The organism is Collinsella sp. LCP19S3_H3 (assembly GCF_052119145.1).
Taxonomy (GTDB): Bacteria; Actinomycetota; Coriobacteriia; order Coriobacteriales; family Coriobacteriaceae; genus Collinsella.
The window spans coordinates 1-115,343 of the sequence record NZ_JBQKFW010000006.1 but is presented as its reverse complement, the minus strand read 5'-3'; the positions used below and the strand labels follow the sequence as shown (position 1 = coordinate 115,343).

General features: G+C 59.3%; 99 protein-coding genes, 7 tRNA genes and 1 pseudogene (1 of these 107 running past the window's edge). 24 read left to right on the top strand and 83 right to left on the bottom strand.

Going from position 1 to position 115,343, the window contains the following annotated elements:
• The 7 genes and pseudogenes from ACTQZF_RS04925 to ACTQZF_RS04895 form a co-directional block, all read right to left on the bottom strand.
• Positions 1 to 1,391: the 5' portion of a DEAD/DEAH box helicase gene (locus ACTQZF_RS04925; protein ID WP_441554690.1), read on the bottom strand. It extends 394 nt beyond the left edge of the window; 1,391 of the gene's 1,785 nt are visible here — the first part of the coding sequence; the start codon lies at positions 1,389 to 1,391; its stop codon lies beyond the left edge, outside the window.
• A gap of 148 nt (positions 1,392 to 1,539) precedes the next feature.
• On the bottom strand, positions 1,540 to 2,751 hold the full coding sequence (locus ACTQZF_RS04920; RefSeq protein ID WP_441554689.1) for a hypothetical protein: 1,212 nt from the start codon (positions 2,749 to 2,751) through the stop codon (positions 1,540 to 1,542).
• Positions 2,738 to 4,051: a hypothetical protein gene (locus ACTQZF_RS04915; RefSeq protein ID WP_441554688.1), complete on the bottom strand. Its 1,314-nt coding sequence runs from the start codon at positions 4,049 to 4,051 to the stop codon at positions 2,738 to 2,740. Before ACTQZF_RS04915 ends, ACTQZF_RS04920 begins: the two co-directional genes overlap by 14 nt.
• A gap of 3 nt (positions 4,052 to 4,054) precedes the next feature.
• Positions 4,055 to 7,435 (bottom strand): DEAD/DEAH box helicase family protein, encoded by a 3,381-nt coding sequence (locus tag ACTQZF_RS04910; protein WP_441554687.1) that lies wholly within the window; start codon positions 7,433 to 7,435, stop codon positions 4,055 to 4,057.
• A 2-nt stretch (positions 7,436 to 7,437) separates the two neighbouring features.
• Positions 7,438 to 8,403 (bottom strand): annotated as a pseudogene (locus tag ACTQZF_RS04905) (hypothetical protein); the annotation flags it as partial.
• 24 nt (positions 8,404 to 8,427) lie between these two features.
• Positions 8,428 to 9,579, bottom strand: a complete 1,152-nt coding sequence (locus ACTQZF_RS04900; protein WP_441554686.1) for a hypothetical protein — start codon at positions 9,577 to 9,579, stop codon at positions 8,428 to 8,430.
• A 276-nt stretch (positions 9,580 to 9,855) separates the two neighbouring features.
• A complete protein-coding gene (locus ACTQZF_RS04895) occupies positions 9,856 to 10,569 on the bottom strand; it encodes a CBS domain-containing protein (RefSeq protein ID WP_441554685.1) in 714 nt (237 codons plus the stop codon).
• Positions 10,570 to 10,837: 268 nt separating this feature from the next.
• Between ACTQZF_RS04895 and ACTQZF_RS04890 the strand changes: the two genes are divergently transcribed.
• Positions 10,838 to 12,073 carry a hypothetical protein gene (locus ACTQZF_RS04890; RefSeq protein ID WP_441554684.1) on the top strand — a complete coding sequence of 412 codons (1,236 nt, stop codon included), beginning with the start codon at positions 10,838 to 10,840 and terminating at the stop codon, positions 12,071 to 12,073.
• A gap of 42 nt (positions 12,074 to 12,115) precedes the next feature.
• Here the strand turns inward: ACTQZF_RS04890 and ACTQZF_RS04885 are convergent, their stop codons facing one another.
• Positions 12,116 to 12,850 carry an exonuclease domain-containing protein gene (locus ACTQZF_RS04885; RefSeq protein WP_441554683.1) on the bottom strand — a complete coding sequence of 245 codons (735 nt, stop codon included), beginning with the start codon at positions 12,848 to 12,850 and terminating at the stop codon, positions 12,116 to 12,118.
• 258 nt (positions 12,851 to 13,108) lie between these two features.
• On the opposite strand from ACTQZF_RS04885, the gene ACTQZF_RS04880 reads away from it, so the two are divergent.
• Positions 13,109 to 13,234 carry a hypothetical protein gene (locus tag ACTQZF_RS04880; RefSeq protein WP_427796015.1) on the top strand — a complete coding sequence of 42 codons (126 nt, stop codon included), beginning with the start codon at positions 13,109 to 13,111 and terminating at the stop codon, positions 13,232 to 13,234.
• Between the two features lie 644 nt (positions 13,235 to 13,878).
• Here the strand turns inward: ACTQZF_RS04880 and ACTQZF_RS04875 are convergent.
• Positions 13,879 to 15,273: a uracil-xanthine permease family protein gene (locus ACTQZF_RS04875; RefSeq protein WP_441044594.1), complete on the bottom strand. Its 1,395-nt coding sequence runs from the start codon at positions 15,271 to 15,273 to the stop codon at positions 13,879 to 13,881.
• A 351-nt stretch (positions 15,274 to 15,624) separates the two neighbouring features.
• Here ACTQZF_RS04875 and ACTQZF_RS04870 point away from each other — a divergent pair, with 351 nt between their 5' ends.
• Positions 15,625 to 16,281 (top strand): helix-turn-helix transcriptional regulator, encoded by a 657-nt coding sequence (locus tag ACTQZF_RS04870; protein WP_441554682.1) that lies wholly within the window; start codon positions 15,625 to 15,627, stop codon positions 16,279 to 16,281.
• A 243-nt stretch (positions 16,282 to 16,524) separates the two neighbouring features.
• Here the strand turns inward: ACTQZF_RS04870 and ACTQZF_RS04865 are convergent, their stop codons facing one another.
• Complete coding sequence (locus ACTQZF_RS04865) at positions 16,525 to 16,902, bottom strand: RidA family protein (RefSeq protein ID WP_441554681.1); 378 nt, start codon at positions 16,900 to 16,902, stop codon at positions 16,525 to 16,527.
• A gap of 299 nt (positions 16,903 to 17,201) precedes the next feature.
• Here ACTQZF_RS04865 and ACTQZF_RS04860 point away from each other — a divergent pair, with 299 nt between their 5' ends.
• Both ACTQZF_RS04860 and ACTQZF_RS04855 read left to right on the top strand, forming a co-directional pair.
• A complete protein-coding gene (locus ACTQZF_RS04860; RefSeq protein WP_441554680.1) occupies positions 17,202 to 19,697 on the top strand; it encodes a DUF3656 domain-containing U32 family peptidase in 2,496 nt (831 codons plus the stop codon).
• 15 nt (positions 19,698 to 19,712) lie between these two features.
• A complete protein-coding gene (locus tag ACTQZF_RS04855; RefSeq protein ID WP_233502584.1) occupies positions 19,713 to 20,372 on the top strand; it encodes an RluA family pseudouridine synthase in 660 nt (219 codons plus the stop codon).
• A 444-nt stretch (positions 20,373 to 20,816) separates the two neighbouring features.
• Here the strand turns inward: ACTQZF_RS04855 and ACTQZF_RS04850 are convergent, their stop codons facing one another.
• From ACTQZF_RS04850 to ACTQZF_RS04725, 26 genes are all read right to left on the bottom strand, one after another.
• Complete coding sequence (locus tag ACTQZF_RS04850) at positions 20,817 to 21,563, bottom strand: DeoR/GlpR family DNA-binding transcription regulator (protein WP_427717633.1); 747 nt, start codon at positions 21,561 to 21,563, stop codon at positions 20,817 to 20,819.
• Positions 21,564 to 21,566: 3 nt separating this feature from the next.
• The gene (locus ACTQZF_RS04845) at positions 21,567 to 22,646 is read right to left on the bottom strand and encodes a Gfo/Idh/MocA family protein (protein ID WP_441554679.1); all 1,080 of its coding nucleotides are present in this window, start codon (positions 22,644 to 22,646) and stop codon (positions 21,567 to 21,569) included.
• A 611-nt stretch (positions 22,647 to 23,257) separates the two neighbouring features.
• Positions 23,258 to 23,563, bottom strand: coding sequence for a 50S ribosomal protein L24 (gene rplX, locus ACTQZF_RS04840; RefSeq protein ID WP_006235043.1), 306 nt, complete (start codon positions 23,561 to 23,563; stop codon positions 23,258 to 23,260).
• A gap of 13 nt (positions 23,564 to 23,576) precedes the next feature.
• Complete coding sequence (gene rplN / locus ACTQZF_RS04835) at positions 23,577 to 23,945, bottom strand: 50S ribosomal protein L14 (protein WP_117734331.1); 369 nt, start codon at positions 23,943 to 23,945, stop codon at positions 23,577 to 23,579.
• A gap of 118 nt (positions 23,946 to 24,063) precedes the next feature.
• The gene (rpsQ, locus tag ACTQZF_RS04830; protein ID WP_006235040.1) at positions 24,064 to 24,324 is read right to left on the bottom strand and encodes a 30S ribosomal protein S17; all 261 of its coding nucleotides are present in this window, start codon (positions 24,322 to 24,324) and stop codon (positions 24,064 to 24,066) included.
• A gap of 16 nt (positions 24,325 to 24,340) precedes the next feature.
• A complete protein-coding gene (gene rpmC, locus ACTQZF_RS04825; protein ID WP_006235039.1) occupies positions 24,341 to 24,556 on the bottom strand; it encodes a 50S ribosomal protein L29 in 216 nt (71 codons plus the stop codon).
• A complete protein-coding gene (gene rplP / locus ACTQZF_RS04820) occupies positions 24,556 to 24,993 on the bottom strand; it encodes a 50S ribosomal protein L16 (RefSeq protein WP_370450531.1) in 438 nt (145 codons plus the stop codon). Before rplP ends, rpmC begins: the two co-directional genes overlap by 1 nt.
• A complete protein-coding gene (gene rpsC / locus ACTQZF_RS04815; RefSeq protein ID WP_154514689.1) occupies positions 24,993 to 25,703 on the bottom strand; it encodes a 30S ribosomal protein S3 in 711 nt (236 codons plus the stop codon). The genes rplP and rpsC overlap by 1 nt, the downstream gene beginning before the upstream one ends.
• Positions 25,704 to 25,709: 6 nt before the next feature.
• Complete coding sequence (rplV, locus tag ACTQZF_RS04810; protein ID WP_006235036.1) at positions 25,710 to 26,081, bottom strand: 50S ribosomal protein L22; 372 nt, start codon at positions 26,079 to 26,081, stop codon at positions 25,710 to 25,712.
• 14 nt (positions 26,082 to 26,095) lie between these two features.
• Positions 26,096 to 26,356: a 30S ribosomal protein S19 gene (gene rpsS, locus ACTQZF_RS04805; RefSeq protein WP_006235035.1), complete on the bottom strand. Its 261-nt coding sequence runs from the start codon at positions 26,354 to 26,356 to the stop codon at positions 26,096 to 26,098.
• A gap of 32 nt (positions 26,357 to 26,388) precedes the next feature.
• Positions 26,389 to 27,219 (bottom strand): 50S ribosomal protein L2, encoded by an 831-nt coding sequence (gene rplB / locus ACTQZF_RS04800; protein ID WP_117583062.1) that lies wholly within the window; start codon positions 27,217 to 27,219, stop codon positions 26,389 to 26,391.
• Between the two features lie 179 nt (positions 27,220 to 27,398).
• Positions 27,399 to 27,686 (bottom strand): 50S ribosomal protein L23, encoded by a 288-nt coding sequence (gene rplW, locus ACTQZF_RS04795; protein WP_006235033.1) that lies wholly within the window; start codon positions 27,684 to 27,686, stop codon positions 27,399 to 27,401.
• The gene (gene rplD, locus ACTQZF_RS04790; protein ID WP_006235032.1) at positions 27,687 to 28,313 is read right to left on the bottom strand and encodes a 50S ribosomal protein L4; all 627 of its coding nucleotides are present in this window, start codon (positions 28,311 to 28,313) and stop codon (positions 27,687 to 27,689) included.
• A 46-nt stretch (positions 28,314 to 28,359) separates the two neighbouring features.
• Complete coding sequence (gene rplC / locus ACTQZF_RS04785) at positions 28,360 to 28,980, bottom strand: 50S ribosomal protein L3 (protein WP_089572481.1); 621 nt, start codon at positions 28,978 to 28,980, stop codon at positions 28,360 to 28,362.
• A 448-nt stretch (positions 28,981 to 29,428) separates the two neighbouring features.
• Positions 29,429 to 30,049 (bottom strand): histidine phosphatase family protein, encoded by a 621-nt coding sequence (locus tag ACTQZF_RS04780; RefSeq protein WP_441554678.1) that lies wholly within the window; start codon positions 30,047 to 30,049, stop codon positions 29,429 to 29,431.
• Positions 30,050 to 30,088: 39 nt separating this feature from the next.
• Positions 30,089 to 31,243 carry a cation diffusion facilitator family transporter gene (locus tag ACTQZF_RS04775; RefSeq protein ID WP_441554677.1) on the bottom strand — a complete coding sequence of 385 codons (1,155 nt, stop codon included), beginning with the start codon at positions 31,241 to 31,243 and terminating at the stop codon, positions 30,089 to 30,091.
• Between the two features lie 141 nt (positions 31,244 to 31,384).
• Complete coding sequence (rpsJ, locus tag ACTQZF_RS04770; protein ID WP_427717612.1) at positions 31,385 to 31,693, bottom strand: 30S ribosomal protein S10; 309 nt, start codon at positions 31,691 to 31,693, stop codon at positions 31,385 to 31,387.
• 60 nt (positions 31,694 to 31,753) lie between these two features.
• Positions 31,754 to 33,853, bottom strand: a complete 2,100-nt coding sequence (gene fusA / locus ACTQZF_RS04765; protein WP_154514697.1) for an elongation factor G — start codon at positions 33,851 to 33,853, stop codon at positions 31,754 to 31,756.
• 19 nt (positions 33,854 to 33,872) lie between these two features.
• Positions 33,873 to 34,346: a 30S ribosomal protein S7 gene (gene rpsG, locus ACTQZF_RS04760; protein ID WP_006235013.1), complete on the bottom strand. Its 474-nt coding sequence runs from the start codon at positions 34,344 to 34,346 to the stop codon at positions 33,873 to 33,875.
• Between the two features lie 73 nt (positions 34,347 to 34,419).
• A complete protein-coding gene (gene rpsL, locus ACTQZF_RS04755; RefSeq protein WP_154514699.1) occupies positions 34,420 to 34,797 on the bottom strand; it encodes a 30S ribosomal protein S12 in 378 nt (125 codons plus the stop codon).
• 438 nt (positions 34,798 to 35,235) lie between these two features.
• Positions 35,236 to 39,711 (bottom strand): DNA-directed RNA polymerase subunit beta', encoded by a 4,476-nt coding sequence (locus ACTQZF_RS04750; protein ID WP_370450532.1) that lies wholly within the window; start codon positions 39,709 to 39,711, stop codon positions 35,236 to 35,238.
• Positions 39,712 to 39,717: 6 nt separating this feature from the next.
• The gene (rpoB, locus tag ACTQZF_RS04745) at positions 39,718 to 43,146 is read right to left on the bottom strand and encodes a DNA-directed RNA polymerase subunit beta (protein WP_229770619.1); all 3,429 of its coding nucleotides are present in this window, start codon (positions 43,144 to 43,146) and stop codon (positions 39,718 to 39,720) included.
• 559 nt (positions 43,147 to 43,705) lie between these two features.
• Positions 43,706 to 44,614: a UTP--glucose-1-phosphate uridylyltransferase gene (locus tag ACTQZF_RS04740; protein ID WP_368136490.1), complete on the bottom strand. Its 909-nt coding sequence runs from the start codon at positions 44,612 to 44,614 to the stop codon at positions 43,706 to 43,708.
• A gap of 311 nt (positions 44,615 to 44,925) precedes the next feature.
• Entirely contained in the window at positions 44,926 to 45,303 is a 378-nt protein-coding gene (gene rplL / locus ACTQZF_RS04735) for a 50S ribosomal protein L7/L12 (RefSeq protein ID WP_154514707.1), read from the bottom strand.
• 102 nt (positions 45,304 to 45,405) lie between these two features.
• Positions 45,406 to 45,927, bottom strand: a complete 522-nt coding sequence (gene rplJ / locus ACTQZF_RS04730; protein ID WP_117646079.1) for a 50S ribosomal protein L10 — start codon at positions 45,925 to 45,927, stop codon at positions 45,406 to 45,408.
• A 507-nt stretch (positions 45,928 to 46,434) separates the two neighbouring features.
• On the bottom strand, positions 46,435 to 47,571 hold the full coding sequence (locus tag ACTQZF_RS04725) for a pyridoxal phosphate-dependent aminotransferase (protein ID WP_441554676.1): 1,137 nt from the start codon (positions 47,569 to 47,571) through the stop codon (positions 46,435 to 46,437).
• 93 nt (positions 47,572 to 47,664) lie between these two features.
• Here ACTQZF_RS04725 and ACTQZF_RS04720 point away from each other — a divergent pair, with 93 nt between their 5' ends.
• The gene (locus ACTQZF_RS04720; protein ID WP_441554675.1) at positions 47,665 to 48,315 is read left to right on the top strand and encodes a hypothetical protein; all 651 of its coding nucleotides are present in this window, start codon (positions 47,665 to 47,667) and stop codon (positions 48,313 to 48,315) included.
• Between the two features lie 10 nt (positions 48,316 to 48,325).
• On the opposite strand, the gene ACTQZF_RS04715 is transcribed toward ACTQZF_RS04720, so the two are convergent.
• The 5 genes from ACTQZF_RS04715 to ACTQZF_RS04695 form a co-directional block, all read right to left on the bottom strand.
• On the bottom strand, positions 48,326 to 48,889 hold the full coding sequence (locus ACTQZF_RS04715; RefSeq protein WP_441554674.1) for a uracil-DNA glycosylase family protein: 564 nt from the start codon (positions 48,887 to 48,889) through the stop codon (positions 48,326 to 48,328).
• A 3-nt stretch (positions 48,890 to 48,892) separates the two neighbouring features.
• Positions 48,893 to 50,269 (bottom strand): alpha-amylase family glycosyl hydrolase, encoded by a 1,377-nt coding sequence (locus ACTQZF_RS04710; protein ID WP_441554673.1) that lies wholly within the window; start codon positions 50,267 to 50,269, stop codon positions 48,893 to 48,895.
• A 153-nt stretch (positions 50,270 to 50,422) separates the two neighbouring features.
• Positions 50,423 to 51,619, bottom strand: a complete 1,197-nt coding sequence (locus ACTQZF_RS04705; RefSeq protein WP_441554672.1) for an MFS transporter — start codon at positions 51,617 to 51,619, stop codon at positions 50,423 to 50,425.
• A gap of 173 nt (positions 51,620 to 51,792) precedes the next feature.
• Positions 51,793 to 52,518, bottom strand: coding sequence for a hypothetical protein (locus ACTQZF_RS04700; protein WP_441554671.1), 726 nt, complete (start codon positions 52,516 to 52,518; stop codon positions 51,793 to 51,795).
• A 192-nt stretch (positions 52,519 to 52,710) separates the two neighbouring features.
• Positions 52,711 to 54,084, bottom strand: coding sequence for a family 4 glycosyl hydrolase (locus tag ACTQZF_RS04695; RefSeq protein WP_441063319.1), 1,374 nt, complete (start codon positions 54,082 to 54,084; stop codon positions 52,711 to 52,713).
• A gap of 174 nt (positions 54,085 to 54,258) precedes the next feature.
• Between ACTQZF_RS04695 and ACTQZF_RS04690 the strand changes: the two genes are divergently transcribed.
• Positions 54,259 to 55,011, top strand: a complete 753-nt coding sequence (locus ACTQZF_RS04690; RefSeq protein WP_441083195.1) for a MurR/RpiR family transcriptional regulator — start codon at positions 54,259 to 54,261, stop codon at positions 55,009 to 55,011.
• Between the two features lie 62 nt (positions 55,012 to 55,073).
• On the opposite strand, the gene ACTQZF_RS04685 is transcribed toward ACTQZF_RS04690, so the two are convergent.
• The 4 genes from ACTQZF_RS04685 to ACTQZF_RS04670 all read right to left on the bottom strand — a co-directional run bounded on the left by ACTQZF_RS04685 (position 55,074) and on the right by ACTQZF_RS04670 (position 62,515).
• Complete coding sequence (locus ACTQZF_RS04685; protein WP_427727089.1) at positions 55,074 to 56,738, bottom strand: PTS transporter subunit EIIC; 1,665 nt, start codon at positions 56,736 to 56,738, stop codon at positions 55,074 to 55,076.
• Between the two features lie 314 nt (positions 56,739 to 57,052).
• The gene (gene feoB, locus ACTQZF_RS04680) at positions 57,053 to 59,464 is read right to left on the bottom strand and encodes a ferrous iron transport protein B (RefSeq protein WP_441554670.1); all 2,412 of its coding nucleotides are present in this window, start codon (positions 59,462 to 59,464) and stop codon (positions 57,053 to 57,055) included.
• Positions 59,465 to 60,165: 701 nt separating this feature from the next.
• On the bottom strand, positions 60,166 to 61,629 hold the full coding sequence (locus ACTQZF_RS04675; protein ID WP_441554669.1) for a basic amino acid/polyamine antiporter: 1,464 nt from the start codon (positions 61,627 to 61,629) through the stop codon (positions 60,166 to 60,168).
• 109 nt (positions 61,630 to 61,738) lie between these two features.
• Entirely contained in the window at positions 61,739 to 62,515 is a 777-nt protein-coding gene (locus ACTQZF_RS04670) for a dimethylarginine dimethylaminohydrolase family protein (protein ID WP_117583089.1), read from the bottom strand.
• Between the two features lie 276 nt (positions 62,516 to 62,791).
• On the opposite strand from ACTQZF_RS04670, the gene ACTQZF_RS04665 reads away from it, so the two are divergent.
• Positions 62,792 to 63,421, top strand: a complete 630-nt coding sequence (locus ACTQZF_RS04665) for a GntR family transcriptional regulator (RefSeq protein ID WP_441056789.1) — start codon at positions 62,792 to 62,794, stop codon at positions 63,419 to 63,421.
• 530 nt (positions 63,422 to 63,951) lie between these two features.
• Here the strand turns inward: ACTQZF_RS04665 and ACTQZF_RS04660 are convergent.
• Complete coding sequence (locus ACTQZF_RS04660; protein WP_427793558.1) at positions 63,952 to 64,851, bottom strand: alpha/beta hydrolase; 900 nt, start codon at positions 64,849 to 64,851, stop codon at positions 63,952 to 63,954.
• A gap of 247 nt (positions 64,852 to 65,098) precedes the next feature.
• Here ACTQZF_RS04660 and ACTQZF_RS04655 point away from each other — a divergent pair, with 247 nt between their 5' ends.
• The 9 genes from ACTQZF_RS04655 (at position 65,099) to ACTQZF_RS04615 (ending at position 75,180) form a co-directional block, all read left to right on the top strand.
• Complete coding sequence (locus tag ACTQZF_RS04655; protein WP_154514730.1) at positions 65,099 to 65,662, top strand: PTS sugar transporter subunit IIA; 564 nt, start codon at positions 65,099 to 65,101, stop codon at positions 65,660 to 65,662.
• 179 nt (positions 65,663 to 65,841) lie between these two features.
• Positions 65,842 to 67,245 carry an asparagine--tRNA ligase gene (gene asnS, locus ACTQZF_RS04650; protein ID WP_441554668.1) on the top strand — a complete coding sequence of 468 codons (1,404 nt, stop codon included), beginning with the start codon at positions 65,842 to 65,844 and terminating at the stop codon, positions 67,243 to 67,245.
• A gap of 250 nt (positions 67,246 to 67,495) precedes the next feature.
• On the top strand, positions 67,496 to 68,284 hold the full coding sequence (locus tag ACTQZF_RS04645; protein WP_441048859.1) for a hypothetical protein: 789 nt from the start codon (positions 67,496 to 67,498) through the stop codon (positions 68,282 to 68,284).
• A gap of 158 nt (positions 68,285 to 68,442) precedes the next feature.
• A complete protein-coding gene (locus tag ACTQZF_RS04640; RefSeq protein WP_441554667.1) occupies positions 68,443 to 69,423 on the top strand; it encodes an ABC transporter substrate-binding protein in 981 nt (326 codons plus the stop codon).
• Between the two features lie 204 nt (positions 69,424 to 69,627).
• On the top strand, positions 69,628 to 70,551 hold the full coding sequence (locus ACTQZF_RS04635) for an ABC transporter permease (protein WP_427718394.1): 924 nt from the start codon (positions 69,628 to 69,630) through the stop codon (positions 70,549 to 70,551).
• A complete protein-coding gene (locus ACTQZF_RS04630) occupies positions 70,544 to 71,338 on the top strand; it encodes an ABC transporter ATP-binding protein (RefSeq protein ID WP_117839998.1) in 795 nt (264 codons plus the stop codon). Before ACTQZF_RS04635 ends, ACTQZF_RS04630 begins: the two co-directional genes overlap by 8 nt.
• 334 nt (positions 71,339 to 71,672) lie before the next feature.
• The gene (locus ACTQZF_RS04625; protein ID WP_441554666.1) at positions 71,673 to 72,440 is read left to right on the top strand and encodes a mechanosensitive ion channel family protein; all 768 of its coding nucleotides are present in this window, start codon (positions 71,673 to 71,675) and stop codon (positions 72,438 to 72,440) included.
• A 116-nt stretch (positions 72,441 to 72,556) separates the two neighbouring features.
• On the top strand, positions 72,557 to 74,473 hold the full coding sequence (locus tag ACTQZF_RS04620) for a BMP family ABC transporter substrate-binding protein (RefSeq protein WP_441554665.1): 1,917 nt from the start codon (positions 72,557 to 72,559) through the stop codon (positions 74,471 to 74,473).
• On the top strand, positions 74,470 to 75,180 hold the full coding sequence (locus ACTQZF_RS04615; RefSeq protein ID WP_427747697.1) for a metallophosphoesterase family protein: 711 nt from the start codon (positions 74,470 to 74,472) through the stop codon (positions 75,178 to 75,180). The genes ACTQZF_RS04620 and ACTQZF_RS04615 overlap by 4 nt, the downstream gene beginning before the upstream one ends.
• A gap of 50 nt (positions 75,181 to 75,230) precedes the next feature.
• Here the strand turns inward: ACTQZF_RS04615 and leuB are convergent, their stop codons facing one another.
• The 15 genes from leuB to ACTQZF_RS04540 form a co-directional block, all read right to left on the bottom strand.
• Positions 75,231 to 76,403 (bottom strand): 3-isopropylmalate dehydrogenase, encoded by a 1,173-nt coding sequence (gene leuB / locus ACTQZF_RS04610; RefSeq protein ID WP_441554664.1) that lies wholly within the window; start codon positions 76,401 to 76,403, stop codon positions 75,231 to 75,233.
• 6 nt (positions 76,404 to 76,409) lie between these two features.
• On the bottom strand, positions 76,410 to 76,922 hold the full coding sequence (locus ACTQZF_RS04605; protein WP_427793572.1) for a 3-isopropylmalate dehydratase small subunit: 513 nt from the start codon (positions 76,920 to 76,922) through the stop codon (positions 76,410 to 76,412).
• Between the two features lie 251 nt (positions 76,923 to 77,173).
• A complete protein-coding gene (leuC, locus tag ACTQZF_RS04600; RefSeq protein WP_441554663.1) occupies positions 77,174 to 78,439 on the bottom strand; it encodes a 3-isopropylmalate dehydratase large subunit in 1,266 nt (421 codons plus the stop codon).
• Positions 78,440 to 78,480: 41 nt separating this feature from the next.
• The gene (locus ACTQZF_RS04595; RefSeq protein WP_441056811.1) at positions 78,481 to 80,016 is read right to left on the bottom strand and encodes a 2-isopropylmalate synthase; all 1,536 of its coding nucleotides are present in this window, start codon (positions 80,014 to 80,016) and stop codon (positions 78,481 to 78,483) included.
• Positions 80,017 to 80,442: 426 nt separating this feature from the next.
• Positions 80,443 to 81,150: a 50S ribosomal protein L1 gene (gene rplA, locus ACTQZF_RS04590; RefSeq protein WP_154514750.1), complete on the bottom strand. Its 708-nt coding sequence runs from the start codon at positions 81,148 to 81,150 to the stop codon at positions 80,443 to 80,445.
• A 116-nt stretch (positions 81,151 to 81,266) separates the two neighbouring features.
• Positions 81,267 to 81,695, bottom strand: a complete 429-nt coding sequence (gene rplK / locus ACTQZF_RS04585) for a 50S ribosomal protein L11 (protein WP_022093893.1) — start codon at positions 81,693 to 81,695, stop codon at positions 81,267 to 81,269.
• Positions 81,696 to 81,815: 120 nt separating this feature from the next.
• Positions 81,816 to 82,352 (bottom strand): transcription termination/antitermination protein NusG, encoded by a 537-nt coding sequence (nusG, locus tag ACTQZF_RS04580; RefSeq protein WP_427718370.1) that lies wholly within the window; start codon positions 82,350 to 82,352, stop codon positions 81,816 to 81,818.
• Positions 82,353 to 82,355: 3 nt separating this feature from the next.
• A complete protein-coding gene (secE, locus tag ACTQZF_RS04575) occupies positions 82,356 to 82,694 on the bottom strand; it encodes a preprotein translocase subunit SecE (protein WP_154514754.1) in 339 nt (112 codons plus the stop codon).
• 76 nt (positions 82,695 to 82,770) lie between these two features.
• A tRNA-Trp gene (locus tag ACTQZF_RS04570) sits at positions 82,771 to 82,846 on the bottom strand.
• 13 nt (positions 82,847 to 82,859) lie between these two features.
• Positions 82,860 to 83,009: a 50S ribosomal protein L33 gene (gene rpmG / locus ACTQZF_RS04565; protein ID WP_102372646.1), complete on the bottom strand. Its 150-nt coding sequence runs from the start codon at positions 83,007 to 83,009 to the stop codon at positions 82,860 to 82,862.
• A gap of 278 nt (positions 83,010 to 83,287) precedes the next feature.
• Positions 83,288 to 84,478 carry an elongation factor Tu gene (gene tuf / locus ACTQZF_RS04560; protein ID WP_154514756.1) on the bottom strand — a complete coding sequence of 397 codons (1,191 nt, stop codon included), beginning with the start codon at positions 84,476 to 84,478 and terminating at the stop codon, positions 83,288 to 83,290.
• A gap of 96 nt (positions 84,479 to 84,574) precedes the next feature.
• Positions 84,575 to 84,651: transfer RNA gene (locus tag ACTQZF_RS04555), tRNA-Met, on the bottom strand.
• Between the two features lie 3 nt (positions 84,652 to 84,654).
• Positions 84,655 to 84,730: transfer RNA gene (locus ACTQZF_RS04550), tRNA-Thr, on the bottom strand.
• A 10-nt stretch (positions 84,731 to 84,740) separates the two neighbouring features.
• Positions 84,741 to 84,822 (bottom strand) — tRNA-Tyr (locus tag ACTQZF_RS04545).
• Positions 84,823 to 85,528: 706 nt separating this feature from the next.
• Positions 85,529 to 85,603 (bottom strand) — tRNA-Thr (locus ACTQZF_RS04540).
• 274 nt (positions 85,604 to 85,877) lie between these two features.
• On the opposite strand from ACTQZF_RS04540, the gene ACTQZF_RS04535 reads away from it, so the two are divergent.
• The 3 genes from ACTQZF_RS04535 to ACTQZF_RS04525 all read left to right on the top strand — a co-directional run bounded on the left by ACTQZF_RS04535 (position 85,878) and on the right by ACTQZF_RS04525 (position 88,661).
• Positions 85,878 to 86,384: a hypothetical protein gene (locus tag ACTQZF_RS04535; protein WP_441055518.1), complete on the top strand. Its 507-nt coding sequence runs from the start codon at positions 85,878 to 85,880 to the stop codon at positions 86,382 to 86,384.
• A gap of 15 nt (positions 86,385 to 86,399) precedes the next feature.
• Positions 86,400 to 86,987, top strand: a complete 588-nt coding sequence (locus ACTQZF_RS04530) for a hypothetical protein (RefSeq protein WP_154514760.1) — start codon at positions 86,400 to 86,402, stop codon at positions 86,985 to 86,987.
• A gap of 333 nt (positions 86,988 to 87,320) precedes the next feature.
• A complete protein-coding gene (locus ACTQZF_RS04525; RefSeq protein ID WP_441554662.1) occupies positions 87,321 to 88,661 on the top strand; it encodes a DNA-binding protein in 1,341 nt (446 codons plus the stop codon).
• Positions 88,662 to 88,688: 27 nt separating this feature from the next.
• On the opposite strand, the gene ACTQZF_RS04520 is transcribed toward ACTQZF_RS04525, so the two are convergent.
• From ACTQZF_RS04520 to disA, 6 genes are all read right to left on the bottom strand, one after another.
• Positions 88,689 to 89,366, bottom strand: a complete 678-nt coding sequence (locus ACTQZF_RS04520) for an NYN domain-containing protein (RefSeq protein WP_154514764.1) — start codon at positions 89,364 to 89,366, stop codon at positions 88,689 to 88,691.
• A gap of 3 nt (positions 89,367 to 89,369) precedes the next feature.
• Positions 89,370 to 90,284, bottom strand: coding sequence for a 23S rRNA (guanosine(2251)-2'-O)-methyltransferase RlmB (rlmB, locus tag ACTQZF_RS04515; protein WP_441554661.1), 915 nt, complete (start codon positions 90,282 to 90,284; stop codon positions 89,370 to 89,372).
• A gap of 167 nt (positions 90,285 to 90,451) precedes the next feature.
• Positions 90,452 to 91,918 (bottom strand): cysteine--tRNA ligase, encoded by a 1,467-nt coding sequence (gene cysS / locus ACTQZF_RS04510; RefSeq protein WP_441554660.1) that lies wholly within the window; start codon positions 91,916 to 91,918, stop codon positions 90,452 to 90,454.
• Positions 91,919 to 91,921: 3 nt separating this feature from the next.
• Positions 91,922 to 92,416, bottom strand: a complete 495-nt coding sequence (gene ispF / locus ACTQZF_RS04505; protein WP_441554659.1) for a 2-C-methyl-D-erythritol 2,4-cyclodiphosphate synthase — start codon at positions 92,414 to 92,416, stop codon at positions 91,922 to 91,924.
• Positions 92,406 to 93,134, bottom strand: coding sequence for a 2-C-methyl-D-erythritol 4-phosphate cytidylyltransferase (gene ispD / locus ACTQZF_RS04500; RefSeq protein ID WP_441554658.1), 729 nt, complete (start codon positions 93,132 to 93,134; stop codon positions 92,406 to 92,408). The genes ispF and ispD overlap by 11 nt, the downstream gene beginning before the upstream one ends.
• The gene (gene disA / locus ACTQZF_RS04495) at positions 93,134 to 94,174 is read right to left on the bottom strand and encodes a DNA integrity scanning diadenylate cyclase DisA (protein ID WP_441554696.1); all 1,041 of its coding nucleotides are present in this window, start codon (positions 94,172 to 94,174) and stop codon (positions 93,134 to 93,136) included. Before disA ends, ispD begins: the two co-directional genes overlap by 1 nt.
• A 248-nt stretch (positions 94,175 to 94,422) precedes the next feature.
• Between disA and ACTQZF_RS04490 the strand changes: the two genes are divergently transcribed.
• On the top strand, positions 94,423 to 95,007 hold the full coding sequence (locus ACTQZF_RS04490; RefSeq protein ID WP_441554657.1) for a manganese efflux pump MntP: 585 nt from the start codon (positions 94,423 to 94,425) through the stop codon (positions 95,005 to 95,007).
• An 80-nt stretch (positions 95,008 to 95,087) separates the two neighbouring features.
• Here the strand turns inward: ACTQZF_RS04490 and ACTQZF_RS04485 are convergent, their stop codons facing one another.
• From ACTQZF_RS04485 to ACTQZF_RS04410, 16 genes are all read right to left on the bottom strand, one after another.
• Positions 95,088 to 96,545, bottom strand: coding sequence for an aminoacyl-histidine dipeptidase (locus ACTQZF_RS04485; RefSeq protein WP_427796172.1), 1,458 nt, complete (start codon positions 96,543 to 96,545; stop codon positions 95,088 to 95,090).
• Between the two features lie 324 nt (positions 96,546 to 96,869).
• Positions 96,870 to 99,512, bottom strand: coding sequence for an ATP-dependent Clp protease ATP-binding subunit (locus ACTQZF_RS04480; RefSeq protein WP_427718343.1), 2,643 nt, complete (start codon positions 99,510 to 99,512; stop codon positions 96,870 to 96,872).
• A gap of 185 nt (positions 99,513 to 99,697) precedes the next feature.
• Positions 99,698 to 100,291 carry a DUF2798 domain-containing protein gene (locus ACTQZF_RS04475; protein ID WP_441554656.1) on the bottom strand — a complete coding sequence of 198 codons (594 nt, stop codon included), beginning with the start codon at positions 100,289 to 100,291 and terminating at the stop codon, positions 99,698 to 99,700.
• Between the two features lie 311 nt (positions 100,292 to 100,602).
• Positions 100,603 to 102,171 (bottom strand): threonine/serine ThrE exporter family protein, encoded by a 1,569-nt coding sequence (locus ACTQZF_RS04470; RefSeq protein WP_441554655.1) that lies wholly within the window; start codon positions 102,169 to 102,171, stop codon positions 100,603 to 100,605.
• A gap of 314 nt (positions 102,172 to 102,485) precedes the next feature.
• On the bottom strand, positions 102,486 to 104,450 hold the full coding sequence (lysS, locus tag ACTQZF_RS04465) for a lysine--tRNA ligase (protein ID WP_441554654.1): 1,965 nt from the start codon (positions 104,448 to 104,450) through the stop codon (positions 102,486 to 102,488).
• 79 nt (positions 104,451 to 104,529) lie between these two features.
• The gene (gene greA / locus ACTQZF_RS04460) at positions 104,530 to 105,000 is read right to left on the bottom strand and encodes a transcription elongation factor GreA (RefSeq protein WP_006234960.1); all 471 of its coding nucleotides are present in this window, start codon (positions 104,998 to 105,000) and stop codon (positions 104,530 to 104,532) included.
• Positions 105,001 to 105,106: 106 nt separating this feature from the next.
• Entirely contained in the window at positions 105,107 to 105,382 is a 276-nt protein-coding gene (tatA, locus tag ACTQZF_RS04455; RefSeq protein WP_195838497.1) for a twin-arginine translocase TatA/TatE family subunit, read from the bottom strand.
• 112 nt (positions 105,383 to 105,494) lie between these two features.
• Positions 105,495 to 105,571, bottom strand: a tRNA-Pro gene (locus tag ACTQZF_RS04450).
• A 49-nt stretch (positions 105,572 to 105,620) separates the two neighbouring features.
• Positions 105,621 to 106,517: a 4-(cytidine 5'-diphospho)-2-C-methyl-D-erythritol kinase gene (gene ispE, locus ACTQZF_RS04445; RefSeq protein WP_441554653.1), complete on the bottom strand. Its 897-nt coding sequence runs from the start codon at positions 106,515 to 106,517 to the stop codon at positions 105,621 to 105,623.
• A gap of 2 nt (positions 106,518 to 106,519) precedes the next feature.
• A complete protein-coding gene (locus ACTQZF_RS04440) occupies positions 106,520 to 106,816 on the bottom strand; it encodes a Veg family protein (RefSeq protein ID WP_118206416.1) in 297 nt (98 codons plus the stop codon).
• A gap of 114 nt (positions 106,817 to 106,930) precedes the next feature.
• Positions 106,931 to 107,377, bottom strand: coding sequence for a D-aminoacyl-tRNA deacylase (dtd, locus tag ACTQZF_RS04435; protein ID WP_117797049.1), 447 nt, complete (start codon positions 107,375 to 107,377; stop codon positions 106,931 to 106,933).
• A gap of 3 nt (positions 107,378 to 107,380) precedes the next feature.
• Positions 107,381 to 108,022: an RdgB/HAM1 family non-canonical purine NTP pyrophosphatase gene (gene rdgB, locus ACTQZF_RS04430; RefSeq protein WP_118206636.1), complete on the bottom strand. Its 642-nt coding sequence runs from the start codon at positions 108,020 to 108,022 to the stop codon at positions 107,381 to 107,383.
• Between the two features lie 142 nt (positions 108,023 to 108,164).
• Positions 108,165 to 108,890 carry a ribonuclease PH gene (gene rph / locus ACTQZF_RS04425; RefSeq protein WP_117799672.1) on the bottom strand — a complete coding sequence of 242 codons (726 nt, stop codon included), beginning with the start codon at positions 108,888 to 108,890 and terminating at the stop codon, positions 108,165 to 108,167.
• A gap of 52 nt (positions 108,891 to 108,942) precedes the next feature.
• Positions 108,943 to 109,827, bottom strand: coding sequence for a glutamate racemase (gene murI / locus ACTQZF_RS04420; protein WP_117769301.1), 885 nt, complete (start codon positions 109,825 to 109,827; stop codon positions 108,943 to 108,945).
• Positions 109,828 to 109,880: 53 nt separating this feature from the next.
• A complete protein-coding gene (locus tag ACTQZF_RS04415) occupies positions 109,881 to 110,792 on the bottom strand; it encodes an HAD family hydrolase (protein ID WP_441554652.1) in 912 nt (303 codons plus the stop codon).
• A gap of 130 nt (positions 110,793 to 110,922) precedes the next feature.
• The gene (locus tag ACTQZF_RS04410) at positions 110,923 to 112,440 is read right to left on the bottom strand and encodes a Mur ligase family protein (protein ID WP_441554651.1); all 1,518 of its coding nucleotides are present in this window, start codon (positions 112,438 to 112,440) and stop codon (positions 110,923 to 110,925) included.
• Positions 112,441 to 112,642: 202 nt separating this feature from the next.
• Here ACTQZF_RS04410 and ACTQZF_RS04405 point away from each other — a divergent pair, with 202 nt between their 5' ends.
• The 3 genes from ACTQZF_RS04405 to ACTQZF_RS04395 all read left to right on the top strand — a co-directional run bounded on the left by ACTQZF_RS04405 (position 112,643) and on the right by ACTQZF_RS04395 (position 115,063).
• Positions 112,643 to 112,858 (top strand): hypothetical protein, encoded by a 216-nt coding sequence (locus tag ACTQZF_RS04405; RefSeq protein WP_441033411.1) that lies wholly within the window; start codon positions 112,643 to 112,645, stop codon positions 112,856 to 112,858.
• A gap of 203 nt (positions 112,859 to 113,061) precedes the next feature.
• On the top strand, positions 113,062 to 114,930 hold the full coding sequence (asnB, locus tag ACTQZF_RS04400; protein ID WP_441554650.1) for an asparagine synthase (glutamine-hydrolyzing): 1,869 nt from the start codon (positions 113,062 to 113,064) through the stop codon (positions 114,928 to 114,930).
• Between the two features lie 57 nt (positions 114,931 to 114,987).
• A tRNA-Val gene (locus ACTQZF_RS04395) sits at positions 114,988 to 115,063 on the top strand.
• Positions 115,064 to 115,343 lie beyond the last annotated feature (280 nt).

Sequence of the window (115,343 nt, the reverse complement as noted above, 5' to 3'; positions counted from 1 at the left end):
TCCAATATCGCGCGTCGATCCTCTTGTGGCGTTCCGCCGTAAATCGCCCGTGCGTCAATCCCCTTTTCGGCAAGCCCGCTCCGTAAGTTGCTAATGCTGCGAACGAACAGACACCACACCACAACGGGACGCCCCTGAGCAACAATACGTTCAATTAGCTGCTCGCACGACAAGAACTTTGAAGTCGGCCGAGCTCGATCAATGGACTCGTAAAATGTTTGCGAGAAGTCAACATAGTCGATATCGGAGAACTCCTCCCCAACCTGATCGAGCACATACTCCAAATCTTCTTGGTCGATAGCCTGCTCGAGCATGACAGGGTCGCTCTCGAGCTGCAACGTACGGATGATACGCGAAAATGGGCTAGAACACGCACTGGACAAGATATGCAGAAGCGAGTTTTCGTCAGCAGTCGCTTCGACTTCCACAATTTCGTCGGGCTCAGGCGCAGGCACACCAAGCTCATTCTTATTTGTGCGGCAGAAGAAAGGCGCAAGGCTTTTGTTTAGCTGCTCAATCTCATCCGTCCCGGGAGACTTAAGCTCACCCGGCTCATAGCCAAAAAAGGTGTCATAGTCCTCGGGATAGAGAATGTGCAGCAGGTTGTAAATATCCTGGTAGGTATTAGGTATAGGCGTACCCGTAAGTGCAATCACGTACTTCGCGCCCTCATTTGCCTCAAGTGCCGAGGTCGCGCGCCTGCCCTTAATCGCCTTGATGCGATGAACCTCATCAAATACAACGAGTGTTTGGTTGGAAACGATAGGATGCAGTTCCCTCACATAGCCGGCAAGGGCTTCGTAGTTAAACGTAAACAGATTGCACGAACCGCTATCCAGCGAAAGCGCGCTCCGGCGCCGCTCGGTGGACATTGCTGCTATATGCGGGTCCCCCAGCGAAAAACAATGCAGGGGCAATTTGCTCCCAAAGGTCGCAACCCACTCTTTTTCCCATGCTTCAAAGCCGTTTTTTGGACAGACGACTACGATGCGCTTCGCAAGCCCCAAATGCCTTAAATATGCAAATACGCCGAGCACCGTGGCCGTCTTACCTGCGCCAGGCACCGAGAAGTCGGCGGCGCGGCCGACGGCGGCCATAAAGAACGCATCGAGCATCTGCCGGTCGCGCAAGGGACGCACCATCGAGGCATTCACTATGTCGCGAAACTCCCGGAAACGCGGCCCCAACTGGGGGTCGTCGGCTATGCTCTGAGCAGTCTGGGCCTTAATGGCAAGACCCACTTCCGAGCGCTCTCGGATGTACGTCTCCGTAGCACTTGCATACGCCTCGAAGCTCCGGTCAACCGCAACCTCAACGCCATGCTCAGTGGCCTCCTGCACCGCCTCGAGCATCTCCTGGCACTCGCGCAAGCCCATGGTGTCATCGAGCAAAATGCAGTCGCCCTCGGTACCCACCACGGCACTTGCGGGATAGTAAAGCCAGGCGCGCCATACCGTCGAAGCCATGAAATCCGCAACGCTCTGCCCCTCGATACGCAAGAACATGCCTGGACGGGCATCGTCGTAGCCGACGATAATCCTAGGAGCGGTCATCGATTTCACCAATCAGCTCATCGACCCTATTCCTCACGGCAACAAGGTTAGCGCGCACTTTCGAAAGTTCGATTGCATTCAGTACGTCGAGCATCTCGGGAAGGATCTTATTAAGATCGGAGAGGCACTCGGCAGACTTCTTAGCCGGAGTATCCATAAGCTTGGAGCGGCGCACAACCTCTCGAGCCTTATCGCCCGCACGCGAGAAGCTATCGACCAGATCTCGGTCCGCGCGAAGCTCACTCACCTTTTCGCGAGTAAGGGGGTCAGGCCCCATCTTCTCGAGCAGCTCAGACATCGCCTGCTGCTCGGCGGCCTTAAAATCCGCCTCGGCAGGAGTGCCCGCCACGTTTCCAAAATCTCTGACATAGCGAGTGATATCGCCCTCGGGCTGCACGACCATATTCGAGAACATCGCGCGCTTAACAAATTGCTGGTCGCGCTTGTTGCCATACTTCTTCAGAACACGGCTGAATTCGCCCAAGGGGCCATCGACCTTAAGGGCGCGGGCGAGATGGTATTGCTCGGGAGCTTGGCAGAACTCGAGAAACTCCTCCATGAACTGAGCGCGGTCGACGAGCTTCTTGACCTCGGCTTCGGTCATGCCCGTCGCGGTTCCGTACTCGGCCGGAGTGATCAGGTGGTTCTTAACCACGTCGCGGTACACGCCGACAAGACGATCGACGGGATCATAGGCGACCTTTTCCTCCTCGCCAATCTGAATGGCGAGCTCCAGCAGTTTGATACGCTTGGGGTCGCTGCCGGTGGCATCGTCGATGATGGCCGCCTCGAACCAGCCGGCCTCGTTGTTTTGGCGCGCAAGGCGGCGAATACACGTCAAACGGCGGTTGCCGTCAATGACGCGGCCGTCGTTAAGTACGATGCCCGGCCTCAGCTGGCCGCGGAGCGCAATGCTCTTCTCGGTCTTCTTAAGCGCCCCGGGGTTGCTCTCGACGATAAAGCCCTCGATGGCCCCGTTATACTCTTCGCGACCAAGCGCAAGCAGATCCGCATCCTGCGCGGCGTTGTACTCGCTTACCCACGTTGCGATGCGATCGTTTTGGTCGTTGTAAAACAGCAAGTCGCACTTGATGCGATAGACGTCAAAGACACGTGTCACGTTCTCAATGGAGTGTTTTTCTTTGCGCCCCGTCGGCAGAACGTTACCGGTAGCAATCCCATCGTCAAGCAAGCTCATTGCGTGCCTCCCTTTTCCATGCTTCCATGGATGAATAGTATGCGTCTCCAATGTCGTCGTAGTAGACATCGGAATTATGAACGGTCGTCGCCAGGAGCGGCGCCGGACAGGCTATGCCAAAGTCGCTCGCAAGCAGACGCGGCAAATCATCACGTTCGATTCCCTCATGGCGAGCAACAACCCACTCAATAAGGTCAGTGGCAGAGAAGCGTCCCTCGCCGCCGACAACAAACACTTTAATGCCAGCAAGCGTGCAGCTCCGAAATAGTCCAGCCACGTCGAGCAGCCCTTCGTAAAAGTCATCGGGCATATCTAACCCGTACAACGGGTGCACAGTCGCGCCACTCGTACGCAAGCTCGCTATGGTGAAGGGCTCTCCCTCGCGCGCATCAATACAAACCGTGGACGCGTACGACTCGACGTCGGCCATGCGCAGGCCCAACACGTCGTGCAGTCGCGTGAACGAAATGTAGCTGTCGTCTTCGTAGGCAAGCACGCGATGGTCCGAAAGCGCCTGGCGCAGCACGTGACGGAAGGCGGGATGTTGCCACACGGCATTCTCAAACCCGGCCTCGCCTTTCGCAAAGGACGGATGCGCCGCCAATAGCCGCGTGAAGTGGCCGTTCGGGGCATCCCCTTCTTGGAAGAGCAGGTCGTGGTCCTCATAGTAGCCCGCGGCATCGATACCGCGATCGAGCGTCTCGGGCTGCTCGCCGGGATACTCGAAAGCAAAACGTCGACGCACAAGACCCGCGTCACAAATCTGGTCGGCAAGCTCCCGGGCGAGGAAGTCCTCAAGGGTGAGCGCCTTGCATTCGGCGTTGTCCCTCCCAGGCGCCTCCGGGCAAGAGACTGGCACGTCCGTCGGGCGCTCAATAGACTTGAAACCAAGCCACTCCGAGACGCTCACGTCCGCGGGCTCGGCGAACAGGTCGAGCCATATCGCGGCGACACCGGCGCTAAAGCCGTATTCGCGCTCGTAGGCCTTCGCTAGAACGTTTTTTGGTTCACCCGCATGACGCTCGGCAAAGGTGCGCACCTGGCGACGGCGATCAACCATGCCAAATCCGACAGAAAGGTGGTCTCCCAGAGTGACGCCTTCGTCGGCATTCCAAAAGACTTGCTTTAGCTCGTCATAGAGCACGGCGGGCGTGGTGATCCCCGCGCGCCTTAGCTCATTACGCGAGACGCGAAAGACTAGACGGGCGCACAGTTCGGTATCCTCACGCCGTGCCGCACTCACCGCCGCTCGCGCAGCCTCTGCACGCCCATCCTGTTTGCTGTCGACTACTTCCGCCACGCGCTACGCCTCGCCCAGCTTGGGCCCGAAGACGCGCTCGACGTATGCCTCCAGCGTGCCCTCCTTGGCGAGCTCCGCGGCGTCCGCGAGCTCGAAGTTAGAGTCGCATCCTTGGCCGACCTCGTCGTGGAAACCCAGGATGAAGTGGGTGGCAATCTCGTAGATAATCTTGGTGGGCGCGATGCCGAACACCTGATGCTCCAGGATGTGGTCCAAACGCTCGCGGTCGTCCGGGAAGGCGGCCTTCATGCCCTCGCTTCGGTACAGGCGCTTGATGATCTCGGTGATGTAGAGGCCAGACTTCATGTACAGGTCGGCGAAGGTGTGGCTCGGGTCATCGAAGCAGCCCGGGTTCTCCTTCTCGAAGAGGTCCACCATCTGAACCACGACGTTGCGCGGCGTGAAGATCTGATTGGTCTTCTGGGGCGGCACGTAGTCGAAGATGTCCTCTGTCTGGGACTCGTCGAAGTAATTGGCCAGGCGCTCGCGCAGCTTGATGAACTCGCTCACGGAGTCGTTGAATACGACCTCGTCGAAGAGGTGCCCAACGAAGCGCTTTACCTCGCCGGTCTCGCCATCGGTGTAGTCGCCGCCATCACGCAAAAAGCGGAACTCATCAACGGTGATGCTCGTGACGTCCTGGAAGACGTCAGCGGGGATCACGGTGTCGAAGTTCGCAAGCGTCGTGCCCTGCTCGCCGTAGGCCATGAGGAACGACGGGATGGTACGCGAGAAGCCGCGCAGATGAGCGCGCACCTTGTCCTCGATGCCCTGCTTCTCCTCTTCCTTCTTCGCCGTCTCCACCTCGCGCACTACGGTCTCGCCGGCGCTCTGCACGAGCTCCTCGCGGGAGTCCTCGAGCTTCTGGGCGAGCGCCCGGAACGCCTCTGCCTTCTGCTCGTCATGGCGCTGGTTCACCTCGGCGCGTTCGGTCTCGCTTGTCGCCGCCTTGAGCTCGTCCTTGCGCGACTGCTCGATGCGGCGCGCCTGGATCTGGTAGTCGCCGACCTGGCGGTTGAGTTGGATGTCGGCATCTGCCTGGACCTTGCGCTCGATCTGCTGCTGGCGCGGTTTGAGCTCGCTGCCGTAGCTCTCCTTGGCGGCCTGAACCAAAGGCGCGGTCACGCTCTGCTTGAAGGCCTCCTTGAGGTTGTCGAGCATCGCCCTGTCGTCGTCATCGGCCTCGTGCGCCTTCGCGATATCTTGGACCTGGCCCGAGAACTCAACGACGACATCGCCGTAGACCTTCGGCCCGAAGATGTCCGCCGCCTTGCCTACGACCTGCTCGTCGGGAATCTCCACCTCGCCCTCGTCGTTGATGGAGAGATCGCGTGCCGTGCCTTCGTCGATCTCGACCTTGTTCTTCTCGGCGTTCTGCGCCTTGCCCTGCTCGTAGGGGTCGAAGCGCTGGATGATCTCCACGACCTCTGCCGGCGCGCGGAAGACGCTCGCGATGTTCTGGAATAGGAAGTTGCTCATGAAGCCGCGCTTGACCACCTCGCGGGCGTGGATGCGCCTCGGCACGCTGAGCACCTGCTCGGCATCGAGCTCGACCATCTGGCCCTCATCGTCTTCGCCATAGACGGGGAAGAAGTTCAGCAGCTGACGGATATGGCGCTCGCGCGTCTCCACGTCGCCGCCGCCGCGCGCGGTCTCGCCGTACAGGTCGTTGGCGAACTGCTCAAAGATAGTAAGCGTGCGCGCCGGGTCGAAGTCGAAGACGTAGGCGTTCTCCTTGCGCGCGTAGTTGCCGCCGCCCAGGTCGAACAGGCACGGGTTCTGGCTGCGGAAGGCCGCCTGCATGTACAGTGCGGGGCTCGCCATGTTCGAGAGCATGAGCACGGCGGTCCACTCCGGCACGGTCACGCCCGTGGTCAGCTGGCCGACCGAAAGGGTGATGGTCCTGTCGTGGTCCTTGATCGCGCGGCGTACCTTGTCGAGCGACTTCTCGTTCTCGTCGCCGGCGTCGATCTTGCCGTCGCCAGCAGCGAGTACCACCTCGTAATCCTTGAAGACGGGGTGCGCCTGCAGCTTCTTGGCGAGGGCGCGGGCGGAGTCGACGCGGTTGAGCATCCAGAACGTGTGACGCAGCTCGTCGCGCAGCCCGGGTGTCGAGAACGGGAACTTCTCCTGCGTGGTGAGCGCGTCGAGGAACTTATCCACGTCGGCGTCATGCACGAAGCCGCCGTTGTGCTTGGTCGAGAAGAACTCGTTGAGGTCGAAGGCGAACTCGGTCTGCTCGCCATCAATCTCCATGCCGCCGCGGGCCTCCTGCTCGACGATGTCGCTCATCTGGTAGGTGAGCAGGTTGAGCTTGGGGAGGTTGGCGTAGGGGTTCGGCTGCTCGGAGTCGGCAGGCCAGTCGCGCTTGGCCTGTTGCTCGTCGGCGTATGTCCAGTTGTAGATGGCGTCGTCGGCGAACTTCTCGTTTGCGATGGCCTTGAAGGGCGTACCGGAGAGGTGCAGCGTGAAGCGGCGTTTGATGTGGTCGAACGCCACGTCGGTCTTGAAGGTGTCCACGCCCTCGTGCGCCTCGTCGATGATGAGCACGTCCCAGGTGAGGTCGGCCACCTCGTCGAGCTTTTGGTAGATGCCGCCGAAGCGGATGGAGCCCTTGAGGTCCTGAAGGCTCACAAACTCGATGAATCCTTTTGGGCCATCCGGATGGTTGCGGATGGCGCGCAGGTACTCCTCGCGGCTGAGGCAGTAGGGCTTGCCGGCCAGGGCGTCCACGCCGCTGATGAAGCGGTAGCCGCCCTCTACCCCAACGAACTTCACGTAGTCGTCGTACCAAGAATTGGCAATGGCGGGGCGGTTGGTGACAATGAGCACCTTCTGCGCGCCGATGCTGCGGCACAGGTCGTACGCGGTGAGCGTCTTGCCGAAGCGCGGCTTGGCGTTCCACAGGAACTCGCCGCCGTGCGCGCCGCCCTCGTCCCAATGGGCGCGGGCGAAGGCTCCCGTCTGCTCCACTGCGCGCTGCTGCTCGGCGCGCAGGGTGTAGGAGGCAGCGCCGGGTGCGTCCAACACGCCGTCGGTGTCGCGGAATCGGTAGAACTGCTGGTGAGACTCCTCGCCGCTGATCTTGAACCATTCCTTCTTGGGTTCGCGCTCGACGCCCTGCTTCTCGAGATATGCGTGGAAGTCGGTGTCACGGAAGGTGCCCGCGCGGTGCTCCCACGTGGCGTTGCCGCTCCACTCCAGGTGCCACTGCACGTCGGCGGTATACGTCTGCTGTTTGATGCGCTCGCGCACATCCTGCTCGGTGTAGCCGATCTTGGTCCAGCCGTTGTGGCGGGCAATCTCGGGCGTGGTGTAGGCGTAGATCTGCGGCACCGCGGGAGCGGTGGTCTCGATGATCTGGGAGATGTCGATGCTCGCCATGGCTAGCCCATCTCCTTCACGTGGGATTCGATAAAGGAGATCTCATCGTCATCGAGGCCGTACTTCGCGTAGAGTTGACGATCGATGTCGGCCACGGACTGCGTCCAGTCAATGTCGGAATCAGAGGTAAAGTCCTGGAGGGGAACGTAAGCCCACTTTTCGGGAGGATTATGTTGCGTAGCTTTTAGAACGCCGAGCATGCAGCGAGTAAATTTCGTCTTAACGTACCTGATTGCAGCTTCAGATTCATCCTCTGTGTCAAAGCTTCCAATACTGATAAATGATTCCGTATGCCCCATTAAGGGCCGCCCTATTAAGGGGGTGGAGAGGGCTTCGCCCAATGCGCCACTCCCGTTTGCAGCCGGCACAATAACCTTCCACTTCTTTAAGTTGCCAGGCTGATTAACGTATTCCGATCTTATGTGTTTGCTGATGCGTTGATTGTTTTGCCGACCTAGGATTTGAATATATTCAAATCCGTCATCCGGCCTTTTGTCGAAGAATATGTCGGGGAGTCTATCGAATATATTCGTTGACATATCGTAAGGGTGCCCTTGGCTCAACCTGCTGATGGCTTCAGGATGTTCTTCATGCATTTTGTCGGTAAGTCTGTAAGCCGTCCTCGTAATAACTATCTGCGAAAACGGACTAAAATGCGCGTCATGCGCCACTTTTTTTAATATTGAATTTAACTCGTCATAGGCTGTAAATATACCAATTGCGCCATAACTCTGTTCTTTGTTTCTTAAAGTAATGGCTACGCCACCTTTAATGTCCACGTTGCTGAACATTTTAGAGCTATCCGCCTCGTAGGCCAGAACCTTGAAATGTGGATCATCGAGCATTTTGCGGTTCCATGCTTTGGGTGTTGCGCCGGCATTAAACAGGAAACGCGCTGGATGCACCAGCTCAACAATATTGCCAACATCATAGGCTCCCTCCATGAATGCAGGGTAAATTGGAGCCGCTGAGTTTTTGTTATCGCCTTGGACCTACTCCTGATAGGGTGGGTTTCCGATCACGGCATAAAATTTCTTCTCCATGGGACACGCCTTGCCTTTCAACGCAATGAACTCAAAGGGTTCGTCGCCAATCCAGTCGTATAGAACACATAGAGGGACTGACTTAGTCAGCTCCTCTTCTTCTTTCTGTTCTTCCTCTTCAACCTCAATCGGAGAAAGATCGAAAAGCGCAGGCTGAACGAAGTCGTTTTCTGGCCTCTCGGTAATATCAGATTGCGAATCAGTCGGAGCAAACAAAGGAGAATGAACGGCGATGCCCATCTTTGCAGTGGGCACAGCATCGTTAAAACCATCCATTTGCCAGAAGTTCCAAGAAACAATCTCGGCCGCTTCATCCATCTCGGCTTCAGTGGGCCTCGCTCCCCAGCAATCCATATGGTGTTCGCAAAACGTCTCAAAAGCGTTGATGCGTGCAATCAGAAGGTTGTCGCCCTGGTACTCAAAGCCATAGCATGCCCTAAGCGCACGGAAGGCCCATTTCATCCAGCCCTCGCGGCTCTTGGTTTTCTCCGCAACAACACGCAGTTTGCGGTCCAGAAAGCCAATTCTGTCAGCCACGGGAATGGAGTGACCAGTCACGCTGTCGTAGCGCGAACAAACGAACGGCCCCTCGCCACATGAAATTTCAAGCCAAGTAGCTTCAATGTATGCATGCCAGCCATGACCCTTTTTCTTGGGAAATTTCAACTCTTCCAAGTTGGTGGACCAGGAGCGCTCATGCTCTTCGTTAAAAATAGCTCGATGCCCAAACCAAACAGCATCAAGGTCATTGTTCATCTGGTTGCACAACCATGCCGGCGAGAAAACCTCGGCACGACTTTTGGTTCGCAACGACTGCTGCTCAGCAGCCTTCGCAATGCGTGGTTTGATGATATGAACGTTTGGGCCCGTGATTTTCTCGACGGTTATCTCGTCGTCGCCCATGTAGCCGTCACCCAGAGCTTCGTACTCGTTGTCGGCCCATATGATGTTGCAACCTGTTGTGCGATCGCATAGCAAAGTCTCAAGGATGGTTAGCGAGTAACGATGGACGAAAGCTTCCATGAAACCCGAGCCCGGGAAACTGACCGCGGCGCATGTGGACTCCTCAGCGGTTACGGTTTCCGAATCGGCTTCCGTCATGTCGTGACACGTCCTTTTCTGGGCAGGCCCTTCACCGGCATACCCCTCATAATAAAAAGAGGATTAACATCTAGATTGCATGCATTTTATCAAAGATGCCATTTTGAGCGTAGCTGGGTGGAGGCTAGCCCTGATAGGTTTCCCTATGCCATGCGCCACACAGCTGGAACCTGCGTGCAACGTCGAATGCGCGCTGCCGCCGCAACTGTCGACGCGATCTCATCGTCCGCCAACGCTGTCAAGACGACAAATGGATTGCCAGGCATGCCGCGACCGCTACAGATAGGCCGCAACATCCCAAGCAGTGATAATCCCAAGAACCTTCTCGCTGGGCTTACCGCTATGCGTGATAAACACCATGCCAATGCGATCAGCACGGCGCATCGCCACCGTGAACATCTCCGCAACCTCTGCGAGCGTTATCGTACGTGGCACGAACCTAAACGATTCAGAGACATGAGCGTCCACTGGGAGCAGCTCGGCAAGCGAAGAGAATGTCGTCTCGTCGTCAATGCAGATAATCTCTTCACCGTATAGGTAGGAGAGCAGCGTGTTCTCGCTGAACACGCCGCGAACGATGCCGTCCTCCAGGATAGGTACGTGGGTGTAGCATTTTTCCGCCATCTCGCGCAGGACGGGTCTCACGCAGTCCTCCACAGTTGCCGAAAACACATTCTGCATGGACACGGCATGGTCGATTGCCTTGGGAGGATTCTCGACCGCCGCAAGCGTATTGCGCAGGAGTGTCAGCATCGAGTCGCTCGGCTCGACGGCGTAATCGCCATCGACACTCTCCTGGTGCGAGAGCAGGTTGCGAACTTCTGCGCAATATTTGAGAGCCCCGGCAACGTTCTTGAATGCCCTGCCGGGGTTTCTGCCAAGCCAAGCCACAGGACCGTGTTTTTCCGGCACGTCATAATGCTCACGAATACACCCCTCGAGCTTTCTATAGAGATCAAGGAACTCGCTTGCATTGTCCCTTTTGCCCATACCGAAACCTCCTGCAAAAATAGCTTCGGAACGCATTCACGCAGCTAAACAAGCGCAATTATACGTGTGATATCAAGCGCCCTGTGCTCGGCCTCGACAAGCGGCATCGAACGCAGGCTTACCGGCATGGGCGCCCGTAGGAAAGCCATACGGCTGACGTACCTCGACCGTCAATCGGCCTCGTACTACCGCTAATCCGTCCCGCTCCAGCAGGCCACCCAACGGTGAGATAATGCCCACGACTATTAACGTAAGCAAGGAGCACGCCATGGCAGACAACGAGATCGAATCCTCGACGGACGACGGCCGAGAGGGACTCGTGGCAAAACAGCTCGCATCCACCAAAATCCACCTCGCACTCACTCAGGAGCGGGCGGACGTCTCCGGTGCCATCAAGCTCCCACTCGAACGAGTCCCCCAGCTCGGCATAGCGCTCGCCTCACTCCCCTCGACATTTCGCACCGTCACCAATACGGTGAGCGTGCCTATGCTGCTCCAGCCAACCGACAAGTTTGGCAATCCGCTTGACCCGTCGATACTCCAATCGTTCAAGGACGGCAGTGGCCTCATGGGGTCCTACCGCGACACAGCCAATGGCTTTGGGCAGGCTCGCTTCCACGTAGTCGAGGGCGACATCGCCACAAGTGTCACGCAAGTGCCCTACGACCCGACGTCGTTGTTCATGGCAGCCGCAATCGCGCAGATAAACCAAAAGCTCGACTCCATCCAGGAGTCCGTCGACGAAATGTTCGACTATATGCGCCAGCGCGACAAGGCCAACATGCGCGGCAACCTCAAGACACTTGTAGACATCCTCAACGGCTACGGTCTCTACTGCGACAACGCCATCGAAATGACCAGCGCCCATATGAAGGTAATCGACATCAAGCATGCCTCCGAGCAGGACATAGAGCACTTCCGCTCACTGGCGCAGTCGGACCTGAAAAAGAAAGGGCTCGTCGAGGTGCGAGACGGCTTGAGCAAACGCCTCGACAAGGTGCTCGACTACCTCAAAGACTGCCAGCTCGCCACCTACATCCACGCGTTCTCGCTGTTCCTCGAGCCCATGCTCACCCAGAACTTCAAACCTGCAAAGCTCGCAGACGCTGCCGCAAAAATCGAGGCGGACTCGCTTGCATACCGCGAGCTTTACACCGAATGTTACGACGCACTCGAGGCGAGCACTGCCGACACTATCGATGTGGCACTTCTGGGCGGCATCGCCTCCGCAGGCAAGATGCTCGGTCGCGCCATCGCGGCGACGCCCATCGGCGAGCTCACGCCCATAGACGAGGCACTTGAAGGTGCAGGAGAGGACATCGGCAGGTTCAACGACGAGCAATCCGAGAAGCTCATCGAGAAGCTCCACCAGGCAAAGACGCCCGACGTCGCGCCGTTCAGGCAGAGCATAATGGAGATCGACACCCTCTACAACCGCCCCACGCAGATCGCCGTGGACGCCGAGAACGTCTACATCCTGCCTGGCAAGCAGCGGGAAGAGTAGCGATACGCGACAGGCACGCGCCATGCAGACAGTTAACGCCCCCTACCTCCCCTCCGCCTTCAGCTTCAGCAGCAGGTCTCCCAGCTCGGGGCACTTGCTAGAGAGGCACGTCTGGACTCGCTCGCCCATCCCCCACCGCTGGCGGACTTCCTGAGCGCGCGGGCTCACGTGGTAGCCCCCGTCCATCACCTGCTTGAGCAGCTTGGCGGTCACGCGCGCATCGGCAAGGGCGCTGTGGGCATGGCCCGTCGACTCGTCGAACTCAATGCCAAACCACATCGCCGCGTCACCCAACGAAACGCGCCCATGGCTGCCCACATCCATGATCGAGGTGTAAAACGCCTGCAGGTCGGCCCAGTCCGTAGGAAATGCGGAAAGGTCGATGCGCTTTGCCTGGCACTCGGTCAAAAGCTGTCGACGGTCCGTCCCGCTCCAGCAAACCACCTGGGCGGAGTAGCGACCGATCCAATCGCCAAGCCTTTTGATCACTATGTAGAGCGGATCGGCCATCGCGGTGTCCACGGCCGATATCCCCGTAAGCTCGCGGACGGGATACGCAACGCCTTCGGTAAATTCCGTCTGCACAAACTGCGAGAACTCGCCCATAACGTTGCCGTGGTAATCGAGCTTAACGGCGCCGACCTCGATAATCTCATTGCGCAGCCCACGGCGCTGGCGCTGCTTTGGCACCGGCGCAAACTCAAAGTCCAGCACAATCTGGCGCGCAAAGTTCGTCGTATCGATAGCCGAGATACCCGGCGTCTTTTCAGCTGACACGGTTAGGGCCTTTCTCCGTTGCCTGCCGCTTGCTACATAGGCGGCTACATTGCCGTAAGGATAGGCGCTCGTGCGGACATGAAAGCGCCCAGCGCGGCCACCCGGCACCCTTGCGTAAAGCCGCGCTTTGAGATGGCCACGTCGCTGTTATGAGCGAACATATATTCGTATTTATGACTGCAGTTTGATAGACTGGTTATTGTTGACGGCAGTTCCATGTGCCGGGCAGCGCCCTCCATGCGACGGGAGGTGATGCCCATGACCGATCTGATTGATTTCGTAAAGCTCCTGACCTCTTTGGTCTCGCTCCTCACGGCGCTTATCGGACTTACCGAGGCACTCAAGCAGTGTTCGAAGCACAAAAAGAGGGGTCGACGCCGTTAAGGCATTGACCCCTTGATCAAAGCAACGGCGCTGCCCAGCTATCACCCTTGGGCTGCCGTCGACTTTATTCTACCCACGGTTGCCAGGTTTAACAAATGAATTTTCAGTAATGGAGCCTCGGAGCCCGCTCCTGCGTTCGCTCAACTCGTCGCTCTACTCCAGCCACCACTCAACATCCACGGAGCACTCAACCGAAAATGCTAAAGACCACGCGATCGGGCAAAGCCCCGTCCCCAACAACACAGGACGGACCCTCAGCTTCCTTTACGTTATAGCTAGCTATATTATGTCTTCCTATAATATAGCTAGCTATAACGTAATTCGACAAGCGGCGCACGCAGAAGGGGCGGCACGCCACCGCACGTGAACCGTTCCGGAAGCTCCTGACCGCTCTGGTCTCGCTCCTCACAGCGCTCATCGGACTTTCCGAGGCACTCAAGCAGCGTCCGAAGCATAAAAAGAGGGGTCGACGCCGTTAAGGCATCGACCCCTTAATCTAAACAACGACACTGCCCAGCTCTTCACCACTTGGGCTGCCGTCAGCCTTATTTTACCCACGGGACAAACCCTTTGAAGTGCGGCTTGGCGCCGCATGACGTCGGCGGACGGGGCGATGTGTCCGCCGACGAATAGCACCAAATTGGTTACTTCTTGCTCTCGGGCAAGACCAGATCCACGGCAGCGTCCTTGGCGGCATCGATGTGCTGAGCCACGACCGGCGTCTGCGGAAGAATCAGGTTGAGCACGATGGCCATGATGGCGGTGGGGGTTACGGCATTGGAGCCGATGACGGTGGACACCCAGGTGGGCATACCCTCGCCGGCAAGGCAACCGCTGGCCATCCAGATACCCAGGCCAAAGACGACGGAGGTACCGACGATGGTGGTAGTGCGCTGCGTAAGGCCCTCGCGGGTGAACATGCGCACGCCGTTCATGGTGATGGTGCCAAAGACGCCGACGGTCGCGCCGCCGATGACGGGCTGCGGGATAGCGGAAAGGACGGCAGAAAGCTGCGGGAACAGGCCGGCGATGGCAAAGACGGACGCGATGATCACAAAGACCCACTTGTTGACGACCTTGTTGGAACAGATGATGCCCACGTTCTGGCCAAGGGCGCTGGTGGGAAGACCGCCCAGCAGGCCGCCGGCCATAGAAGTGAGGCCCTGAGACACGATAGCGCCGGAGAGCTCGCGCTCGGTGGGCATGCGGTCGATGGAGCCCAGGCAGGCGGCGGAGACATCGCCGATAACCTGGATGGCAACCATGGGGAACACGACGGCGAGGGTAATGCAGACCTCGGGATCAAACTCGAGCGCGTAGGGCATGAGCTTGGGAAGGGCGAAGACCTGAGCGGTGGCGACGCTGGAGAAGTCGATCATGCCAAAGGGAATGGAGACGATCATGCCAACGATCATGCCAAAGAACACGGATCCCAGCTTGAACGTACCCTTGCCAAAGTTGGCGAGCGCGAAGACCACGGCGAAGGTGATAAGAGCGACGCACCAGGCCTGCGGGGTGCCCCACAGCGGCGTGCCCATACCGCCGGCCATATACTTGACGGCCGTGGGATACAGCGAGACGCCGATGGAGAAGATGACCGTACCAGTCACGACGGGCGGGAACAGCCACTTAATCTTGCTGTAGGCCAGACCAAAGAGGACCGCGACGGCACCGCCGACAATCTCGCCGCCCAGCAGCGCACCAAAGCTAAAGCCCGAGGCACCCATAGCCTGCAGGGCCGGCAGGAACGCGAACGAGACGCCCATGACGATGGGCAGGCCGCCGCCGATGCGGCGGAAGGGAGCGAAGGCCTGAAGGGCCGTGTCGATTGCCGAAAGAATGAGCGCAACCTGAATAATGTCGGTGCTCTGCTGGCTGTTAAAGCCGTAGACGCCGGCCATGATGACCGCCGGGGTAATGATGCCGGCAAACGATGCCAGCACGTGCTGAAGGGCACACGGAATCATTTCCTTAACGGGCGGCATGCCTTCGCGAGTGAACAGGGCTTCAGTGCCGTTCGTAACCGTCTCCTGGGCCATTTGACCACCAATCCTCGAAGTAGTTGTTTTCGCATCTAGCGCTCTATTGTGACGCAGTGCGGGGTTGAGGTTGTGCCTTCGGTGAATATCGTATTAAAGAATTTTCTCATTCTCAATAATAATTTTTTGTTATCAGACTATTTTTCAGCTGAGACAACGCATTTCCGCAGGTCAGGAAAGTGTCTGGTCAAAATAACATCTAACTTTTCTTTTGGTCGACCGCTTACCGCCAAAATCCTACCGTTCGTCTGTATTACGCAATGTACCTGCGAATATACGAGTCAATAGACACCGTGTTACCATGAGAAAAAATTGTTATGAAACTTCCGATTTCATCCAAAGGAGTTGCCCGTGAACGAGACTGTACGTCGCTTTTTGCCGATGGTCGATTTCCTGGAGCAGATACTCGGCAAAAACAGCGAAATCGTGCTGCACGATTTCTCGGATCCCGACCACGCCATCGTCGATATCCGCAACGGCATCGTGAGCGGCCGCAAGGTCGGCGGTCCCGCCACCGATCTGGCACTCAAGATCATGCACGATCCCAAGTATCGCGACCTGCCGTTTATTACGGGCTACGAGGGGCGCGGTGCCGGTGGCAAGGCGTTGGAATCCGCATCGTACTTTATTCGCGAGGATAACGAGATCGTCGGCATGCTCTGCGTCAACACCGATCTTTCCACGGTACGCTCCATCAACGCCATGGCTCAGCAGCTCATGGCCTGCTTCGACCCTGTGCCAAGGCAGGCGGAGCCCGCGTCTATCGAGGTCGAAATTCTTTCGGAGTCTACACAGGAGCTCATCGACCACAGCATTTCCGAGTTGCTCGAAAGCCGCGGCCAGGATGTCGCCTCACTTGGGCAGGCCGATCGCGTGGACGTTATTCGCCACCTTAACGGCAACGGCGTATTTATGCTCAAGGGCGCTGTTGCCTGCGCTGCCACCGCGCTGGGCATCTCGGAGCCTAGCGTCTACCGCTACCTGCAAAAAGTTCGCAAGGAAGGCTAACGAGCAAAATGGAGCGCGGGCAGTCTTTTTGGGACGGGGCTATTTTAGCTACCCTCCTCTGCCCGCGACTTCGATGAGCCGCAAGTAAAAGCAATCCTGCATATAGGGGTAGCTAAAAAGGCCCCGTCCCAAAAAGACTACCCTTGGTGGCCCCACGAGCGATTCGTCACGTGACAAAAGACCCTGCAGTTCACACGCGCTGCAGGGTCTTTTTGCATGTCATGTTTAGTTGTTGCCAACGCCTTAGAGAGCGGCGACGACCTCGATCTCGACCAGACCGCCAGCCGGAAGAGCGGCAACCTGGAAAGCGCTGCGCGCGGGGAACGGGGCCTCAAACTTGGAGGAATAAATCTCGTTCACGGCGGCAAAGTCGGCGATGTCGGCCAGGTAGACCGTGGTCTTGACGACATCGGCAAACGTAGCGCCGGCAGCGGTCAGTAGGGCTTCTACGTTGGCGAGGGACTGCTTGGCCTGGGCCTCGATGCCCTCGGGCAGCTTGCCGGTCGCGGGATCGATGCCCAGCTGGCCGGACAGGAACACCATGTTGCCGGTCTGGATACCGGGGGAATACGGGCCGATGGCTGCGGGCGCGTTATCGGAAGACACGACGGTCTTGATCATGTTTTTCTCCTTACGATCAAATAGACAGCGTGAGCGCGGCGTTCGCACCGGGAGGCACAGTTCGGTCTGAACACCGCGCTTGATTGGGATAGTAGGGGATGATTTCGCCCGCTGCAAGATAATTATCAGATTGCGAGAATATTTTATCGCCCAACGCTTTCCCCGAACCGCTGAACGGTTCTCCACGGGGTCAGCCAGCCCAGGCTGCTGAAGACTTTGTCCTGCTTAGACTGCGGGCATCGTCCATCGCGACGCCGCCACTATACTTTTGAATATCTGAGCATTTTGAAAGGCAGGATATGACCGCAACCGCCAGCCGAACCACCAACCGCAGGCCCGAGCTTCTGGCCCCCGCCGGAGGCCCGGAGCCCTTTGCCGCCGCGCTCGCCGCCGGGGCAGACGCCATCTACTGTGGCATGGGCAGCTTCAACGCCCGCCGCAAGGCCACCAACTTTACCGATGAGGCCTTTGAACAGGCCTGCCGTGCCGCACACCTGGCCGGCTCGCGCGTCTACGTCACGGTCAACATCGTCATCAAGCAGTCCGAGATGGACGATGCACTGCAGCTCATCCACCGCTGCTCCACGCTGGGCGCCGATGCCTTCATTATCCAGGACTGGGGCCTGTTCTTTGAGGTCAAGCGCACCATGCCCGGCATCGAGACCCATATCTCGACCCAGGCGAACATCCACGATGACCGCGGAACCATCTGGTGCCACGAGCAGGGCGCCGACCGCGTGACCCTCTCGCGCGAGCTTTCCATCGACGAGATCGCCGCCATCCACGACGCCGCGCCCGACGTTGACCTGGAGGTCTTTAGCCACGGCGCCATCTGCTTTTGCTACTCGGGCCTGTGCCTGCTCTCGAGCTTTGCCATGGCGGGCCGCTCGGCCAACCGCGGCATGTGCGCTCAGCCCTGCCGTCTGCCCTACGAGCTGATCGACGAGAACGGCCGCACGCTCTCCCCCGCCGGTCGCGAGCGCGCGCTATGCCCGCGCGACACTAACACTTCACAGCTTGTTCGCCGCCTGTATGACGCCGGCGCCGCATCGCTCAAGCTCGAGGGCCGCATGAAGGCGCCCGATTACGTGTACTCCATCGTCGATGTGTATCGTCATCAGATCGATGACATGCTGGCCGGGGCCGTCGTAGATAAGGACGAGGACGCCGCTCGCCAGCGCCAACTCAAGCGCTGCTTTAACCGCGACTTTACGCACGCCTATCAGGACGGCACCTCGGGCGACGAGATGATGAGCTACGAGCGCTCCAACAACCGCGGCCAGATCGTGGGCACGGTGCTGGGCAGCCGTCTGGCCAACCGCGACGTGCGCGGGCTCAAACCCGACGACCGTCGTCGCCGCGCCGCCATCGCCCGCATTGAGCTGTTTGAGCCTGTAGGCAAGGGCGACCTGTTGGAGCTTCGTCACGACGATGAGTTCGACCAATTCCTGACCACTATCGCTACCGATGATGCCGCCGCCGGCGACATCATCGAGTGCCGCGTTCCCCGTAGTATGCCCGAGGGCTGCCGCGTGCGTGTGATTCGCAGCCAGCGCGCCATTGACGCTGCCGGCGCCGCGCTCAAGCGCGACGTGCTACGCCGCCGCGCCGTAGACGTGTCCGTCGTGGCGCGTCTGGGCGAGCCGTTTACCGTCACGCTCACCTGCTGCGACGACCCCACGCTCACCGCCACCGCCACCGGCTTTACCGTCGAGGCCGCCAAGACCCGCGCCGTCGAGGCGTCCGATCTGGTGGAGCACGTGGGCCGCATGGGCTCCTCTCCCTTTGAGGCCGCGAGCTTTGACGTGGCGCTCGATGAGGGCTGTGGCATGGGTTTCTCCGCTGTGCACAAGGTGCGCGCCGCCGCTTGCAAGGCGCTCGAGGAGGCCATTCTGGCGCCGTATGACGAGCGCGCCCACACGCTCGAGCTGCCGGCGATTGTCACCAGTGATTCCCGCCCCGCGCCCGAGCACTACCGCGATGAGCCGCAGATCTGCGCCACCGTCACCTCGCTCGAGGCCGCCGAGGCCGCTCGTACTGAGGGAGCCGTGCGCATCTATATGACCACCGACGCGCTCGATGCGGCCGAGCTTTCCCCCGCCGATGCGTTTGAGCAGGGTATTGTTCCCGTGCTCGATGAGGTCTGCCGCGCCGTCGACCACGCGCGCGTCGACCCGTGGGTTGTTGCCGGTGCCACGGTCGCTATTGGCAACATCTCTGAGCTTGCCCTGGCCGCCCAGGTTGGTGCCACGGCCGAGATTCGCTCTTGCCTGCCCGTGCACAACACGCCTTGCATGGAGGCACTCGCCGAGCGCGGAGCCGGGGCGTTTTGGCTCTCGCCCGAGATCACGCTCGACGAGATTATCTCGCTTGGCACCTCCGCGCCCGCAGCCCTGGGCATCACCGTTTTCGGCCGCCCGCGCGTTATGACGAGCGAGCACTGTATCCTGCAGGTGGCCAATGGCTGCATCCACGATTGCACCCACTGCCGCCTGCGCGCCCGCAAGCTGTCGCTCAAGAATATCGACGGCAAGGTCATGCCGGTGCGTACCGACATCCACGGCCGCTCGCGCCTGTACGACGCCTACCCCATCGACCTCACACCGCAGGTTCCACAGCTGCTCGACGCCGGCGTGCGCCGTCTCATGGTCGACGGGACCCTGCTCGAGGCCGATGAGATTGGTCGCGCCGTCGCACGCGTCCGTCGCGCCGTCGAGGCCGCGCAGGCCGGCCGTAAGCCCGCCGCCCGCCTGCGCGGCGCCACTTCGGGCTGCATGTTTGTGGGAATTAGCTAACCGAAAGGCTTACACGTGAACGAAGAACCTCAAGTCCTCTACTGCGACGCCTGGCTCATGGCCATCGATAAGCCCGCCGGCATGATCGTCCACGGCGACGGCACCGGCGAGCGCACGCTTACCGACTATGCCAGCGACCTTTTGCTGGCGATGGGCGACGGCTTTGCCGCGACCGACATGCAGCCGCTCAACCGCTTGGACCGCGACACTACCGGCGTGGTGTTGTTCTCGCTCGACAAGCAGACGCAGCCCGCCTTTGACCAGATGGTCATCGACCACGCCTTCGAAAAGCACTATCTGGCGCTCGCCGAGGGCAAGATCGACTGGAACGAAAAGCTCATCGACAAGCCCATCGCCCGCGACCGCCACGATAGCCGCAAGATGCGCGTCGGCGCCAGCGGCAAGCCGTCGCAGACGCGCGTGAAGGTGCTCAAGCGCCTTAAGAGCCGCCGAGGCCTGCCCACCCGTTCGTATATCGATGTTGAGCTGCTCACGGGCCGCAAACACCAGATCCGCGTGCACCTGGCAAGCGAACATCATCCCCTGGTTGGCGACGACCTGTACGGAACGCCGCGCCCCTGTGGCCTCATGCTCCACGCCCACAGCGTATCCTTTACCCATCCCGTAACCGGCGAGCACATCCACATCGAAGCCCCCTGCCCCTGGGAGCCCTAAAACCTGCCAAAAAGGGACAGGTTTATTTTGGCAGGTTTTATCTGGGTAAACGTCAAGCCGCCACGAGGACTCAGCCGCGGCGCCAAAACGTCTCGATCTGTAACAGTTAGAACCCATTTTCCGGTCTCTCTGTTACAGATCGAGACATTCAAATCCCCCTCAAGGGAAAATCTCGATCTGTAACAATAACTCGGCAAAATCGGTCCCAGATGTTACAGATTGAGACAAAGGGATGGCGCGGTTCGGAAGTATCTCAATCTGTAACATCTAACCCACTTTTAACGGTCCAGTTGTTACAGACTTAGACAAACCGGCGGACAACGAAAGCGGCAACGCCTGTGATGGACGTTGCCGCTTTTCTATTGAGAAAACTACTCGGTTTTCGTTACTAACCACCACAATGGGGACAGGCACCTTTGTGATGGTTTTGGCTTTGTCCCGTCGCTAGACCGTGATGACGTTGTCCATTGCCCGGTACTTGGCGGGCACCTCGCCTGCGGTAATAATCGTTGCGTCGCGAAAATCTGCGAACTTGACGGGCGCCACCATGCCAAATTTACTGGCATCCGAGATTACAAAGCGCTTGGCCGTATGGCGCATCGAGATGCGCTTAACCTGCGCCTCCTCGATATCGGGCGCCGTGAAGCCCTGCTCGGCGGCAATGCCGTTAGAACCCCAAAAGCCACAGTTGAAGTTGTAGCGGTCTAAGGTTGCCAAGGCATCGGGGCCAACGAGTGCTTCGGTCTCGGGCTTGAGCTCGCCGCCCAGCACCACGGTACGCATGCCGCGCAAAGCGAGGTGCTGAGCATGGAGCACGGAATCGGTCACATAGGTGACATCTTCAAGGTGTGGAAGATGCTCGATGAGCTTGAGCGTCGTCGAGCCCGAGTCGATGTATACAAAGCTCTCGGGCTCCACCAGCGCCGCGGCGCGGGCGCAGATACGCTCCTTATCGTCGTTATGGAGGTCGCTGCGCTCATTGAGCGTTAGGTCGCGCGTCACGTGTGCGCGCTCAAGACTTGTCGCTCCGCCGTGGACCTTGGCGATACGGTGTGCTCGATCGAGCGTCTGCAGATCGCGCCGAATGGTAGACGCCGTCACGCCCAGGGTATCGGCAAGCTCTTGCACAGTAACCGAGCCAGCCTGCTGGACCATCGACACGATCGCATTGAGCCTATCCTCCGCAAGCATCGCTTACTCCTCCTCGGGGTACACGACTCCCCAGTCGGCGCGGAGCTTGGTCATAAGCTCCATAACATCAGAAGCGTAATCCAGAAGCTCGCGCTTCGAATCATCGCCGGCAACGGCCTTCTCCAGGTCGGCCATCTCGTAGCACAGAGCGTATGCCTCGGTGCCGGTGTGGACCTCCTCACGGTGCCCGTCCGCAGTCCACACGATGGTCGCGTGATCGGCGCGGGGATACTCGTTGACCTCGATATAGCACTTGTCAAAGCTGATGACCGAGCGCTTGGGTTGCTTGGAGTGGAGCGTAAGGCTCACCACGCCCAGCTGCTGCTCGGCATTACGGCAGACAATGCCGCCCGCAACGTCAACGCCGGTCTCACAGGTGTTGCCGAGCGAAACGACCTCAAGAGGCTGGCTTGCCATAAAGAGGCGCATGACGGACAGGGCATACACGCCAATATCGAGCATGGCACCGCCAGCAAGGTTGCGATTGTAGAAACGGTTGGTCAGGTCGCCGTATTCCTTGTAGCTGCCAAAGTTGAGCTGAGCGAGGTTCATGCGGCCAAACTCGCCGGCATCCATGCGGCGACGCAGCTCCCGATACAAGGGCATGTGGAGCACCGTGGTGGCGTCCATAAGGACCACGTTATGCTCGTCGGCAATGGCACGCGCTTCGTCGAGCTCGGCGGAGTTGAGGGTGATGGCCTTCTCGCAAAGCACGTGCTTGCCAGCTGCCAGAGCGGCGCGCAGGTAGGTAATATGCGTGTTATGCGGCGTGGTGATATAAACGGCGTCGATGTCGGGATCGGCGTAGAGGTCCTCAACCGTCTCGTACACCTTCTCGACGCCATACTGCTCGGCAAAAGCCTGAGCCTTGGAGAGCGTACGGTTGGCGACGCCCGCAAGCTTGCGGCCGGCAAGGGCGAGAGACTGGGCCATCTGGTTGGCGATAACGCCGCAGCCGATCACAGCCCAGCGAAGCTCGGGAGCCGTAAAGATGTCGTTAGGGAACGGCTGATCCTGGACCGAGGCAAACGCCGCCTTAGCGGCGGCTTCGGCGTCGAGCGGAGCCTGTTTGGAATCTGTCATCATGTGCCTCCTGAGTCACCGGAAGTTCTTCATTTCCAACAGCCTTATATTCGCACAAATTTGCGCGCATTTGCTTGTATTTGCGTGTTTATTTGTTTATCGGTTATTATTAAACCATAATTAGCAGATATTTGCGCGGCTATGCGCATTATCGCGCAAGACTCTGTGCGTAAATACGCATGCATCGATCGTTATGATGCATAAAAAAGCGGGGCACCAAAACCCCTGAAGGGAAGCAGGCTGTCTTACTCTGCCCCCTAGGGGCATCAGACATCAAAAGATCATCCCTAACTGCCGGCACATAAGGACTGTCCCAGGCTGCCGAAACCTGGGGGCGTTCCCCGTACGACGCTTTCGTGGCAAGACTGTCCCCATCAACTAGCCGTTAAAGAACGTCCCCAACGACTAGTCATTTATGTCTGTCCCCAATGAGTATAGCCACTCATTTATGTCTGTCCCCAATGAGTATGTCAGAAGTAGCCACTCATTTAAGTCTGTCCCCAATGAGTATAGCCACTCATTTAAGTCTGTCCCCAATGAGTAGGGATAGAAAAAGGCCCGGGTGCCGTGGCATCCGGGCCTTTGCTAGCAACTTAGATGTTGCGGGCAGCTTAGAACTTGTGGCCGCACTTCTTGCAGACGCGCAGCTTGTTCTTGCCGTCCTTCTCGTGACCGACGCGGGTAACCTTACCGCACTCGGGGCAAACGAGATTGACGTTGGAGGCATCGATGGGAGCCTCCTGCGAAACGATGCCGCCCTGCTGGTTGGCAGCGTTGGGCTTGACGGCCTTCTTGACGACCGAAACGCCCTCGACAACGACCTTGTTCTCGGCGGGGAGAGCACGCAGGACAACGCCCTGCTTGCCACGATCCTTACCAGAGAGAACCTGGACCTTATCGCCCTTCTTGATATACATATATCTCCCCTAACTACAGGGTCTCGGGAGCGAGCGAGACGATCTTCATGTACTTCTTGTCACGAAGCTCGCGAGCGACGGGCCCGAAGATACGGGTGCCGACGGGCGAACCATCGTTGTTGATGACAACGCAGGCGTTATCATCAAAGCGAATGTAGGAGCCATCCTTGCGGCGGATCTCCTTAACGGTGCGAACGACGACGCAACGGACAACGTCCTTCTTCTTGACGTTGGCGCCAGGGGTAGCCTCCTGGACAGCACCGATGAACACATCGCCGATGCCTGCATAACGACGCTTGGAACCGCCAAGCACCTTGATGCAGCGAATCTTGCGAGCGCCGGAGTTGTCGGCGACGTTCAGCATGGTTTGCATCTGAATCATGGTAGATGTTCCTCCGAACTAAGAACCGAAGAGAGGTGCGCAGCCTTTATGCGGCCCGTGGTATGCAAGCCAGGCATACGCACATCTTCGGAAACGTACAAGTCGTAAGAGCGACTGCTTATTTAGCGCGCTCGACGACCTCGATGAGGCGCCAACGCTTCATCTTGGACATAGGACGGGTCTCCATAACGCGGACGGTGTCGCCCACGCCAGCCGTGCACTCCTCGTCGTGAGCGTGCAGCTTCTTGGAGCTGGTCATCATCTTGCCGTACTTGGGGTGACGCTTGCGCTCGGTGATGGTGACAACGATGGTCTTGGCACCGGAGACGGAGGTAACGACACCCGTACGGACCTTACGCGAGTTACGCGAATCAGTCATATTCTCTCCTTAGGTCCTACTCGGCGACAGCGGACTTCTCCGCTGCGATCTCGCGGGCGCGCTGCTCCGTGAGGACGCGAGCGATGTCCTTCTTCACGGTGTTGACGCGAGCGGTGTTGTCCAGCTGGCTGGTGGCCATCTGGAAACGAAGGTTAAAGAGCTCGGCGCGCATTTCCTTCAGCTTCTCAACGAGCTGAGCGTCCGAGAGCTCACGAATCTCTGCGGGCTTCATTAGTTCTCCTCCTCGGCCGTCTCTGTAGCGGCAGGCTTAGCGACGATCTTGGTCTTGATGGGGAGCTTGTGCTGCGCCAGACGCAGAGCCTCGCGAGCGACCTCCTCGGGCACGCCCTTGACCTCGAACATGATGCGGCCGGGCTTGACGACGGCCACCCACTCCTCGGGGTTACCCTTACCAGAACCCATGCGAGTCTCGGCAGGCTTCTTAGTGATGGGCTTATCGGGGAAGATCGTGATGTAGACACGACCGCCACGCTTCATGTAGCGGGTCATGGCAATACGAGCGGCCTCGATCTGACGGTTGGTGATCCAATGGGCCTCGAGAGCCTGGATACCAAACTCGCCGAAATGCAGCTCGGTATTACCCTTGGCCTGGCCCTTCATGGAGCCACGCTGCACCTTGCGGTGAAGAATACGCTTAGGGGCAAGCACTACTGACCCCTCCTCTCGGAGTTACGACGACGAGGACGGGAAGAGCCCTCGAGTGCAGGGTTGGGAACAGGCTGGCCCGGGAGCTTCTCGCCCAGGTAGATCCAGACCTTCACGCCGCAGGCACCCATGGTGGTGCTGGCGACAGCCGTGCCGTAGTCGATCTTGGCACGGAGGGTGTGCAGAGGCACGCGACCCTCACGGTACCACTCACGACGGCCCATCTCGGCACCGCCGAGACGACCGGAGCACTGGATACGGATGCCCTTGGCGCCGGCCTTGCGGGCGGACTGGACAGCCTTGCGCATGGCGCGACGGAAGGCAACGCGGCCCTCGAGCTGCTCAGCGATAGACTGAGCAACGAGGTTGGCGTCGAGCTCGGGGCGCTTGATCTCGACAACGTCGACGGAGAGCTGGCCCTTGGAGACGCCAGCGACCTTCTCGAGCTCGGTGCGGAGGGTATCGATCTCGGCACCCTTCTTACCGATGACAACGCCGGGGCGAGCGGTGAAGATAATGACCTTCACCTTGTCGCCAGCGCGCTCGATCTCGACGCGGGAGACAGCTGCGCGGGAAAGACGCTTCTCGAGGTACTTGCGGATCTCGAGATCGTTACCGAGGGTCTTAGCGTAATCCTTCTCTGCGAACCAGCGGGAGCGCCAGTTCTCGGTGATGCCAAGACGGAAGCCGGTGGGGTAGACTTTCTGACCCATACAGCTTTACGCCTCCTTTCGAGGAGCAACGACGACGGTGATGTGGGAAGTACGCTTCAGAATGCGAGAAGCGGAACCCTTGGCGCGGGGACGGATGCGCTTAAGCGTAGGACCCTCGTCAACATAGGCAGCAGCGACAACCAGGTTGTCGGCACGCAGACCGTTATTGTTCTCGGCGTTCGCAACGGCGGAACGGAGAACCTTCTCGACATCCACGGCGACGGCGCGGTCGCAGAAGTGGAGGATGTCGAAGGCCTGAGCGACAGGCTTGCGGCGGATCAGATCGACCACCAGGCGGGCCTTGCTGGGGGAAACACGCACGTACTTAGCGACGGCGCGAACCTCGGTGGCCTCAGTTTCAATAGACTTAGTTGCCATTTACGGTTAACCCCCTATTTGGCCTTGTGGCCACGGAACGTACGAGTCGGCGCAAACTCGCCGAGCTTGTGACCAACCATGGACTCGGTAACATACACGGGCACATGCTTGCGGCCGTCGTGGACGGCGATGGTGTGACCAACCATCTCGGGGAAGATGGTGGACGCGCGGGACCAGGTCTTCACGACGTCCTTCTTGCCAGCCTCGTTCATCGCGGTGATACGCGAGAGAAGGCGAGTCTCCACGAACGGGCCCTTTTTGAGACTTCTGCTCATAAGTGCTTTCTCCTAAAACTCGGTATCCGAAATTACTTCTTACGGCGACGAATGATGTGCTGGTTCGAGACCTTCTTCTTCTTGCGCGTACGAAGGCCCTTCGTCGGCTTACCCCAGGGGGTAACAGAGGGACGACCAGAGGTGTGGTTCTTGCCCTCGCCACCGCCGTGCGGGTGGTCGACAGGGTTCATAACGGTACCGCGGACGGTCGGGCGCACGTTCATGTGACGCTTACGGCCGGCCTTGCCGATGACGATGTTGGCGTGATCGGCGTTGCCGACCTCACCGACGGTGGCGCGGCAGGTAACGAGGATGCGGCGCATCTCGGAGGAAGGCATACGGACGATGGCGTACTTGCCCTCCTTACCCATCAGCTGGCAGGAGTTACCGGCGGAACGGGCGATAGCGGCGCCCTTGCCCGGCTGGAACTCGACGGCGTGGATGAGCGTACCGACAGGGATGTCGGCGAGGGGCAGAGCGTTGCCCGGCTTGATGTCGGCGTCAGAACCGGACATGACGGTCTGACCGACCTCGAGGCCCTTGGGGGCCAGGATGTAGCGCTTCTCACCGTCAGCATAGTGCAGCAGAGCGATGCGAGCGGAACGGTTCGGATCGTACTCGATCGTGGCAACCTTGGCGGGCACGCCGTCCTTGTTGCGCTTGAAGTCGATCACGCGGTAACGACGCTTCACGCCGCCGCCCTGGTGGCGGGTGGTGATGCGGCCGTTGTTGTTACGACCGGCCTTCTTGGGCAGGGGCTCGAGAAGAGACTTCTCGGGCTTGGTGCAGGTGATCTCGGAGAAGTCGGAGATCGTCTGCCAACGCCTACCAGCGGAGGTCGGCTTAAGGTGCTTTACAGCCATTACAATCCCTTTCAATAGGTATCCGTTAGCCATCGCAGACAGGGATTCGAGGTTCTGCCTCGGGTGCGATGACACCGGACGTATACACGGTTCCGGGCGTGTCCATTTTATACGCCCAAAACCTTGAGCTCTCGCCTCCCCTATTTGGGAGGCATGAGCTCACTCAACAGCAGCGAGTCTTAGGCCTGGTTGCCAAAGACCTCGATGGTGTCGCCCTCGGCCAGCGTAACGATGGCCTTCTTCCAAGAACGGGTCTTGCCGGCGACATAGCGCACGCGCTTGGTCTTGGGCTTGACCGTCAGGGTGTTCACGCGAACGACCTTGACGCCGAAGATCTCCTCGACAGCGTCCTTGATCTGATACTTGTTAGCATCCTTGGCGACCTCGAACGTGTACTTGTTCTGCTCCATGCCGGAGAAGGAACGCTCGGACACGATCGGACGGATGATGATCTCGTGGGCGGTCATTTATGCAAGCACCTCCCCGAAGTGAGCGGCGATGTCGGCGGGCATCAGCACAGCGTTGTTGTTGACGAGATCATAGGTGTTGGCCTCGTCGGCAGTGATGATGAACGTCTTGGGAATGTTGCGGAACGACAGGTAGGCGTTGACGTCCTCATCGCGAACGATGATGGTCAGACGCTTGCCCTCAAGGCCAAGAGCCTTGAGCATGGCAACGGCAGCCTTGGTGGAAGGCTTCTCGAAGCCGTAGTCGTCGACGAGCACGAGCTCGCCATCGGCCAGCTTGGCGGACAGCGCAGAGCGCATAGCCAGCTTGACCTCCTTGTTGTTCATACGCTTAGCGTAGGAACGGGGCTTGGGGGCGAAGACAACGCCACCGTGACGCCACTGGGCAGCACGGATAGAACCCTGGCGGGCACGACCGGTGCCCTTCTGACGCCAAGGCTTCTTGCCGCCACCGGAAACCTCAGAGCGGCCCTTAGCGGACTGGGTGCCCTGACGCCAAGAGGCCATCTGGCACTTGACGATGTGGTGCATAACGTGGATGTTCGGCTCGATGCCGTACACCTCAGCGGCGAGCTCGGCCTCGGCGACCTTCTTGCCCTCGCTGTTCTTTACTTCAAACTTTGCCATTTAAGTGTTCTCCTTGGTATGACGCTGGGCTAAATGGGCTGGGCCCTTAGGCCATACGGATGGCGACGAGACCATTCTTGGCACCCGGGACAGCGCCCTTGACCAAGATGAGGTTCTGCTCGGCATCGATGCGGACAACGGAAAGGTTCTTGACGGTAACGCGCTCGTTACCCATGTGGCCGGCCATCTTGACGCCCTTGAGGACGCGCGCAGGATAGGCGCACTGACCGATAGAACCGGGGTGACGCTGGAAGTGAGAACCATGCGTCATAGGACCGCGGCGCTGACCCCAGCGCTTGATGCGACCCTGGAAGCCCTTACCCTTGGAGGTACCGATGACGTCGACCTTCTCGACATCAGCGAAATCAGCGACGGTGACGACCTCGCCGACCTTGTGCTCCTCGCCGTTCTCGACGCGGACCTCACGAAGGAAGCGGACAGGCTCGACGCCGGCCTTGGCGAAGTGACCAGCCATGGGCTTGTTCACGTTCTTGGCCTTGATGTCGCCGAAACCGATCTGGACGGCGTCATAGCCGTCGGTTGCCTGAGTTTTAACCTGCGAGACAGCGCAGGGGCCAGCCTGGATGACCGTGACGGGAACGACGTTGTCGTTCTCGTCCCAAACCTGGGTCATGCCAATCTTGCGGCCGAGAATCATGCTGATCAAGATATGATCCCAACTCTCGCGTGGTCTTGGGACAATGCGTACACCACCGAGCGTACGCCCCTAGAGGACCACTACTTACACGACGTGCTCCCCAGCCTTGTATTGCGTCCGGACTACCTGACAACCCTATTAAGCAGGCATTTTGTCCAGCCAGAATACTCCCCTGGTTTCACACAGCTGTTTAGTATACACGGCTGCGGGCGTATCCATCGAGATTCATATTTCACTCACATTGTTTACGCAGGTAAAGTGCGTGAAGTCGCCTGGGCTTGGCAGAGGGGCGGCGAAATATATTAAATTTGCTGCTCTACAGTCCTGCGCAAGACGGAAAGCACATTAAGTGCTTTCCTTTGCGTGCGGAACTCGCGACAAACTTAATATATTTCGCCGCCCCTCTGCCAAGCTCGGGAGACGACACGTTGATGTCTGCTTAACTCTGCTCGCTCAGCTAATGACTATGTTGGGGATCCACAATTTGCTGCAAGGTGAACTTGCATTGGGGCGTATCCTCCTCTTCTCGCGCATCATCGAAATCGAAGATCATGATGGCGCAGTTGGGGAGTTTTGCTGGGAGCTCGAAGCCCTCTGGAGCTGCAGCCTTGATGAATTGGCGGCTGGCGCTGCCGTGGCTTACTGCTAGGAGGGTTTCGATGCCCTCGGCGCCCATGAGATTGGTGAGGGTGTCTACCATGCGTTCTTGCAGCGCGCGGCTTCCTTCTCCTCCGAAGGGGACCAAATCCTCGCCCGGATCCCAAACGTCGGTAGGCAATGCGTCGTGCGGGCCTTCCTCGAAGGTCCCATAGCCGCGCTCGATGATGCCTTCGCAGGGCTCGACAGTAGCATCCGGACCGAGGATCTCGCATGCGACGAGACTTGCCGTGTCCATAGCTCGGCCTAAAGGCGAAGAGACCACTTTGTCGGGGACGACGCCGTGGGCTTTGAGCCATTCGGCTGCCGCTTGGGCCTGTTGACAGCCCAAATCGGTAAGCGGTGAATCACAGCGACCCTGGACGAGCTTTTTTACGTTGAATTCCGTCTGGCCGTGGCGGAGCAGATACAGCCTCTTCATATTCTCCCCTTCTGTATAACGTGCTTTGCCGGCGCAGACCTACTCGTGGGTATGCCCTACGTAGTCATCGTCGATCGTAATCTTGGCAATCGACTTGGGAAATTCCGATTCGACCCTCTGGGCCAACGCGTGCTTGAGCTCATCGGACCCCATGCCCAAATCCGAGGGACGCACGCAGTCAAAGATCACGTTGGTGTGCGTAGGACCCGGCACACAGCGCAGGTCATGAATCGAAAGGCGGCTATCGATCTGTTGGGCCATGGCGTGAATGCGCAAACGCATGCTCGCCACCTTGGGGTCATCGGTCACGATGGGATCGTAGTGAAGCGTGACAATCATGTCGTCTTCGTCCCTAAATGCCTGTTCAATGTTATCGAGCGTGTCATGACTTTCCAGCGGGCTGGCCTCGGCCGCCATCTCGGCGTGAGCGCTTGCGAACTTCCTGCCCGGGCCGTAGTCGTGAACCATTAGGTCATGAACGCCCAAAACGCCAGGGTAGCTCATGATCTTGCCGCGAATATGTTCGACCAGCTTGGGATCGGGCGCCTGACCCAAAAGCGGGCTCACCGTATCCTGGATGAGCTCAAAACCGCTCCAGCCAATATAGGCGCCAACGGCAAGGCCGACCCAAGCATCAAGATTGATATGCGTCACCTGCGAAACAATTGCGCACGCTAACACGGCGCCTGTGGCAAGGACATCGTTCTTGGAATCCTGCGCGGTCGCATGCAGCGTCTCAGACTCAATACGGTCACCGAGCTTTTGGTTGAGGGCCGCCATCCACAGTTTAACAACCATCGAAAGCGCCAAGACTGCCACCAGGGCAAGCGAGAACTCGACGGGTTCGGGGTGGACGATACGCTCAAACGAGGACTTCACCAGTTCGAGGCCGATGAGCAGCACGAGCGCCGCCACGACCAGACCCGAGAGATACTCGTAGCGGCCATGGCCGTAAGGGTGCTCGGGGTCTGCCGGCTTGCCCGCCAGCTTAAAGCCAAGCACGCTCACGATGTTTGAGCTGGCATCGGACAGGTTGTTCATGGCGTCCGCCACAATCGAAACCGATCCCGACAGCACGCCAATTGCACCCTTCGCAGCGCATAGCGCCACATTGGCGAGAATACACACCACGCCCGCCAACGTGCCCACGCGCGCACGGTCGCCCTGCGCACGACGAACGATCCACTCGACCATCTATATCTGCCCCCAACAGTTTTACACATACACTCGTTTGTCGAATAGCTCAGTAGTGTAGACCCTTTACCCCATCGATACAAAAAAAGGCCGCAACCCTTAGGGCTGCGGCCTTACAAATCGCACTATCGAGCAAAAAGCTTAGAGCTTGATGTCGATGTCGACGCCAGCGGGGAGATCGAGACGCATGAGCGAATCAACGGTGCCCGAGGTGGGGTCGAGGATGTCGATGAGGCGCTTGTGGGTGCGCATCTCGAACTGCTCACGGGAGTCCTTGTCCTTGTGCGGCGAGCGGATAACCGTGTACAGGTTGCGCTCGGTGGGCAGGGGGACAGGACCGGAAACGCGAGCGCCGGTCTTCTGAGCGGTCTCGACAATGAGCTTCGCGGACTGATCGACGACCTCGTGATCATAGCCCTTGAGGCGAATGCGGATCTTCTGGGTAGCCAACTTAAACCTCCAAAGAGTGCGAGAGATGTTCTCGCGGATTACGTAACAGGGAGCTCGAACTTAGGCGTTCTTGCTCATGACCTCGTCCACGATGGACTTGGGCGCAGGCTCATAAGAGTCAAACTGCATCGTGTAGGATGCACGGCCCTGGGTCTGGGAGCGAAGGTCGGTAGCGTAACCGAACATCTCGCCCAGCGGCACCTTGGCACGGATGAGCTTGGTGTTCTTGCGATCCTCCATGCCCTCGATCTTGCCGCGGCGACCGGAGAGGTTGCCCATAACGTCGCCCATGTACTGCTCGGGGGTCTCGACCTCGACAGCCATGATCGGCTCGAGCAGCTGCGGATCGGACTTCTTGAGGGCGTCCTTGATAGCCATGGAACCGGCGATCTTGAAGGCGGCCTCGGAGGAGTCGACCTCGTGGTAAGAACCGTCGAACAGGGTGACCTTAACGTCGAGGACCGGGAAGCCGGCGATAACACCGGTGTTCAGGGCCTCCTGGATGCCCTTGTCGATGGACGGGATGTACTCCTTGGGCACGACGCCGCCGACGATAGCGTTGACGAACTCGTAGCCGAAGCCCTCCTCCATCTTCTCGAGCTTGATGACGGCGTGGCCGTACTGACCGCGACCGCCGGACTGACGGACGAACTTGCCCTCAGCCCTCTCGACGTCGTGACCAGCGGTCTCGCGGTAGGCAACCTGGGGCTTACCGACGTTAGCGTCAACCTTGAACTCACGGAGCAGACGGTCAACGATGATCTCGAGGTGCAGTTCGCCCATGCCGGCGATGATGGTCTGGCCGGTCTCGTGGTTGGTGGACACCGTGAAGGTCGGGTCCTCCTCGGCGAGCTTGGTCAGAGCCAGGGACATCTTGTCCTGCTCGGCCTTGGTCTTGGGCTCGATAGCAACGTCGATAACGGGCTTGGCGAACTCGATCTTCTCGAGGACGATCTCCTTGCCCTCGGCGCACAGGGTGTCACCGGTGGTGGAGTTCTTGAAGCCAACGCAAGCGACGATGTCACCGGCGCAAGCGTCGTCACGGTCGATACGCTCGGCGGCGTTCATCTCGAGGATGCGGCCGAGGCGCTCGCGCTGACCGTTGGAGGCGTTGACCACGTAGGAGCCGGACTCGGCGCGACCGGAATAAACGCGGACGTAGGTGAGCTTACCGACGAACGGGTCGGTCATGATCTTGAAGACCAGGCCGGAGAAGGGCTCGTCGAAGGAGGGATGACGCACGATCTCCTCGCCGGTTTCCGGATCGGTACCGGTGACGGCCTCAACGTCGAGGGGGCTGGGCAGGTAGTCGACGACAGCGTCGAGCAGCTCCTGAACGCCCTTGTTCTTGTAGGCGGAGCCCACAAAGACGAGGTTGAGCTCGTTGGCCAGAACGCCCTTGCGCAGAGCAGCCTTGAGCTCCTCGACGGTGAAGTCCTCCTCCATGAGGATCTTCTCCATGAGCTCGTCGTCAAAGCTGGCAGCGGCGTCGAGGAGCTCCTCGCGCTTGGTGGCAGCGATGTCGGCGAACTCAGCCGGGATCTCGTCCATCGGCTCGGGGTAGGTCATGCCCTTCTCGTCGGCCTTGAAGTCCCATGCAGTCATGGTGACCAGGTCGATGACGCCCCAGAAGTTGTCCTCGGCGCCCATCGGGACCTGAGCGGCCACGGCGTTGGCGTCGAGACGATCCTTCATGGTCTCGATAGCGTTGAAGAAGTCAGCGCCCACGCGGTCATACTTGTTGATGAAGGCGATGCGGGGAACGTTGAAGGTAGAAGCCTGACGCCAAACGGTCTCAGACTGGGGCTGGACGCCGGCAACGGCGTCGAAGACGGCGACAGCGCCATCGAGGACGCGCAGGCAGCGCTCGACCTCGGCGGTGAAGTCAACGTGGCCCGGGGTGTCGATGATCTGGATGCGGTAGTCCTTACCGTCCTTGTTCCAGAAGCACGTGGTAGCAGCGGAGGTAATGGTTACGCCGCGCTCCTGCTCCTGAACCATCCAGTCCATGGTGGCAGCGCCCTCATGGACCTCACCGATCTTGTGGGTCTTACCGGTGTAGTAAAGAATACGCTCGGTCGTGGTGGTCTTACCGGCATCGATGTGGGCCATGATGCCGATGTTACGGGTATCGGAAAGCTTGTGCTTAGCCTTAGCCATGTTAGTTCCTTACCTTAACTTACCAACGATAGTGAGAGAACGCGCGGTTGGCCTCGGCCATCTTGAAGACGTCCTCACGCTTCTTGACGGAAGCGCCCAGGCCGTTGGAAGCGTCCAGAATCTCGTTTGCGAGACGCTCAGCCATGGTCTTCTCCTTGCGAGCGCGGGAGAAGTTGACGATCCAGCGGATGCCCAGAGCGGTGGAACGACGGGAGTTGACCTCCATCGGGACCTGATAGGTAGCGCCACCGACACGCTTGGGCTTAACCTCGAGCGTGGGCTTGACGTTGTCCATAGCCTTCTTGAAGGTAGCGAGAGCGTCGCCACCCTCGGACTTCTCGGCAACGATCTCGAAAGCGGTGTAAACGATGCGCTCAGCGGTGGCCTTCTTGCCGTCAAGAAGGACCTTGTTGATGAGCTGAGTCACCAGGCGGTTGTTGTAAACGGCGTCAGGCTGAACCTCACGACGATTAGCTGCTGCACGACGCGGCATGTGAAATCTCCTTAAGTGTCTACCGTGCGGCGCTTAGGCGGCACACGGCGAAAGTATCAAAACGTTATCTGGCTTATTTGGCCTTGGGGCGCTTAGCACCGTACTTGGAACGGGCCTGCATACGGTTCTGGACCGGAGCAGCATCGTAGGCGCCACGGATGACGTGATAACGGACACCAGGGAGGTCGCGAACACGACCGCCGCGGACGAGCACGATGGAGTGCTCCTGCAGGTTGTGGCCCTCACCCGGAATGTAAGCAGTAACTTCGATGCCGTTGACGAGGCGAACACGGGCAACCTTACGAAGCGCCGAGTTCGGCTTCTTGGGGCTCGTGGTGAAGACGCGGGTGCACACGCCGCGCTTCTGGGAGTTGTGCTGCAGAGCAGCGTTCTTGGACTTCTTGGGCGCGGAACGACGGCCCTGGCGAACCAGCTGGTTAATAGTAGGCAAAGCGTACTCCTTCTCGAATGATTCCAGCTTTCTGTAAAGTGCAACGGCTTGAATCGAGGGGTCAGCATCCCCCTACGAAACACGCAGTTCGATAGGATACGTGCCGTTAGCTGTGTCGTCAACAGACCACGCCGCCGGGCGTATCCTAAAATAGCCACATTTCCGCAAAGCCTACACAAAAGGAATCCCCTCCTGTGCGCGAGGGCGGATTCCCGGTCCGGGCGGCCCAGGGGTTAAGTTTGCTGCTCTACAGTCCTGCGCAAGACGGAAAGCACATTAAGTGCTTTCCCTTGCGTGCGGAACTCGCGACAAACTTAACCCCTATGCCGCCCGTCCCGGAAATCCTACGTGCTCGTCAGGGCAACGTTCCTCAACAAAAAAGACCCGCTTCCCTGTTGGGGAGCGGGTCTTTGGAAGGGCGGTTAACGTACTAGGAAATTACTCCCCGTCGTTGTCCTTGGCCTCTTCGGCGTCGTCGGTGTCCACGAGCTGGTTGAGCAGCTCGTCGAGGGAAGCCATGTCCTCGTTGATGGCACCGTTGGCGGAAGCCTTCTTGTCGTCGATCGGGGCGCCCAGGAGCTCCTCGTCGGCATCGGCGTGATGCGTCGGAGCGGAGGTGCCCAGCAGGATGTCGTCCGGACCGTCGGGGCTAAAGACCATCTGCAGCAGCTGCGAGAGGTCTTCCTCGTCGGCAACGTCGTCGTTGTTCTCGAGGATGTAGAGCAGGTCGTGGGCCTCGAGGCCGTCACGGAGCTCCTCGATCGCCTTGGCACCGATGCCATCGATGCGCAGCAGATCCTCCTCGGACTTGCCAACCAGGTCGCCGACCGTCTCGATGCCGACCTCGCTGAACTTGTTGGTCCAGCGCTGCGACACACCCAGGTCGTCGAACAGGTACAGGCGAGCCTTCTCGGCGGAGATGGTGTGGCCGTTGCGGGTGAACGAGCCGTCAGCACCGCCAAACTCGTCGTAGCCGGCCCAGTCGAGCTGCTGTGGGAGCCGCTCGTCCAGGTCCTTGAGCTCCACGGGAGCCCACTCGGGCAGCGACTTGGCGTTGGGCGAAGCCGGACCATCGATGTCCACGTAGCCGTCGGCCGTGCGATACGTCAGCTTGGCGTTAGCGTACGGCTTGAGGCCGGTACCAGCCGGGATCTTCTTACCGACGATGACGTTGGACTTAAGGTCGAGCAGGTGGTCGACCTTGCCCTCAATAGCAGCCTCGGTAAGGACGCCGGCGGTACGGATGAACGAAGCGCTCGACAGCCAGGAGTCGATGTTGGACGCAACCTTGAGCGTACCCAAGATGACGGGCTCAGCCACGGGAGCCTGACCGCCCAGACGGGCAACGCGCTCGACCTCGTCGGCGAACTCGTAGCGGTCGACGTACTGACCAAGCAGGTACTTGGAGTCGCCGGGGTTGGTGATCTGAACGCGACGCAGCATCTGACGTGCGAGCACCTCGATGTGCTTGTCGTTCAGGTCGACGCCCTGGCTGGTGTAGACGTCCTTGACGCTCTCGACGAAGGTGTGCATCGTCGACTCGATGTCGGTCAGCTTGCGCAGGTTGCGGAAGTTGACGAAGCCCTTGGTGATCTGGTCGCCGGCGCGAACCTCGCAGCCGTCCTCGATCTCGGGCATAAAGCGCACCGAAGCGGGGACGCGACGCTCGTCGAGGACACGGGTGTGATCCTCGGAGTCGGTGAGCGTCAGCACGTACTCGGACTTCTCGGGCTTAATCGAGAGGTGGCCGGAGTACGGAGCCAGCTCGGCCTCGCGACCCAGGATCTTCTCGTTGACGTTGCCGACGATATCGAACATACGGCTGACCGTAGGCAGACCCTGCGTAATATCGTCGACGCCAGCGACGCCGCCGGAGTGAATGGTACGCATCGTAAGCTGCGTACCGGGCTCGCCGATGGACTGGGCGGCAATAATGCCGACTGCGGTACCGATGGCGACCGGACGACGGGTGGAAAGATCCCAGCCGTAGCACTTCTGGCACACGCCGTACTTGGAGCGGCAGGTGAGCAGCGCGCGAAGCTTGACCTTCTTAAGGCCCGCATCGACCATCTTCTGGATGTCGGCGACCTTCTCGATATAGCCGTCCTGCTCAAAGAGCACGGTGCCATCGGGAGCCACGACGTCCTCAATAAAGCAACGGCCGACAAGATCGGTGTTGAGGTCGGTGGTGCCGGGAATGATGAGGTTGTAGGTGACGCCCTCGTGCGTACCGCAGTCCTCCTCGCGGACGATGACGTCCTGGGCCACGTCGACCAGACGACGGGTCAGGTAGCCAGAGTCCGAGGTGTGGGATGCGGTATCGACCAGGCCCTTACGGGCGCCGTAGGTCGAAATGAAGTACTCGAGCGGCAGCAGGCCCTCGCGGAAGTTCGCCTTAATGGGAAGGTCGATCGTCTCGCCGGACATATCTGCCATCAGGCCACGCATGCCGCCGAGCTGACGCAGCTGGGTCTTAGAACCACGGGCGCCGGAGTCGGCCATCATGTACAGCGGGTTCTCCTCGTCGAACATGTCGAGCATGAGCGCTGCGACCTTATCGGTACAAGCGGTCCACTCGTTAACGACTTCGATGTGGCGCTCCGTCTCGTTGATGAAGCCCTCCTCGAAGTACTCGTTGATCTGGTCGACGTTGGCCTGGGCGCGGTCGAGCAGCTCCTGCTTCTCGGCAGGGATGAGAGCGTCCCACACCGAGATGGTGAGGCCGGCGCGGGTAGCGTAGTGGAAGCCGGAGTACTTGATAGAGTCGAGGATCGGGCCGACCTTGGCCTCGGGGTAACGATCGCAGCAGTCGGCAACCAGCTTGGCCACATCGCCCTTGACCATCTTGTAGTTCATGAACTCGTAGTCTTCGGGCAGGCACTGGCGGTTGAAGATGATGCGGCCGATAGACGTCTCGAAGCGTGCGGTCTTGTTACCGGTGACATCGTAGTCGACGAACTCGTTCTTGCCGTTCTTGACGCGGAAGATACGAGTGCCGTCCTCGTTGATGACGTTGGCGTTCTCGGCGGACACGCGGACCTGAATCTTGGCCTGCATGTCGACCTCGGAGCGGCAGTCATAGGCGTGCAGCGCGTCGTCGAAACTCGAGAACACGTGGTTCTCGCCCGGCAGACCGTCGCGGACCTGGGTCAGGTAGTACACACCAATGATCATGTCCTGCGAGGGGATGTTGACCGGCTTGCCGGATGCCGGCGAGCGCAGGTTGTTCGCAGAGAGCATGAGCACGCGGGCCTCGGCCTGAGCCTGGCTGGACAGCGGCACGTGGACAGACATCTGGTCGCCGTCGAAGTCGGCGTTGAAGGGCGCGCAGACCAGCGGGTGCAGGTGGATAGCCTTGCCCTCGACCAGCACCGGCTCAAAGGCCTGGATGGACAGACGGTGCAGGGTCGGTGCACGGTTGAGCAGCACGACACGACCGTCGATGACCTCTTCGAGGATGTCCCACACAAAGGTGGCACCGCGGTCGATAGCGCGCTTGGCGCCCTTGATGTTCTCGACCTTGCCAAGCTCGACCAGGCGCTTCATGACGAAGGGCTTGAAGAGCTCCAGCGCCATGGTCTTGGGCAGACCGCACTGGTGCAGCAGCAGCTTGGGGTCGGTAACGATTACCGAACGGCCAGAGTAGTCGACACGCTTGCCCAGCAGGTTCTGGCGGAAACGACCCTGCTTGCCCTTGAGGGCCTCGGCGAGCGACTTGAGCGGGCGACCACCACGGCCAGAGACCGGGCGCCCACGGCGGCCGTTGTCGAACAGGGCGTCCACGGACTCCTGGAGCATGCGCTTCTCGTTGTTCACGATAATCGCAGGGGCGTCCAGGTCGAGCAGGCGCTTGAGTCGGTTGTTACGGTTGATCACGCGACGATACAGGTCGTTGAGGTCGGACGCGGCGAAGCGGCCGCCGTCGAGCTGGACCATCGGGCGCAGATCGGGCGGAATGACCGGGATGACATCCAGAATCATATTCGCGGGGCTGTTGCCGCCCTTCAGGAAGGCGTCAACGACCTCGAGGCGCTTGACGGCCTTCTCGCGCTTCTGCTTCTGGGAGTCCTCGTCGGCGATGATGGCCTTGAGCTTCTCGGCCTCGGAGGGGAGGTCGATGGCAGCGAGCAGGTCGCGGACGGCCTCGGCACCCATGCCACCCTTGAAGTACATGGAGTAGTAACGGGTCATCTCGCGGAACAGCGGCTCATCGGAGATGAGGTCGCGCTCGGTGAGCTTCATGAAGGCGTTGAAGGCGTCCGTGCGGAGCTGCTTCTCGTCCTTGCACTCTTCCTCGATGTCGACGATGCCGGAGGCGATCTCCTCGGGGGTCAGCGGCTCCTCGTCGGAGAACTCGTCAAAGTTCTCGGGGTTGCCCTGCTCCTTGAGGGACTCGATCTGGCGGGCGCACTCGGCGTCGATCTCTTCCAGATCGGCGGCGAGCTCCTCACGCAGGTCGTCAGCGTCGGCCTCGCGAGCCTCGTAGTCGACCTCGGTGATGATGTAGCTGGCAAAGTACAGAACCTTCTCGAGGTCCTTGGACTTGATGTCGAGCATACGGCTCATCGGGAAGCTCGTGGGGCTCTTGAAGTACCAGATGTGGGACACGGGAGCGGCGAGCTCGATATGGCCCATGCGGTCGCGACGCACCTTGGCCGAGGTGACCTCGACGCCGCAGCGCTCGCAGACGATGCCCTTAAAGCGGATGCCCTTGTACTTGCCGCAGGAGCACTCCCAGTCCTTGGCGGGACCGAAGATCTTCTCGCAGAACAGGCCGTCCTTCTCGGGCTTGAGGGTACGGTAATTGATGGTCTCCGGCTTCTTGACCTCACCGTGCGACCAGGAACGGATCTGGTCGGCGGAGGCAAGGGAGATCTTTACCGAGTCAAATTCAGTAGCTTCGAAATCTGCCACAGTCAACTACTCCTTATCAGTGGTCGTGGCGGCGACAGCCTCGGGTGCCTCGGCGGTCTCGGCATCCTGGGCCTCGACGTCGGCGTCAACGCCGGCGAGCGCAGCCAGGTCATCGAGGGCAGAGGTCTCCTCGGCGGTCACAGGGGCGGAGGCGTCCTCGTCGGCATCGCGCATGGGCTCGATGTCCAGTGCGAGGGAACGGATCTCCTTGACGAGAACCTTGAAGGACTCGGGGATACCCGGAACCGGGACGTTCTCGCCCTTGACGATGGACTCGTAGGTCTTGACGCGGCCCACGGTATCGTCGGACTTGACGGTCAGGATCTCCTGCAGGACGTTGGAAGCACCGTATGCGTACAGTGCCCAAACTTCCATCTCGCCGAAGCGCTGGCCGCCGAACTGGGCCTTGCCGCCCAGCGGCTGCTGGGTAACCAGGCTGTAAGGGCCAGTCGAACGGGCGTGGATCTTGTCGTCGACCATGTGACCGAGCTTGAGGATGTAGGACGTACCCACGGTAATGGGCTCGCGGAACTCCTCGCCGGTACGGCCGTCAAACAGGCGGGTCTTTCCGCGCTCGTCAAGCTGGGTGACAAACTCGGGGCGCATGTGATCGCCAAAGGCAGCGGTGGCCTTGTTGAGCATATTCTTGTTGGCACGACGGATGACCTCGGCGATCTCGTCCTCCTTGGCGCCGTCGAAGACGGGCGTCGCGGTAAAGAACGGACCGGGGACGTACTTGTCGGAATCGGCATCCTCGGTATCCCAACCGCAGGCAGCAGCCCAGCCAAGGTGGCACTCGAGCAGCTGGCCGACGTTCATACGCGAAGGAACGCCCAGCGGGTTGAGGATAACGTCGATCGGGGTACCGTCAGCCATGTAGGGCATGTCCTCGACCGGCAGAACGTTACAGATAACACCCTTGTTACCGTGGCGGCCGGCAATCTTATCGCCCTGCTGGATCTTACGGCGCTGGGCGACGTAGACGCGCACCTGCTCGTTGACGCCGGGGGCCAGGTCGTCGCCGTTCTCGCGGCTAAAGCGGACGACGTCGATGACGCGGCCGTAAGCGCCGTGAGGCATCTTAAGGGAAGTGTCGCGAACGTCGTGAGCCTTGGCACCGAAGATGGCGCGCAGCAGGCGCTCCTCGGCAGTCAGAGCGCTCTCGCCCTTAGGGGTAACCTTGCCGACCAGGATGTCGCCGGGGCCGACCTCAGCGCCGATGCGGATGATGCCGTCCTCATCGAGGTTGGCAAGCATGTCCTCGGAGAGGTTCGGGATCTCGCGAGTGATCTCCTCGGGGCCGAGCTTGGTATCGCGGGCGTCGATCTCGTGACGGGTGATGTTGATGGTCGTCAGCAGGTCCTCGGCCACCAGGCGCTCGGACACGACGATACCGTCCTCGTAGTTGAAGCCTTCCCACGGCATGTAGGCCACGGTAAGGTTCTGGCCCAGTGCGAGCTCGCCGTGATCGGTCGAAGGACCGTCGGCCAGAGGCTCACCCTGCTCAACGGTGTCGCCGACGCGCACGAGCGGGCGGTGGTTGATGCAGGTGGACTGGTTGGAGCGCTGGTACTTGGCCAGGTGATACTCGTCCATGCCGCCGGCATGCTTGACGATAATCTTGGAGGCGTCGGCAAAGATGACCTCGCCGGCGTTCTTGGCCAGGGTGACCTCGCCAGAGTCCAGGGCGGCGCGACGCTCCATGCCGGTACCGACATAGGGAGCGGCGGGGTGAACCAGCGGCACGGCCTGACGCTGCATGTTGGCGCCCATGAGCGTACGCTTAGCGTCGTCGTGCTCGAGGAACGGGATCAGCGTGGCTGCGACGGAGAGCATCTGGCGCGGCGAGACGTCCATGTAGTCGACGTCCTCGACAGGCACGTCGGCGGGAGCGCCGAAGGAGCCGTCGAAGTCGCGGGTACGGGCGATCACGGAATGCGGACGGACGATCTTGCCCTCGGCATCGGTCGTGATGAACTCGTTGGTCTTGGGATCGAGCGGCGTGTTGGCCGGCGCGATAACGTGCTTCTCTTCCTCGTCAGCGGTCATCCAGTCGATCTGGTCGGTGGCAACGCCGTTCTCGACGCGGCGGAACGGGGCCTCGATGAAGCCATACTCGTTGACGCGGGCGTAGAGGGCAAGCGAGCCGATCAGGCCGATGTTGGGGCCTTCGGGGGTCTCGATCGGGCACATGCGGCTGTAGTGCGAGTTGTGAACGTCGCGGACGGCCGTCGGCACGTTGGTGCGGCGGCTGGAGCCCGACTTGTGGCCGGCAAGACCGCCAGGGCCGAGTGCGGACAGACGGCGCTTGTGGGTCAGACCGGTCAGGGGGTTCGCCTGATCCATGAACTGCGAGAGCTGCGAGGAACCGAAGAACTCCTTGATGGAGGCCACGATCGGGCGGATGTTGATGAGCGACTGCGGGGTAATCTCGTCGATGTCCTGGGAGCTCATGCGCTCACGGACGACGCGCTCCATACGGCTCATGCCGATACGGAACTGGTTGGCGACGAGCTCGCCGACGGTGCGGATACGGCGGTTGCCAAAGTGGTCGATGTCGTCAACCTTGAAGCCCTGCTCGCCGGCAGCGAGGGACAGAAGGTAGCGCAGCGTAGCGACGATATCCTCGTCGGTGAGCACCGTGACCTCTTCCTCGGTGGTGAGGTTGAGCTTCTTGTTGACCTTGTAGCGACCGACGCGGGCCAGGTCGTAGCGCTGCGGGTTGAAGAGCAGGCCCTCGAGCAGGCTGCGGGAAGCATCCACGGTGGGAGGCTCGCCCGGGCGCAGGCGACGGTAGATCTCGATAAGAGCATCCTCGCGGGTAAGGGCGGTATCGCGCTCGAGGGTGCGCTTGATCACATCGGAGTTGCCGAGCAGCTCGATGATGTCGTCGTTGGTGACGGCGATGCCAAGGGCGCGCAGGAACATCGTGGCGCTCTGCTTGCGCTTACGGTCGATGGAAACCATGAGCTGGTCGCGCTTATCGACCTCAAACTCAAGCCAGGCACCGCGGGACGGGATGATCTGAGCCTTGTAGATCTGCTTGCCCGAATCCATCTCGGAGCTAAAGTACACGCCCGGGGAACGGACGAGCTGCGAGACGACGATACGCTCGGTACCGTTGATGATGAAGGTGCCCTGATCGGTCATCATGGGGAAGTCGCCCATAAAGACGAGCTGCTCCTTGATCTCGCCGGTCTCCTTGTTGGTGAGACGGACGTCGGTCAGAAGCGGAGCCTGATAGGTCATATCCTTCTCGCGGCACTCCTCGACGGTGTGCGCGGGGTCGCCAAACTGATGCTCGCCGAAGGTAACCTCGAGAACATGGTTCTGGCTCTGGATGGGGCTGGATTCCTTAAACGCCTCACGAAGGCCCTCGTCCTTAAAACGCTCAAAGGATTCCCTTTGAACAGAGATAAGGTTGGGGAGCTCCATGGCCTCCGGGATTTTCCCGAAGCTGACGCGCTTGCGCTCAGTGGCAGTGTATGCGTAGGTCACCAGGTTTTTCCTCCTTCACGGAAATGCTCGGTGGGTTGGCGAGGCATAGCTTCGCCAGTTATCGCAACCTAATAGTTTATCAGGTACCGACCGTTGGGCAAGAAAAGCCTTGACGCGATTGAGTTTTTGGAGTAGCAAAGTTTTTCGACAGAAAATGCGCAGGTAGATTGGTATGCATCGAACACCTGTTCATATATTTTCTGTGAACAGAGTTGCTGATGCGCGTCGCTGAATGGCGGAATGGCGGCGAAGGCTGATCGGGCGGAAACTGCGTCCCGTTTTGAGGCCTCAAACTGGGTCGTAGTTTCCGATTGAGCCCCGCTTGGGAAACTGTATCCCGTCCTGAGCCGATATTCTGGGATGCGCTTTCCGCTAGGGTCCTCAGCCGGAAAGCGCATCCCAGAATTCGATCAAATTGTGGGTCGCACTTTCCGGAGCTAAGCGGCACTTCGCAAAAAAACGGGTGCAGACCGAAGTCCGCACCCGTAAGCGCTGTTTACTTGCGCATCAAGCCGCCGCGCTCGTCGATGGCATCCCAGAAGGCATCGGCAAAGCGAGGATCGCTTGCGGCCATAAGGGCGTTGGTGGCCATCCAGCCAGACGGGGTACCGGTGTCGTAGCCCGAGAGCGGGTCGATGACGACAGCGTACATAGCCTCGCGGTCGAGCGAGCGGGCCATGGCGTCAGTGAGCTGAATCTCGCCGCCCTTGCCGGCCTGCTGGTCGGCAAGCAGCTCCATGACCAGCGGGCTCAGCAGATAGCGTCCGACGATGTAAAGGTTAGAAGGCGCAGCCTCGGGAGCAGGCTTCTCCACCAAGCCGCCGATACGCCACACGGCGCCAGGCTCGGCATCGCCAACGCCCTCAGCGCCCTCGAGGGAGCCCACGCGCTCGCCGGCGATAACGCCATAGCGGCTGACCTCCTCGGGAGCACACGCGGCAACAGCGATAACCGAAGCGCCGCCATGCTCCTTGGAGACGGCAAGCATCTTGTCGCAAATGTCATGGTTGGGCACAACATAGTCGCCCAGAAGAACCAGGAAGTTCTCCCCCGCCACAGCATCGGCCGCCGAGCGAATGGCATGGCCGAGACCCTTGGGCTCGTACTGATAGCGGAAGTCGACCGGCATACCGCCAGCGTGGGCGACGGCATCGGCATAGGCGTTCTTGCCGCGCTCGCGCAGCAGGTTCTCGAGCGAACGGTCGGGCTGGAAGTAGCTCAGCAGCTCGGGCTTACCGGGAGAGGTAACGATGATGGCGTCGTCGACCTCCTCGGGGTCGAGTGCCTCCTCAACGACATACTGGATAACCGGCTTGTCGAGAACCGGCAGCATCTCTTTGGGCGTGCACTTAGTGCCAGGCAGAAAACGCGTGCCTAGACCGGCGGCGGGGATGATTGCCTTCATATTATTCAAGGATCCTTTCGCAGGCGCAAAGCGCCCCAAGCGTGCGACACGGCGGCCGCAGACCAAATTGCGATACCGAAGTATCTTACCGCCGGAGACATACGTCGCCGTAAGGCAAACGCAATTCTTCAGCAGGTCAACGCAAATTATTGCTCGAATGGTGCAATTTTATGCCCCAGCGGTAACGGGATTGGCACGGCGAAGACAGCGGTGTTCTGCGTGCCGAGCAATGGGAATGAGGGGCCAAAACAAAAAAGACGGGGCTCGCAATGCGAACCCCGTCTGCAAAGAAATCTGGCGAGAAAGCCTGATTACTTGAGGGTGACAGCAGCGCCAGCAGCCTCGAGCTTCTCCTTGGCAGCCTCGGCGTCCTCCTTCTTGGCGCCCTCGAGAACAGCCTTGGGAGCGCTCTCGACGACCTCCTTGGCCTCCTTCAGGCCAAGGTTGGTGAGCTCACGGACGGCCTTGATGACCTGGATCTTGTTGTCGCCGAAGCCCTCGAGCACGACGTCAAACTCGGTCTTCTCCTCGGCCTCAGCAGCGCCAGCAGCGGGAGCGGCGACAACAGCGGCAGGAGCAGCGGCGGAAACGCCGAAGGTGTCCTCGATAGCCTTAACGAGCTCGGAAGCCTCGAGAAGGGTCATTTCCTTAAGAGCATCGATGATCTCATCGGTGGTAAGCTTAGCCATTTCTAAGTCCTTTCGGTTTCCGTGTCTGTGCACGGAGATCAGTTAAAACACGGCGCGAATGCGCCAGGGGTGCGGCGTTGCCGCCGCGGGTGAAAACAGCGACTAGGCTGCCTTCTGCTCGGAGACCTGCTGGATCGAACGAGCGAGACCAGAGGAAACGCCGTTGACGCAGACAGCGATGTCGCGAGCGAAACCGGAGATGAGACCGGCGATCTGGCCGAGAAGCTGGTCCTTGGTGGGCAGCTCGGCGATAGCCTTAACATCATCAGCGGAAACGGCCTTGCCGTCGGAGATACCGCCCTTGATCTCAAGGACGCCCTTGGACTTAGCGGAGAAGTCCTTAAGGGTCTTAGCGGCCTCGACCGGCTCGGTCTCGTAGAACACATAAGCGACGGGGCCGGCGAGGATCTCGTCGAGCTCGGGCTGCTCCTGGTTCTTGAGAGCGATCTTGACCAGGTTGTTCTTGTAGACCTTCATCTCGGCGCCGCACTCGCGAAGCTGATGACGCAGCTCCTGAGCCTGCTTAACCGTCAGACCGTTGTAGTTGACGACGAACAGACCGGCATTCTCGGCGATACGGGACTCGATCTCTGCAACCTTGTCGATTTTGTACTGCTGGGGCATGAATTACACCTCCTCGAATTCTTTCCGGGCACGGTCCGCCACAAGGACGTGACGGGGGCATGTCCAAAAAGAAAGCCCCCGCGCTGCATGAGCGACGGGGGCGAGAAGACATATCTACTCGACCACCTCGGCTGGCGGGATGTCCCATTAAGCTCGCGGGCAATGCCCGTTTGCACCGGCTGTCTCTGGCAGCGGATTCGTGCGTGAACCGAAAGTATTATGGCGGGGACCCCGGCGTCGGTCAACGGAAAACCGGGCTGCACACAATTCCACCATCTCGGTCGCGCCGCCAAAGGCCAGGCGCAAGCTTTTCGCTCGGTCAGGTCCTGGGCTCGCACGAAGAGCACATTTAGTGCTCTTCGGCTCGTGCGGAATCTACGAAAAGCTTGCGCCTGGCCTTTGGCGGCGCGACCTGTGTTGACTTTGGGGCAGCCAGGGTTGCCGTTGGCCGACGCGCCCCACTCACAATCCTTATGTCGGTGGGCTGATGTGTTGCGTCCCTGATGGTTATAGGGTTGAGACGAAGGTGGACAGGCGGCGGAGGCCTTCGTCCAGATCTTGGTCGGAGACGCAGTAGCTTAAGCGGACGTGGCCTTCGGTGCCGAAGCAGTCTCCGGGGACTAGGGCTACGTTGGCTTCTTTGATGGCTTTGATGCAGAAGTCTTCGCTTGTTAGGCCGAATTGTTTGATGCTGGGGAAAGCGTAGAAGGCGCCGGCTGGTTCCACTACGTCGAGGCCCATGGTGTCTAAGGCTGCGAGCACGCGTTCGCGGCGAGCTCGGTAGACTTTGAGCATGGGGGTTGGGTCGACGGTCAGGGCTCGGGCTGCGGCGTCCATCTCAAAGGAGACGGCGCTTGATACTAGGTATTGGTGAGCTTTTGCGATCTCGGCGATGACGGGGGCTGCAGCTGCGAGCCAGCCCAAGCGCCAGCCGGTCATAGCCCATGGCTTGGAGAAGCTCTCGATGACCACCGTCTGCTCGCGTAGCTCCGGGTGGCGCTGGGCAAAGCGCTCATAGCCATCCACATAGACCAGGCGGTTATATACGTCGTCGCAGATTACGTAGATGCCCGCTTGCTCTGCCACGTGTGCCACGGCGTCGAGCGATGCCGCGTCGAGGATACAGCCCGTGGGATTGTTGGGCGTGCAGATGACGATGGCCTTAGTCGCCGGCGTCACGCAGGCGCGAAGCGCGTCCTCGTCAATCTGGAATTGCACGGGCTCCGTATCCAAGAAGACCGCCTTGGCATGGTTGGCCACGACGATGCTCTCGTACAGACCAAAGGCTGGCGTGGGGATAATAACCTCGTCGCCGGGGTTGAGCATGGCCATAAATGTTGCCGACAGGGCCTCGGTCGCGCCGTCGGTTAGGATGACCTCGTCGGCCGAAAACGTAAGGCCCGCGTCTCCCATGTAGGTAGACAGCGCCTCGCGCAGGGCGGGACGGCCGTTGTTGGGTGGATAGTGCGTGTCACCGCGGCCCAGCGCGGCGGTCGCCTCGGCGCTAATCACATCGGGCGTGGGAAAATCGGGCTCGCCAAGCGCGAGCGCGATGCACCCCGGGTGCTGGGCGGCGAGCGCGTTGATCCGGCGAATGCCGGAGGGCTTGAGCGTGGCAAGCGAGGTGTTCATGGGCAGTCGCATGGCATTCCTTTCGTAAGGGTTGCACTAGGATAGCGCGCCCGCGCGCCACCAGACGGTGTAACCTAAACGGAAACCAACCGGAAAGGAGGCGGCATGGAGACAACTGCGCGCGGCGATGTACCAAAAACGTTGCAAACCATTGCATATATCAGTATTCCCGAGAGCGCCGATCTTGAGTTTTTGCTTTGGGACCTGCAGGATGCCATCGCCGCCTATGCTCAGCTTTCCGGCACCGCGCTCCCCCGTTCGGTCGACTTGGAGGCGGATGATGCCGGTGTTATCGATGGCATGGTGTTCGCTGTTGATGATGCATTTGATGATGAGGCGATGATCGCTGTCGAGCAGATACTCGATCGCTTCGGGGATACAGAGACACGCGTCTACGCCGTCGTTCTTGCTGGGTCCGAGGACGCCGAACGGGCACGCGAAACCGCCATGCGGCTGCGCCGGGCCTGTCGTCTACGCGACCTGCCATGGTGCGGTGGCGTTGTCATCTGCGCCGGCAGCGGTATTGCGGCGCTTCGCCACTCCCCGCGTATGGGCCTCTTACGCCGGCCATTTTCCGAAGCGATGGATAAGCTTGTAGGCGCCGTGCGCATGGGCTGCTCCATAGAGCATGCGCAGCTGCTTGGCGGCGGCGAGGCCGATAGCGTCGATGTCGACGGCATGGTGCGCGTCAAGCCCGCCGTGCCCGCACCAATCTGGCATGCCATCATCAAACGCCTCGGCGCCCATGCTCAATAAAGGATCTAGATTACCGTGCGGTCCAGTCAACCGCCTCGCGCCAGCGCTCGACAAGCCGCTCCAGGCGCCAGGCCGCGTTAGCGGGACTAGTTGACGGCAACACGACAGCGGACAGACCCGTCCGCTCCTGTAGATAGCGCTTATAGAGGCGCCCCGCCGTACCTCCGTTGCATACCACCCGCTCGATGGGCGCAGCTCCAGTGATGCGTTCGATATATGCCGGCACAACGTTTTTGATGCTCGCGTCGCTCGACCCCTTAACGTCGCAGCTCTCGACCACATCCCACAGGGCCAAGCCACCGTTCAACAGCATGGATCGCTTGGCGGCAATAGAGGCGTCGAGCGTCGCGGGCTCGCCGCCCACCAAAGGGTCGCCCTCGTTGGGTGGTACAGGCACACCAAGGCACGCGGCCATCACGCGCCAAAAGCGGTTCTGAGGGTTGCCGTAATAAAAGGCATTGGCGCGCGAAAGCACCGAGGGAAACGACCCGAGCACCAAAACGCGCGAGTGCTGGTCAAACACGGGCTCAAACCCATGCTCAATATGTTGATAGCCCTCGTCTGACGCCGCCATGGCCTAGGCCCTCAACAGATAGCGCACCTCGTAGGGCGCAAGTTCAAGCGCACCCGTCAGCTCGACCGTGGGTGCTTCGTCGGCAAGTAGGTCGACGAAGGAGCCGTTGAGTTCGCCGGCTCCAAAGGTATAAGGCTCGTTCACGGCATTGACCGCCACGAGCACCGTCGCGTCGTCGCAGGCGCGCTCGAACAGCAGCTGTTTGTTCTGAATCGCCACGTTGCGGTACGCGCCGTAGCTGAGAGCGCGTGCCGCCGCGTCGTCGGCCAAGCGCAGGTGCGCAAGCTGTGTGATGAAGGCCGTCAGCTCGTTGGGCGCAGGCTCATCGAGCGCAGGGCGCAGCGCCCAGTCGCCATCGGGGCCGCCCTTTTCGCCAGCAATTCCCCACTCGCTGCCATAGTAGATGCACGGGATGCCCGGCATACCAAAGAGCATGCCATAGGCGGGACGCAGGCACGACTTGTCGGTGAGGATGCTCGCCAGGCGTGGCACGTCGTGGTTGTCGACAAACGACAGCAGGTGCTTGCCGCGGTAGATGCACCACGGGTCGCCGCCAAACTGACGGTGCAGCGAGTGGGCGATCTCGAACATGTTGATCGAGTTAAAGCTGGAGTACAGTCCCTTGTAACACTCGTAGTTGGTGCAGGAGTCGAGCATCTCGTCGTTGACGATCTGGTTGTAGTCACCGTGGAGCGTCTCGCCGATCAGCACAAAGTCGGGCTTGAGCTCACGGGCAAAGGCGTGCAGGCGGCGCATAAAGTCGCGGTCGAGCATATAGGCGACGTCCAGGCGCAGACCGTCGACGCCAAAGACATCGGCCCAACGGCGCACGGACTCGAGCAGGTAATCGACCACGGCGGGGTTTTGCAGGTTGAGCTTCACGAGCTCAAAATGGCCTTCCCAGCCCTCGTACCAAAAGCCGTCGCCGTAGCACGAGTCGCCGTCAAAGCTGATGTGGAACCAGTCCTTGTAGGGCGAGTCCCACTTGCGCTCCTGCACATCGCGGAAGGCCCAAAAGCCGCGACCGACGTGGTTGAAGACGGCGTCGAGCACCACGCGGATGCCGTGGGCATGCAGCGTCTCGCACACGGCGGCAAAGTCGGCATCCCCACCCAGGCGACGGTCGATGTGGCGCAGGCTGCGCGTGTCGTAGCCATGGCTATCGGACTCGAGCGGTGGGTTGATGAGCACAGCGCCAATACCGAGTTTTCGCAGGTAGTCGGCCCATTGGGCGATTTTCATGATGGGGGCATCGGGGTTGGGCGCGTCGTTGGCAGCCTGGGCAAGCGCATCCTCGGCAACGGGCGCGGCGTTTTCGCGCGGAGCTCCACAAAAGCCCAGCGGATAGATCTGATAGAACGTCGTCTCGTATGCCCACATAGCAACCTCCCGGTAAGCTCAACACAACGACATCCATTGTATGCCCGGCTTGCATCCTCTTCCCCAAAATAAGTTGCGGTGGAATAGTTCCTGCTTGGGCCTTCAGAGGCCTTAAACAGGAACTATTCCACCGCAACTGATGAGGGGACGTGATTAGGCGACGGGCTTTGCGCGGCGTATGGCCGGGAACATCACCGTGATGGCGAGGATGACGCCCACGACGGTAATCGCCCCGCCCACGAAGCCGATCCAGGCGATACCGGGGCCCGAAACCACGGCGCCGCCGATCGCGGTGCCCGTGCCGATACCCAGATTAAACAGGCCCGAGAAGATCGACATGGCGACAGCCGACGAATCCGCGGGCGTGTACTTGATAAGCTCGGCCTGGAATGCCACGTTAAAGGCCGTGGCGCAGCAGCCCCACAGCACGCAGACGGCAAGCACTGCTGCGAGCGACGATGCGGCCGAACCTATGAGCAGCAGGGCCGCTGGCACGCCGGAGAGCGTGATAGCCAAAAACGGGAAGCGGTGCCCGTCGAACAGGCGGCCAAACAGCCAGCTGCCCACCAGACCGGAGCAGCCAAACGCCGTCAGCGTCATGGTAATGGCGCCCGCGTCGACGTGCGCGACCTGCGCCAGGAAGGGCTCGATATAGCTGTAGCCTGTGTAATAGCCGGTCGCCATAAAAACCGTGACCGCGTAGAGCGCGATGAGGAACGGGCTCTTGAGCAGCTCGGGCAGCTGTTTGACGGCAAAGCGCTCTCCCGCCGGCATGGCCGGGAACACCGCGGCCTGGTACACCACCGCGGCGGCAGAAAAGGCCCCGACCACGGCAAACGTCATGCGCCAGCCCACGGCCAGGCCGATGGCGCGGCCGATCGGCAGGCCAAAGATCTGTGCGATGGACGAGCCCGTGGCGATCATGCTGATGGCGAGCGCCCCGTGACGGGCGTCGACCAGGCGCGAGGCCATAATCGAGGCGACCGACCAGAACACGGCATGTGCGCAAGCGACCACCAGGCGTGCGCAGACCAAAATAGGATAGGTGGGCGCCACGGCGGACAGGAACTGACCCAGAGAGAACACGGCGAGCACGCCGAGCAGCATACGCTTGAACTCAAAGCGCGAGGCAAACACCATAAGCGGCAGCGACAGCAGCATGACGCCCCAGGCGTAGACCGAAATCATGATGCCTGCCTGGGCCTCGGTGAGCGAGAACGATACGGCAATATCAGTCAGAAGGCCGATGGGCATGAACTCCGATGTGTTGAACACGAACGCGCAGCAGGCGAGCCCGATAAGCGGGAGCCACTGCTTGAGCGAGATGCCATCTTGTCTTGCCTGAGTCATGTAGGAAACCTCTCCGATTGTCTTGGGCGGTGGGCGATTATAGCAATGAGAAGTCTATAAATGCGCAATAAAAGAATTCTTGGAAAACGATCGTTAACAGACGGCGCGCCAATTCCGCTTAGAAAGTAAGGTGTGCAGGAACTCAATGTCGAAAACGCGGCTTCATCTTCGGGCTATCGCGCCTGCTCGGATACGCACAAGGACACCCCCATGAGCACGTCAATTTCGAGCCAACTCGCAACCGCACAATGAACTAGCAAAAGCAGCATATAAGCAAACGCCCCATAATAAAGTCCCTCATGTACAAGCGACGTCACTGAAAGTGCCGACGGCAGCGCCGCACTCGAAACTACCCATCCGACAAGAACAGGGATAGCGCAACTTGCAACCAGATTCCATGTCACCAGCAGCATTGCGGGACGCGCGATTTCTCTGCAGGAGGAACGAAGCGCCGTGACCGAACGCATGATGTAGCGTGGTGCAAACCGAATGCCTCGTAGTCCCCTCTGCCCCACGTCCGCATCTTCAATTAACACGAATACGAACGACGCGGAAAGAAGCGTCACGATTACTGCCACCACAAGCGAGCACAACACCCCGAGCTGACTGCTCGCAAGCGAGGCAAAGACTACAATTGCCGATAAAATCAAGTGAACCAAATAAATTAGCAGCGCCCCAGAAATCTGGAGGGGAACCGTCGAGGCCAAAAGGTAAACCGAAGGGGTTCGAGCCGGTTGCAGCGTCTTTTTGGACCGGTCGACGGCAAAAAACGAAAAAGCCACATTCGATAGAAGCAGGTTTAAAAAGGCTGCGACCACAGTGCAAATAAGCGTAATGGACGGATCGATATAGGCGAGCTCAGTTGCAACGTTTGATACACCAAGTTGAAGCACGCTCATAACAAACAAGGGGATATATAACGCCATCGTGCAACCACTCCGGCATCCCTTCGCCCGATCGCCCGATTCCAGAAAGACATTGAAGTTCTCTCGCAAGTTCACTCTATACCCGTTTTCTTACTAGGCAGGGCGAACGGGCGCCAATATAAACGCCGGTCCGCCCATCCAAAATTTCTAGTTTTAACGTCCAGACTAGTCTGTCCAGCCGTCGATGTAGTCGCGGTTAAGCTCAAAGTACTGCGCGGCGATATCTTTCGCCAAGGAGTACGAATTAACGAGCGGGTGCATCGCGAGGCCCTCGACAATGTCGCGCTTCGATCGGTTAACGATGCCACGCGCCACGGTGCGCTCGTAGTACTTGACGCGACGAATCAATTCGAGGTTTCCCGCGGGCACAGAATCGGCTTCGACGCGATGCGGTACGCAGCCATCGGTGGAGATATCGCACGTTGACTCAATGACATCTGTATCGAGAAGACCGGGGATGGCGCCATTGTTGGGGGTGCACAGGATCATCTGCTGCGTCTTGCCAGAGCGGGCAATATCCATGAAACGGAGCGCGACACCTGCGTATCCGCCAGCATCTTTGCCGTACACGTCAAACGTCCACGGCTTGTCGCGATGAATACCTGTCTCGGCCGCCATGTAGTTGTTTTCTCGCATTCCATACCACTTCTCAAAGCACGCGAGGCCTTTTTCGAAGTCGTTCTCAATATCGATAGATGCAAGCTCGCTCGTCATTTCTCGATTAATTTCTTCGATTAGTTCGCCGCGCGTCTGGGGCGAAGAGAGAACGTTGGCAACGGCGCGCTCGCGATAGTAGAAATAGTATAAGTACTCATTTGGCACGCTTTCGCGATTTAGGACGAGGTCCTTCTCGAAGAACCTAAGATCTGTATGAGCATATGCCCCGTCGTCGTGGATCAAGTCGGGCATGATGTCCTCGCCGTCAACCGTCACATTGCGGAAGAACGAGAGGTGATTGAGTCCATAGCACTCGCCCTGAACCGATGCAGGATCAACGCCTTTATACTCGGCAAACTGATGCAACATGCCCGAGGGGGCATCGCAAATGCCATATGTAAAATCATAGCCCATATCACGTAGGGCCTGAGATACGACGCCAGCGGGATTAGTAAAGTTAAACACCTTGACGTCCGGCTTTGCGTACTTCTTGATCAACTCGCAATACGAAGCAAGCGCAGGGATGGAACGCATGGCAAAAGACACGCCGGCTGCGCCAGTCGTCTCTTGGCCAAGAACCCCATGTGAAAGGGCAATGCGCTCATCGCGAACGCGCATATGGTCCCCTCCGACGCGAATCGTCGTGATCACGTAATCGGCGTCCTTAACGGCCTCGACTGCATCGCCCGTCAGTGAAAAATTAAGCGCGGGGCAAAGCATGCCCGAGACATGGGCGGCAAGGCCACCGTAGATGCGCAGCTTCTCGGGATCATTGTCCATAAACACAAGTTCGTCGATTCCAAGCGATGACGCCTGCTGGGCTATGCTCTTTGCCAAAAACATGGAGCGGACGCCACCGCCGCCTATGACCGTAAGTTTCATATCGAAACCCCCAATTAGCACATTCAATATTGCATGGTTCGCCTGTGTTTGGATATTGTATCCAGCATGGAGGGCCGCTTCCCGCCCCGGCTGCAAGGCGGGAAAGGAATTCCCCAAGGAGTTATTATTTACGCAACGGAAGCGGCCACACACGTCCGGCGGGAAGGGGCACCGATGGTTGATAAAAAGCAGATTTCCAAGCTCTACTCAGCCGCAAAGCTATCCGAAACCGAGCAAAGCGTACTCGAATACCTGCTCAACAATATCGACACCCTCGATGATATTGGTATAAAACCCGTCGCTATGGCATGCTTTACCAGCATGACGACAGTCATCAGGCTTTCGAAAAAGCTCGGCTACCGTGGCTACCGCGAAATGATGTACGATCTCAAGCACCTTCATCATGTCTCCCGCGAAATGAATCAATCACTCAAAGACAGTAGCGTCCACTTCGTATGCCACACCGGAGATGTAGACGTATTCATCGCCGCCCTGCATCGCAACAGAATGATCGGAGTAAACGGAGAGGGCTTCTCACGCATCGTTGCGCAGTACATGGCGACCAAGCTCGTTGGACTTGGCTTTTTGGCCGTCATACAGGACTTCCTAGAAACCGATCAGTTTGTCGAATCCAACCGAAATACGCTCAGCTGCATGATGCTCATATCCAAATCGGGCCAGACAGAAGCCATCCTGGAAACCGCAAGGGCATGCCACGACGCGGGCATTACGACCCTCGCGTTTACCGGCAACGAAGACAGCGAGCTCGCCAAGACGGCAGACGCGATCTTTACGATACACGACGATCACCCAATGGACCTTAAGAACGTTAAGCCTAACTGCTTTACCGGAAGTTGTATTCTCGCATTCGAAGAACTATTGAGTATCTGCCTTGACAATCTAAAACAAGAAGGCTTGGCCCCCTAAATCATGCGATAGGAAGCCAAGCCCTGGAATTGCGCTATGCAATTGCAAACCACTTGCGCGTTTTACTCGTCACCGAGAACGTCGTGCACCTCAGAAGCGACTTCGCCGACACGAGGACCGTAAATGACCTGGATTGCCTTGTCGCTCAGGCGGATAACGCCCATAGCTTCAAGATTCTTGGTGAACACCTCGTCGTCTGCAACCTTAGAACCATCCTTGACAATCACGCGAAGACGTGAGATGCAGTTGTCAAGATCATCAATGTTGTCGGCTCCACCAAGCGCTTCGACAATGCCAACAGCAAGCGCGCTGTCCTTGGTCGCATGGCCCTGGACTGCCTTCTTGGGAGTGCTACCAGACTCGCCCTTTGCCTCAGCGGCCTTTGCCTCGAACTCGGCTCTGCTGTTGATCAACTCAATATCGTCACCATCATCTCGACCGGGCGTCTTGATATCGAACTTAGTAATAAAGAACCGGAAGAGGAAGAAAGCTGCCAGGAAAAAGGCGGGAAGCAGAATAAGGTACGGAAGCAGATTAAGCTTCTCGGGGCGGAATAAGAATGGGATCAGGTCCTTGATATTTCCCTGGTACACCGAAACGCCCATTGCCTCCGAGAGAACTTCACCCAGTCCAGAAAGCGGAGCATAAACGCCAAAGTAGAGCCAGGGGGCGGCAAACAGGAACGTAAAGAGAATCGGCTCCGTAACGCCAAAGAAAACAGTCGAAATCACTGTGGGGATTAAAAGACCGGCAACCTTCTTACGGTTCTGGGGCTTGGCACAAGACCACATAGCAAGAGCGATACCCGGGAACAATGCGTAATCGTTAATGCCATAGCCAGCCATGAAAGCCCTAACCAAGAGCTTGTCGCTGCTGGGAGAAGCGAGCTGTGCAAGCTGAATGGCGCTATTGCCCACCACGCGCGTTCCATCGACGACCATGGAGCCGCCAAGCTCAGTCCAATACATGGGCGTCTCGAGCAGCGGATGCAAGCCAAACGGCACAAGGCTCTCGAGCACCCAGCGATAGACAAACGTACCGAACAGACCGGAGCCTTTCACGAACGTCGCAATACCCGAAAAGCATCCACCGATGACGGGCCAGACGAAGTACATGATGCCGCCCAGGATGCCACCGGCGATCAGCGATACAATGGGGACCGTTCGACTACCCGCAAAAAACGCTAGCGCCGTTGGAAGCTTGGTCTTGTAAAAACGGCCGGTGATCCAGGCGACCAGGCAGCCCACGATAATGCCGCCAAAGACACCAGAGCTGTAGCCAAAAAAGCCGAGCGAGGTAGTGTAGAGTGCGGACTGCTCACTCGCCTGAATGGACGTAAGGCCGACGGCCTGAAGAGCTTCCACCGTTGTATTGTCGGCAGCCAAGCCAGCTGCTCCAAGCAGAATCTCAACCGTCTTGAGCATGGTGAGATAACAAACAAGGGCAGAAAAGGCAGCCCAGCCCTTCTCTTTGCGAGACAAGGAGAAGGCGCAGCCGACGGCAAACAAAACACCGAGGTTTCCAATGATTACCTCGCCGAGACCCTTAAATACCGAGAAGAACGTAAAGAGCGGCGAAGCGGCATACCAATCCCAATTAACGCCAAGGGACACAAGGGTCAGTTCGGTCGTAAAAACGCTACCGATACCCAAAAAGAGACCGGAAATGGCAATGAGCGTAATCGGAACGAGCATTGCCTTTCCGAACGATTGGAATTTTTCTTTCATCAATTCCCTCCTCAATGATCCTCTATAAACGACTATCGCGCCCCACGTCCCCACACAGGCGAAACGGAAGACATGTTCGGCAATAGAAGCAAGGTGATTGTAGAAAGGGGTACACAAAATGCGCATCGACATCGCGCAATACGGTTAAATCGACCGACGATTGCAAGTATTTACGAATCCGTAAACGGCAGCAAATCGGCAGCGAACGGCAATCTGCAGCGTAGGACAGTCCCCGCGGGCCGACAATTGCCGGAATTTTGGCTCATATTTATTGAATTGTTGCTCGCCCAAAAGCGCGGAGCATCAACGCACCCCTAAGCCAACCCCAGCAATATGCCCGCCGAATGCACGACAAACGCCACGATCCAGGCGACCGTCACCTGAAACGCGAACACGGCAACGGCATAGCGCGCGCCCAACTCGCTCTTGACGGCACCGATTGCCGCCACGCAGGGCGGGTACAGCAGCGTAAAGACCAAGAACACGTAGGCGGTAAACGGCGAAAACATGGTCGACAGCGCCGCGGGTGACGTTGCATCCAAAAGCACGGTGAGGGTCGAGATGACGCTCTCCTTGGCGATAAGTCCGGTGACGAGCGCCGTGGATGCACGCCAGTCGCCAAAGCCAAGCGGCGCCAACGCCGGCGCGATGATGCTACCCAGACCGGCAAGTAGACTCTGCGACTGATCGGCGACCACATTAAAGCGGATGTCAAACGTCTGGAGGAACCAGATGACCACGGTGGCGGCAAAGATGATGGTAAAGGCCTTGGTAATAAAGTCCTTGGCCTTATCCCACGCCAGCATCACCGTCGTCTTGATGCTCGGCAGGCGGTAATTGGGAAGCTCCATGATAAACGGCACCGGGTCGCCCTTAAATGCCGTGCGGTTGAGCACCAAAGCCGCGATGCAACCGACCGCAATGCCAATCAGATAGAGCGAGACCATGGCTGGGACCGTCGCCTGCGGGAAGAATGCTCCGCACAGCAAGCCGTAAACCGGCAACTTGGCCGAGCAGCTCATGAACGGTGTGAGCATGACCGTCATCTTGCGATCATGCTCGGATGGGAGTGTACGGGTCGACATGATAGCCGGCACGGTGCAGCCAAAACCGACGAGCATGGGCACAAAGCTGCGGCCCGACAGGCCAAAGCGACGCAGCACCTTATCCATGACAAAGGCCACGCGCGCCATGTAGCCGGAGTCTTCCAGAATGGAGAGGAACAAGAAGAGCACGACGATAATCGGCAGGAAGGTCAGCACGCTGCCCACGCCCGTAAGCACGCCGTCGACAGCCAGCGAGCGCACCACGTCGTTGGTTCCGAACGCCTTGAGACCCGCATCGGCCGAGGCGATGATGACAGCGATGCCGTCCTCCATAAGTCCCTGCAACGCCGCGCCGATCACGCCAAACGTCAGCCAAAAGACGAGGCCCATGATCACCAGAAACGCCGGGATGGCCGTGTAGCGACCCGTCAGGATGCGGTCGATCTTAACGGAGCGCACGTGCTCGCGGCTCTCGTGCGGCTTCACCACGCAGCGCCCGCACACGTCGCCGATAAAGCTAAAGCGCATATCGGCCAGCGCGGACAGGCGGTCGGTGCCAGCCTCGCCCTCCATCTGGGTAATGATGTGCTCGATAGCGTCAAGTTCGTTGCGATCCAGGTGAAGTGCCTCGGTCACCAGCTCGTCGCCCTCAACCAGCTTGGTCGCCGCAAAACGCACCGGAATGCGGGCCGTCACGGCATGGTCCTCGATCAGGTTGGCAATGCCGTGGATGCAGCGATGCAGCGCACCGCCGTCCGGGCCATCGGGCACGCAGAAGTCCAGGCGACCCGGGCGCTCGCGGAACCGCGCCACATGCAGAGCGTGATCCACCAGCTCGCCGATACCCTCGTTGCGGGCAGCGCTAATGGGGACAACAGGCACGCCCAACAGGCTCTCGAGCAGGTTGACGTCCACGGCGCCGCCGTTGGCCGTCACCTCGTCCATCATGTTGAGCGCGATGACCATGGGGCAGTCGAGCTCCATAAGCTGCAGCGTCAGGTAGAGGTTGCGCTCGATATTGGTGGCATCGATGATGTCGATGATGGCGTCGGGATGCTCGTCAAGGATGAATTGACGGCTGACAATCTCCTCGCCCGTGTACGGCGACAACGAATAGATGCCGGGCAGGTCGGTAACGCTCGCCTCGGGGTGGTTACGGACAGTACCGTCCTTGCGGTCGACCGTCACGCCGGGAAAGTTACCAACATGTTGGTTGGAACCCGTCAGCTGGTTGAACAGCGTGGTCTTGCCGCAATTTTGGTTGCCGGCGAGGGCAAAGTGCAGCGGCGCGCCCTCGGGCACGGCCGTTTTTGCCGCGCGGGGCGAATACGTCCCCTCACCGAGCGCCGGGTGCTCCGTCGTGCCGATTGCGGCGTTAACGCGCGGGCTCGTATCGGTGTCGTGAATACCCACGAGCTCAATGCGAGCAGCATCGTCTTTGCGCAGCGTCAACTCGTAGCCACGCAGGCGAATCTCGAGCGGGTCGCCCATGGGGGCGTACTTCATCATGGTGACTTCGGTGCCCGGCGTTAAGCCCATGTCCAAAATATGCTGTCGGAGTGCCTGATCGTCCGATGCCACCGATGCGACAACGGCGTCCTTTCCAATCTCGAGTGTATCGAGCTTCACGTCCGTGTTCCTCCCCCGACGCCCACAGGGCGTTGCATTTATGTTCACCATTGCTAACCGTTTGCCATGGCTAACCAATTTTAACCATGCATGATAGCGCGAACATGCAGCGACGTTCAATCAACAGATTGTTGCAATGGGGACAGATCGCTTTGCCCAATAGATGCGATGCGGAACAACCAGGCGCGGGAGGGGATTCCGGGACACGGTTTCCCAGACGGCACCCTTTCGGAAACCGCACCCCACTATTCAGGCGAATTCCGGGATGCAGTTTCCCGATGGGGGCTCCTGGGGAAACTGCATCCCACTCCGAAACGCTAAAACGGGATGGGCTTTCCGACTGAGGTCTCTAGCGGAAACTGCGTCCCGGAATAGGCGCTCAGACTGGGACGTATTTTCCCGATCGAGCCCCTCGGGGAAACTGCGACCCGGAATCTGTGCCCGAAACGGGACGTGGTTTCCCCGAGGACCGAAACAGCCGCCCGCCCCTCGTCAAAATCATCCGCTTTCCTCCGTTGTATGCGGAACATCCAAGGAGTGTCCCAGAGTGCCGGCAATAGGAACGTCCCCAGCTGCCGGCAGCATTTCACCGCAACTGCAAAAACCCGCGCAGGCAACCGTAGTCACCTGCGCGGGTTTAGTGGGCGCTCACAAAGGTGCGTTACAGAGGCCCACGTCAGTTATGGATTACCGAACGGCACCGGCACGCGATGCCTCAGTCGGCTTACCAAGCGATGAAGCTTGCCGCAGTCCTAGACAATCGGCGCAATGCCGGCAAAGTGCAGATACAGCGAAATAATTGCCACGACAATGACCACCGCTGCGATCAGCTTGTCGTGCAGATGCGGAAGCACCGGCTTACCGCGACCTCGCTCGCCCAGCATATAGACGGGAATGGCCGGAGCAAAAAGAATCGTCGTGATCATAACGCCCTGAAGACCCGTCGACCACACCAGGAACAATGTGTAGATAAAGCCGAGCGTACCGAAGAAGCGGGCTTTGCCGACGCTGGGCGCATGCGGCCCGTCCAGATGCTCGTTCTTCCAGCCAATCACCATGTAATAGGCAGCCGAGCAGACATACGGAACCAGAATCGTGTTGACTGCGCAGCTATAGAAGAACTGGTAGGTGCTCGCCGCCACATACGACACGATCAAGAAGAGCTGCGTGATGCCGGAGCTCACAAGAACCGTTACCACCGGGGCGTCGTGCTTGTTCGTCTTGGCAAACGCCAGAGGGAAGGATCCCTGGCGCGCCGCCTCGAACGGCGTCTCGGACGCAATGATGACATAGCCCAGCAGCGCGCCGACCAGCGAAAGGATAACGCCAAGGTTTACGATGGCAGCGCCAACCGGACCGATTGCACACTCGAGAATTCCCGCCATGGAGGGCGTTGCGAGCTGCGCCATCTCCTCGCGCGGCATAATGCCGAGTGACAGCATCGAGATGATCAGATACAGCGTAAATACAGCCGCAAATCCGAGCGCCGTCGAGCGGCCGACGTCACGCACGTACTTTGCACGGCCCGAGATAACGACAGCGCCCTCGATGCCCGTGAAGACCCAGACAAGGGCGATCATGGTCGAGACAACCTGCTCGCCAAAGCCAGGACCAGCCGGCTCTCCCCAGAAGTTGTCCATAAAGATATCGACGTTGAACTTACCCAGGAGCACGATGCTCAGCACAAAGAGCCCCAGCGGCACCAGCTTCGCCAACGTGACGATAGTGTTAATGCCCGCAGCCTCCTTAACGCCACGAAGCACAAGGACGGTAAGGAACCACAAAAACGCGCTGGCGCAGACGATGGAAAGCAGGTTGTTACCCGCACCAAACGCAGGGAAGAAATAGCCCAGCGCGCTAAACAGCAAGAGCGCAAAGCTCACGTTGGAAAGACATGCGCTGATCCAGTAGCCCCAGGCGGAGTTGAATCCAATGTAATCGCCAAAACCGGCCGCAGCGTATGCATAGATGCCGCCGGTCAGGTCGGGACGGGCCTGAGACAAACCGTTGAACACCATCATCAGCGCAAAGACGCCAATAAAACAAATTCCCCACGAGACGATAACCGCACCGGTATTTGCCCCGCCTGCCGCCATATCACCGGCAAGCGAAAAGATACCGCCACAAATACTGGCGGTAATGACCATCATGGTCAGACGAAAGAGATCGAGGCCATTAGGGTCGATAATCTCGTCGTTTTGAGCTTTAGAGGCCATTGTATGTGCACCCCCTTCATCATGTGATCGAACGAAAGATGGCCCGGACGTCCCGAATCGGGTGCCGGGCCATCGGTCAAGCGATCATCAGACTGTTACAGCTATCGCGTTAGAAGCGCAGCGACAGGCAAGAAAGGCCGCCGTCGACCTTGCGATACTCGGAGGTATCGACGACGAGCGTCTTGTAGCCCAGATCCTGCACGGCCTTGAGCACGGTCGGATAGCCCTCGGCGACGATGACCGTACCGTTGACCCAGATGCAGTTGGCGCCGTAAGCCTCGTCCTCGGGCACGACGATCTTGTTGTACTGGGCAAAGTCGGGCTTATCGATGAATTCACCAGAGACGAGCATGTTGTTGTCCTCGATGTAGTTGACGCCCGTCTTGAGGTGTAGGACCTCCTCCAGCGGAACCTCGGAACCCTCGAGGCCCCAGCCCTCGAGAATCTCACAGAACTGGCGGATGCCCTCTTCGTTGGTGCGAGCGGAGCGACCGACGTAGAAATGGTCGCCGACCATCATGACGTCGCCGCCGTCGAGCGTACCCGGAGAAACGATGTGCTTGACATGCTCGTCGTCAAAGAAGCGACGGACGGCCGGTTCGATCTCGTCCTTCTCGCCGTTGCGGCTGTCGGCACCGGGGTTGGTAATGATGGCGCCGCAGCGAGTGATGACGGCCGGATCCTCGACAAAGCAGCTGTCGGGATACTGCTCGAGCGCCGGCAGCACCGACACGTCAACGCCGCACTGCTCGAGCGCATGCTCGTAATCGTAATGCTCCTCGATGGCGCGCTCGTAGATGGGCTGGCCAAGCTCGGGGGCACTCGTGATGCCATTGCTCAGGGACTTGCCGGGACGACGGATGATGACGTGGCTGAACTTGGTCATGGTGATCCTCCTTGGATCTCTTAGCAGAGAGCGGGACTTCTTTGCGCCCGCCTTCCTTTCGATAGCTTTATCTTAGGGCGGTTTTCCTATTTTGTATATTGTATACAATCCCGAACGGTAGGTATTCATCGGTAAGCGTATTCTCACCTATCGGTGCAAATTAGCGCGATTTAGCTGGTCGTTCTATAATTCAACTGAGCTATTCAAGCGAAACGTATTTAATTTTGAAAATATACAGTTAAGGAACACAAGCTCATGGAAACGCTCAGAAGACCCTTGAAGGATCATGTATACGACTATATTTCGAGCCGCATAGATGCCGGCGAGCTTTCGGCTGGCGACCGCGTGAGCGAGCAAGCGATCTGCGATGCCATGGGCGTGTCGCGCACGCCGGTTCGCGAGGCGCTCATTCAGCTGGCAAGCGATGGCTACCTGGACAATCTCCCCCGTCGCGGATTCCGTGTCCGTGGGTTCGATCAACAAAACGCCGTTGAAGTCTTTGAGATTATGGGGCCGCTCGATGGGCAGGCGGCATACCTCGCCTGTCCCCTCCTGACAAAAGAGGACATCATGCAGCTGAAGTTTTTGGTTGGGTCCATGGACCTTGCGATCCAAGGCGGTCTTATCCGAAAGTACGACGACATTCAGCGAGACTTTCATCTGACGTACTTCAACCGCTGCGGCAACGATCGTCTACGCGATATGATTTCGCAGCTCGAGCGCTGCTTTATCAAACGCGATTACGAGACTGTCGATCAAGAGACGGCGTGCAAGCTGCTCGATAAAGCCAATGCCGAACATGCCCATATTCTTGAACTGTTCGAAGCGCGGGACGCGGCGGGCGTGCGCGATTACGTACGCGATGTCCATTGGAACACGGAGAACGCCCAGTTCACCGTTTGGTAGGAAAGCAGCGGGCGGTAGCGGACCAATTCTTGGCACCGCCGCTCAAAATGATTCATTTCCCTCCGTCACCAAGGGATCATTGGTGCAATGGGAGCAGGTTATTTTGCGCCAATAAGTAGGATGCGGAGCAACCAAACGGCGGGACTCCGGGCCGCAGCTTCTCAAACGACACCCTTCCGGAAACCGTGTCCCACTATCCGGACGAATTCCGGGATGCAGCTTCCCAATGGGGCCCCTTGGGGAAATCGCATCCCGGAATTCACGCCCGAAACGGGATGCGTTTTCCGGTTGAGGCATCTTGCGGAAAATGCATCCCGGAATCGTCGCTCAGACCGGGACGCATTTTCCCGATCGACCCTCTGCGAGAAACTGTATCCCACCTTGAGGGGCAAAACTGGGACGCGGTTTCCGGTCCGGGCATCAAAACGAAGTTGCGGTGGAATAGTTCCTGCTTGGGGCTTTAACCAGCAAAAACAGGAACTATTTCACCGCAAGTTATGAGGGACGGGATGGGGCTGGCCCTCTTACTCTTACAGATGGCGCTCCAGGAAGCGGAAGGCTAGGCGAATCCAAGGGCGGACTGCCACCTGCTTGTCCTCGTTGTCGACCGCGGTATTGGCATTGCCGAGCGAAAGGCCGTGACCGCCTTGGTCAAAGACGTGCATCTCGCAAGCGACGCCCTCCTCGGCCATGCGTTGAGCAAACGGATAGACCTGCGCGATCGGCGCCGTTTTGTCATCGGACACGCCCCACACAAAGGTCGGCGGCATCTGGCGCGAAACATGCGTGGTAGGGCAGATATCGGCCAGGTGCTCTTCGGTGGCCTCGCCGCCGGTCACCATCGACAGGTAGTCGTTGAGCAAATCGCGCCCCGTCTTGCCACCTGTCTTGGGCACGCGCAAGTCGATGCGCGGATCGCGCGTCTGCATGTCGCGGACATAGGCAAAGTCGAGCAATGGATAGCCCAGCACCACGGCATCGGGACGAATGTCGTCCGGACGCGCCCCGGCAAGTGCCGCGAAGGGGCCGGTCTTCCACTGCGTTGCCAGCGAGGCGCAAATCATGCCGCCCGCCGAGAATCCCACGACGCACACGCGCTTGGGATCGACATGCCACTCGTCGGCATTCGCACGAACCGTGGCGACCATCTTGGCAAGATCTGCCTGGGGGTGCGGAAAGCTCACGTCACCCGTGCCACTCGTGACATAGTTGAGAACAAAAGCCTGGTACCCGTGATCCAAAAAGGCAAACGCCACCGGATCTTGCTCATGCGGGGCGATGTGCGTAAACGCGCCTCCGCCGCAGATGATCACTGCAGGGCGACGACCATTGGGCTTGCCGGGCAGCGGTTCGGCCCCCATATAGGTAAACGTCGCCGGATATTCCTCGGTCGGCTCCTCGCCCCACAGCGCATGGCTCTCGACGATCATATATGCTCCCTTCGCGCGATTCGTGCGCACGTTATGTATCGCCTTCAAGCGTACCCCACTCGGACGCACGGCATCGAAACGTATCCGCAATAAGTTCCCTTCAACTGATATATCACATAATCCCAGCTCAGGGCCGTCGTTGAGCAGCGTAAAATAGAGACGCTGACCGAGCCGGTAAACACACACGAAACGTTTCCGGCAAAACTACGCGTGCGCTACATGCGCACTTGATACGTTGGAGGCATCTATGGGTCTGCTCGATTCGCTCAAGTCCACGTTCAACTCGTCGGGCGAGGCGTCCGTACCGCCCGCAGCAAGCTTCGCCACCCGCGAAGGCGTCATCTACGCTCCCGTTAACGGTGTGCTCGTCAATCTAAACGAGATTCCCGACGAGACCATCGCCTCGGGTATGCTCGGCCAGGGCTACGGCATCGAGCCCATCACCGGCACCATCTATGCGCCCGCTAACGGCCGCATCGGCGCCACCACCGTCACCAACCACTCTATTGGCATGATCACCGAGGACGGCCTTCGCGTGTTCATCCATGTCGGCCTGGGCACCGTACAAATGAACGGCAAGGGTTTTGCCCGCTTTGTCGAGATGGGCGATGTGGTCAAGGCAGGCCAGCCGCTCATCAGTTTCGACCGCGATGCCATTAAGGCCGCTGGCCACGAGGACATCGTGACCGTCATCATCTCCGAGCTCGATCGTCTTAAGAGCATCGACCATGTCGGCGAGTCTGGAACGCTTATCGGCGGCAACCCGCTCGTCAAGCTGGGCGACCCGCTGCTGGTGGCTAAGACCAAGTAACGAGTCCTGCGCCGTACAGCCAATAGGCAACACGCCAAGCGCCCACGGCCATTTGGCCGCGGGCGCTTTTCGTTTGAAAACCGTCCCGTCAATGCCTTATCTGTATAGCCCAAATGAGCCGAGCTGCTAGAATATCGAACTGTATGGATAATTATCATTCAACCGTTATGGGAGGATATGTGAACCGCACCAAAATCGCGCAGCTCTATGCCGATGCCGAGTCGCTCGGCGGCCAGACCGTCACCGTCGCCGGCTGGGTCAAGTCCGTCCGCGACATGAAGAACTTTGGCTTCGTTACGCTCAACGACGGCAGCTGCTTCCGCGACCTGCAGGTCGTCATGAACCGCGAGACGCTCGGCAACTACGACGAGATCGCCCACCAAAACGTCTCGGCTGCACTCATTTGCACCGGCACCGTCAAGCTGACCCCCGATGCGCCCCAGCCTTTCGAGCTTTCTGCCACCTCCATCGAGGTAGAGGGCACGAGCGCCCCGGACTACCCGCTGCAGAAGAAGCGCGCAACCGTCGAGTTCCTGCGTACCCAGCAGCACCTGCGCCCGCGCACCAACCTGTTCCGTGCCGTGTTCCGCATCCGCTCTGTCGCGGCTGCCGCCATCCACCGCTTCTTCCAAGAGCAGGGCTTTGTCTACGTCAACACCCCCATCATCACCACGAGTGACTGCGAGGGCGCCGGCGAGATGTTCCGCGTGACCACGCTCGACCCCAAAAATCCGCCTCTCACCGATTCCGGAGAGGTCGACTGGAGCCAGGACTTCTTTGGCAAGCATGCAAGCCTTACCGTGTCCGGCCAGCTCAATGCCGAGAACTTTGCCATGGCCTTTGGCGACGTGTACACCTTTGGCCCCACCTTCCGCGCCGAAAACTCCAACACCACGCGCCACGCCGCCGAGTTTTGGATGATCGAGCCCGAGATGGCCTTTGCCGACCTGAACGACTACATGGATAACGCCGAGGCCATGCTCAAGTACGTTCTTAAGGACGTTATGGCCACTTGCCCCGACGAGCTCAACATGCTCAACAAGTTTGTGGACAAGGGCCTGATCGAGCGCCTGAACCACGTGGCCAACTCCGACTTTGCCCGCGTCACCTACACCGAGGCCGTCGAGATCCTGGAGCAGGCCGTCGCCGCCGGTCACAAGTTTGACTATCCTGTCAGCTGGGGCATTGACCTGCAGACCGAGCACGAGCGCTTCCTGACCGAGGAGCACTTTAAGCGCCCGACCTTCGTTACCGACTACCCGGCCGAGATCAAGGCCTTCTACATGCGCATGAACGACGACGGCAAGACCGTCGCCGCCGCCGACTGCCTGGTTCCCGGTATCGGCGAGATTATCGGCGGCTCCCAGCGCGAGGAGCGCCTGGATCTGCTCGAGGCCCGCATCAAGGACCTGGGCATGGCCCCTGAGCAGTACAAGTACTATCTTGACCTGCGCCGCTATGGCTCCTGCAAACACGCCGGCTATGGCCTGGGCTTCGAGCGCTTGGTAATGTACCTGACGGGCGTGGGCAACATCCGCGACGTCCTTCCGCACCCCCGCACCGTGGGCAACGCCGATTTCTAATCGCCACAACTCCGTCCCGCGCGTTACAGCGTGTCGCACCAGCGCCTCTCGGCAAGCCGAGGGGCGCTTTTTTCAACAGCATCCGTCAGGCTTTTGTCAAGCTTTTGGTCAGCTGATCAGGGCTGTTGAAAACTCGACCCGCCGCTTGCCGACGACTACCGACCACCCAGAGTGCCCTGTGCCCCTAAGCAAACCCCGCGTCCTAGGCTCCGTAGCGTCATCACCCAAAAACGGAAAGGACGTGAACGCAATGGCCAAACCCGCTGTTGAGAACTACGAGGCTACGACCAGGGGTGCTGCCTCCATGGCAGCCTATCGCGCTGTGCGCATCCTGCAACTCTTAAGCGAGCATACCGGTGAGGACAAAGCGCTTCCTCCCGATGAGCTGATCGAGCGTCTCGCCCATCCCGACGACCCCGCTCGCATGCCCATCTCGGCAGCGCGGCGCAGTATCCATACCGCGATTTCCGCCCTGCGACATGCCGGATACGAGATTGAGTACAAGCGCGGCGCGGGTTACCGACTTCTCACCCGACCGCTCTCCGACGAGGAAATCATTCGACTCCATGGCATGGTCATGCGCAACCGCTCCACACCCATCGCGACCAGAAAAAGCATAGCGCGCCATCTGGTCGCCATGGCAAGCGCCGACGTTCGCGGCTATCTCGATACGTCCGAGCCGGCACCAAGCGCAGAAGGCAAACCCGCCAAGACCACGCGACCGCCCGCCAAACGCATCGATACCTGCGAGCTCATCGAGCGGGCCATCGACCACGGAACCACGGTGAGCTTTGACATTTCAAGCGTCACGACACATGACAAGATCGAAGTGACGAGGATGACCGTTCGGCCTTTTGCCATCAAACAGCGAGACGGCGTCTCGTATCTGCTGGGAACGGTCGTCGACGGGCACGGCTCCGACGACACCCTACGCACCGTCGAGGTCAGCCGCATGAGAAACGTTAGCACGCGCCTGCTCGACGGCAAGAAGCTCTTTGCCGCGCTGGACGAGGGGGAGCGGCCCGCGCCCGCCGCCTAAGTCTTGCCGTTGCCCGCCGAATCCCCCGCCGTCCATCCGGTTCAGTATTAAAAAACCCGACAGGTTGTTGAAAAAATGGGCATCGGCGCTACTATAGACCCACTTGCACTTTGTTTGAGTGCAGTGTTTCCAGCAATTTCTATACTGGGGGTAATGACATGAACGACATCACCATCAGCCGCAGGAGCCTTCTGGTCTCCGCCGGCCTGCTCGCACTGGCCCCGCTCGCCGGATGCGGCGGCAACTCTGGTTCCGGCTCTGCAGCCGCCGGTTCCGACTACACCATCGGCGTTCTGCAGCTCACTGAGCACTCCGCGCTCGACGCCGCCAACGACGGCTTTGTCAAGGCCATCAAGAAGAGCGGGCTCAAGGTCAAGATCGACCAGAAGAACGCCCAGAACGACCAGTCCACGTGTAAGTCCATCGCCGACAAGTTTGTGGGCGACAACGTCAACCTGATCTACGCCATCGCCACGCCTGCCGCACAGGCTGCCGCCGGCGCCACGGCCGATATCCCCATCGTGGGCTGCGCCATCACCGACTACGCCGCCTCCGGCCTGGTCCAGGACAACGACACGCCCGGCACCAACGTCACCGGCGCCTCCGACCTCACCCCGGTCGCCGAGCAGCTCGAGATGATGCAGAAGGTCCTGCCCGACGTTAAAAAGGTCGGTCTGCTCTACTGCACCGCCGAGTCCAACTCCGACGTCCAGATCAAGGCCGCCAAGAAGGAACTCGACAAGCTGGGCCTGGAGTACACCGATTTCACCGTCTCGAGCTCCAACGAGATCCAGTCCGTCGTCGAGTCTGCCGTGGGCAAGGTCGACGCGCTCTACTCCCCCACTGACAACACCATCGCCGCGGGCGCTTCGCAGGTCGGTCAGATCTGCAAGGAGAACAAGCTTCCCTTTGTGACCGGCGAGGAGGGCATGTGCATGGCCGGCGGCCTGTTCACCCTTTCCATCAACTATGAGGACCTGGGCTACGCCGCGGGCGAGATGGCCGTTAAGATTCTGAAGGGCGAGGCCAAGCCCGAGGATATGCCGATCAAGCACCTCCCAAGCAAGGATCTGGTCGTCGTCAAGAACGACGAGATGGCCGAGGCCCTGGGTATCGACCTTTCCGCTCTAGACGAGTAGCGCCATGCGCGGTAACGCAGCTAGAGCACGCGCTTGCGCCATAGCTGCGTTATTCAATATCTGAGTCATTGGGGCGAACGCTAAAGACCGGCGTTCGCCCTGCTTGTTTTTGGTAAAACAAAATGTCCGTCCGCTGCTCTTTTATGCATTGGTACCGCTATTATGGAAAATCACGTGTCCACCCTATCCTAGGAGGTATGAAGCATGCTCATTGCATTGCAGGGCGCCGTTTCGCAGGGTGTCCTCTGGGGCATTATGGTGCTTGGCGTGTTTATCACGTTCCGCCTGCTCGACATCCCCGATATGACCTGCGACGGCAGCTTTGCCCTCGGCGGCTGCGTCTGCGCCGTGCTCATCGTCAACAACAATGCCGACCCGTTGCTCGCCGTTTTGGCCGGCATGTGCGCCGGCGCCATTGCGGGCGCGGTCACGGGCATTCTGACCACCGTCTTTGAGATTCCCGCGATCCTCGCCGGAATCCTCACCCAGATCAGCCTGTGGTCCATCAACCTGCGCATCATGGGCAAATCCAACACGCCCATCCTTGCCAAGGGTACCGTGTTCTCGGCCGTCAGCAATATGACGGGTCTGCCGCAGTCCACCGTTGCCATCATCCTGGGCATCTTGCTCGCCGTGGCTATCGTTGCCATCCTGTATTGGTTCTTTGGCACCGAGATCGGCTCGGCGCTGCGCGCCACCGGCAACAACGAGTACATGATCCGTGCCTTGGGCGTCAACACCAACTCCACTAAGATGATCGCTCTCGTGCTCTCCAACGCCCTCATTGGCCTTTCGGGCGCGCTCATCTGCCAGAGCCAGAAGTACGCCGACATTGGCATGGGCACCGGCGCCATCGTTATCGGTCTCGCCGCCATTGTTATCGGCGAGGTGCTCGGCCGCCTGCTGCCCGGCGGTCTCACGCAGTTTAGCGTCCGTCTTGCCTCCGCCGTCTTTGGCTCCGTGGTGTACTTCCTCATCCGCGCCATCGTGCTGCAGCTGGGCATGGACGCCAACGACATGAAGCTGCTCTCCGCCGTGATTGTCGCCGTGGCCCTATGCGTGCCCGTGGTTTGGGAGCGCTATAAGCTCCGCAGCTCCTACACGAAGGGGGATGAGGCAGATGCTTAAGCTCTCGCACGTCAAGAAGACCTTTAACAAGGGCACCGTCACCGAAAAGCGCGCTCTTACCGGCGTCGACCTTACCCTCAACGATGGCGACTTTGTAACCGTGATTGGCGGCAACGGCGCCGGCAAGTCCACGCTGCTCAACATGATCGCCGGCGTGTATCCGCTCGATTCGGGCGTTATCGAGCTCGACGGCACCGACATCTCGCGTCTGAGCGAGTCGCAGCGTGCCAAGTACCTGGGCCGCGTGTTCCAGGACCCCATGCGCGGCACCGCAGCCGACATGCAAATTGCCGAGAACCTGGCACTCGCCAAGCGTCGCGGCCAGCGTCGCGGCCTTTCGTGGGGCGTCACCAAGGCCGAGAAGGACGAGTACGTCAAGCTGCTCAAACGCCTGGACCTTGGTCTGGACACACGCCTCAACGCCAAGGTCGGCCTGCTCTCGGGCGGCCAGCGCCAGGCACTCACCCTGCTCATGGCCACGCTCACCAAGCCGCGCCTGCTGCTGCTCGACGAGCATACCGCGGCACTCGACCCCAAGACGGCCTCTAAGGTGCTCAATCTGACCGAGGAGATCGTCGACGAGAACCACCTGACCACGCTCATGGTCACGCATAACATGAACGACGCTATCCGTCTGGGCAATCGCCTGATCATGATGCACGAGGGCCACGTAATCTACGACGTGGCGGGCGATGAGAAGAAATCGCTCACCGTGGCCGACTTGCTTCAGAAGTTCGAGGAGGTCTCGGGCGGCGAGCTCGCCAACGACCGCATGCTGCTGAGCTAAACCTACCAAAAAGGGACAGGTTTATTTTGGCAGGTTTTATCTGCGCAGACGTCAAAACCGCCGCAAAGGGACAGACACCTTTGCGGCGGTCTTCGCATATTATGTCGATAATCCAGCGTCAGCAGGGACCACTGGTTAAGAACTAAGGAAACTGCCATGAGAGGATCTCTTCCTCGTCTTGCTTGACCGCCGCACTCCTTGCCGGCGTACTCGCCGGCGCCCCAGCTTACGCCACCGCGGACGCCCCATCTCAAGTTATCGGCCCGTCCGTTGTGATCGGACGGGCTTTTTGGTGGGTATCATGGTTGAACGATCATGAGGAGGTTTTCCCTACATGGAATTGTTTGAGCCGATTCTTCATTTCTTTGAGCAGCGGTGGGTCCACAACATCATCTGGGCTGGTATTTTGGCGATAGGCACCGCCGTTGCCGCCAAAGTCGTTTCCAAGACGCTGCGTCACCTGCTCAACCGCGACGATAACCCGCTTCCCGCATCGAGTATCTTCATCAACATCGCGCGCGCCGTCATCTGGATGATTGGCGGCAGCTTTATCCTCGACAACTGCTTTGGCATTAACGCAAACGCGCTCGTCGCCGCTCTTGGCGTCGGCGGCATTGCCATCTCGCTCGGCTTTCAGGACACGCTGTCGAACCTTATCGGCGGCATGCAGGTGACCTTTATGGGCATCATCAAGCCCGGCGACAATATCGAGGTTGGCGGCGTGTCGGGCGTGGTCCAGGACATCACCTGGCGCCACACGACCATCGAGGATGCCTACGGGCAGACTATCATTGTGCCCAACTCCAACATCTCCAAGAACACGCTCGTGCATCTGATGCCCTTTGGACGTGTGGCCGTGCCCCTTGCCGTAAAGGACACGTCTAAATGGGCTTCCCTTGACGCGCTGGCAGACGAGCTCACAAGCGCCACCAAAACGGCCGTCTCGCCCATCTCGGGCTTTGACCAGGAGCCCTACGTGCTCTTTAGCGAAATCGGCGACTTTGGCATCAAGGGCAAGATCATCTTTATCGTCAGTGACGACAGCACCACCTTCACGGCAGCCGACGCCTGCATCCGCGCCATCGCCCCCATCATCGCCTAAACCGCCACAAAGGGGACGGTGAACTGCCTCCCATTTCTTGGACATCGGGAAATGGGAGGTTTTCATTCGTGGTACCATAGTTCATACAGTTGTTTAAACGACTAAGGGAGCAAACTATGGAAGAGGCCTACCGTCAAGCACGCAAGCGCGGCGAGCAAGGACGTCGACGCGCCATTAGCCAAAGCGAGCATCCATACCTTACGGACCTCGACAGTTTGGTTGCCCAGCTCCCCCTAGGTCAGCGAGAGAATGTCGGCCTGCGGGATATTCCGCTCGAAATGGTTGTCGGCACGGTTACCAAGGGCCGTCAGTCCGCCTTTTCATGCAACTTTATGCCCCTGCTGCCGTTTAGCACCGAGTTCGCCCGCAAGTGGTCCAACCTCTACGACATTCAGGTAACCGAGGGCTATCGCGACCCCATCATCGTCACCGAGTTCATGCATCGGTTCTATGTCCAGGAGGGCAACAAGCGCGTCAGCGTCCTCAAATTCCTGGACGCCCCGACGGTTTCGGCCAAGGTCTCCCGCCTCTATCCCGGCAAATGGGATTCCGTCGAAAGCCGCCTGTACGGCGAGTTCTGCGCGTTTTGGCGTGTCTGCCCCCTATACGAGATCGAGTTCTCGCGCGAAGGAAGCTACGAAACGCTCGCCAAGATGCTCGGCCAGAACCTTATCGAAAAATGGCCCCAGAAAAAGGTCGACTACCTGCGCCACACCTTCCTGCTCTTTAAGCGCGCCTACCTTCGCGCGGGCGGCGACCACCTGGACATTACGCCCGCCGACGCCATGCTCGTCTACCTCAATGTGTACAACCAGGACCGCCTGCTGGATACGCCGACAGATATCGTCGTAAACCGCCTGTGCAAGATCTGGCGCGAACTGGTCATCGCCGGGAAAAGTGACGAGGACAAGGTCGATCTTGTCGAAGCGCCGAACGTCGATGAGGAGGAGTCGCCCGCCAAGTCCACCTCCGGTATGCTCAACTTCTTTATGGGCAAGACCGTCTATTCGGCGGCCAACCCCCTGCGCATCGCCTTTATCCATGAATTCACCTGTGCGACGTCGAGCTGGGACAGCCTGCACGACCAAGGGCGTCAGTATCTCGATGAGCACTTTGGCGGTATCGTGCGCACCGAGGCGTTTGAGGACTGTCACGATCCGGACGTGTTCTACGCCGCCGTGGAAACGGCTGTCAAACATGGAGCAAACGTCATCTTCTCGACCTCGCACCGCCTGATGGAATACACGCTCAGGGCTGCCGTTGAATATCCCCGGGTTCGGTTCCTTAACTGCTCCATCGGCCTTCCCCACCAAAGCGTCCGCTCTTACTTTGGCAAGATGTACGAAGCCAAGTTTCTCCTGGGCGCCCTTGCCGCCAGCATGGCGGACAACCACCGCATCGGTTACCACGCGTCGGTCTTCGCCTCGGGCGCACTCAGCGAGATCAACGCCTTTGCGATTGGCGCCTCGCTGCTCGACCCCCGTGCGCAAATTATCCTAACCTGGGGCGATGTGCCCGCCGGAGGCCTTGCCGAGGCCATGTGCCGCGAAGGCGTGAGCGTCATGACCGGCGCCGACATGTCAAAGTCGCTCGAAGACCCCACGGCCTACGGACTTCACCGCCTGATCGATGGCAAGGTTGCCGGCATTGCCATGCCGGTGTGGAACTGGGGCCGATACTACGAGCTTATCGTGCGAAGTCTGCTGCATGGCACCTGGGACGAGACCAGTGACGACAGCCAGGTTCGCGCCGTCAACTACTGGTATGGCATGAGCTCGGGCGTTATCGATATTCGCTACGCTCCGGGTCTGCCCTATCAGACGCGCAAGCTTGTTCAGCTCCTCCGCAATGGCATCGTCGAGGGCTCCATCAATCCATTTGGCGGCGAGCTCCATAGCCAAGACGGCGTGGTGCAGATTGAGGGCTTTCCCCCACTGCCGAGCACGCAAATCGTCGAGATGGACTGGCTGGCAGACAACGTGGTGGGCACCATTCCGCAGCCTGACGATGAGCCGAAGGTCCGTGCTCTATGAAAATCCTTGCCATAGCCGATACCGAAGAGCGATGCCTGTGGGAGTGCTTTCGCAAGGAACGCTTTGAGGGTGTCGACCTAATTTTGTCCGCTGGCGATCTGGACCCGGACTATCTTGAGTTTTTGGTCACGGTCATCAACAGACCGCTCATCTACGTGCGTGGCAATCACGATGACCGCTACGCGCGTCATGCACCGGGCGGCTGCATCTGTGTCGAAGACACCGTATACGTGTATCGCGGCGTCCGCATTGCGGGGCTTGGCGGCTCCATGCGCTACCGAGATGGCGCTAACATGTACACCGAGCGCGAGATGGCCAAGCGCGTGCGCAAGCTGTCCCGCAAAGTGAGGATGGTCGGCGGCTGCGACATCTTGCTCACCCATGCGCCCGCCGCCGGCATAGGCGATCTGGACGATCTGCCGCATCGGGGATTCGAATGCTTTAACACAGCGCTCGAGACATGGAATCCCGACTACATGGTGCACGGGCATGTGCACCAATGCTATGTTCGCGACTTTCAACGCGAACGCCAGCACGCATGCGGGACGACGATTATCAACGCCTGCGGCTATACGCAGTTTGAGCTTGACGAGGCGCGCTACCCCATCCGTGGATGGCAGGCAGCCTGGCTCAATTCGCAAACCATGCGCCGCGAGCTCAAGCGCCACGAGGCAATCGAGTCCTCAACCGCCAGAACCCCCTGGTAACCGCCACAAAGGGGACAGGTGCCTTTGTGGTGGTTCCGGACATCTCGACACTACAGCGCGGCGATGACCTTATCGCCCATCTGGGTCGTGCCGAGGATCTTATCGGCAGGGGTGCTGGCGTCGGCGATGTCGCGGGTACGCCAGCCTTCGTCAAGCACACGCGCCACGGCATTTTCGATCCAAGCAGCCTGCTCACCCATGTCGAGCGCGTACGTGAGCAGCATTGCCGCCGACAGGATCTGCGCGAGCGGGTTAGCGATACCGAGCCCCGCGATGTCGGGCGCGCTGCCGGCGCTCGGCTCAAACAGCGACACGCCATCGCCCAGCGAAGCCGAGGCAAGCATGCCGAGCGATCCGGTAATCTGTGCCGCCTCGTCGGAGAGAATGTCGCCGAACATGTTCTCCGTAACTACGACGTCAAAGTCGGCCGGCCGGTTAATGAGCTGCATGGCGGCGTTGTCGACGAGCAGGTCCTCAAGCTCTACATCTGGATACTCCTCGTCATGCACGCGATGCACGATCTCACGCCACATGCGGCTCGTCTCCAATACATTGCGCTTGTCCACGCTTGTCACCTTGCCGCGGCGCTTGCGAGCTGCCTCGAACGCCTGGCGGGCGATGCGCTCAACTTCGTACTCGCGGTACTCCATTACGTCAACCGCGCGCTGGCCAGCCACACCGTCGGTGCCCGCGCCGCCCTCGTCATAAAAGCGCTCGTGCTTGCCAAAGTAAATGCCACCGGTAAGTTCGCGGACGAGTACCATGTCAACACCCTTGATGACTTCGGGACGAAGCGTCGATGCGCTGGCAAGTGCGTCGTAGATTTTTACGGGGCGAAGGTTGGTATAGAGGCCGAGTTCTTTGCGGATACGCAGCAAGCCTTGCTCGGGGCGCGGGGCCGCCGGATCGGTCGAATCCCACTTTGGGCCACCGACGGATGCCAACAGCACGGCGTCCGACGCCTTTGCCGCCGCAAGGGTTTCATCGGGCAGCGGATTGCCGCACGCATCGATCGCCGCGCCACCAATCAGGTGATCCTCAAAGGCAAACTCTATGCCAGCGCGCTTGCCCACGGCAGCCAGCACCTTCTTACCCTCGGTAATAACCTCGGGCCCAATTCCGTCACCAGGAAGACAGCAGATCTTATAGGTCTTCTTCACGTTGCAGCTCCAGCTCTCGCTACTCGGCCCGTTTGCAAACGGATTATCCAGCTTGACCGTCATAATCGCTTACGCCTCCTGACCCTTTGCCGCGACAATCTTGGCACGCGTGCGCGCAACCAAACCGCCGGCCTCGATAATCTCGGCAATAAATGGCGGGAACGGCTCAGCTGTAAAAGTCTCGCCAGTACGCTCGTTGGTGATGACACCCGCATCGGTATCGACCTTCACGGTATCGCCGGCACAAATCGCATCGACAGCTTCGGGGCACTCCATAATGGGCAGGCCCACGTTAATGGCATTGCGATAGAAGATGCGTGCGAAGCTCTTGGCAATAACACACGACACCCCTGCAGCCTTAATGGCAACCGGGGCATGCTCACGCGAAGAACCGCAACCAAAGTTCTCCTCAGCCACAATGATGTCACCAGGCCTCACGGCAGAGGCAAACGCGGGGTCAATATCCTCCATAGCATGCGCCGCCAAGTGCGCATGGTCGGACGAGTTCAGATACCGAGCAGGAATGATGACATCCGTATCAACATCACGACCATACCTAAATACCTTGCCTTCAAAGTTCATATCATTCTCCGTTCAAACATGGAATGCGGGGGATTTGATATTTACTTACTTACTCGGACAGTCCTGCTCGCACGGAGAGCACATTAAGTGCTCTCCGGCTCGTGCGGAACTCGACGCAAGCAAATATCAAATCCCTCGTTCGCGTTTCGGCTACAAAAAAGCTAATGGAAAGTTAGCGTTCGCCTTCGGCGAACAAAAAAGTGCCAGGACTGTCCGCAGTAGCGAGCAAAGGTCGAAGGACCCCGTAGCCCCTACAGGTCAGACGGCGCACAGATATGCCCCGCCACGGCAGAAGCAGCCGCCACGGCCGGCGAGGCCAGATAGACCTCGGACGTGGGGTCGCCCATACGGCCGACAAAGTTGCGGTTGGTCGTAGAAACGCAACGCTCCCCCGCCGCCAAGATGCCCATGTAGCCACCCAGGCACGGACCGCACGTGGGCGTGGAGAACACACAGTTGGCATCTAGGAAAATGTCGGTCAACCCCTCCTTCATGCACTGGCGGAAGACCGCCTGGGTAGCCGGAATCACGATGCAACGCACCCCGTCGGCAACCTTATGGCCGCGCATGACTTCGGCCGCAGCACGCATATCCTCGATACGTCCGTTGGTGCACGAGCCGATTACCGCCTGGTCGATCATGATGTGACGGCTCTCGCACACCGGATGGGTGTTGCTGGGCAGATGCGGCCACGATACACACGGCTTAATGTCGGCCGCGTCAATGGCAATAACCTGGGCATACTCGGCGTCTGGATCGGCGTGATACTCAACGTAATCACGTTCGCAGCGCCCCTTGAGCCAGGCGCGGGCAACATCATCGACCTCGATAATGCCCGCCTTGCCGCCCGCTTCGATCGCCATGTTCGAAATTGTCATGCGACCTTCCATCGACAGGCCCTCGATGGTGCTGCCGGCAAACTCCATGGCCTGGTACAGGGCACCGTCCACGCCGATCATGCCGATAATGTGCAGGATGATGTCCTTGGCGGTGGCGCCGTCCTCAAGCTCGCCATTAATCTCAAAGCGAATCGTCGGCGGCACCTTAAACCATGCGCGCCCCGTGGCAATGCCCACGCCGGCGTCTGTTGAGCCCACACCGGTCGAAAACGCACCCAAGGCGCCATACGTGCAGGTATGCGAGTCGGCACCGATAATCAGATCGCCCGGGACCACCACGCCGCGCTCGGGCAGCAGGGCATGCTCAATGCCCGCGCAACCTTGCTCGTAATAGTGCGTCACATGCTGCTCGTGCGCAAAATCTCGCATCTTTTTGGTCTGCTCGGCGCTCTTGATGTCCTTGTTGGGAGCATAGTGATCGGGCACCAGGCAAATGCGATCGCGATCAAATACCTCGGTGGCACCCAGCTCGCGAAAGACATCGATCGCGATAGGTGCGGTAATGTCGTTGGCGAGCACGATGTCCAGGTCGCATTCGACCAGCTGGCCCGGCTTTACCTCATCGAGCCCGGCGTGTGCCGCCAAAATTTTCTCTGCTACGGTCATGGGACGTGCCATGTGATTCCCCTCTCAAGCGGGCTTTGCCCTGCCGAATATCGTTACTTGCCCGCCTTGGAACGGTTGGTCTGAATCATGCGGTTAATAGCGTTGATGTAAGCCTTGGCCGAGCTCACGATAATGTCGGTATCCGCGCCGCGGCCGGTGTAGATCTTGCCGTCCTCGGCGGTGATGCGCACCGTCACCTCACCGATAGCGTCGATGCCACGCGTGATGGCTTTAACGTTGAACTCCGTCAGCTCGCCATGGGCAGAAATGGCCTTGTCGACCGCCTTGTAGGCCGCATCAACCGGACCAGTACCCGTCGAGCAAACCACCCGTGTCGCGCCGTCCTCGTCCGTGATGGTCGCCGTGGCCGTAGGAATAAGCGGGTCGCCGCAGGAAACTTGAAGCGCGTCGAGGGTGTAGATCGCCTTGACCTCGCGCTGGCGCTCCTGAATCATCGACTCCAGGTCCTCGTCAAAGACCTCTTTCTTTTGATCTGCAATCTCCAAGAAGCGCTGGTAGATCGACTCGAATTCCTCATCGCCAAACGTATAACCCAGCTCGGCGAGACGATGGCGCAGCGCCGCATGGCCCGAACGTGCCGAAAGGATAATCTCGGATCCCGCTGCACCCACGTCCTTGGGATCGATAATCTCGTAGGTGTCACGCGCCTTGAGCACGCCATCCTGGTGAATGCCCGAGCTGTGTGCAAACGCATTAGCGCCCACAATGGACTTGTTGGGCTGCACATTAATGCCAGTGATTGAGCTGACGAGCTTGGATGCGCGCGTGAGCTCGGTCGTTACGATATCGGTATGTGCATCCAGATCCTGCTCGTGCATCCTCATGGCCATGACGACCTCCTCGAGCGCCGTGTTGCCCGCTCGCTCGCCCAAGCCGTTGACGGTGCACTCGATCTGCGTCGCGCCATTGCGGACCGCCTCGAGTGCAAGGGCTGTGGCCATGCCCAGATCGTTATGCGTGTGGACCGAAATCGTAACGTCCTCGATTCCAGCCACGCGCTCGCGCAGATCGCGAATACGAGCACCAAACTCCCAAGGCATGTTATAGCCCGTGGTGTCCGGAATATTCACGACCGTAGCGCCGGCCTTGATCGCTGCCTCGATAATGCGGACCAGGAACTCCTGATCGGAGCGGCCCGCATCCTCGGCATAAAACTCGACATCGTCGACAAACTTACGAGCGTGCTTTACGGCGTGAATAGCGCGCTCGATAGCCTCATCCTCGGTCATATGGAGCTTGTCACGCAGATGGCTGGGGCTCACACCCAGACCGGTATGGATACGGGGCCTCTGAGCCGTCTTGAGGGCTTCTGCGGCCACTTCGATATCCTTATCGACCGCACGGGTGAGACCGCATACCGTGCACCGGTCACCCGCGATCTTGCCAATCTCCTGTACGGAACGATAATCACCGGGGCTCGAAATAGGAAATCCCGCCTCGATCACGTCGACATTCATACGTACCAGCTGGCGTGCAATAACGAGCTTTTCCTCGGTATTCATGCTGGCGCCGGGAGACTGCTCCCCGTCACGAAGCGTTGTGTCAAAGATTGCGATTTTGCGGCTCATGATTTCCTCCTGACAGGCTAAAGATACAGATGGCTTTCAGGAGAGATGGAGTGCCCCAAGATAGAATAATACCCGTGTCGCTCATCACGCCCAAAAGCGGCGGAAGATAGCGCACCCGGGTACAACTAATCGTTTTAGCGAAATTACAACCCTAGCGCGCTATCTAATCTAGTAGCGCTAGGCCTAGGAGCTGCTGTTTGTTATAGAACATGTCTGGCTCCTTTCAGCCTCGGGTATTCACTACATTGGGCTAAAGTGTAACACAGGCAAAACGACGCGCAACGGGAATTTTGAACCAAAACCACCACAAAGGCGCCTATCTCCTTCGTGTTGGTTTTGGCCCGAAATAGCAAGGAACCCGGTCCTGCACGAGACAGAACCGGGTTCCTTTAGCAATGCTTGCTTTGCTCAGGCAGTAACTAGAAGTTACTCAGCCAGGAAGTCACGCTGGACAGCGGGATCGACCTTGACGCCAGGGCCCATGGTGGAAGACACAGAGATGGACTTGACGTACTTGCCCTTAGCAGAAGAGGGCTTGACGCGCAGGATCTCGGTGTACAGGGCAGCGTAGTTCTCAACGAGCTGCTGCTCAGAGAAGGACTTCTTGCCCAGGGGCACGTGGCAGATGCCATAACGGTCGGCGCGATACTCAACGCGGCCGGCCTTGAGCTCGGAGACCATCTTGGCGACGTCCATGGTCACGGTGCCGAGCTTGGGGTTCGGCATGAGGCCACGGGGACCAAGGATCTTACCGATGCGGCCAACCTTGGCCATCATGTTCGGCGTAGCGATAGCGGCGTCGAAGTTGATCTCGCCCTTCTGGATCTGGGCGACGAGCTCGTCGGAACCGATGATGTCGGCGCCGGCAGCCTCGGCCTCACGGGCCTTCTCGCCCTCGGCGAAGACGGCAACACGAACGGTCTTGCCGGTGCCGTGGGGCAGGGAGATGGAACCACGGATGTTCTGGTCAGCCTTACGAGTATCGATGCCCAGACGGAAGTGGGCCTCGACGGTCTCGTCGAACTTGGCGGTGTCGAGCTCCTTGATGAGCTTGGCAGCCTGAAGGGGGGTGTAGAGCGTGGCGCGGTCGACCTTCTCGGCAGCGGCGTTATAGCTCTTACCATGCTTAGCCATGTGCATTACCTCCTGTGGTTAAACGGGCTTGAGCCCTCCCACATCGTATCGTGTGCCCTATTGCACACATTTAACGGGCGCCCCGGTCGGAGCACCCGTCGTTACCTAGAAAAACGCTACTCAGCGATGGTGACGCCCATGGAACGGGCGGTACCGGCGATGATCTTCTTGGCGGCGTCAATGTCGTTGGCATTGAGGTCCGGCATCTTGATCTCGGCGATCTTGGTGAGCTGCTCCTGAGAGAGCTGGCCAACCTTGTCGGCCTGGGGCTTAGCGGAACCAGACTTGAGGTTCAGCTCCTTCTTGATGAGGTGAGCCGCCGGCGGAGTCTTGGTGATGAAGGAGAAGGACTTATCCTCGTAGACAGAGATCTCAACGGGGATAATGTCGCCCTTCTTGTCCTGCGTCTCGGCGTTAAAGGCCTGGCAGAACTGCATGATGTTCACGCCAGCAGCGCCCAGGGCGGGGCCGACGGGAGGAGCGGGGTTAGCGGCACCAGCAGGAATCTGGAGCTTAATGACGTTGGCAACCTTCTTCTCAGCCATGGTCATTCCTTTCGAATCACGAGTGTGAAGTACTTGCTATATCGTAAGCACGCACGTGTTAGAAGCACTCCTGAGATGAGCAGTCACAGAAGAAGCACGCTCGCGCGAACGGACGAAAACTTAAGCGATGACAGCGACCTGGTTAAAGTCGAGCTCGACCGGCGTCTCGCGGCCAAAGATCATCAGCGTGACCTTGAGCTTGCCTGCCTCGGCGTTAACCTCGGAGACCTTGCCATCAAAGTCGGTAAGCGGGCCATCGGTGACGCGGACGGACGTACCGACCTCAATATCAACCGACGTACGCTTGGGCGAATCGCCCTTACCGGGACGACGAGTCATCTTATTGTACTCGTCGCGGGAAAGCGGAGCGGGCTTGCCGTTGCCGCCCAGGAAACCGGTGACGCCGGGCGTGTTGCGAACACACGTCCATGCATCGTCATCCATCTCCATGCGAACCAGGACATAACCCGGGAAGATCTTAGAATCCTTGGTCTCGCGCTTGCCACCCTCTTTGATCTCGGTGACGCGCTCCATAGGAATCTCAATATCAAAGATACGATCCTGCATGCCCATGGTCTCGATGCGATGCTCGAGATCGGACTTAACGCGGTTCTCGTATCCAGAGTAAGTGTGGACGACGTACCAACGCTTAGACATGGTTTAGCCCCTCAATCCAGAGAACAGAGCAAGAGCCTCGCCAAAGCCAGCATCGAGCAGAGCGATGACGACGCCGACGACGATCAGAGAAGCGCAAACGACGACCGAGTAGTTCACGAGCTCCTTCTTATCGGGCCACGTGACACGCTTCATCTCGGACTTCACCGAAGCAAAATACTTCTTGGTGCGGGCGAAGAAACCGGGCTTCTCGTTCTTCTTGGACTTCGCAGCCTTCTCGCTCTTCTTGGCAACGGCCTTCTTGGCCTCAACCTTGGAGTTGGCGGCAGCTTTGTTGGCAGGCGCCTGCTGCTGTGCCTTCTTCTTGTTCTTCTTGTTGGCCATTTGGGTTACCTCCGCGCAATGCGCTTATACATGAGTAAACCGTAAGCCCCCAAATGGGAGCTTACGGAATAATGACTGGCACGCCAGGAAGGACTCGAACCCTCAACACTCGGTTTTGGAGACCGATGCTCTACCAATTGAACTACTGGCGTATGTGACTAGAGACTAGCGAGTCTCTTTGTGCAGCGTGTGGTGACGGCACCAGGGGCAATACTTCTTGATCTCCATACGATCAGGCATGTTCGCCTTGTTCTTAGTGGTCGTATAGTTGCGGCGCTTGCACTCAGTGCACGCAAGAGTAACTAGAGTACGCATGTATCCTGAACCTTTCATATCCGCCCCGTACGGGCACGAGTTGGTACTTTATCAGCTCTACGTAAGTGCTGTCAATGAAAACCTCGCATCAATTGGTTCTCGGTAGATCCATTCATATTTGGAACACATCAATGGAGCCAACGAGATCTAATCGATTCCTCACGCTCAACTTAAGAGCGAGCTAAGCGTAATCATCAGGCAAAAAGACCCACGTAGAAAAGAACCCGGCACCCATATAAGTGCCGGGTTCTCTAAGTCAGCTGTATCAGAGAGCTAATTTACTCAATGATCGTGGAGACGATGCCCGAACCGACGGTGTGGCCACCCTCGCGGATAGCGAAGCGCAGGCCCTCCTCCATAGCGATCGGGTGAATGAGGTCGCCCTCGATGGTGATGTGGTCACCAGGCATAGCCATCTCGGTGCCCTCGGGGAGCTTGACCGTACCGGTAACGTCGGTGGTACGGAAGTAGAACTGAGGACGATAACCATCGAAGAACGGGGTGTGACGGCCGCCCTCCTCCTTGGTCAGAACGTAGATCTCACCGGTGAACTTGGTGTGCGGGGTAACCGAACCGGGCTTGCAGAGAACCTGGCCGCGCTCGATGTCCTCGCGCTTGATGCCGCGGAGCAGCAGACCGACGTTGTCGCCAGCCTCGCAGAAGTCCATGGACTTACGGAACATCTCGATACCGGTAACGACGGTGTTCTGGGTATCCTTGATGCCGACGATCTCGACGGGCTCGTTGAGCTTGAGCTCACCGCGCTCGACACGGCCGGTAGCAACGGTACCACGGCCGGAGATGGTCATAACGTCCTCAACGGCCATCAGGAACGGGAGGTCGTTGTCACGAGCAGGCGTCGGGATGTACTCGTCGACGGCAGACATGAGCTCGCGAATGGCGTCCATCCACTTGGCGTCGCCCTCGAGAGCGCCCAGAGCGGAACCACGGATGACGGGGATGTCGTCGCCGGGGAATTCGTACTCGGAAAGGAGCTCACGGGTCTCCATCTCGACGAGGTCGATGAGCTCGTCATCGTCGACCATGTCGCACTTGTTCAGGAAGACGACGATGTAGGGAACGCCGACCTGACGGGCGAGCAGGATGTGCTCGCGGGTCTGAGCCATGGGGCCGTCGGTAGCGGCGATGACCAGGATAGCGCCGTCCATCTGAGCAGCACCGGAGATCATGTTCTTGACGTAGTCAGCGTGGCCCGGGCAGTCAACGTGAGCGTAGTGACGGGCAGCAGTCTCGTACTCGACGTGGGAGACGGAGATCGTAATGCCGCGCTCGCGCTCCTCGGGAGCCTTGTCGATGTTCTCGAACGCAGTGAAGTCAGCCTTGCAGCCCTCGGTCTCGGAGAGAACCTTGGTGATGGCAGCGGTCAGCGTGGTCTTGCCGTGGTCGACGTGACCGATGGTGCCGATGTTAACATGCGGCTTAGTGCGCTCAAACTTCTCTTTGGCCATAAAGCCCTCCTCTAAACAGGTCGTCCCCGGACGGGACTATGCCTTTATACCATAGTGGCCTCTCAACATACTATTGAGAAGCCACCGTGTTACCTATGGTAGCGGTGACTGGATTCGAACCAGTGACGCCACGGGTATGAACCGTGTGCTCTAACCAACTGAGCTACACCGCCGGATGGAGCCTGCAACCAGACTTGAACTGGTGACCTCTTCGTTACCAACGAAGTGCTCTACCGACTGAGCTATACAGGCACTTGACGGGTGGGAGCTATAGGATTCGAACCTATGTAGGCAGAGCCAACGGGTTTACAGCCCGTCCCCATTAACCACTCGGGCAAACTCCCAATCGTTCAAGTATCCGCAGGTTCTTTGGTCTTTTGGGCCTCCGCCCCCGCGAACGAAAAAGATAATACGATGCAACCTTGGGGGCTGTCAACGAAAACCTCTAAATACACGGTTCCGGGCGTATCTATATACCTTTGACCTGCGGTTTTGCTGAATTTAGATATGAAGGACGGCGGATTTGGCTGCGCTGACGACATTTCCCAAGGGAACACTTTGGTGTGGTGGAGTACGCTTGCGGTATCGACTTTCGATAACGATCCTCGTGCGTCCGAATATCCTCGCTCAACCAGGATGACTGGGACCGGTCCGGCCTTTGTCTCGATCTGTAACATTTAGAGAACATTTTCTCCCCTATTTGTTACAGATCGAGATGTTTCCCTGGCGGTCTCCCGTTTATCTAAATCTGTAACAGCAAGAACGGTTTTCCTTCCCTAGTTGTTACAGTTTGAGATGTTTCGCAGAGACCCTAGCTTACGTCTCATGCTGTAACAGTTAGAACGGTTTTCCTTCCCTAGTTGTTACAGTTTGAGACACTTCTCAGCTCGCCCCCAGATTGTCTATATCTGTAACAGCTGGAAGCTGAATGCTCGTCCTCATGTTACAGATCGAGACAAACCTGAAGCTTGGTGGGAGTCAAACCCGCTTACATATCGACATAAATAGAAACGGACCCTGTCCCACAAGGAACAGAGCCCGAAACTCTCATGGAGCCAGTGACAGGAATCGAACCTGCAACCCACTGATTACAAATCAGTTGCGCTACCGTTGCGCCACACTGGCACACTTGGCGCTTTCGCGCGAAGCCAGATAAGAATAAAGGAATTAGAGGCACGGCGCAACAGGTCTGCGACACGACATGCGCACGTGATGCACGTTTAGCCTGTTTAATTAACCCGGCATATTCATTCCGCACTGATAACTGTATCAAAGCGCACAGACTTTTATGAAAGCGCCTAATAGCAGCGTGCGCGCTGAACAGTGATTACGGCAACACCGCCGCACAAACGGTATTTGTATAATCTGCTTGTCGGGAACTAGCAAAAGGAGATTTGCCATGCTGCAAACACAACCCATGTCTCGCAAGGCCTTCGTTGCCACCGGCATCGGTGCACTTCTGGCCCTCGCAGGCTGCCAACAGCGCGCATCCAATTCAGAGCCCAAGGAGACAGAGGGCGAAAACACCCAGGAATCCAAAGAGACTGAGGGTAAAGCAGAACCCAAAGACGTCTTCACGATAAGCGGTGTTGAACGTGGCGAGGACGATGATTACGGTTACTGGGAAATGTATGTCACCGTCGTGAACAACAGCAAGGAACCCCAGCAGTTCCTTGGTTTCCACATCGACGAGCTAGATATGGACGGAAACATCATCGACTCCTACATGTCCTATAACAAGAACGCTGCCTACACCACTGTGGAACCCGGGCAGTCCTATACGATCGACCTCACCGAGGCCGTCGATGACAACGTCGCCGGCATGCAGAGTCGTTACTGCGAGTATGGGGACGAGGACGACCCCACGCGCAGCGATTACAGCACACCGTATAAGCAGATGTTCTAAGAAAGAAGATCAGCCGTGAACGATATCGACTCAACTCCACTCGGCCAGTTCCGAAAGAAGACCGTCATCACGACCCTGGCGCTCATCGTCATCTCGGTGGTATTCGTCATTATTGCCGTATCAGTCCAGTCGGATGCACAGAGCAACTACTCAGAGTACCTGCGTATTACGTCAACGTACGAATTTCTCGACGGGAGCGACTACCTGGATAAATACAACAACGCGACCTCAACCGCCACATTTTGTATAGGAGTATCCGCACTGGCAATTTCCGCTGCCGTCGTTTCTGGCATCGCATGGATCGGAACGAATCTCCTCATTGCCAATAAGCGCACCATCCTCGCAGTCCAGAAGGCAATTGACACGCCTATGGAGCTCGAAGCCTGTACCGGCGCCGTAGATGCCCCCATTGGTTCAAGCATTACGTTCCAAGAGGAGGGAGACACGCTCGTAGCCACTAACCTTGTGGGCGAGCCGGTCGGCGCCCTCAACAAGGAGTTCGCTGATCGAATCAAAGCGGCGGAACAAAATGAAACTGCCAAGGCGTATGTCACCTCATACCGCGGCAACCATCCCGTAATCGAGGTCACAGCGAACGCATAGACGTTACTCTCCGGGGCGAGCTTCGGCTTGCCCCTTTCTTTTACGTAATTACCCGCATCGCTCACCATCTTAGCCAGATAAAAAGTCTGCATGTTATCTGGACAGCTTCAACAACCGTGCCAAGCAATCAACCCCCTTGTCCGCTAAGAAGCTACCGTGCGTTGCGGTTGATCTTCCGCAGGCATTTAAAATGCGTAATTCTCTACAATCGTTCAGCCAAAAGCCCATTCATTTCAGCCATTTCGACCTCAATTTCAAAACTATTCGTCAGAACGAATAGTATTAATTACAATAGAATAGATAAAACTATTCGTTCTGGCGAAGGGTTTCGCGATGTTGACCACGAAGGAAGCTGCAGAGCTACTCGACATCACCCCGCGCAGGGTGCAAGAGCTCATAAAAAACGGAGCACTTGAGGCACGCAAGGCTTCTGGTGTATGGCTCATCGACAAAGACAGCGTCAACGCACGACTCCGCTCCGTGACCAAAACGGGGGGACGCCCCCGTCGAGGCCATGGAAAAAGCGAGATTACGTTTACCCTCATGAACCGCACGCACGAAGTCGCCCAGCTGGTCTACAGCACATCGCGAAAAGACTTTACCCACATCGGTGCCGACATCGATTACGCTCACGCCCCTATTGGAGTACTTGGCCCCAATAATCCCGTGTCGCTCGACTCTTTCCGCATTTGGTGGCGAGGCCGCGGTATCCCGCTCGCGCGCATTGGGCTTGCATCCCTGTTGGCAGAAGCAGCAGTCGATGTTCCCGACGAACTCATCCAGCGAAATCTCGGCCTCTCCCTATCCGACCAGTATTGGATTAGACCCCAAGATTCCGGTCTCGCGTGGGAGGATATTAACTTCTTCAATAATGCTTTTGACGACGTCTCTCTGTCCATCGCACCCTTCGCCCCAGAGGGCAAAGCAGCCGCCGCAAAGCCCGATAACACCTCGGACGGCAACCTTCAGAAGTATTGGACATGCGAGGGCGGGCGTCGAATTCTGCATAAGGCAGGAGCGCACCTGAACCAAGAACCATATAACGAGCTGGTAGCGACCGCGCTCCATCGTCGCATCCTAAACGCCTGCGATTATGTGCCTTACTCGCTCGAGGGCACGGGCACTTCCGCCCTGAGCAAATGCGATGTCTTCTTAACTGATGAAGAAGAGTATGTCCCTGCGTTTTATGTAAACCAGTACGCAAACGCAGATGAAAGACTAACCGACTACGAGCGATATGTAGCAAACTGCGAGAAGCTCGGGGTAACAGGTGCCAAGGATGCCCTTGACCGCATGATCGTGTGCGACGACATCATCGCCAACTATGACCGTCATTGGCGTAACTTTGGCCTTGTGCGAAACGTCAACACGCTAGCCTGCAGACCTGCCCCCATCTTCGATTCGGGCTCATCGCTCTGGTGCAACGTTTCTCTAGAGGAGCTTAAGGCAGGGGAGCACAGTTTTACCAGCGCGCAGTTTCATTCAAGCCCCGCGAAACAAATGCTGCTTGTCGAGGATATGAGCTGGTTTGACGACGACAAGCTCGAGGGTTTCGTTGACGAGGCAATCGAAATCCTATCCAAAAACGACGCTCTTACAGCGAGACTGCCTTATCTAAAAGAGGCGCTAACATGGCGCCTCAAAAGAATGATTGACATCGCTGAATGGAGTTAACGAAACAGTATCGCCCCGCCAACTCCCCTACCTCCCGCGCAGGGCCTTGAGCTTGGCCAATGCCTCGGGGCTCAAACGACTGCCCAGAGTCATCTTGATCTGCGGAGCCTCCTCTGCCTCGCGGACGTCGTTATCGATCTGTTTGATCTCGTCCACCAGCATGCGGCTCGAGATGCGCGTAACGCCCTTGCCCATGACGACGGCTTGAATTGTGCCGTCACTCGACACCACGGAGCACGCGCGGCCTTCCTCGCGCGCCTCGATGCAGAGCTTTTGTACCACGGTATCGGCCGATACACCCGTCGGCGAAAACTCGATGCGCACGCCGCGGGCCGGCAGGTTGGGGCGCTCGCTGGAGATATTGCCAGCGCCGTCAAACACAATCACGGCCTCGTAGCGGCCCTGGGCAAAGGCGGCGACGTCGTTGATAAGGGCGGTGCGCGCCATATCGTGAACGTCGCTGGAATACGGATCGTCGGAATGGTCGTACACGAGCTTTTCGTAGCGCGGCGTGCAGTGGATCACATTGTAGCCGTCGACCACTAACAGCTCGGGCTTATTGGAGTGCACCGTGGAGACCGGGTCGGCGATAGCCTGCGCAAACGCATTGCCGCCCACGCCATAGGTCGCGGCCGAGACAATCGGCTTGGCCGAGCCTTCGCCAAAGCGTTTGGCCTTAGACTTGGCGCGGTTCTTCTTGGACATGCGCTACTCCTCCCCCATGAGCTCGCCGGCGTTGCGACGTAGCCACTCAAAACACAGTGCCGTCGTTGCCTGGGCAACGTTGAGGCTCTCGGTCATGCCACGCTGAGGAAGCTTGGTCAAAAAGTCGCATTTCTCGAGCACCAGGCGCGAGATGCCGTCGCCCTCGGAGCCCATGACGAGCGCCACGCGACCCTCGAAGGGAGCATCCCAGCAACTGCCCTCGGCGTGCTCGGAGGCGCCGCCCACCCAAAAGCCAGCGGCCTTAAGATCGTCGAGCGCACGGGCAATGTTAGGGACCTGCGCGATAGGCAGATGCATGACGGCGCCGGCGGAGGTCTTGTAGCTACCAACGGTCACGCCGGCAGCGCGCTTGTTGGCGATGATGACGCCCGCCGCGCCCACGACCTCGGCGGAGCGCACGATGGCGCCAAAGTTACCGTCGTCGGTCACGTGGTCGAGCACCACGACAAGTGCCGGACCCTCGCCTGCACGGTCGAGGATATCGGCGACATCCGCATATGGAAAGTTGCCCACCTCGAGTGCAATACCCTGGTGAGCGCCGTGGCTCGACAGCGCATCGAGCTGCGCGCGCGGCACGTACTTAATGCGGACACACACGGCGTTGAGGTCATCGACCAGACGAGACAGGGCGGCATCGCGCTCCCCGCCCTCGGCAATGAGCGCGCACTTGATGGGAAAACCGGTGCGCAGCGCCTCGGCGGCAGCGCGACGGCCTTCGATAAACTCGCCCTTGGGAGCCTGGACAGCGTCGCGGTTGCGATCGCGCTGCGGACGCGCAGCTTGGGTGCGATCGCGCTGGCCCTTGGAAGAGGCAGCGCGGTCATTTCGGCGAATCGGACGCGGGCCAGAAGCGGCCTGCTTGCCGCCACGAGGCGCACGCTTGCGATTGTCGGCCATAGGACGGCCTCCTAAATACAACTATCAAACGAAACAAATAGACCGACCGCCCGAGGTGCGGCAGATTGCCTTGAAAGAAGAGGGCATAGACCTTGAGGTCATGCCCGACGATTGAAAGGCAAGGTGCCGTGGCTCGGGCGGTCGGGTGCTTGGGAAACCCGCGGGGGTTAGAGGGATTTGATACGAGTGCCGGCGGCGGTATCTTCAATCGTCAGGCCCAGTTCCTTGAGTTGATCGCGGATGGCGTCTGCCAAGTCCCAGTTCTTGGCGGCACGGGCCTCGGCGCGAGCCTCGAGAATCTTGGCAGCGGCCTCGTCCACGTCGTCACCAGTGTAGGCGACCAAGCCGGCGGCAACGCCCAAAAGGCCCAGCGGCAGCTCGACCTTGGGCTCGGGAAGCTCAACGCCAAACGTATCGAGCAGCTCGACCAGCGTATCGGCGGCAGCAAGAGCCGCGGCCTTGTCGGCAGCGTCGCCCGCCTGCTCCAGATACTGATTGCACTCGGTGACAAAACCAAAGACGGCGCCCATGGCACCGGCGGTGTTAAAGTCGTCGTCCATGCACTCCTTAAAGGTGGCACGGGTCTCGGCAGCCTTGGCGGCAAACGCCTCAGATGCTGCCTCATCGGCATCGGCCGTCGCATGGTTCGCGGCCCAGCGCAGGTTCTCGACCGTACCGGCGATACGCGTGAGCGAATTCTCGGCACCCTCCAGGCGCTCCCAGGAGAAGTCGAGCGGCGAGCGATAGCTCGTCTGCAGCATCAGCAGGCGCAGGGCGGCAGCGGAGTGCTGCTCGAGCACCTCGGCCAGCGTAAAGAAGTTACCAAGCGACTTGGACATCTTCTCGCCGTCGACCAGCAGCATGCCCGTGTGCATCCAGGTGTTGGAGAAGCCCTGGTGCCAGGCGCAGGCAGCCTGGGCGCACTCGTTCTCGTGATGCGGGAAGGCAAGGTCGGAGCCACCGCCGTGAATGTCGATCGGGGTACCCAGGTAGCGGTGCACCATGGCGGCGCACTCGGTGTGCCAACCAGGACGGCCCTCGCCCCAGGGGCTCGGCCAGCTGGGCTCGCCGGGCTTGGCGGCCTTCCACAGCGCAAAGTCGAGCGGGTCGTTCTTGTCCTCGTTCTCCTCGATGCGCGCACCCACCATAAGGTCGTCGATGTTGCGGCCCGAGACCTGACCGTAGTTGGGATCGCTGCGCACGGAAAAGTACACGTCGCCGTTATCGGCGGCGTAAGCGTGGCCCTGCTCGATGAGCGCCTTGATCATGGCAATCATGGGGCCGATCTCCTTGGTGGCGCGGGGGCGCACATCGGGATCGAGCACGTTGGCAGCGCGCATGACGCCAATAAACTTATCCGAGAACTCCGTCGCGACCTCGGCGGCCGTACGGCCCTGTTCGTTGGCGCGCTTGATGATCTTGTCGTCGACATCGGTAAGGTTCTGGGCGAACGTGACCTCGTAGCCGCTCGCGATGAGCCAGCGTCGAATCACATCGAAGCTGATGAACGTGCGGGCGTTGCCGATGTGGATGTTGTCGTAAACCGTGGGGCCGCACACGTACATACGGACCTTGCCGGGCTCGATGGGCTGGAACTCTTCCTTTTTATGGGTAGCGCTGTTGTAGATACGCATTCGTTACTCCTTAACGGTTTTCTGTAGCAGGCAGACGGCCCAGGCGCCAATTCCCTCGCTTTGACCTTCCCAACCGAGCTTTTCGGTCGTGGTGGCGGCGACGCCCACGTTTTCGACGTCAACGCCCAGGGCATGGGCCAAGTTGGCACGCATGGCATCGCGGTGCGGGGTGATCTTAGGCTGCTGGCAGGCAATGGTGCAGTCGGCATCGACAAACTCAAAGCCCAGCTCGCGCGCATAGTCCATTACGCGGGCAAGCAACACCATCGAGTCGGCACCCTCGTAGGCGGGGTCGGTGTCGGGGAACAGCTTGCCAATGTCTCCCCCGCGGCAGGCGCCCAGAATAGCGTCGGCCAGCGCGTGCGCGAGCACATCGGCATCCGAGTGGCCCAGCAAGCCGCGCTCGTAGGGAATGTCGACCCCGCCGATGATACATCGACGCCCCTCCACCAAACGGTGGACGTCGTAGCCGTGGCCAATGCGCAGGTTACTGAACATGGGGAAGGTCCTCTCTCTCGGCCATCCGCCCGAGCAAAATCGCGGTTACGGGACGCAAGTCCTCGGGCACCGTCACCTTAAGGTTGTCGCGCGGGCTCTGGACGCAGCGGACGCGCCCACCCATGCGCTCGACCAGTGACGAATCGTCCGTACCGATAAAGCCCTCGGCAATCGCCGCGGCATGGGCGCGTTTCATGGCGTCGACACTAAAGATCTGCGGCGTCTGCGCGGCCCAATAGAGTTCGCGTGGCGGCGTCTCGACGATGTTGTCCCCATCGACGATCTTGAGCGTGTCGATCGCGGGCTGGCCACACACGACACCGTCGAGCGAGCGGTCACTCACGAGCACGTCGATAGCGTGATCGATGACCTCGGTAGTAATAAGCGGACGAGCGCCGTCGTGAATGGCGACGTATTCAAAGCCTGCCGGAACCGCATGCACGCCGGCACGAGTGGAGTCCTGGCGGGTATCGCCGGCATCGGCGAAGCTGATGGGCGTGTCATACGAATACGGGCTGATGGCCAGGCGGCGCATCTCGGCACGACGCCCGGCAGGGCAAACCACGACGATGTGGCCGACCTTATCGCTACGGTCAAACGCGCGGATGGACCAGCTCATAAGCGGACGGCCAGCTACATTGACGAGCTGCTTGCCACCGGGATTACCAAAGCGCTGGCCGCTGCCACCGGCAACGACCACGGCGCATACGGGCGCCATTATGCGTTCCCCTGTTTGGTGCCCTTCATGCGGTACAGGGAGTCCGCAAGAATGGCAGGGTTGTTAACGCCAAAGTCGCCCAGGCGCTCCGGATCCTTGCTGATGTCGTCCATAAGCTCCTGCAGCGAGCCATACTCGTCGACGATCTTCTCGGCCACGCCGTCGCGCACGACGGACACGCGCGAAAGCGTGCGCAGGCCCAGCGGCGTCATGACGGAGTCCTCGTCCAAGTCGTCGTAACCCAGAACCGCCGCCACATGCTGCGGGTCGGACAAGTCCTTGGGCGTCATACTGCTAAGCTCGGCACGGATCTTCTCGGCGTTTGCCTCGGAGGAATCGCTTGCGTAGTCGCGAATCATCAAGTCGTACTCGGTATCCATGCTGGAGCCGGCGAGCTGCTCGAGCTGCATCTGCACGAGCTTGCCCTGGTTGCCCAGCTTGACAATGCAATCCTTAAGCTCGGTCTTTGCCTGCTGCATGATCTCGAAACTCGAGAAAATGCCGGTGATGTCGGCGAGCGTGACGTAGTCGTCCAGCTCGAGGGCCGTCAGACGCAGCAGGGAGCGGTCGAGCGACTGACGGGTGGTCTGAAGCGTAGCGACGAGCTGGTTGACCGAGCTCATGATGGTGGTGACGGGCTGAATCTCATAGCTCTTGCCGTGCACATACACGTTGACGACGGCACGACGGGCCGAGACCGAGATCACGATGGCGTCGGTGAGCACCGACATGCGAGCGGCAGTACGGTGACGCATGCCCGTCTCGCTCGTGGCGAGCGAGGGGTCGGGATTGAGGTGGAAATTGGCGCGCAGGATCTGGGTAAGGTCGCCGTCGATGACGATGGCGCCGTCCATCTTGGAAAGCTCGAACAGGCGGTTCGAGGTAAACGAAATGTTGAGCGGGAAGCCGTCGTTACCGGCAGCGAGCACGTTTTCGGTGTCGCCGACGCAGATAAGGGCACCCAGGTGACCGGCGATGATCATGTCAAGGGCGGTGCGGATCGGCTGACCAGGTGCCGTCAGGCGGATGGCCTGTTCCATACGCTTTTGCAGCTCGTTCTTATCCAAGGCATCGCTCCCATCGTATACGCTCCATAAACGTCAATAAGTTTCTCACGGTTTGCCCCTGTGACGCCCGCAAATTCCGATGCTTACAGAATGAGCGAACACCGCTTAGGTAGCTCATTTGGGACGGGGCTCTTTTGGCTGCTCATGTGGTAGCATCGGGTCTCATATAAATGAGGGAGTGGTCGTGTAATCGGGTTCGCCCGGAGAGAGGGAGCCAGACTATGGGACTCGCAGAGCTCGTGTTGCTCGCCGTTGGCCTTTCGATGGACGCCTTTGCCGTTTCCATCTGCAAGGGTCTCGGCATGAAAAAGATCAACCTTAAAGTCGCCGTTGTGCTCGGCCTGTTCTTTGGCGGCTTTCAGGCCGGCATGCCCGTAATCGGTTGGGCACTCGGCAGCCAGTTCATGGGCATCATTGGTCCCATAGACCATTGGATCGCCTTTATCCTTTTGGCCTTTATCGGCGGCAAGATGCTGTGGGAAACCTTTACCGAAGACGAGGATGAGGACGAAGGCGACGGCAAGGATGCCGAAAAGATCGACCTGGGCGAGTACCTAATCCTTGCCATCGCCACCTCGATTGACGCGCTCGCCGTGGGCATCTCGTTTGCCGCGCTCTCAGTCAATATCGTGCCCTCTGTATCACTTATCGGCGTCACAACGTTTATCTTTTCCGTCGCCGGCGTAGCGATCGGCCACACCTTTGGCGCGCGCTACGAAAAACCCGCCACCATCGTGGGTGGCGTCGTACTCGTCCTCATCGGGCTTAAGATCCTACTTGAGCACCTTGGGATCCTCGCACTGTGACGAATAACGGCCGCCCGGCATTACGCCAGGCGGCCGTTTTCATAGCCAGCCGTTTTAGAGCGGCTTAACCAAGGCGACCTTTACGCGGCAAGGCGCTTGAGGACGTCGATGAGCAGCTCGTAGAAGCGCTCGGCAGAAGCGAGCTCCATGCTCTCGTCCGGGGTGTGGACATCGGAGAGCGTCGGGCCCACGGCGATGGCGTCCAGGCCGTGCAGGGCCTCGGCAAACAGGCCGCACTCAAGGCCGGCGTGGATGGACTCGATGCGCAGCTCGGAGCCAAAGAGCTCGCGATAGCTCTCGATAAAGACGTCGCGGACCGGCGAATGCTCGGCATAGCTCCAGCCGGGATACTCGAACTCAAACTTGGCGTCGAAGCCCAGGACATCGGCCAGCGTCTGCAGGCGGTCCTTGAACTCGTTCTGCAGCGAGGTGATCGAGGAGCGCGGGGACAGCATGATCTTGACCTCGTCGTCAGATGTGGCAACCACACCGATGTTGGAGGAAACCTCGACGGAGCCGTCGGTAGCAACGTTGCGGCGGATCACGCCATTGGGGGCAAGACGCAGGGCGCGGATGAGGGCAAGCGCGGACTTCTCGTCCATGGCCTCGACCTCGGCGTCGTCGGCAATCTCGACAGTGCAGGTAAAGCCGGGGTCGAAGACCTCGAGCTCGGCAGTGACATCGGCGATAATGCCCTTTGCGATCTGGGCCGCGGCCTCGGCGGCAGCGTGGTCGGCGTAGACCAGAACAGCCTTGCACTCACGGTTGATGGCGTTGTCCTTGGTGCCTCCGTTAAAGCTAACGATGGCGGGCTCGCCGGCAACCATCAGGCGGTCGATGATGCGGGCCATGATGAGGTTGCCGTTGCCGCGCTCCAGGTGGATATCGCTGCCGGAGTGACCGCCCAGCAGGCCGGAGATGTCGAACGTGAGAGTGCTACCGGTCTTGTGCTCGCGCGCGATCGGGCAGGTGTAGGTAACGACGACGCCGCCGGCGCAGCTGACGGTGGCAACGCCCTCTTCCTCGGAGTCAAGGTTGATCATGGTGCGGGCGCTAATCTGGGACTTGTCGAGCGTCTCGGCGCCGACCAGGCCAGTCTCCTCGTCGGTGGTGAATACGCACTCGAGGGCGGGGTGAACGATCGAATCGTCATCGAGAACAGTGAGCATCAGAGCGACGGCGATACCGTTGTCGGCGCCCAGCGTGGTGCCGTTAGCGGTGAGAACGCCGTCCTTGACGAGCAGGTCGATACCATCGGTCGTAAAGTCGTGCTCAACGGAGCCCAATTTGTCGCACACCATATCGATGTGGCCCTGAAGCATTACGGTCGGGGCATTCTCGGCACCGGCAGATGCGGGCTTGCGAATGATGACGTTGTAGACCTCGTCCTGGTACACATCGAGGCCGCGCTCCTTGGCAAACGCAACCAGGAAATCGCTGATGCCCTTCTCGTTGCCAGACCCACGGGGGATCGCGCTGACCTCCTCAAAGAAATGGAACAGCTGGGCGGGCTCATAGCCGGTGATCTTGTAGTCCATGGTGCCTCCTTGGCGCAACTGGTTAGACAATAAGACATGCGCCTTGTATATTCCCAGACTTCGTTTGCATAAACCAGTCGAAAACGCCGAGCGCTCTCGCATCATCGGCTAACGGCGGAGAAACGCCACTTTATTAAGATAAAGCAGGTAGACGGACCGCGCCGAAGGGACGTTGGACCCTTTAACCAACCTCAATGCTCGATCAACGCTTATGCATACACCGTTGGTATGTTTAATGAGATTTACTTTGAACGAGGGGCCTTTCCAACAGAAAAAAGGGCGCTCCTTTGGAACGCCCTCGTGGACACAAGGTTTTGTTACGCCCTACAGCGCGCCGGAACCGGCTTGCATCATGCCGCCGGGGCCCGAGCTTACGCCACTGCTCACAGGCGCGGCGTTTCCGGTGTGCGGCGCTTCCGGAGCGGTATCGCCCCCAAGCGCACCTGCCGGACGCGGCGCTGGGATCTCGCCCGTACCGTGGCTAAAGACGAACTTGCCGTCGGCCACGTCGCACAGGACGGTATCGCCGCTGCCCCACTCGCCGGCCAGCAGCTCCTCGGACAGCGGATCCTCGATGAGCTTTTGGATGGCGCGGCGCAGCGGACGTGCGCCGTTGGTGAGGTCGGTACCCTCGGCTACGATCTTGTCGTAGGCCGCATCGGTGAGTTTGATGTTCATGCCGTTGGCAATCAGGCGCTGGCGCAAGTCGTCCACCAGCAGGTGAGCGATCTTGGTCAAGTTCTCGCCCGAAAGCTTCTGAAACACCACGATGTCATCGATACGGTTGAGCAGCTCGGGGCGGAACAGGCGCTTGAGTTCGCCCATCGCACGGCCCTTAATCTCGCTCGAGGTAAGACCCTGCTCACCGGTGGTGCCAAAGCCAACGCTCGCATCCTGCGCAATCTCGCGGGCGCCCACGTTGGACGTCATGATGATCACGGTGTTGCGGAAATCGACCGTCTTGCCCTGGCTATCGGTCAGGCGACCCTCCTCAAGCACCTGCAGCAAGATGTTGAAGATATCGGGGTGCGCCTTCTCGATCTCGTCGAACAGCACGACCGAGTACGGGTGACGGCGAACGGCCTTGGTGAGCTGACCGCCCTCGTCGTGGCCCACGTAGCCCGGGGGGCTACCGATAAGCTTGGAGACCTCGAACTCGCTGCCAAACTCCGACATGTCGAAGCTGATAAGCGCGTCCTTGCTGCCAAAGAGGTACTCGGCGAGCGTCTTGGCGAGCTCGGTCTTGCCTGTGCCGGTAGGACCCAAGAAGATAAAGCTGCCGCCGGGACGACGCGGGTCCTTGAGCGGCGAGCGGCTGCGGCGCACTGCCTTGGCCACGGCCTCGACAGCTTCATCCTGGCCGATAATGCGGGTCTTGAGCACGCTTTCGGTCTGCAACAGACGACGGCTTTCGCTCTCGGTGAGCGAAGACACCGGCACGCCCGAGGTCACGGACACGATGTCGGCAACCTGGGCGACATCGATGGTGAGCGGGCTGGCGTCGAGCTCGGCCGTCCAAGCTGCCTTGGCCTCGGCGAGCTCAATCTCGGCAGCCTTCTGCTGCTCGGTAATCTCGGCGGCCTTGTTCATGTCGTCGCCCTCGGTGGCCTCCTGCGCGGCAGCCTTGAGCTCCTCAACGCGATGCTCGGCCTCGCGCACCGGCTCAGGCGCACGGTTGGCGGCAATGCGGGCGCGGGCGCCGGCCTCGTCGATGAGGTCGATGGCCTTATCGGGCAGGAAGCGATCCTGGATGTAGCGGTTGGAGAGGTTCGCGGCGGCCTCGATGGCACCCTGCGTATAGCGCACGTGGTGGTGCTCCTCGTAGCGCGGCTTGAGCGCGGTCAGGATCTTGACCGTGTCCTCGACGCTTGGCTCCTCAACATCGATGGTCTGGAAGCGGCGCTCGAAGGCCGGGTCCTTGGTGAGGTACTTGCGGAACTCCTCGGCCGTGGTGGCACCGATGATCTGGAAAGCGCCGCGCGCGAGCACGGGCTTGAGCATGGAGCTTGCATCGATGGATCCCTCGGCAGAACCGGCACCGATGATGGTGTGCATCTCGTCGATAAACAGGATGACGTCGTCGGCTTCGGTTGCCTCCTGGATCACGTTCTTGAGACGCTCCTCAAACTCACCGCGATACTTGGCGCCCGCGACAAGACCCGGCAGGTCGAGCGTCCAGATGTTCTGGTTCATAAGGTTCTCGGGCACGTTGCCGGCAGCGATCTGCTGCGCCAGGCCCTCGACGATGGCCGTCTTGCCCACGCCGGGGTCACCCAAGATAAGCGGGTTGTTCTTGGTGCGGCGCGAAAGGATCTCCATCATGCGCTGGACTTCCTTTTCGCGACCGATCACCGGGTCGAGCTCGCCGTCGCGCGCCTTCTGCGTAAGGTTGGTGGCGAACTGCTTGAGCGTGTCGGTGCCGCTCCCCTTTTGCTGCGAGGCGTCCGAGCCGCTAAAGAACGGCAGGCCTGTACCGGGACGCCCGGCACCGGCACCGGCGAGCGGGCGCTTCTTGTCTTGATCCTTGGCGGTAAGCTTCTCGATGGCTTTTTTAATGGAAGCGGACGAAACACCCAGGCGCATGAGAATGTCCATGGCCATGCCGTTGCCCTCTTCGACGATACCGATGAGCAGGTGCTCGGTCGACACATAGGTCTGGTTGTTCTCGCGCGCCACGCGGAAGGAACGCTCCATCACGCTGATGACGAGCGGCGTAAAAGCGAGCTTAGCGGCCTCGGTCTCCTCACTGGGCTCGGGAACGGTGGTCTGGACCTCCTTGAGCGTGTCCATGATGTCATCGTAGGAGATATCGAGTGAGCGCAGTGCCTCGGCGGCAATGCCCTCGTCCTCCTTGGCGAGCGCGAGCAGCAGATGCTCGGTACCCACCTTATTTGAGTGAAGATCGAGCGCCTCCTGCTTGGCCATGGACATGACCTTGCGCGCGCGATCGGTAAAACGGTCCAACATGCTAGTTCCTCTTAGACGAGCTAGTTTTTCAAACGCAAAGCGCCACTCGTGGCGGCGCTTTGGTCTCTTTACCCATATGGAGTATATGTTAACCGCTGTGGCCTTTTCCGCGTGCAGCCATACGACAACGTCTACAAAAAAGGAATCGCCGGGTGCGGCGGGCGCTCTAGGTTAGAGGCTCTTGCCTAGCAGGCGGGCTCGGCGTCCATACTCTCGGCAACGTCATCGACGACATCGGCAACGGGAGCGCCCGGCATACGTACGAGCTCCATATGCTGCTCTTCAAAGACGGTTCCCATGGGGAAGGCATGGCGGAAGATAAAGCGAGCAACCGGACCAGCCACCAGCAGGTTCCAGGGCAGGGCCATGATAAAGTTGCGCGGAATGTTGACGAGCCACATCATCGACAGCACCTGCAGATTGGCAAGCGGGCCGCCGGGCATATGGAGCAGGCCTTCACACGCGCCGTAGAGCGACATGATGATGACCATGGGAACGACCATGCAGGAGCTGACGGCGAGCGTCATGGCAAGCGGTGAGCTCTTACCCGGCGTGACCAGGAATTTAAAAGCGAAACCCTTGGCAAGGGGGCTGGCAACAAACCAGTCGCAGCACATGGCAAAAATGTAGGCAACGGGGAAGCCGAGCCACGCGGCGGCAATGACCTCGCCGTTGATGGCCCCGTGCTGCAGGGCAACGTTGTAGATGCTCATCCAGAGCACCATGCAAAAGCACATGATAAAGGTGAACAGCAGGCTCTCTCGTTTATTGATAGGCATAAAGGGCAAAATCCTTTCTGTGTTACGCCGCGGTGCACAACAAAAACGGGCGGGCGAGATGAAGCTACTGGGACTTCATCTCGCCCGCCCGTGGTACGTGCGTCTGCGACTACTTATGTGGTGGAACTACCCTAACACGAACAGCACACGCTTCGTAAGCGTTGAGTTTATGAAGATGCAGGGCACCGATAATCCCCCGACCCCATAAGTTGCAGTGGAATACGGACTGTTTTGACCCTTTAAGCAGCAATTCAGTCCCTATTTCACCGCAACTCATTTGGTGCAAAGTAACCTGTCCCCCCTTGTACCAATTAGCTGGTGTGGCGCCAGCGAGGGTCGGTGAGCGTACGCGCCACACCCAGCCCAACGGGCAGAAACGCTACGATGAGCACTGCGCGCACAAACCAGCCGAGCATATTGACTGTGTCGAAGGTGCACATGTAATACATAGAGCGATAGAGATACAGACCGGGCACCATAATGACAATCGAAGGCACCGTGAGGGCGATGCGCGGGTAGGTGAGCTTGACTTCGGCCAAGCTTGCCAGCAGACCCGATACCAGCGCGCCGATAAACGCTGCTGCCTCGGGAGGCATTCCCGTGCTGAGGCCCAGGAAGGGAATCATCGTCGGCGCATCGACAAGGGTCAGACGCAGGGTATTGGACACGGCGCCGATCAACCCAGCTGCCGCGGCCATCTTTACCGGGCTGTTGAACATCACCGAGAAGCCGAATACGCCAACGAAGCTCATCACCACGCGCAGGAGCGTAAGGGCAAGCGGCGAAAGGCCCAGTGGGGCAAAGTCGTCCGGCGCCAGTCCCACACACTCGGCAACCATCCAACCTACGAGGGTCGCCATCACAATAATCGACACAGCATACGAAAGACGCTCGATACCGCTTCGCATGTCGAGCTTAGCGATGTCGAGACCTGCCGTAATGAGCGGAAAGCCAGGAATCACAAAGAGCATGGCGCCGATATAGCCTTCTTGGTGCGACATTGCACCCGGAACAACCTGGGCGAGGCCGAGCAATGCCAGCAAATATGAGATACAGGCCAGTGCGACACCGAGCGTCAAAGCGCTGAACTGACCAAGGCCTTGCTTGAGAATATGGGAGCGGGCAAAGTTGCCGACACCCGCGCCCACGAACGCGCATGCCATCTCAATGGGACCGCCACCAAGTAAAAAGACAAAGGCGCCACAGGCGCAGGCTGCCGCAAGGCCCTGTTGCCAGGGCGCGTAATCAGGTTTTGAACTCTCAACGGTCTTGAGCATCTCGTGATACTCGTGCACCGTGAAGCGACGACCATAGGTCTCGATTTCCTTGAGGAAACTCTCCATCATCCAAATGCGATGGGTGTTGACGCCGGTTGTCGGCAGACTGACGACCTCGTTAAAGCAGTGGCCATCTTCGATGCAAGTACACTCAAACGACAGGAGACTTAAGTCAACATGGATGGTGACACCGAGTACGGCGGCGACTCGATTCATGGTATCGCGTACGCGCCAGGCACCCGTTCCACTCGCGAGCATAAGCATACCGGTGCGGCAGACGATGGATGATTTATCGGTGAGCGGCGCATCGACGGCAAGTTCATCGCCTGCCGTCACGATCTGGTGCCAGTCAGTTTTCATATGGAGCGCGCCGGCACGAACGCCGTGGTGCATGGGGGCTCTCGAAAGCAGCGAGTTAAGGCGCGAAGACTGTGGGGACTCCGTTGATTCGTCCTCAACCTCATCAGTCTCTTCATCGACCAGATCAAAGGAATCAAGCGGCGCTGGCTCGCGACGGTCGATCAGCTCCTCGTCCTCATCATCAAAGTAATTGAACTGATCGAGCATGTCCTCTTCGATTGCGCGCTCGCTCGCTTCGTCCATCCCGGTGCTCCCTTCCTATCGACTAACCCCCATCCTAGACAGCGACGGCTAAAGGAAACATAAAAGAGACGACTGTCATGCGAGCCATGCGTGCAATAGCCATTGGGTAGTCGTTTAAGAACGTCCCCAACGACTACTCCGGCAACGCCGATGTTTTGGCAACGACAGCGAGCGACGTCCAGGGCGAACAAGTTGGCATGAAAAAGGCAAGGCATAGACCTTCTGGTCATGCCTTGCCTTTTGAATGACAAATTGTCGCCCTGGGCGGCGCGCAGCGTCGGCTGGTCCGCCGTTCGGTAGAACGGCGGAACCAATTAGTACATCTTTGCGCCGGCGGGAATGGAGGCGTCGAGCTGGATCAGGTTGAGGCGCTCCTCGCCCTCCTCCTCGTGGATGGCACTGATGAGCATGCCGCAGCTGGGGATGCCCATCATCTTGCGCGGAGGCAGGTTGGTGATGGCAAGCAGGGTCTTGCCGACCAGGTCCTCGGGCTCATAGTATTCGTGGATGCCGGAGAGGATGGTGCGGTCGGCACCGGCACCGTCGTCGAGCGTAAAGTTCAACAGCTTCTTGGACTTCTTGACGGCCTCGCATGCCTTGACCTTCACAGCGCGGAAATCGCTCTTGGAGAAGGTATCGAAGTCGACGAACTCCTCAAACAACGGCTCAACGGCGATCTTGGAGTAATCGAGCGTGGGCTTAAGCGACTTAACGAACGGGCTCGCGGCGTTGCCGGCCTCTGCAGCCTTGGCGGCAGCGGCACCGGACTGGAAACCCTTCTCGGGCTTCATGTGCGGGAACAGCAGGACATCGCGGATAGAAGCCTGGTTGGTGAGCAGCATGACCACGCGGTCGATACCGATGCCAATGCCGCCCGCGGGAGGCATACCGTACTCGAGGGCGCGCACGTAGTCCTCGTCATACTCCATGGCCTCATCGTCGCCGCCAGCCTTCTCGGCCATCTGGGCGGCAAAGCGCTCAGCCTGGTCGACCGGGTCGTTGAGCTCGGAGAATGCGTTGGCGTACTCGTGGCCGGCGATGACCAGCTCAAAGCGGTGGGTCAGACGCGGGTCGTCCTCAAAACGCTTGGCGAGCGGGCTGACCTCGATGGGGTAATCGCACACGAAGGTCGGGTTGACGATGGTGTCCTCGCCCAGCTCATCGTAAATCTCGGCGATGATCTTGCCGGCAGTCCACTCGGGCTTGATCTCCAGGCCCTTCTCGCGCGCGGCGGCAGCAAGCTCCTCGACAGGCGTGTCGATGGTGACCTTCTTGCCGAGCACGTCAGAGACAATATCAGTCATGGGACGACTTGCCCACTCACCGGACAGATCGATGGTCTGGCCCTGGTACTCGATGACCTCGGGGTTGCCGATGGCCTTGTTGGCAGCCTTGATGACGCCCTGGGCGAGCGCCTTCATGCCCTCGAGATCGGAGAAGGCACGGTAGGCCTCCATCGTGGTGAACTCGGGGTTGTGGGTGAGGTCCATGCCCTCGTTACGGAAGATACGACCGATCTCGAAGACGCGCTCAAAGCCACCGACGATGCAGCGCTTGAGGTGCAGCTCGGTAGCAATGCGCAGGTAGCACTCCTGATCGAGAGCGTTGAAGTGCGTGATGAACGGCTTAGCCGTAGCGCCACCCTGAATGGTCTGCAGGATGGGGGTCTCGACCTCCATGTAGCCGTCGGACTCCATAAAGCGACGGAAGGTGGAGAGGATCTGCGAGCGCTTGCGGAAGGTCTCGCGAACATCGTCGTTGGCGATCAGGTCGACATAGCGCTGACGATAGCGGGTCTCCTTGTCGGAGAGACCGTGGAACTTCTCGGGCAGCGGGCGAACGGCCTTGGAGAGCAGGGTCGCGCTCTTAGGGGCGACGGAGAGCTGGCCGCGCTGAGTACGCACAACCACACCGGTCACACCCAGGATATCGCCAAGGTCGAGGGCCTTGAGCGTATTCCAGGCTGCCTCGTCCATGTCGTTGATGCGGCAGAACAGCTGAATCTCGGCCGTTGCGTCGCGCACGACGATGAACATGATCTTGCCCTGACCACGCTTGGCGACCACGCGGCCGCCGATCTTCACGACGTCCTCGGTGTCTTCGCCATCGGCAAGATCGGCATACTTAGCCTCGATGTCGGCAACGTAGTCCTCGATCTCGGAGTGCTCGGGATAGGGGTTCTGGCCCGCCTCGAACAGGGCGGCGCGCTTGGCCAGGCGCGTGGCGCGCTCGTCGTTGAGCGTCGATGCCTGCTCGGCGGCGTTTTGGTTCTCTGCCATAAGTTAGCTCCTCAAACTAAAACGCTCCCCAGGATTCGGTCCCAGGGAGCGAAAACATACCTTTACGCGGGACCGTGGTCTAGCGTGCGATCTTGGCGATGGTGTAGACGCGAGTCTTGCCGGAAGGCGTAACGACCTCGACGGAGTCGCCCTCGCCGTGGCCGATGATGGCGTGGCCGACCGGGGACTCGTTGGAGATCTTGTGCTCGAGCGAGTTGGTCTCGGTGGTACCGACGAGCGTGACTTCCATGACCTCACCGTTGGGATCAATCAGCGAAACGGTGGAACCGATGGAGACGGTCAGATCGCCCGTGGTGGCAGCAACCTGAGCGTTGGCGAGAATAGCCTGAATCTCGGCAATGCGAGCAGCATTCTGAGCCTGCTTGTCCTTGGCGGCATCGTACTCGGAGTTCTCCGAAAGGTCGCCAAACGCGCGGGCTTCCTTGATGTCCTCGACGATCTCCTTGGCGTAATCGCCCTCACGCCAAGCGAGCTCCTCGACGAGCTTCTGGCGGCCCTCAGCGGTCAGTACGATCTGGCTTGCGTCCATACGGATATCTCCCCAACTATGATGTAACAATCAACTGTCAACATAACGAAAAAGACCGGCTAGCCTGCGGGCAAGCCGGTCAGGTGCTCACCCCAAAGGGATGGGACTACTCTGCGTCCGCGTCGCCGTCCTCTGCCTTCTTTTTCTTGGCGGCGGCGAGCTGGGCCTCGAGCTCTGCGATCTTCTTGTCCTCCTCGGACTCCTCGACCACAACGTCCTCGGCCTGCTTGGTCTCGTCCTTATCGTCGCCCTCCATACCCTCGCGGATATTCTTGACGGTAGAGCCGAGGGACTTGCCGAGCTTCGGCAGGTTCTTGGGCCCGAAGATAATCAGGACAACGACGAGAATAATGATGAGCTCAGGAGCCCTCAGTCCAAACATGTAGACCTCCACAAAACAGCGAGACAAGCTCGAATGAGTATACCGCGGGTATCGCGGTATCACAACAATAGCTAAAAAAAGGGACCGCAAGAAGCGGTCCCTCCTCATGCTCTGGTCGGGTTGACTGGATTTGAACCAGCGACCCCTGCGTCCCGAACGCAGTGCTCTACCAAACTGAGCCACAACCCGTTAGCTCGACTATAGTAACAAAGTTTTTCGCCGCGTGCTAGAGAAATTTTTATTTCTTTGACGCGTCGATTTGTACCGTGTTGGGAATAAGCTCAGTCGCGCAGGACCACCAGCCATTTTGCTGGGCGGCGTCGACAAGCCTTTCGGCCGTGGCGGCGGTGTCGCAAATGGCAAAAGAGCAGGCACCCGACCCGCACACGTCCACGGCAACGGTTCCCTCCTGTTCGCTCAGCCAGTCGAGAACCGCCTGGATCTGCGGCTCCATCAAAGCAGAAATGACGCCCAAGTTGTTATGGATGAGCGAATACGCCATCTTCGCATCACTCACGCTAAGAGCCGATGCAATGGCGCCGGGCGCAGTCGCGGGCACCGGGGCCTCGTCAAAACGTCGATAGGCCTCAATTGTCGAAACGCTCGCCTCCCGCGGCTTGACCAGCACAACGGGCGTCACAGGAAGCGCGGGGTACTCAGTTGCCAGAACGTCTCCCCCACCCACGTAGAATGCGGGGCTCGTATGCAAAAAGAACGGCACGTCGGCGCCGATGCCACGCGCAATCTCATCCAGCGCAGGATCAGTGCGGTCGATGCCCCACAGCTCAGCCAGGGCAACGATAACCGCCGCGGCATCCGTCGAGGGGCCGCCCAGGCCGGCGCACAGCGGGATGCGCTTCTCAATCGTCACGCACACGTTTGCCTCGCGCCCGAAATGATCGGCCATGGCGACGGCGGCGCGGTAGGCAGTATTCTTTTGCATGGGAAAATCTGATGCCGGAACCGTCTGGACGGTCAACGCCTGCGCCGGCGTGACCGTCACGGTATCGGCTAGGCCGACAGCTGCCATCAGGGAATCGACGTTGTGGTAGCCGCGGGTATCGCGCTCGGTATGAACCCCCAGGTAGAGGTTAATCTTTGCCGGCGCAGTAAGGATGAGGGACCGATCGGTCACCGTTAATGCTCCTCGAGCTGGTTGCCGAGCGGAGTAAAGATGTGCTCGCCGCTCTCGGGGTCGAACAGTTCAACCTGACCGGTAAGGACGTCGATGTACTGGTAGGACTGACGCGACTTGCGGCCGCGGCGCTCGTCAACCTCGACGATAAAGACAGCCGGGTGGACGCTCTTGATGGTACCCATGCGCTCGACAACGCGGGTACGGCCCATGTTGGCCTTCACCTTGACGCGATCGCCCACCATATCGGTCAGCTTCTCGTGGATGTCGTCGACGTAATTGACTTCCATCTCTTCCATGAACAGGGCCTCCAGAAGGTGCAATTCAAAAAGGGGATAATACCCCTAAGATAGACAAAACTCTAATACTATAGCACCCTGTTACAACCCCACGCAAGTAGCTAATTAGGCCACTTACAGATTGTCGGTATCGAGGACAATGGTGAACGGGCCGTCGTTGACCAGGTCGACTTTCATGTCGGCGCCAAAGATGCCGTGCGCCACGTGGTCGACGTCCTGGGCGACGAGCGTCAGAAAGTACTCATAAAGCTCGTTGGCGACATCGGGCGCGCCAGCATCCGTAAACGACGGACGACGGCCGTGGCGGCAATCGGCAAACAGCGTAAACTGCGACACCACGAGCACCTCGCCGTCGACATCGGCAAGCGCCAAGTTAGTCTTGCCGTTCTCGTCCTCGTTGATACGCAGCCCGCGGAGCTTGCCCCATAGTTTATCGGCCTCGGCACGCGTATCGCCATGGCCCACACCCAGCAATACCAGATAGCCGCGCCCAATGCGGCCCACGCACTCGCCGTCGACCGTCACACCGGCGTTGAGCACGCGCTGCACCACCGCACGCACGGCCTACTCCTCGCCCGTGAGTTTGGCGGACAGGTGCTCAAGTGCATGGAAACGATGGCTGATGGCGTTCTTCTCGTCCGCTGTGAGCTCGGCCATAGTTTTGCCCGGCGTATCGACCGGCAGGAACAGCGGGTCGTAGCCAAAGCCGTGGTCGCCGCGGCCCTCGTGTGCGATAACGCCCTCGCAGGCGCCCTCGCCATAGGTGACCAGGCCGTCTTGGTCGATGAGCGCAACGACACTCATAAAGCGTGCGGTGCGATCCTCGTCTGCCACGCCTTCCAGATTAACGAGAAGTTTGGCATTGTTGGCGGCATCATCGCCGTGTACGCCCGCATAACGCGCGCTATACACACCCGGCTCACCGTCCAGCGCGTCGACGACCAAGCCGGAATCGTCGGCGATGGCCATAAGGCCCGTCTCCTCGACCGCAGCCTGCGCCTTGATGATGGCGTTCTCCAAAAACGTCGTGCCGTTTTCCTCGGGGTCCTCAAAATCGCCCAGCTGGCCGAGCGCCACAAAGCGCACCTCGGGCATGACCTTGCCCAAAATGGCCTCGATCTCGGTGAGCTTATGGGCGTTACCCGTGGCCACAACAATGGTCGCCGCCGGGTCGAGGGTGTCGATGTCAATCTTCTCAAGTGCCATAGCTGGCCTCCTTGTCTCTTATAGCAATGCCGTGTAGAGGACGACGAGGGCCTCGGCCTCTCCCCTCTCAATCAACGGCAGTCTTATACTTCGGCGTTTTCTCAGATTAAACCTGCCAAAATCAACATCCCCTTTTGGCAGGTTAGGCGAGGGCTTGACGCTGAAGCTCGATGAGCTCGGCGATGCCCTTGTCGCCCAGATCGAGCAGGGCGTTGAGACGCTTGCGGTCGAAGGGCGCCTGCTCGCCGGTACCCTGGAGCTCGATCATCTCGCCGGAGTCGGTGGCAACGAGGTTCATGTCGACCTCGGCGTGGCTGTCCTCGGAATAATCCAAGTCGAGCAGGGTGTTGCCGTCGACGACGCCCATGGAAATAGCGGCAACCTGACCGGTAAGCGGAATGCGCTCGAGCTTGCCCGCCTCGACCCACATGGCAAGGGCGTCGTGCAGCGCCACCCAGGCGCCGGTGATGCTCGCCGTACGCGTGCCGCCATCGGCCTGGATCACATCGCAGTCAACGGTAACGGTGTACTCGCCGAGCGCCTTCATGTTGACGACGGTGCGCAGGCTGCGGCCGATCAAGCGCTCGATCTCCATGGAACGGCCCTTGCGGTTGGCATGTTCGCGCTTGCAGCGCTTGCCGGTCGACGCCGGCAGCATCGCATATTCCGCCGTTACCCAACCGGCCTTAGCGCCCTTGCGCCAGCCCGGAACGCCCTCCTCGATGGTGGCGGCGCACAGCACGCGCGTGTCGCCAAACTCTGCCAGGCACGAGCCGTGGGCGTGCTTCATGACGCCGCGGGTGAGCTTAACGGGACGCAGCTCGTTTGCGGCGCGGCCGTTGGCGCGGTTGACCTGCATATATTCCATGGAACTATCCTTTCGGCAAAAGAGTGGCGAAGACTCCGGCGACATTGCGTGCCTAACCGAGTTCGTCGATATCGACATGCTCGATGCTTTTGAGCGGCTGGCCAAAGATAAAGCTGCCCGCCACCGCAAACTCGGCAATGTTGTCGGACGTGGTGGCAAAGCGATGCTGCGGCTCGGCGGTGTTGCCCGCCAGCTGCTCACGGCGCGTGAGGATATCGGTCAGCTCGCGGGTGGTCTCCTCGGCGGAGCTCACCACGCGCACCCCGGGCCCCAACGCATGACGGATGGGGCCTACCAGCAGCGGAAAGTGCGTACAGCCGAGCACCACGGTATCGATGCCACGATCGTGCAGTGGCTCGACTGTGGCGTTGACCAGCGCGCGAACGGCTGGCGTATCAAAAATATCCTCGTTTTCGAGCCACTGCTCCTGCAGATGCGCGCCCGAGGCGAGCTCGTGCTCGACAACCTCGACAAAGCTCGAGGCAGGGCAGCCATACACGTCCACGCCGGCATCCAAGTCCTGGATGGCGCGCGTGTAGGCGCCCGAGCGGATGGTGAGGTTGGTGGCGAGCACGCCCACACGGCGCGTGCGGGTGCTGTTGATGGCGGCACGCGCGCCCGGCGCGATTACGCCAATCACGGGGACATCGAGCACCTGCTGAGCCAGGCGAAGCGCCGCTGCCGTCGCCGTATTGCAGGCGATGACCATGATCTTGACGTCGTGTCTCGAAAGCCAGCGCCCCGCCTGTAGCGCAAACGAGCGCACCTCGTCCTCGGTGCGGGTGCCGTAAGGGCAGCGCTTGGTATCGCCAAAGTAGTAGACGGACTCGTGCGGAAGCGCCGTCGCAATCGCGCGCGCAACCGTCAAGCCGCCCAGGCCCGAGTCGAACACGCCGATGGGGCGCGTATCACCGGCCAGATTCTCGATATCGGACATTACCTCACCAGATTCTCTCTCGAAAAGATATGGCCAAGCGTAACGGTGCCGCGCTATGAACGGGCCGCGACGAGCAGCTCCGCCGTCGCCGCCCAGCCGTCAACGATCCTGCCGCGCGTGACAAAGGCGTTATCGCAGGACGCAAGAAACTCGGGCGCGCCGGCGCTGGTCAGACCGTTCTCGACCAGGCAGAACGTGCCCACGTGGTCGGCCATGTAGAAATCAGACTCGGAATCGCCGAGTGCCAGCGTCTCGTCGCGCTCGATGCCCAGATGCTCGCAGAAACGCGCGACCGCCACGCCCTTGTCGAGACCCGACGGATTGATGTTAAAGGCACGACCGTCCTCGGCGCGATCGAGCTCGAGGGTCGTCGGCTTGGACAGATGAGTCAAGTGGCCGTTGCAGGCCCAGACCAGACCGCAGCCGGCCTCGTCGAGGATGGCCTGCGCCTCGTCATCGGGAATATCGCCGCGCATGCCGACGGTGACCTCGCGGTACTTATAGCCAGTCGACATGTCGTTGTGGTACTCGATCTTGTGCGGCCAACGAGCGAGAATCTTCTCGCACACGCCGGTCTGCTCAATCACCTGGTGCGGCGTAAGGCCGCAGGCGGGGTCGTAAGGCATGTCGCCGGTCAGATACTCCCAGTCGTTGGCCTTGAGGTCGTACATGACCAGGCCACCCATCTCGCCAATGTAGGAGTTGAGGCCGAGCACGCGGGCATCTTCGTGGATCATGGTGCGGTTGCGACCCGAGGTGGGAATTACCTGGATGCCAGCGCGGGCAAGCGCCACGACGGCCTCGACGAGCTTGGTCGAGGGATTGCCGTCGTTGTCGCGCAGCACGCACGAGCCGGGCGCGAGCATCGTGGCGTCCAGATCGGTAAAGACGTACTTGACCTTGGCAAGGCGCTCGCGCATCTCGCCCGAAAGCTCGGCAACGGTCGGCAGGGTGTTGTGGGACATGGTCACTCCATTTATTACGTAGAAAAGGCTTAATCTTGGTACCGCGTTTTCCCTAAGGTGAACACGCTTGAGAGACACTGCATCATCGGGCGTCGAGGATCCGCAAACGCCATCCTAAAGGCAGCAGCGCTTAGGCGTCGTACGCCGCAAGGATGCGCTTGAGAACCGAGCCATCACGCTCGCAGGGCTCGGGTCCGTTCTTGCGCAGCATGCACTCCTCCTCGCCCTTGCCGGTCACGATAACCACAGCGGGGCGGTCGGTCTCGCGCACGGCCGTCTCGATAGCGGCGGCGCGGTCGCACACGATCTGCCAGCTATCGTTTCCCTGCGCCTGGACATTGCGCGCGATCTCGGCGCAGATGTCCTCGACGTCCTCGGGGCCCGGGTCATCCTCGGTAATCACGATGCGATCGGCGTACTTGCCGGCAGCGATACCCATCGTAGTACGGCGATCGACACCCTTGCCTCCCGTTGCACCAAAGACAACCGCCAGCTCGCGCTCGGGATAGTTCTCGCGCAGGTCGCGCAAAAGCGTCTCGAGGCTCATGCCGTTGTGCGCATAGTCAACGACGCCCAAAATCTTGCCCGATACAGACGGATAGAGCTCCATGCGACCGGGAACAAAGACGCCCTCAAAGCCATGGACGATGCCCTCTTCGGAAATGCCGAGGGCCTCGGCGCAGGCAATCGCGGCAAGCGCATTGGACACGTTGAACTTGACGGGCGTGGGGATCACGATGTCACGCGTAAAGCGCGGCGTGCGGACCGTGGCGATCACGCCGCAATCGCCGTTGCGAATGGCCAACGCACGCACGTCGGCGCGTCCATCGGTCAGCGAGAACGTCACCGCGTGCTCGCAGCGGGACGCCGCCTCGAGCACGCGGTCGACGTGGTCCATATCGAGGTTGACCACGGCAAAGCGGCTCTGCGAAAAAATCTTGAGCTTGCTGGCAAAGTAATCCTCGAGCGTGGGGTGCTCGATCGGCGAGATATGGTCCTCACCGATATTGGTAAAGGCGCCCACTTCAAAGTCAATCTTGCCCGTACGCTCGTATTTGAGGCCCTGGCTCGACGCCTCCATGACCAGCCACGGAGCGCCCGCCTCGGCGGCATGGGCGATACGCGACTGCAAAAGGAAGGACTCGGGGGTCGTTAGCTTAGAAGGACCGGTCTCGATACCGTCATCGAACTCGATACCCGTGTTGAGGGCTGGTCGATGACGGCCCGTGAGCTTAGCCTCGTTGGCAAGAATGCCACGCAGATAAAAGCTGCAGGTCGACTTGCCCTTGGTGCCCGTAAAAGCGCAGACCTTCACCTTGCCCGAGGGATGACCGTAATAGGCGTCCGCCACCACAGCGAGCGTGCGGCGGATATCGTTGACGATCACAGCGGGAATATCGACGTCGTAATCAACCTCGGACACGTACGCCACGGCGCCTTCGGCAATCGCCGAGACCAGATACTCGGGCTTGAACGCACGGCCCTTGCAGACAAACAATGTGCCCGGACGTACCTGGCGCGAGTCGTCGGTCGCAAACTCGATGCGCTGGTCGCAAAGAGTATCCGGCTTGGAAACAACAAGGGCCTCGGCCTCGAGCAGCTCCACATAGCGCATCAAAGCCAGCTTCTCCTTCGTCGTACCCGACATATAACGACCTTTCTCGCTAAACCTAACCTTAAAAGAGCAAAAACCGTCCCAGATGAATCCGGTCGCGCCCCTGTATTATCAACCATCCTAATATGCCACCTGACCTTGCGAGTGTCTCAGCACCCTAAAAACTTGCAAGGACCAGCGCACGGTTAATTCGAAATAACAAAACCCCCGCCCTACAAATGCGCGCGATGCGGGGATGACCAGTGAGTTTGTCATGCTCTACAAGGACACGTCGCTGCTTTCGAGCGTCGGCGTCATGGAACTCATGCTGTTCTCCAAAAACCTCACGACCACCACGGGCAACATCACACCCTACATTTGCGCCGCACCCTACTATCTGGTTGTGACGATTCCGCTCATCCACGTCGTCGCCAAGGTAGAGCACCGCCTTGCCAAGCGCGGCAAGCGCTAGCCCCTCTCGCGCTCTCGCACACAGCAATCGTCGCAGTCACGGCCCGCCGCTTCACCCAACGTGCGGGCCGTGGTTTTTCGGTCCCCTCGGCGCTTATGCCCCATCACGAAGCAAAAGATTGGCATGATAGTAAGGATTGATTGATATCGACTGCTGCAAACCTTGCGGCAGCGCACCTAAGCCGTCAGCAGAAAGGATCTTGCATGTGCGGTTTTGTCGGTTTTACCGGTACAGATAAACAGAGTGAGCTGGTTCTCACGGCCATGATGAATCGCATCATCCATCGCGGGCCGGATATGGGTGGCCAGCACATCGTCGATAACGTCGCCCTCGGCTTCCGCCGTCTTTCGATTCTCGACCTTTCCGAGGCTGGCGCTCAGCCCATGTCGAGCGATGACGGCAAGGTCACCATCGTCTTCAACGGCGAGATCTACAACTTCCAGGAGCTTCGCGCCGAGCTCGAGGCTGCCGGCTACGTCTTCCACTGCAACGCCGACACCGAGGTCCTGGTGCACGGCTACGAGGCGTGGGGCGAGGACCTGGTCAACCGCCTGCGCGGCATGTATGCGTTCGTGATTCACGACCAGAACAGGAACAAGCTCTTCGGCGCCCGTGACATCTTTGGCATCAAGCCGTTCTATTACTACCGGGCCTCCGACGGCTCGCTGCTGTTTGGCTCCGAGATCAAGAGCTTCCTGGACCACCCCAAGTTTGAGAAGGCCGTCAACCGCGATGCGCTGCGTCCCTACCTCACGCTGCAGTTCCCTGCCACGGAGGAGACGTTCTTTAAGGGCGTGTTCAAGCTTGCCCCCGCGCATTGCTTTACGTACGACCTTACGACCAACACTATGGATATCAAGCGCTACTGGAGCTGCGACTTTACCGATGACAACTCCAAGAGCTTCGAGGAGTACGTGGACGAGTGCGACAAGGTCGTGCACGAGAGCGTTGCCGCGCACCGCATCGCCGATGTTAAAGTTGGCTCGTTCCTCTCCGGCGGCGTCGACTCCAGCTACATTGCCGCCTGCCTCATGCCCGACACCACGTATTCCGTCGGCTTTGACTACAAGAACTTCAACGAGACCAACTACGCCGCCGAGCTTTCCGACAAGCTTGGCATTAAGAACGTGCGCAAGATGATCACCGCCGACGAGTTCTTCGACGCGCTACCCGATATCCAGTACCACATGGACGAGCCGCAATCAAACCTCTCCAGCGTACCGCTGTACTATCTGGCACAGATGGCCGCCGAGGAAGTTACCGTCGTCCTTTCGGGCGAGGGCGCCGACGAGCTGTTTGCCGGCTACGAGTGGTACGAGGACACCCCCGAGATGCGATCCTTCAAGAAGCGCGTGCCGCTCGGCGTGCGCCGTGCCCTGGGCTCGCTCGTTCAGCATCTCCCCTACTTTAAGGGTCACAACTTCCTGACCAAGTGCGCCGAGGTCCCCGAGCGCTGGTACGTGGGCCAGGCAAAGGTGTTCGACCCGTCCGAGGTTGACGAGGTTCTCAAGCCAGCTTACGACACCGGCAAGAACGCCTCCGAAATGTGCGCAGAGTACTACAAGCAGGTCCCCGACTGCTGCGAGCTCTCTAAGAAGCAATATCTGGATATGAACATGTGGCTTCCGGGCGACATCCTGCTCAAGGCAGACAAGATGTGCATGGCACACTCCCTGGAGCTCCGCGTTCCGTTCCTGGACAAAAAGGTCATGGAGTTCGCCGAGCATATTCCCGCCAACTACCGTGTCAACGAAGAGGGCTGCAAACTTGTCCTGCGCCACGCCGCCAATCGCACGCTGCCCGATGAGTGGGCAACACGCAAGAAGGTTGGCTTCCCGGTGCCAGTTAAGTTCTGGCTGCGCGAGCAGAAATACTACGACTACGTCAAGGAGTACTTCACCGCACCGTGGGCTGCCGATTTCTTTGACACCGATGCGCTCATGAAGCTGCTCGACGATCACTTTGAGGGCCGCGCGCTCAACCAGCGCAAGATCTATACCACGCTGACGTTCCTCATTTGGTACAAGCGCTTCTTTATCGACGAGAACAAGGGCACCGAAGTCGCCGCTTAGATTTCGTTATGAATTAGCGGTGAACCCCGCAGGGTTTCCGCTATACTCAATTCCCGCGGGCGATTGGCGCAACGGTTAGCGCAGGTGCTTTACACGCACAAGGCTGGGGGTTCGAATCCCTCATCGCCCACCACTTGATTGAAAAGGCTCCCAGCGATGGGGGCCTTTCCCTTTTGGGCCCAGTGCAGAGGGATTCGAACCCGCAAGGGTGCGGAGCTGAGGAAACGCGAAGCGTTTTCCAGCGCAGCACGCAAGGAGCGGAGCGACGAAGCGGAAGCGGGCGGCGCCAGCCGCACGCGGACATCCCTCATCGCCCACCACTTGATTGAAAAGGCTCCCAGCGATGGGGGCCTTTCCCTTTTGGGCCCAGTGCAGAGGGATTCGAACCCGCAAGGGTGCGGAGCTGAGGAAAC

Excerpts from the sequence above, each read along its gene's own strand:
- ACTQZF_RS04780 (WP_441554678.1), bottom strand. The coding sequence starts at position 30,049 with ATGAAGAGGCTGTATCTGCTCCGCCACGGCCAGACGGAATTCAACGTA.
- ACTQZF_RS04880 (WP_427796015.1), top strand. The coding sequence starts at position 13,109 with ATGACCGATCTGATTGATTTCGTAAAGCTCCTGACCTCTTTGGTCTCG.
- rplD (WP_006235032.1), bottom strand. The coding sequence starts at position 28,313 with ATGGCAAAGTTTGAAGTAAAGAACAGCGAGGGCAAGAAGGTCGCCGAG.
- ACTQZF_RS04620 (WP_441554665.1), top strand. The coding sequence starts at position 72,557 with ATGGAAGAGGCCTACCGTCAAGCACGCAAGCGCGGCGAGCAAGGACGT.
- tatA (WP_195838497.1), bottom strand. The coding sequence starts at position 105,382 with ATGTTTGGACTGAGGGCTCCTGAGCTCATCATTATTCTCGTCGTTGTC.
- ACTQZF_RS04890 (WP_441554684.1), top strand. The coding sequence starts at position 10,838 with ATGGCAGACAACGAGATCGAATCCTCGACGGACGACGGCCGAGAGGGA.
- ACTQZF_RS04685 (WP_427727089.1), bottom strand. The coding sequence starts at position 56,738 with ATGAAAGAAAAATTCCAATCGTTCGGAAAGGCAATGCTCGTTCCGATT.
- ACTQZF_RS04895 (WP_441554685.1), bottom strand. The coding sequence starts at position 10,569 with ATGGGCAAAAGGGACAATGCAAGCGAGTTCCTTGATCTCTATAGAAAG.
- ACTQZF_RS04670 (WP_117583089.1), bottom strand. The coding sequence starts at position 62,515 with ATGACCAAGTTCAGCCACGTCATCATCCGTCGTCCCGGCAAGTCCCTG.
- ACTQZF_RS04875 (WP_441044594.1), bottom strand. The coding sequence starts at position 15,273 with ATGGCCCAGGAGACGGTTACGAACGGCACTGAAGCCCTGTTCACTCGC.
- ACTQZF_RS04845 (WP_441554679.1), bottom strand. The coding sequence starts at position 22,646 with ATGACAGATTCCAAACAGGCTCCGCTCGACGCCGAAGCCGCCGCTAAG.
- ACTQZF_RS04485 (WP_427796172.1), bottom strand. The coding sequence starts at position 96,545 with ATGGACTACAAGATCACCGGCTATGAGCCCGCCCAGCTGTTCCATTTC.
- rlmB (WP_441554661.1), bottom strand. The coding sequence starts at position 90,284 with ATGGCCGACAATCGCAAGCGTGCGCCTCGTGGCGGCAAGCAGGCCGCT.
- rplK (WP_022093893.1), bottom strand. The coding sequence starts at position 81,695 with ATGGCTGAGAAGAAGGTTGCCAACGTCATTAAGCTCCAGATTCCTGCT.
- rplA (WP_154514750.1), bottom strand. The coding sequence starts at position 81,150 with ATGGCTAAGCATGGTAAGAGCTATAACGCCGCTGCCGAGAAGGTCGAC.
- tuf (WP_154514756.1), bottom strand. The coding sequence starts at position 84,478 with ATGGCCAAAGAGAAGTTTGAGCGCACTAAGCCGCATGTTAACATCGGC.
- leuB (WP_441554664.1), bottom strand. The coding sequence starts at position 76,403 with ATGACGGTCAAGCTGGATAATCCGTTTGCAAACGGGCCGAGTAGCGAG.
- rpmG (WP_102372646.1), bottom strand. The coding sequence starts at position 83,009 with ATGCGTACTCTAGTTACTCTTGCGTGCACTGAGTGCAAGCGCCGCAAC.
- ACTQZF_RS04710 (WP_441554673.1), bottom strand. The coding sequence starts at position 50,269 with ATGTGGGCATACGAGACGACGTTCTATCAGATCTATCCGCTGGGCTTT.
- ACTQZF_RS04535 (WP_441055518.1), top strand. The coding sequence starts at position 85,878 with ATGCTGCAAACACAACCCATGTCTCGCAAGGCCTTCGTTGCCACCGGC.
- ACTQZF_RS04675 (WP_441554669.1), bottom strand. The coding sequence starts at position 61,629 with ATGGCCTCTAAAGCTCAAAACGACGAGATTATCGACCCTAATGGCCTC.
- ACTQZF_RS04595 (WP_441056811.1), bottom strand. The coding sequence starts at position 80,016 with ATGAGCCGCAAAATCGCAATCTTTGACACAACGCTTCGTGACGGGGAG.
- rdgB (WP_118206636.1), bottom strand. The coding sequence starts at position 108,022 with ATGGCACTTGAGAAGATTGACATCGACACCCTCGACCCGGCGGCGACC.
- feoB (WP_441554670.1), bottom strand. The coding sequence starts at position 59,464 with ATGGTGAACATAAATGCAACGCCCTGTGGGCGTCGGGGGAGGAACACG.
- ACTQZF_RS04525 (WP_441554662.1), top strand. The coding sequence starts at position 87,321 with ATGTTGACCACGAAGGAAGCTGCAGAGCTACTCGACATCACCCCGCGC.
- ACTQZF_RS04695 (WP_441063319.1), bottom strand. The coding sequence starts at position 54,084 with ATGAAACTTACGGTCATAGGCGGCGGTGGCGTCCGCTCCATGTTTTTG.
- lysS (WP_441554654.1), bottom strand. The coding sequence starts at position 104,450 with ATGGCAGAGAACCAAAACGCCGCCGAGCAGGCATCGACGCTCAACGAC.
- secE (WP_154514754.1), bottom strand. The coding sequence starts at position 82,694 with ATGGCCAACAAGAAGAACAAGAAGAAGGCACAGCAGCAGGCGCCTGCC.
- ACTQZF_RS04470 (WP_441554655.1), bottom strand. The coding sequence starts at position 102,171 with ATGGACGAAGCGAGCGAGCGCGCAATCGAAGAGGACATGCTCGATCAG.
- ispF (WP_441554659.1), bottom strand. The coding sequence starts at position 92,416 with ATGTTCAGTAACCTGCGCATTGGCCACGGCTACGACGTCCACCGTTTG.
- ACTQZF_RS04520 (WP_154514764.1), bottom strand. The coding sequence starts at position 89,366 with ATGTCCAAGAAGAACCGCGCCAAGTCTAAGGCCAAACGCTTTGGCGAA.
- rpmC (WP_006235039.1), bottom strand. The coding sequence starts at position 24,556 with ATGAAGCCCGCAGAGATTCGTGAGCTCTCGGACGCTCAGCTCGTTGAG.
- ACTQZF_RS04900 (WP_441554686.1), bottom strand. The coding sequence starts at position 9,579 with ATGACGGAAGCCGATTCGGAAACCGTAACCGCTGAGGAGTCCACATGC.
- ACTQZF_RS04630 (WP_117839998.1), top strand. The coding sequence starts at position 70,544 with ATGCTTAAGCTCTCGCACGTCAAGAAGACCTTTAACAAGGGCACCGTC.
- rplL (WP_154514707.1), bottom strand. The coding sequence starts at position 45,303 with ATGGCTAAGCTTACCACCGATGAGATCATCGATGCTCTTAAGGAAATG.
- rplJ (WP_117646079.1), bottom strand. The coding sequence starts at position 45,927 with ATGCCCCAGCAGTACAAAATCGACAAGGTTGCAGAGATCGAGTCCCGT.
- ACTQZF_RS04715 (WP_441554674.1), bottom strand. The coding sequence starts at position 48,889 with ATGGCGGCGTCAGACGAGGGCTATCAACATATTGAGCATGGGTTTGAG.
- ACTQZF_RS04775 (WP_441554677.1), bottom strand. The coding sequence starts at position 31,243 with ATGGTCGAGTGGATCGTTCGTCGTGCGCAGGGCGACCGTGCGCGCGTG.
- ACTQZF_RS04490 (WP_441554657.1), top strand. The coding sequence starts at position 94,423 with ATGGGACTCGCAGAGCTCGTGTTGCTCGCCGTTGGCCTTTCGATGGAC.
- asnB (WP_441554650.1), top strand. The coding sequence starts at position 113,062 with ATGTGCGGTTTTGTCGGTTTTACCGGTACAGATAAACAGAGTGAGCTG.
- ACTQZF_RS04480 (WP_427718343.1), bottom strand. The coding sequence starts at position 99,512 with ATGTTGGACCGTTTTACCGATCGCGCGCGCAAGGTCATGTCCATGGCC.
- ACTQZF_RS04640 (WP_441554667.1), top strand. The coding sequence starts at position 68,443 with ATGAACGACATCACCATCAGCCGCAGGAGCCTTCTGGTCTCCGCCGGC.
- murI (WP_117769301.1), bottom strand. The coding sequence starts at position 109,827 with ATGTCCGATATCGAGAATCTGGCCGGTGATACGCGCCCCATCGGCGTG.
- rpsS (WP_006235035.1), bottom strand. The coding sequence starts at position 26,356 with ATGAGCAGAAGTCTCAAAAAGGGCCCGTTCGTGGAGACTCGCCTTCTC.
- cysS (WP_441554660.1), bottom strand. The coding sequence starts at position 91,918 with ATGCGTATCTACAACAGCGCTACCCATAAAAAGGAAGAGTTCCAGCCC.
- ACTQZF_RS04645 (WP_441048859.1), top strand. The coding sequence starts at position 67,496 with ATGGCCAAACCCGCTGTTGAGAACTACGAGGCTACGACCAGGGGTGCT.
- ACTQZF_RS04615 (WP_427747697.1), top strand. The coding sequence starts at position 74,470 with ATGAAAATCCTTGCCATAGCCGATACCGAAGAGCGATGCCTGTGGGAG.
- rpoB (WP_229770619.1), bottom strand. The coding sequence starts at position 43,146 with ATGGAGCTCCCCAACCTTATCTCTGTTCAAAGGGAATCCTTTGAGCGT.
- rpsG (WP_006235013.1), bottom strand. The coding sequence starts at position 34,346 with ATGCCGCGTCGTGCAGCAGCTAATCGTCGTGAGGTTCAGCCTGACGCC.
- ACTQZF_RS04910 (WP_441554687.1), bottom strand. The coding sequence starts at position 7,435 with ATGGCGAGCATCGACATCTCCCAGATCATCGAGACCACCGCTCCCGCG.
- ACTQZF_RS04720 (WP_441554675.1), top strand. The coding sequence starts at position 47,665 with ATGGAGACAACTGCGCGCGGCGATGTACCAAAAACGTTGCAAACCATT.
- ACTQZF_RS04860 (WP_441554680.1), top strand. The coding sequence starts at position 17,202 with ATGACCGCAACCGCCAGCCGAACCACCAACCGCAGGCCCGAGCTTCTG.
- ACTQZF_RS04740 (WP_368136490.1), bottom strand. The coding sequence starts at position 44,614 with ATGAAGGCAATCATCCCCGCCGCCGGTCTAGGCACGCGTTTTCTGCCT.
- ACTQZF_RS04850 (WP_427717633.1), bottom strand. The coding sequence starts at position 21,563 with ATGCTTGCGGAGGATAGGCTCAATGCGATCGTGTCGATGGTCCAGCAG.
- rph (WP_117799672.1), bottom strand. The coding sequence starts at position 108,890 with ATGGAATATATGCAGGTCAACCGCGCCAACGGCCGCGCCGCAAACGAG.
- rplN (WP_117734331.1), bottom strand. The coding sequence starts at position 23,945 with ATGATTCAGATGCAAACCATGCTGAACGTCGCCGACAACTCCGGCGCT.
- rplW (WP_006235033.1), bottom strand. The coding sequence starts at position 27,686 with ATGACCGCCCACGAGATCATCATCCGTCCGATCGTGTCCGAGCGTTCC.
- leuC (WP_441554663.1), bottom strand. The coding sequence starts at position 78,439 with ATGGCACGTCCCATGACCGTAGCAGAGAAAATTTTGGCGGCACACGCC.
- disA (WP_441554696.1), bottom strand. The coding sequence starts at position 94,174 with ATGGAACAGGCCATCCGCCTGACGGCACCTGGTCAGCCGATCCGCACC.
- greA (WP_006234960.1), bottom strand. The coding sequence starts at position 105,000 with ATGGACGCAAGCCAGATCGTACTGACCGCTGAGGGCCGCCAGAAGCTC.
- ACTQZF_RS04660 (WP_427793558.1), bottom strand. The coding sequence starts at position 64,851 with ATGATCGTCGAGAGCCATGCGCTGTGGGGCGAGGAGCCGACCGAGGAA.
- ACTQZF_RS04690 (WP_441083195.1), top strand. The coding sequence starts at position 54,259 with ATGGTTGATAAAAAGCAGATTTCCAAGCTCTACTCAGCCGCAAAGCTA.
- ACTQZF_RS04410 (WP_441554651.1), bottom strand. The coding sequence starts at position 112,440 with ATGTCGGGTACGACGAAGGAGAAGCTGGCTTTGATGCGCTATGTGGAG.
- ACTQZF_RS04655 (WP_154514730.1), top strand. The coding sequence starts at position 65,099 with ATGGGTCTGCTCGATTCGCTCAAGTCCACGTTCAACTCGTCGGGCGAG.
- rplB (WP_117583062.1), bottom strand. The coding sequence starts at position 27,219 with ATGGCTGTAAAGCACCTTAAGCCGACCTCCGCTGGTAGGCGTTGGCAG.
- ACTQZF_RS04725 (WP_441554676.1), bottom strand. The coding sequence starts at position 47,571 with ATGCGACTGCCCATGAACACCTCGCTTGCCACGCTCAAGCCCTCCGGC.
- ACTQZF_RS04440 (WP_118206416.1), bottom strand. The coding sequence starts at position 106,816 with ATGGAAGAGATGGAAGTCAATTACGTCGACGACATCCACGAGAAGCTG.
- ACTQZF_RS04920 (WP_441554689.1), bottom strand. The coding sequence starts at position 2,751 with ATGAGCTTGCTTGACGATGGGATTGCTACCGGTAACGTTCTGCCGACG.
- rplV (WP_006235036.1), bottom strand. The coding sequence starts at position 26,081 with ATGGCAACTAAGTCTATTGAAACTGAGGCCACCGAGGTTCGCGCCGTC.
- ACTQZF_RS04865 (WP_441554681.1), bottom strand. The coding sequence starts at position 16,902 with ATGATCAAGACCGTCGTGTCTTCCGATAACGCGCCCGCAGCCATCGGC.
- rpsQ (WP_006235040.1), bottom strand. The coding sequence starts at position 24,324 with ATGACTGATTCGCGTAACTCGCGTAAGGTCCGTACGGGTGTCGTTACC.
- ACTQZF_RS04415 (WP_441554652.1), bottom strand. The coding sequence starts at position 110,792 with ATGTCCCACAACACCCTGCCGACCGTTGCCGAGCTTTCGGGCGAGATG.
- ACTQZF_RS04625 (WP_441554666.1), top strand. The coding sequence starts at position 71,673 with ATGGAATTGTTTGAGCCGATTCTTCATTTCTTTGAGCAGCGGTGGGTC.
- ACTQZF_RS04635 (WP_427718394.1), top strand. The coding sequence starts at position 69,628 with ATGCTCATTGCATTGCAGGGCGCCGTTTCGCAGGGTGTCCTCTGGGGC.
- fusA (WP_154514697.1), bottom strand. The coding sequence starts at position 33,853 with ATGGCTAAGGCTAAGCACAAGCTTTCCGATACCCGTAACATCGGCATC.
- ispD (WP_441554658.1), bottom strand. The coding sequence starts at position 93,134 with ATGGCGCCCGTATGCGCCGTGGTCGTTGCCGGTGGCAGCGGCCAGCGC.
- rpsC (WP_154514689.1), bottom strand. The coding sequence starts at position 25,703 with ATGGGTCAGAAAGTCTACCCCACCGGCTTCCGTCTTGGCATCACCGAG.
- ACTQZF_RS04405 (WP_441033411.1), top strand. The coding sequence starts at position 112,643 with ATGACCAGTGAGTTTGTCATGCTCTACAAGGACACGTCGCTGCTTTCG.
- ACTQZF_RS04705 (WP_441554672.1), bottom strand. The coding sequence starts at position 51,619 with ATGACTCAGGCAAGACAAGATGGCATCTCGCTCAAGCAGTGGCTCCCG.
- ACTQZF_RS04605 (WP_427793572.1), bottom strand. The coding sequence starts at position 76,922 with ATGAACTTTGAAGGCAAGGTATTTAGGTATGGTCGTGATGTTGATACG.
- ACTQZF_RS04475 (WP_441554656.1), bottom strand. The coding sequence starts at position 100,291 with ATGCCTATCAATAAACGAGAGAGCCTGCTGTTCACCTTTATCATGTGC.
- rplX (WP_006235043.1), bottom strand. The coding sequence starts at position 23,563 with ATGTATATCAAGAAGGGCGATAAGGTCCAGGTTCTCTCTGGTAAGGAT.
- ACTQZF_RS04700 (WP_441554671.1), bottom strand. The coding sequence starts at position 52,518 with ATGAGCGTGCTTCAACTTGGTGTATCAAACGTTGCAACTGAGCTCGCC.
- nusG (WP_427718370.1), bottom strand. The coding sequence starts at position 82,352 with ATGTCTAAGCGTTGGTACGTCGTCCACACTTACTCTGGATACGAGAAC.